The 94,425-nt window shown below is 39.4% G+C and carries 94 protein-coding genes, 2 pseudogenes and 2 riboswitches; of the genes and pseudogenes, 56 read left to right on the plus strand and 40 right to left on the minus strand.

The window, feature by feature from the left end; all coding sequences use genetic code 11:
• Positions 1 to 334: 334 nt before the first annotated feature.
• The 11 genes from G6554_RS09645 to G6554_RS09695 form a co-directional block, all read right to left on the minus strand.
• The gene (locus G6554_RS09645; RefSeq protein WP_166241185.1) at positions 335 to 955 is read right to left on the minus strand and encodes a cysteine hydrolase family protein; all 621 of its coding nucleotides are present in this window, start codon (positions 953 to 955) and stop codon (positions 335 to 337) included.
• 226 nt (positions 956 to 1,181) lie between these two features.
• The gene (locus tag G6554_RS09650) at positions 1,182 to 2,222 is read right to left on the minus strand and encodes an ion channel (protein ID WP_242637794.1); all 1,041 of its coding nucleotides are present in this window, start codon (positions 2,220 to 2,222) and stop codon (positions 1,182 to 1,184) included.
• Positions 2,223 to 2,380: 158 nt separating this feature from the next.
• Entirely contained in the window at positions 2,381 to 2,614 is a 234-nt protein-coding gene (locus tag G6554_RS09655; RefSeq protein WP_166241189.1) for a hypothetical protein, read from the minus strand.
• Positions 2,615 to 2,635: 21 nt separating this feature from the next.
• Positions 2,636 to 2,875, minus strand: coding sequence for a hypothetical protein (locus tag G6554_RS09660; RefSeq protein ID WP_374049565.1), 240 nt, complete (start codon positions 2,873 to 2,875; stop codon positions 2,636 to 2,638).
• Positions 2,876 to 2,888: 13 nt separating this feature from the next.
• Positions 2,889 to 3,116, minus strand: coding sequence for a hypothetical protein (locus G6554_RS09665; RefSeq protein ID WP_242637789.1), 228 nt, complete (start codon positions 3,114 to 3,116; stop codon positions 2,889 to 2,891).
• A 229-nt stretch (positions 3,117 to 3,345) separates the two neighbouring features.
• Positions 3,346 to 4,023 carry an SOS response-associated peptidase gene (locus tag G6554_RS09670; RefSeq protein ID WP_166241193.1) on the minus strand — a complete coding sequence of 226 codons (678 nt, stop codon included), beginning with the start codon at positions 4,021 to 4,023 and terminating at the stop codon, positions 3,346 to 3,348.
• A 17-nt stretch (positions 4,024 to 4,040) separates the two neighbouring features.
• Complete coding sequence (gene treR / locus G6554_RS09675; RefSeq protein WP_166241195.1) at positions 4,041 to 4,754, minus strand: trehalose operon repressor; 714 nt, start codon at positions 4,752 to 4,754, stop codon at positions 4,041 to 4,043.
• Positions 4,755 to 4,768: 14 nt separating this feature from the next.
• The gene (gene treC, locus G6554_RS09680; protein ID WP_166241197.1) at positions 4,769 to 6,436 is read right to left on the minus strand and encodes an alpha,alpha-phosphotrehalase; all 1,668 of its coding nucleotides are present in this window, start codon (positions 6,434 to 6,436) and stop codon (positions 4,769 to 4,771) included.
• Between the two features lie 81 nt (positions 6,437 to 6,517).
• A complete protein-coding gene (treP, locus tag G6554_RS09685) occupies positions 6,518 to 7,942 on the minus strand; it encodes a PTS system trehalose-specific EIIBC component (RefSeq protein ID WP_166241199.1) in 1,425 nt (474 codons plus the stop codon).
• A gap of 434 nt (positions 7,943 to 8,376) precedes the next feature.
• A complete protein-coding gene (locus G6554_RS09690) occupies positions 8,377 to 9,567 on the minus strand; it encodes a M14 family metallopeptidase (protein WP_166241201.1) in 1,191 nt (396 codons plus the stop codon).
• Between the two features lie 90 nt (positions 9,568 to 9,657).
• Positions 9,658 to 10,050 (minus strand): thiol-disulfide oxidoreductase DCC family protein, encoded by a 393-nt coding sequence (locus G6554_RS09695; RefSeq protein WP_166241203.1) that lies wholly within the window; start codon positions 10,048 to 10,050, stop codon positions 9,658 to 9,660.
• 97 nt (positions 10,051 to 10,147) lie between these two features.
• Here G6554_RS09695 and G6554_RS09700 point away from each other — a divergent pair, with 97 nt between their 5' ends.
• Positions 10,148 to 11,221, plus strand: a complete 1,074-nt coding sequence (locus G6554_RS09700) for an NAD(P)H-dependent flavin oxidoreductase (RefSeq protein WP_166241205.1) — start codon at positions 10,148 to 10,150, stop codon at positions 11,219 to 11,221.
• A gap of 164 nt (positions 11,222 to 11,385) precedes the next feature.
• Positions 11,386 to 12,033 carry a phosphatase PAP2 family protein gene (locus G6554_RS09705; protein WP_166241207.1) on the plus strand — a complete coding sequence of 216 codons (648 nt, stop codon included), beginning with the start codon at positions 11,386 to 11,388 and terminating at the stop codon, positions 12,031 to 12,033.
• Positions 12,034 to 12,126: 93 nt separating this feature from the next.
• On the opposite strand, the gene G6554_RS09710 is transcribed toward G6554_RS09705, so the two are convergent.
• The 4 genes from G6554_RS09710 to G6554_RS09725 all read right to left on the minus strand — a co-directional run bounded on the left by G6554_RS09710 (position 12,127) and on the right by G6554_RS09725 (position 16,042).
• On the minus strand, positions 12,127 to 12,795 hold the full coding sequence (locus G6554_RS09710) for a DUF2642 domain-containing protein (RefSeq protein ID WP_166241209.1): 669 nt from the start codon (positions 12,793 to 12,795) through the stop codon (positions 12,127 to 12,129).
• A 184-nt stretch (positions 12,796 to 12,979) separates the two neighbouring features.
• Complete coding sequence (locus G6554_RS09715; protein WP_166241211.1) at positions 12,980 to 14,242, minus strand: hypothetical protein; 1,263 nt, start codon at positions 14,240 to 14,242, stop codon at positions 12,980 to 12,982.
• Between the two features lie 65 nt (positions 14,243 to 14,307).
• Entirely contained in the window at positions 14,308 to 14,817 is a 510-nt protein-coding gene (locus G6554_RS09720; RefSeq protein ID WP_166241213.1) for a hypothetical protein, read from the minus strand.
• Between the two features lie 154 nt (positions 14,818 to 14,971).
• Positions 14,972 to 16,042 (minus strand): CotH kinase family protein, encoded by a 1,071-nt coding sequence (locus G6554_RS09725; RefSeq protein WP_166241215.1) that lies wholly within the window; start codon positions 16,040 to 16,042, stop codon positions 14,972 to 14,974.
• A 179-nt stretch (positions 16,043 to 16,221) separates the two neighbouring features.
• Here G6554_RS09725 and G6554_RS09730 point away from each other — a divergent pair, with 179 nt between their 5' ends.
• From G6554_RS09730 to G6554_RS09815, 18 genes and pseudogenes are all read left to right on the plus strand, one after another.
• Entirely contained in the window at positions 16,222 to 16,815 is a 594-nt protein-coding gene (locus G6554_RS09730) for a hypothetical protein (RefSeq protein WP_166241218.1), read from the plus strand.
• Between the two features lie 352 nt (positions 16,816 to 17,167).
• The gene (locus G6554_RS09735) at positions 17,168 to 18,526 is read left to right on the plus strand and encodes an arsenic transporter (RefSeq protein ID WP_166241220.1); all 1,359 of its coding nucleotides are present in this window, start codon (positions 17,168 to 17,170) and stop codon (positions 18,524 to 18,526) included.
• 89 nt (positions 18,527 to 18,615) lie between these two features.
• Positions 18,616 to 20,109, plus strand: a complete 1,494-nt coding sequence (locus G6554_RS09740; protein WP_166241222.1) for a pyruvate kinase — start codon at positions 18,616 to 18,618, stop codon at positions 20,107 to 20,109.
• Between the two features lie 114 nt (positions 20,110 to 20,223).
• Positions 20,224 to 20,967, plus strand: coding sequence for a type I methionyl aminopeptidase (gene map / locus G6554_RS09745; protein ID WP_166241224.1), 744 nt, complete (start codon positions 20,224 to 20,226; stop codon positions 20,965 to 20,967).
• 18 nt (positions 20,968 to 20,985) lie between these two features.
• Positions 20,986 to 21,045, plus strand: a riboswitch (Fluoride riboswitch).
• Between the two features lie 43 nt (positions 21,046 to 21,088).
• On the plus strand, positions 21,089 to 21,469 hold the full coding sequence (gene crcB / locus G6554_RS09750; RefSeq protein ID WP_166241226.1) for a fluoride efflux transporter CrcB: 381 nt from the start codon (positions 21,089 to 21,091) through the stop codon (positions 21,467 to 21,469).
• On the plus strand, positions 21,466 to 21,828 hold the full coding sequence (gene crcB, locus G6554_RS09755; protein ID WP_347564288.1) for a fluoride efflux transporter CrcB: 363 nt from the start codon (positions 21,466 to 21,468) through the stop codon (positions 21,826 to 21,828). Before crcB (G6554_RS09750) ends, crcB (G6554_RS09755) begins: the two co-directional genes overlap by 4 nt.
• 132 nt (positions 21,829 to 21,960) lie before the next feature.
• A complete protein-coding gene (locus tag G6554_RS09760; RefSeq protein WP_166241228.1) occupies positions 21,961 to 23,619 on the plus strand; it encodes an FAD-dependent oxidoreductase in 1,659 nt (552 codons plus the stop codon).
• Positions 23,620 to 24,062: 443 nt separating this feature from the next.
• The gene (locus G6554_RS09765; RefSeq protein ID WP_166241230.1) at positions 24,063 to 24,326 is read left to right on the plus strand and encodes a metal-sensitive transcriptional regulator; all 264 of its coding nucleotides are present in this window, start codon (positions 24,063 to 24,065) and stop codon (positions 24,324 to 24,326) included.
• An 82-nt stretch (positions 24,327 to 24,408) separates the two neighbouring features.
• Positions 24,409 to 24,636, plus strand: coding sequence for a sulfurtransferase TusA family protein (locus G6554_RS09770; RefSeq protein ID WP_166241234.1), 228 nt, complete (start codon positions 24,409 to 24,411; stop codon positions 24,634 to 24,636).
• A gap of 63 nt (positions 24,637 to 24,699) precedes the next feature.
• On the plus strand, positions 24,700 to 25,179 hold the full coding sequence (locus tag G6554_RS09775; protein ID WP_166241236.1) for a DsrE/DsrF/DrsH-like family protein: 480 nt from the start codon (positions 24,700 to 24,702) through the stop codon (positions 25,177 to 25,179).
• 22 nt (positions 25,180 to 25,201) lie between these two features.
• A complete protein-coding gene (locus G6554_RS09780; RefSeq protein WP_166241238.1) occupies positions 25,202 to 25,498 on the plus strand; it encodes a rhodanese-like domain-containing protein in 297 nt (98 codons plus the stop codon).
• Positions 25,499 to 25,550: 52 nt separating this feature from the next.
• Positions 25,551 to 26,120 carry a sulfurtransferase TusA family protein gene (locus G6554_RS09785; protein ID WP_166241240.1) on the plus strand — a complete coding sequence of 190 codons (570 nt, stop codon included), beginning with the start codon at positions 25,551 to 25,553 and terminating at the stop codon, positions 26,118 to 26,120.
• Between the two features lie 27 nt (positions 26,121 to 26,147).
• Positions 26,148 to 27,294 (plus strand): annotated as a pseudogene (locus tag G6554_RS09790) (MBL fold metallo-hydrolase).
• Between the two features lie 20 nt (positions 27,295 to 27,314).
• Positions 27,315 to 27,677 (plus strand): rhodanese-like domain-containing protein, encoded by a 363-nt coding sequence (locus G6554_RS09795; protein ID WP_166241244.1) that lies wholly within the window; start codon positions 27,315 to 27,317, stop codon positions 27,675 to 27,677.
• A gap of 30 nt (positions 27,678 to 27,707) precedes the next feature.
• Positions 27,708 to 28,484: a sulfite exporter TauE/SafE family protein gene (locus G6554_RS09800; RefSeq protein ID WP_166241246.1), complete on the plus strand. Its 777-nt coding sequence runs from the start codon at positions 27,708 to 27,710 to the stop codon at positions 28,482 to 28,484.
• 101 nt (positions 28,485 to 28,585) lie between these two features.
• Positions 28,586 to 29,653, plus strand: coding sequence for a redoxin domain-containing protein (locus G6554_RS25575; RefSeq protein WP_207342995.1), 1,068 nt, complete (start codon positions 28,586 to 28,588; stop codon positions 29,651 to 29,653).
• Positions 29,654 to 29,714: 61 nt separating this feature from the next.
• Positions 29,715 to 29,879: a hypothetical protein gene (locus tag G6554_RS09810; RefSeq protein WP_166241248.1), complete on the plus strand. Its 165-nt coding sequence runs from the start codon at positions 29,715 to 29,717 to the stop codon at positions 29,877 to 29,879.
• Positions 29,828 to 30,257, plus strand: a pseudogene (locus G6554_RS09815) (recombinase family protein); the annotation flags it as partial. The gene G6554_RS09810 and the pseudogene G6554_RS09815, both read left to right, overlap by 52 nt.
• Positions 30,258 to 30,724: 467 nt before the next feature.
• Here the strand turns inward: G6554_RS09815 and G6554_RS09820 are convergent.
• From G6554_RS09820 to G6554_RS09840, 5 genes are all read right to left on the minus strand, one after another.
• The gene (locus G6554_RS09820) at positions 30,725 to 31,057 is read right to left on the minus strand and encodes a hypothetical protein (RefSeq protein WP_166241250.1); all 333 of its coding nucleotides are present in this window, start codon (positions 31,055 to 31,057) and stop codon (positions 30,725 to 30,727) included.
• A gap of 79 nt (positions 31,058 to 31,136) precedes the next feature.
• On the minus strand, positions 31,137 to 32,303 hold the full coding sequence (locus tag G6554_RS09825) for an MFS transporter (protein ID WP_166241252.1): 1,167 nt from the start codon (positions 32,301 to 32,303) through the stop codon (positions 31,137 to 31,139).
• Between the two features lie 238 nt (positions 32,304 to 32,541).
• Entirely contained in the window at positions 32,542 to 34,170 is a 1,629-nt protein-coding gene (locus G6554_RS09830) for a PhnE/PtxC family ABC transporter permease (RefSeq protein WP_166241254.1), read from the minus strand.
• A complete protein-coding gene (locus G6554_RS09835; RefSeq protein ID WP_166241256.1) occupies positions 34,167 to 34,925 on the minus strand; it encodes a phosphonate ABC transporter ATP-binding protein in 759 nt (252 codons plus the stop codon). The genes G6554_RS09830 and G6554_RS09835 overlap by 4 nt, the downstream gene beginning before the upstream one ends.
• Before the next feature lie 15 nt (positions 34,926 to 34,940).
• Positions 34,941 to 35,843 carry a putative selenate ABC transporter substrate-binding protein gene (locus G6554_RS09840; protein WP_166241258.1) on the minus strand — a complete coding sequence of 301 codons (903 nt, stop codon included), beginning with the start codon at positions 35,841 to 35,843 and terminating at the stop codon, positions 34,941 to 34,943.
• 340 nt (positions 35,844 to 36,183) lie between these two features.
• On the opposite strand from G6554_RS09840, the gene G6554_RS09845 reads away from it, so the two are divergent.
• Positions 36,184 to 36,663 (plus strand): hypothetical protein, encoded by a 480-nt coding sequence (locus G6554_RS09845; RefSeq protein WP_166241260.1) that lies wholly within the window; start codon positions 36,184 to 36,186, stop codon positions 36,661 to 36,663.
• A gap of 77 nt (positions 36,664 to 36,740) precedes the next feature.
• Positions 36,741 to 36,950, plus strand: coding sequence for a spore germination protein (locus tag G6554_RS09850; protein WP_166241262.1), 210 nt, complete (start codon positions 36,741 to 36,743; stop codon positions 36,948 to 36,950).
• Between the two features lie 21 nt (positions 36,951 to 36,971).
• Here G6554_RS09850 and G6554_RS09855 read toward each other — a convergent pair whose 3' ends face one another.
• Positions 36,972 to 38,276 (minus strand): nucleobase:cation symporter-2 family protein, encoded by a 1,305-nt coding sequence (locus tag G6554_RS09855; RefSeq protein ID WP_166241264.1) that lies wholly within the window; start codon positions 38,274 to 38,276, stop codon positions 36,972 to 36,974.
• Positions 38,276 to 38,869, minus strand: coding sequence for a xanthine phosphoribosyltransferase (locus G6554_RS09860; RefSeq protein WP_166241266.1), 594 nt, complete (start codon positions 38,867 to 38,869; stop codon positions 38,276 to 38,278). The genes G6554_RS09855 and G6554_RS09860 overlap by 1 nt, the downstream gene beginning before the upstream one ends.
• Positions 38,870 to 39,000: 131 nt before the next feature.
• Positions 39,001 to 39,102: riboswitch (purine riboswitch) on the minus strand.
• A 222-nt stretch (positions 39,103 to 39,324) separates the two neighbouring features.
• Here G6554_RS09860 and G6554_RS09865 point away from each other — a divergent pair.
• A complete protein-coding gene (locus G6554_RS09865) occupies positions 39,325 to 40,977 on the plus strand; it encodes a class I adenylate-forming enzyme family protein (RefSeq protein WP_166241268.1) in 1,653 nt (550 codons plus the stop codon).
• Positions 40,978 to 40,986: 9 nt separating this feature from the next.
• The gene (locus G6554_RS09870) at positions 40,987 to 42,534 is read left to right on the plus strand and encodes an acyl-CoA carboxylase subunit beta (protein WP_166241270.1); all 1,548 of its coding nucleotides are present in this window, start codon (positions 40,987 to 40,989) and stop codon (positions 42,532 to 42,534) included.
• Between the two features lie 72 nt (positions 42,535 to 42,606).
• Here the strand turns inward: G6554_RS09870 and G6554_RS09875 are convergent, their stop codons facing one another.
• Entirely contained in the window at positions 42,607 to 42,765 is a 159-nt protein-coding gene (locus G6554_RS09875; protein ID WP_166241273.1) for a hypothetical protein, read from the minus strand.
• Between the two features lie 262 nt (positions 42,766 to 43,027).
• Here G6554_RS09875 and G6554_RS09880 point away from each other — a divergent pair, with 262 nt between their 5' ends.
• Together G6554_RS09880 and G6554_RS09885 are read left to right on the plus strand one after the other, a co-directional pair.
• The gene (locus G6554_RS09880; protein WP_166241275.1) at positions 43,028 to 44,218 is read left to right on the plus strand and encodes a glycine C-acetyltransferase; all 1,191 of its coding nucleotides are present in this window, start codon (positions 43,028 to 43,030) and stop codon (positions 44,216 to 44,218) included.
• A gap of 88 nt (positions 44,219 to 44,306) precedes the next feature.
• Positions 44,307 to 45,251: an L-threonine 3-dehydrogenase gene (locus tag G6554_RS09885; protein ID WP_166241277.1), complete on the plus strand. Its 945-nt coding sequence runs from the start codon at positions 44,307 to 44,309 to the stop codon at positions 45,249 to 45,251.
• Positions 45,252 to 45,429: 178 nt separating this feature from the next.
• Here G6554_RS09885 and selD read toward each other — a convergent pair whose 3' ends face one another.
• Positions 45,430 to 46,485 carry a selenide, water dikinase SelD gene (gene selD / locus G6554_RS09890; RefSeq protein WP_481747917.1) on the minus strand — a complete coding sequence of 352 codons (1,056 nt, stop codon included), beginning with the start codon at positions 46,483 to 46,485 and terminating at the stop codon, positions 45,430 to 45,432.
• 173 nt (positions 46,486 to 46,658) lie between these two features.
• Here selD and G6554_RS09895 point away from each other — a divergent pair, with 173 nt between their 5' ends.
• Positions 46,659 to 46,865, plus strand: a complete 207-nt coding sequence (locus G6554_RS09895; RefSeq protein WP_347564292.1) for an Rdx family protein — start codon at positions 46,659 to 46,661, stop codon at positions 46,863 to 46,865.
• A 95-nt stretch (positions 46,866 to 46,960) separates the two neighbouring features.
• Here the strand turns inward: G6554_RS09895 and G6554_RS09900 are convergent, their stop codons facing one another.
• Entirely contained in the window at positions 46,961 to 47,359 is a 399-nt protein-coding gene (locus G6554_RS09900) for an Hsp20/alpha crystallin family protein (protein ID WP_166241281.1), read from the minus strand.
• 103 nt (positions 47,360 to 47,462) lie between these two features.
• On the opposite strand from G6554_RS09900, the gene selA reads away from it, so the two are divergent.
• A complete protein-coding gene (selA, locus tag G6554_RS09905; protein WP_166241283.1) occupies positions 47,463 to 48,878 on the plus strand; it encodes an L-seryl-tRNA(Sec) selenium transferase in 1,416 nt (471 codons plus the stop codon).
• A 41-nt stretch (positions 48,879 to 48,919) separates the two neighbouring features.
• On the opposite strand, the gene G6554_RS09910 is transcribed toward selA, so the two are convergent.
• Positions 48,920 to 49,057 carry a small acid-soluble spore protein P gene (locus tag G6554_RS09910; RefSeq protein ID WP_166241285.1) on the minus strand — a complete coding sequence of 46 codons (138 nt, stop codon included), beginning with the start codon at positions 49,055 to 49,057 and terminating at the stop codon, positions 48,920 to 48,922.
• A 114-nt stretch (positions 49,058 to 49,171) separates the two neighbouring features.
• On the opposite strand from G6554_RS09910, the gene G6554_RS09915 reads away from it, so the two are divergent.
• Positions 49,172 to 49,441: a hypothetical protein gene (locus G6554_RS09915; protein WP_166241287.1), complete on the plus strand. Its 270-nt coding sequence runs from the start codon at positions 49,172 to 49,174 to the stop codon at positions 49,439 to 49,441.
• 49 nt (positions 49,442 to 49,490) lie between these two features.
• Here G6554_RS09915 and sspO read toward each other — a convergent pair whose 3' ends face one another.
• Positions 49,491 to 49,643: a small acid-soluble spore protein O gene (gene sspO, locus G6554_RS09920; protein ID WP_166241289.1), complete on the minus strand. Its 153-nt coding sequence runs from the start codon at positions 49,641 to 49,643 to the stop codon at positions 49,491 to 49,493.
• A 312-nt stretch (positions 49,644 to 49,955) separates the two neighbouring features.
• Between sspO and acnA the strand changes: the two genes are divergently transcribed.
• From acnA to G6554_RS09975, 11 genes are all read left to right on the plus strand, one after another.
• Positions 49,956 to 52,679 carry an aconitate hydratase AcnA gene (acnA, locus tag G6554_RS09925; protein WP_207627576.1) on the plus strand — a complete coding sequence of 908 codons (2,724 nt, stop codon included), beginning with the start codon at positions 49,956 to 49,958 and terminating at the stop codon, positions 52,677 to 52,679.
• Positions 52,680 to 52,994: 315 nt separating this feature from the next.
• The gene (gene abc-f / locus G6554_RS09930; protein WP_166241293.1) at positions 52,995 to 54,698 is read left to right on the plus strand and encodes a ribosomal protection-like ABC-F family protein; all 1,704 of its coding nucleotides are present in this window, start codon (positions 52,995 to 52,997) and stop codon (positions 54,696 to 54,698) included.
• Between the two features lie 125 nt (positions 54,699 to 54,823).
• Positions 54,824 to 55,879 carry an S-methyl-5-thioribose-1-phosphate isomerase gene (mtnA, locus tag G6554_RS09935; RefSeq protein WP_166241295.1) on the plus strand — a complete coding sequence of 352 codons (1,056 nt, stop codon included), beginning with the start codon at positions 54,824 to 54,826 and terminating at the stop codon, positions 55,877 to 55,879.
• A gap of 22 nt (positions 55,880 to 55,901) precedes the next feature.
• Positions 55,902 to 56,696 (plus strand): class II aldolase/adducin family protein, encoded by a 795-nt coding sequence (locus G6554_RS09940; protein ID WP_166241297.1) that lies wholly within the window; start codon positions 55,902 to 55,904, stop codon positions 56,694 to 56,696.
• Positions 56,697 to 56,852: 156 nt separating this feature from the next.
• The gene (locus tag G6554_RS09945; RefSeq protein WP_166241299.1) at positions 56,853 to 57,389 is read left to right on the plus strand and encodes a redoxin domain-containing protein; all 537 of its coding nucleotides are present in this window, start codon (positions 56,853 to 56,855) and stop codon (positions 57,387 to 57,389) included.
• A gap of 138 nt (positions 57,390 to 57,527) precedes the next feature.
• A complete protein-coding gene (locus G6554_RS09950; RefSeq protein ID WP_007087036.1) occupies positions 57,528 to 57,659 on the plus strand; it encodes an FbpB family small basic protein in 132 nt (43 codons plus the stop codon).
• A 68-nt stretch (positions 57,660 to 57,727) separates the two neighbouring features.
• Positions 57,728 to 57,874, plus strand: coding sequence for an acid-soluble spore protein N (locus G6554_RS09955; RefSeq protein WP_166241301.1), 147 nt, complete (start codon positions 57,728 to 57,730; stop codon positions 57,872 to 57,874).
• Between the two features lie 130 nt (positions 57,875 to 58,004).
• Positions 58,005 to 58,220, plus strand: coding sequence for a small acid-soluble spore protein Tlp (gene tlp / locus G6554_RS09960; RefSeq protein ID WP_166241303.1), 216 nt, complete (start codon positions 58,005 to 58,007; stop codon positions 58,218 to 58,220).
• A 107-nt stretch (positions 58,221 to 58,327) separates the two neighbouring features.
• Positions 58,328 to 60,655, plus strand: a complete 2,328-nt coding sequence (locus G6554_RS09965) for an AAA family ATPase (RefSeq protein ID WP_166241305.1) — start codon at positions 58,328 to 58,330, stop codon at positions 60,653 to 60,655.
• Between the two features lie 28 nt (positions 60,656 to 60,683).
• A complete protein-coding gene (locus G6554_RS09970; RefSeq protein WP_166241372.1) occupies positions 60,684 to 61,112 on the plus strand; it encodes an acyl-CoA thioesterase in 429 nt (142 codons plus the stop codon).
• Between the two features lie 43 nt (positions 61,113 to 61,155).
• Entirely contained in the window at positions 61,156 to 61,473 is a 318-nt protein-coding gene (locus tag G6554_RS09975; RefSeq protein ID WP_166241307.1) for a hypothetical protein, read from the plus strand.
• A 43-nt stretch (positions 61,474 to 61,516) separates the two neighbouring features.
• On the opposite strand, the gene G6554_RS09980 is transcribed toward G6554_RS09975, so the two are convergent.
• The 3 genes from G6554_RS09980 to plsY all read right to left on the minus strand — a co-directional run bounded on the left by G6554_RS09980 (position 61,517) and on the right by plsY (position 64,227).
• Positions 61,517 to 62,671, minus strand: coding sequence for a CapA family protein (locus G6554_RS09980; RefSeq protein ID WP_166241309.1), 1,155 nt, complete (start codon positions 62,669 to 62,671; stop codon positions 61,517 to 61,519).
• Between the two features lie 475 nt (positions 62,672 to 63,146).
• Complete coding sequence (locus G6554_RS09985; RefSeq protein ID WP_166241311.1) at positions 63,147 to 63,320, minus strand: hypothetical protein; 174 nt, start codon at positions 63,318 to 63,320, stop codon at positions 63,147 to 63,149.
• A 307-nt stretch (positions 63,321 to 63,627) separates the two neighbouring features.
• Positions 63,628 to 64,227 (minus strand): glycerol-3-phosphate 1-O-acyltransferase PlsY, encoded by a 600-nt coding sequence (gene plsY, locus G6554_RS09990; protein ID WP_166241313.1) that lies wholly within the window; start codon positions 64,225 to 64,227, stop codon positions 63,628 to 63,630.
• A 169-nt stretch (positions 64,228 to 64,396) separates the two neighbouring features.
• Here plsY and G6554_RS09995 point away from each other — a divergent pair, with 169 nt between their 5' ends.
• The 10 genes from G6554_RS09995 to G6554_RS10040 all read left to right on the plus strand — a co-directional run bounded on the left by G6554_RS09995 (position 64,397) and on the right by G6554_RS10040 (position 78,174).
• Entirely contained in the window at positions 64,397 to 66,136 is a 1,740-nt protein-coding gene (locus G6554_RS09995; RefSeq protein ID WP_166241315.1) for a glycosyl hydrolase family 18 protein, read from the plus strand.
• A gap of 267 nt (positions 66,137 to 66,403) precedes the next feature.
• Positions 66,404 to 67,255: a sensor histidine kinase gene (locus tag G6554_RS10000; protein ID WP_166241317.1), complete on the plus strand. Its 852-nt coding sequence runs from the start codon at positions 66,404 to 66,406 to the stop codon at positions 67,253 to 67,255.
• Between the two features lie 100 nt (positions 67,256 to 67,355).
• Positions 67,356 to 67,775, plus strand: coding sequence for a CoA-binding protein (locus G6554_RS10005; RefSeq protein WP_166241319.1), 420 nt, complete (start codon positions 67,356 to 67,358; stop codon positions 67,773 to 67,775).
• A gap of 275 nt (positions 67,776 to 68,050) precedes the next feature.
• Positions 68,051 to 70,030 (plus strand): DNA topoisomerase IV subunit B, encoded by a 1,980-nt coding sequence (gene parE / locus G6554_RS10010; protein ID WP_166241321.1) that lies wholly within the window; start codon positions 68,051 to 68,053, stop codon positions 70,028 to 70,030.
• Positions 70,027 to 72,465, plus strand: a complete 2,439-nt coding sequence (gene parC, locus G6554_RS10015) for a DNA topoisomerase IV subunit A (RefSeq protein ID WP_166241323.1) — start codon at positions 70,027 to 70,029, stop codon at positions 72,463 to 72,465. Before parE ends, parC begins: the two co-directional genes overlap by 4 nt.
• Positions 72,466 to 72,562: 97 nt before the next feature.
• On the plus strand, positions 72,563 to 73,324 hold the full coding sequence (locus G6554_RS10020; RefSeq protein ID WP_166241325.1) for a hypothetical protein: 762 nt from the start codon (positions 72,563 to 72,565) through the stop codon (positions 73,322 to 73,324).
• A 132-nt stretch (positions 73,325 to 73,456) separates the two neighbouring features.
• Entirely contained in the window at positions 73,457 to 73,909 is a 453-nt protein-coding gene (locus G6554_RS10025; RefSeq protein ID WP_166241327.1) for a MarR family winged helix-turn-helix transcriptional regulator, read from the plus strand.
• A 107-nt stretch (positions 73,910 to 74,016) separates the two neighbouring features.
• Positions 74,017 to 75,744: an ABC transporter ATP-binding protein gene (locus G6554_RS10030; RefSeq protein ID WP_166241329.1), complete on the plus strand. Its 1,728-nt coding sequence runs from the start codon at positions 74,017 to 74,019 to the stop codon at positions 75,742 to 75,744.
• Positions 75,741 to 77,618: an ABC transporter ATP-binding protein gene (locus G6554_RS10035; RefSeq protein WP_166241331.1), complete on the plus strand. Its 1,878-nt coding sequence runs from the start codon at positions 75,741 to 75,743 to the stop codon at positions 77,616 to 77,618. Before G6554_RS10030 ends, G6554_RS10035 begins: the two co-directional genes overlap by 4 nt.
• A gap of 133 nt (positions 77,619 to 77,751) precedes the next feature.
• Positions 77,752 to 78,174, plus strand: a complete 423-nt coding sequence (locus tag G6554_RS10040) for a PH domain-containing protein (protein WP_166241333.1) — start codon at positions 77,752 to 77,754, stop codon at positions 78,172 to 78,174.
• 127 nt (positions 78,175 to 78,301) lie between these two features.
• Here G6554_RS10040 and xerS read toward each other — a convergent pair whose 3' ends face one another.
• On the minus strand, positions 78,302 to 79,390 hold the full coding sequence (gene xerS, locus G6554_RS10045; RefSeq protein WP_207343008.1) for a tyrosine recombinase XerS: 1,089 nt from the start codon (positions 79,388 to 79,390) through the stop codon (positions 78,302 to 78,304).
• A 187-nt stretch (positions 79,391 to 79,577) separates the two neighbouring features.
• Between xerS and G6554_RS10050 the strand changes: the two genes are divergently transcribed.
• From G6554_RS10050 to G6554_RS10065, 4 genes are all read left to right on the plus strand, one after another.
• Entirely contained in the window at positions 79,578 to 79,841 is a 264-nt protein-coding gene (locus G6554_RS10050; RefSeq protein WP_166241338.1) for a DUF2533 family protein, read from the plus strand.
• Positions 79,842 to 79,847: 6 nt separating this feature from the next.
• Positions 79,848 to 80,531, plus strand: coding sequence for a LexA family transcriptional regulator (locus G6554_RS10055; protein WP_347564289.1), 684 nt, complete (start codon positions 79,848 to 79,850; stop codon positions 80,529 to 80,531).
• Between the two features lie 283 nt (positions 80,532 to 80,814).
• Positions 80,815 to 82,014, plus strand: a complete 1,200-nt coding sequence (locus G6554_RS10060) for an iron-containing alcohol dehydrogenase (protein ID WP_166241342.1) — start codon at positions 80,815 to 80,817, stop codon at positions 82,012 to 82,014.
• A gap of 33 nt (positions 82,015 to 82,047) precedes the next feature.
• On the plus strand, positions 82,048 to 83,418 hold the full coding sequence (locus G6554_RS10065; protein ID WP_166241344.1) for an aldehyde dehydrogenase: 1,371 nt from the start codon (positions 82,048 to 82,050) through the stop codon (positions 83,416 to 83,418).
• A gap of 55 nt (positions 83,419 to 83,473) precedes the next feature.
• On the opposite strand, the gene G6554_RS10070 is transcribed toward G6554_RS10065, so the two are convergent.
• Positions 83,474 to 84,049 carry a GNAT family N-acetyltransferase gene (locus tag G6554_RS10070; RefSeq protein ID WP_166241346.1) on the minus strand — a complete coding sequence of 192 codons (576 nt, stop codon included), beginning with the start codon at positions 84,047 to 84,049 and terminating at the stop codon, positions 83,474 to 83,476.
• Between the two features lie 219 nt (positions 84,050 to 84,268).
• On the opposite strand from G6554_RS10070, the gene G6554_RS10075 reads away from it, so the two are divergent.
• The gene (locus G6554_RS10075) at positions 84,269 to 84,499 is read left to right on the plus strand and encodes a phospholipase D-like domain-containing protein (protein ID WP_207343007.1); all 231 of its coding nucleotides are present in this window, start codon (positions 84,269 to 84,271) and stop codon (positions 84,497 to 84,499) included.
• 35 nt (positions 84,500 to 84,534) lie between these two features.
• On the opposite strand, the gene G6554_RS10080 is transcribed toward G6554_RS10075, so the two are convergent.
• Entirely contained in the window at positions 84,535 to 85,338 is an 804-nt protein-coding gene (locus tag G6554_RS10080) for an RDD family protein (RefSeq protein ID WP_166241348.1), read from the minus strand.
• Positions 85,339 to 85,449: 111 nt separating this feature from the next.
• Here G6554_RS10080 and G6554_RS10085 point away from each other — a divergent pair, with 111 nt between their 5' ends.
• Entirely contained in the window at positions 85,450 to 86,427 is a 978-nt protein-coding gene (locus G6554_RS10085) for a stage II sporulation protein M (RefSeq protein WP_166241350.1), read from the plus strand.
• Here the strand turns inward: G6554_RS10085 and G6554_RS10090 are convergent.
• The 7 genes from G6554_RS10090 to trhO form a co-directional block, all read right to left on the minus strand.
• Positions 86,405 to 87,763: a DUF58 domain-containing protein gene (locus G6554_RS10090; RefSeq protein WP_347564290.1), complete on the minus strand. Its 1,359-nt coding sequence runs from the start codon at positions 87,761 to 87,763 to the stop codon at positions 86,405 to 86,407. The genes G6554_RS10085 and G6554_RS10090 overlap by 23 nt on opposite strands.
• Positions 87,714 to 88,643 carry an AAA family ATPase gene (locus G6554_RS10095; RefSeq protein ID WP_166241352.1) on the minus strand — a complete coding sequence of 310 codons (930 nt, stop codon included), beginning with the start codon at positions 88,641 to 88,643 and terminating at the stop codon, positions 87,714 to 87,716. Before G6554_RS10095 ends, G6554_RS10090 begins: the two co-directional genes overlap by 50 nt.
• A complete protein-coding gene (locus G6554_RS10100; RefSeq protein WP_166241354.1) occupies positions 88,640 to 89,761 on the minus strand; it encodes a DUF4350 domain-containing protein in 1,122 nt (373 codons plus the stop codon). The genes G6554_RS10095 and G6554_RS10100 overlap by 4 nt, the downstream gene beginning before the upstream one ends.
• Positions 89,758 to 90,396 carry a DUF4129 domain-containing protein gene (locus G6554_RS10105; protein ID WP_166241356.1) on the minus strand — a complete coding sequence of 213 codons (639 nt, stop codon included), beginning with the start codon at positions 90,394 to 90,396 and terminating at the stop codon, positions 89,758 to 89,760. Before G6554_RS10105 ends, G6554_RS10100 begins: the two co-directional genes overlap by 4 nt.
• A gap of 28 nt (positions 90,397 to 90,424) precedes the next feature.
• The gene (locus tag G6554_RS10110; RefSeq protein ID WP_166241358.1) at positions 90,425 to 91,339 is read right to left on the minus strand and encodes a hypothetical protein; all 915 of its coding nucleotides are present in this window, start codon (positions 91,337 to 91,339) and stop codon (positions 90,425 to 90,427) included.
• Positions 91,340 to 91,495: 156 nt separating this feature from the next.
• Positions 91,496 to 93,283 (minus strand): oligoendopeptidase F, encoded by a 1,788-nt coding sequence (pepF, locus tag G6554_RS10115; protein ID WP_166241360.1) that lies wholly within the window; start codon positions 93,281 to 93,283, stop codon positions 91,496 to 91,498.
• A 126-nt stretch (positions 93,284 to 93,409) separates the two neighbouring features.
• Entirely contained in the window at positions 93,410 to 94,369 is a 960-nt protein-coding gene (trhO, locus tag G6554_RS10120; protein WP_166241362.1) for an oxygen-dependent tRNA uridine(34) hydroxylase TrhO, read from the minus strand.
• Positions 94,370 to 94,425: the final 56 nt, after the last annotated feature.

Genomic DNA, 94,425 nt, shown 5'->3' on the forward strand with positions numbered 1-94,425 from the left:
TATTTTTAGAGACTAATCCATTTGAAATCATTTTCTTCACTTCATCATAAAATTGAATCAAAAAATCACTTGGTAATTTTCCATACAAAGACATTTTTTAAAACACCTACTATTCCAACTGTTCTAATAGGAATAATATCAATTAAAACTAAATTTGAAAAGAGTTTTTCGTTAAGATTTATCATATTATTATTTTATTACAGATATGTTTGGCAATACTGCATTAATCTTGTTGAACTAAAAGGTAGGATTGTGGGAGAACTTTAGAATTAAGCAAAAAGAGTTGCTTTCAATAGCAACTCTTTAGGTCAACTCTTGGACAATCTATTCATTCTTATAATTGAGATATCGCCTGTTGAGTTGACCATGTTGCACTGCTGAATGCTTGATAATTTGTAACAGCTGCTTGAAAATCCTTCTCACTTATAGTGGCAGTTGCATCATAAACAACTGCGGTTTGGAATCCGTTCTCGATTAAGTCTCTCATATGTGATTCCACACAAATGTTTGACATAACACCTGCCAAAATCACCTTTTCCTTCCTATGCTGACGTAATTGGTAAACAAGGTCATTTGTCTGCGGACTAGCAATTTTATGGGCGGTCGCAATGACAGTTTGGTTAGCTAAGATGTATGGCTTAAGTGAAGGAACCCAGTCGGCTCCTACAGAAGTGTAGTCATTTTGTTTTTGATAGACTCGAAGCTTTAATAACATTTCTTGTTCAGCCCCAGTAAATTGCCAACTATAATCATGGGGGGATATAAAATGGGGGGAAATAAAAAGTTGATACCCTTTACTCATTGCTGAACTTAATAACATTTCAAGGTTACCTAGTGTGTTGTATTGTTCAATAATTTTTTTTGTTAAATGGTATCCCTTACCTCCGGGAGACAGAAAGTCATTTTGTGGGTCCGTTATGACAATGGCTGTGTTAGCGGGATTAGGTATAAACATTTTTTTCCTCCAATTCACACAAATAAGTATCTTATCTTCTAATTCAACTTTTGTTCTTTGATGAATATATATTGATGGGGGCTTGGATAAATTCTGTTTTTGAGAACAAAACAAAAAACACCGCAGATTGCGGTGCAATTGATACCCATTTTACTTAACCTTATTAACTGTCAATTAACGTCCTGTGATAGGAAAGGGGACCCATTAACCAGCTAGTGCATCCTCTTCATTGCGATTTTAATTGATCAAGCGTGTCTTTGTCACAAATTACAAATAGTTGTGCATCAGCTGGAATGTGATCATCGAGTTTTTGGTTAATGTAAAAGTCACCGCGGTCCGCAACAAGTGTTGCACCGTTGTTCAGCAAATCCTCAAAAGCATCCCGATAGGTTTGCCACTCCGCTTTTTTCGGAATTTCAAACATCGCTTCCCCATACTGTGTGCTCATCAATTCTGAAAACATATGTGTGACACCTGGAGAAAATAACGACCTTACTGCCGCATGAGAGATCATTTCCTGTGTGGGAATAAATTCATCCACCTTAACGTTTTGGAATAAAGGGATATGGCACTGATTAATTACCTCTGCCGTCACATGAATATCCTTTTTATATTTTTCCTCAACCGTTGTGATGGCAGCAGCAATTAATAATGTTTTTCCATCAACAAGCAGCGGGTCTTTTGTTGCAAAATTGTCCTGTGTTATTTGGTCGGCAAAAATAATTACACCCATCGCCTTTGGTAAATTTGCGTTTAGGAGAATATCTTCATTCGTTGCATCCCCGCGAACATAATGCAGCCGCTCGTCGAGCAGTGGGGCTTTTTCTAATACATCAATGATCACAATATCAATCTTTTTATCGGATTTTAAAATTTCATCAATGGCTAATCTGGACTTCGGACTCCATCCAATTAAAATAATATGATTTTTACCCGAATATTTCATTTTTCCTCCGACTTTCAGTTTATCTATATAATAGACAGAATCAATAATTTTTCCAATAAATACGCTGACCAAAGCAATCCCTGTTATATAAAGAATGATCGTATATATTTTTCCGGCAAAGGTTACCGGTGCATAGTCTCCAAACCCCACGGTGGCAAGTGTGGTGAGCACCCAATAAAGAGAAGTAGTAAAAGATTTAAACGTGTGCGGCTCAAGCCAATAAATGATAAACGCAGCTAAAATAATGTATAAAATAAAAAAGGGAAAGAAGATTCGGTTCCGCAATTTTACCAAGTAATAAAGCCATTTTTTTATTGCCATGTCCACTGATGATTGTTCCTGCCTTTCAGATTTTTAATAACCTTATATTTCCCAAATGTATCCAAAAAATCAATACATTATCACTATATAGGAAAAATCCATTCGACAAATGGAAAAAATAAAATAGGAGACTTCTAGTGAATGAAGTCCCCTGTATCTTAAAGTATGCTATTTTTCGCTGTCCAACTGTCACTAATATCAGAATCATATATGGCTGAAATAGGGATAATTATGGGGACAAAATCACCATTTTGTTCACCATACCCCTGATTTCTCTTATAGGAAACGAATTGGTCGATAAACTGGTTCGGTCCCATGTTCATAACGGATCCATGATCGAATACATTGATTTTTAGGTTACCAAGATTGACTATCATCGGTGCAAAAATCAACAATCTCACCCCTAGCAAAGGTTAAATAATGCTATTTTTAGCGGTATTGCTATCTGTTACATCCGGGTCCACTACCCATGATATAGGGATATTGACGGGTGATAAATCACCATTTTGTTCACCCACGCCTTGGTTTCGTTTATAGGAAACGAACTGATCAACAAATTGGTTGGGTCCCAAATTGACGAAGGAGGAATTATCAATTGCATTGACTTTAAATCCTAAAAAGTTAATCGCCATTGGTGCGATATTCAACTCCATCACTCCCTGTTCATTATTTATTTATTTTAATCGACGGCATATCAATGATTTCATCATCAAAAATAATGTAGATGGGAACAGATGTAATCGAGAAATCCCCCATTTGTTGGCCAAATCCTTGGTTTTTTTTCCCGGTTACATTAATTCCTTTAAAAAAAGTAGGTCCCACAGAAACCGCACTTTTGTGGTCGGGACTGTTTATTTTCATACTGCCAATCGTTACTTTCGTTGGAATAAACAAAATCTATTCTCCTTTCAATGTCCGAAGAAAAGGGCATTACCATCTATTTAACAAATATATTCAAAGGGTTCCATATTAGACCAGGGGGTGAATTAGCCAAAAAAAAGAAAGTGGTGGAAGCCACTTTCGAAAGAAGGAAAACTTTTATGGGTTAGTACAGCATATGTTCTAGCTTGTACGGGCATGTAGTGAACATGTCCATTTTGAAAATTTTTTTTAAAAAAGGGCGCTAACAAATTTTCTGTATAAGCTCAGGTCGATTATTTTTAGGTGAGTTAACTAATGGAGAGACTTCATATGACTCCATTAAATGGTCATCGAAGGGGACAAGCAGTGATTCTAATTTATCGTAATCAGAAAGGGATGGATCGAGCCACATTTTTTCATCTTCTCGTTTTACTATTACGGGCATGCGATCGTGAATCGATTTCATTAATTCATTGGGACCGGTAGTGATAACGGAACAGGTATATAGCGCTTTACCATCCTGGGATTTCCAGCACTCCCAGATACCGGCCATGGCAAATAATTCGTCTGATTTGAGTTTGATCCGCATCGGAGTTTTGCTTTGATCCTCCTGTCGTTTCCATTCAAAGAAGCTGTCTGCAATCACGAGACAACGTTTCTTCTTAAAGGCATTTCGAAAGCTCGGCTTTTCTGTGATTGTTTCAGCTCTGGCATTGATCATTTTGTGACCAATGGACATATCCTTTGCCCATGGAGGGACTAGACCCCATTTCAAAAATCCCATTCGATTCCGTGTCCCATCGTTTATTACTGCTATGACAGCCTGAGACGGGGCAATATTAAAGCTTGGAGAATATAGCTCTTCCTCTAGGAATGATTGAATATCGAATCGGTCCATGATTTCCTCAATTGTTGCAGTAAGTGTGAATCGCCCGCACATACCCATCACCTCAGTTTTTAGTGTACTCTTCTCGCAAAGTCGACGAAACGAAATTTATCGGGCCTATGACGTGATTCTGTGTATTGGAAGAGAGTGGCGTCATCTAAATAAACATAATTTTTGATGACAACCACATTATGAAAGCCTTCAAGATCCAACAAGGCACGATCTTCCGAAGTAGGCTCGTCCACAATAATTTCCTTTTTTGCAAAGCTTATCGTTAGGTTTAATTCATTTTCAAGAAAGTGATAAATGGAGTCGGCGCAGATTTCTTCGGTTAACGAAGGGACGTATTTGTGACTTAAAAAATCTTTATCCAAAATAATTTTTTCACCGCCCATTTCACGCGTGCGTACAACCTTCCAGACCAGATCCTTGCTCCCTAACTGAAGCTGCTGCCTGATATAGCCATCTGGCTTGATTAGCGATAATTCATTGACCATCGTTTTCGGCTTCTTGCCCATTTTACTCGCCAGTTCTTTGAAGCTGACTAAGCCGGAAACAGGAAAATCAAATTTACTGATGTCGATGACAATCGAACCTTTTCCTCTAACTTTTTGTATATAGCCATTTTGAGAGAGCAGATTTAACGCTTTTCGAATTGTTTCCCTTGAGGTATCGTATTGGTCTTTTAATTCGTTCTCAGAGGGGAGGAGCGTCTGCGGCGGGATCTCGCCGCTTTTAATTTGCTCGACTATAGAGTTATAAATAGTAAGGTATTTGTTTGTCATAGAGACATCTCCGTTCATTTTTTCAAGTGGTACACAATGGACTCATACGGCCGCAGCAGAATTTCGCTTCCAAGCGGGGCCGAATCCTTATAGTTAGAGAGTAACATCTCACTCGTATAGCCAGCAAGGTTTAAATGAGCAGGGAGGGTAAATGGCGTCTCCTTGCCATAAAAATTATTGATGACTAGTAATTTTTCCGATTCGGTTGTTCTCATAAAGGCAAAGATTTCTTTATCCTGTTCTAAAATACGCTCGAAATCACCATCAGTCACAACAGGAACACTTTTTCTTAAGTGAATTAACTTTTGGTAATGATAGAAAATAGAATTCTGATCTTGTATGGCTTTGTCCGCATTAATCACTTTATAGTTTTCTGCCGTTTGAATCCAAGGGGTTCCGGCCGTGAAACCCGCGTTTTTACTAGCATTCCACTGTACAGGTGTTCTTGAATTGTCCCGCGATTTTTGCTTAAGAATGTCAATAATCGCTTGTTCCTCCAGACCTTCCTGTTGTTTGATTTTATAAACATTCAAGGACTCAACATCACGATACTCATCAATGGAGGTAAATTTCGGATTGGTCATGCCGAATTCTTCTCCTTGATAAATAAATGGGGTACCCTGCATCATATGGAGGGCTGTTGCGAGCATTTTTGCCGATTCCATATGATACTTTCCATCATCACCAAAACGAGATACCACTCGCGGCTGGTCATGATTACACCAAAAAAGGGCGTTCCAGCCGCCGCCTTGAATCATTTCAACCTGCCAGTTTGACAGTATGTCTTTCAATGCCTGGAAATCAAAATTCGCTATTGTCCATTTATCACCATTTGGATAATCAACCTTCAAGTGATGAAAACTGAACGTCATATTTAATTCTTCTTGCTCCGGGTTGGTATAGCGAATGCAATTATCAATGGAGGTAGAGGACATTTCACCAACCGTCATAATGTCATAGTGTGCGAAGACCTTTTCATTCATTTCATGTAAAAATTCATGGATTCTCGGGCCGTCTGTATAAAATTTGCGTCCATCACTTTCATCCTGAAGGAACTGCTGGTCTTTTGAAATTAAATTAATGACGTCTAACCGGAAACCATCAACACCTTTTTTAAGCCAAAAGTGCATCATTGCATATAAAGCCGCGCGGACCTTTTCATTTTCCCAATTTAAATCGGCCTGCGTCACATCGAACAAATGCAGATAATATTGCTCTGTTGTTTCATCGTACTCCCATGCAGAGCCGCCAAATTTGGATGTCCAATTTGTTGGTGCTTCGCCGTTTTTCCCATCTTTCCAAATATAAAAGTCACGATAGGGGTTATCCTTAGAAGACTTCGCTTGTTTGAACCATTCATGCTCGGTAGAGGTATGGTTAATCACGATATCCATAATGATTTTTATTCCACGTTTGTGTGCTTCATCTAAAAGCTGATCGAAGTCTTCCATTGTTCCATAATCTTCATGAATCGTATAATAATTGCTTATATCATAGCCATTATCACGTTGTGGAGATTGATAAATCGGAGTGAGCCAAAGGACATCCACGCCTAGTTCGTTTAAATAGTCTAGTTTTTCAATAATTCCTTGGAGATCACCAATACCGTTTCCAGTTGTATCATTGAAGCTCTTTGGATAGATTTGATAAACGATTGCTTTTTTCCACCAAGTTGTTGACATATCAAACACCTGCCTAAATAGTATGAGTTCTCTAAAGTGGAAAAAGAGGGAGTTGGTCTCCCTCCTTTATGGAGTGTAACGTTATTTTTTAAAAGTTACCTTTTTTACACCAGTTTTTGCAAAGATATTCGTTAATATGAATGGAACCACAATCGCAATCAACATGCAGATGGCAAACATCACCATATATTTAGGCTGAATCGAAAGAATCCCAGGAAGACCACCGACACCAATCGAGTTAGCCATGACACCACTTGCTACAGATACAACGCCTGCAATCATGGATCCGATCATCGCGGCTAAGAAAGGGAAGCCATATTTTAAGTTAATCCCGAACATCGCCGGCTCTGTTACACCTAAGTAACAAGAGATGGCTGCAGGGATCGAAACCTGCTTTTCTTCTTCGTCCTTCCGGTTGATAAAAATCATCGCAAGGACGGCCGAACCTTGGGCAATATTCGATAAAGCAATCATCGGCCAGAGGTTTGTTCCACCGAGCTCACTCATCAATTGAAGGTCAATCGCATTTGTCATATGGTGTAATCCCGTAATAACAAGCGGAGCATAGGCAAAGCCAAAGATGGCAGCAAATAACCAACCAAATGCAGAAGTTAAGCTAGAATAAACGACATGAGAAATTCCGGAACCAATCGACCAGCCAATCGGGCCCAAAATAGTGTGGGCAATTAATACAGTTGGAACTAACGCTAAAAACGGAACAACAATCATCGAAATAGAATTTGGCACAATTTTACGTAATCTGGTTTCCAGGAACCCTAATACCAGTCCTGCTAAAATAGCGGGGATAACTTGTGCTTGATAACCAATCATCTTAATGTGGGCAAAGCCAAAATCCCAGGTCGGAATTTCTTTTGCGTTTGCTACACCGTATGCGTTTAATAATTGCGGTGAAACCAAGGTAATACCAAGAACAATACCTAGAATTTGCGATGCGCCCATTTTCTTGGCAACAGACCAGGTGATCCCGACAGGAAGGAAGTGGAATATCGCTTCACCAATCAGCCATAGAAATGAATGGACACCGGCCCAGAACTGAGAAACTTCAATGATCGTCTTTGTTCCATCATCCAATAATTTAATGTCACCGATTACATTTCGGAAACCAAGGATTAACCCCCCGACAACAAGAGCAGGAATTAACGGGGTGAAAATTTCCGCTAGATGCCCCATCATTCGCTGGATCCAGTTCTGATTTTGCTTGGCTGCCACTTTTGCTTCTTCTTTTGAAGTGCCGTCTACACCGGCAATTTTAACAAATTCATTGTAAAAGCTGGAGACTTCGTTTCCGATAATGACTTGGAATTGACCAGCTTGGGTAAATGTACCTTTTACAAGTTTAATGGATTCGATTTCTTTCATATTGGCTTTGGATGGATCGTTTAAAACAAACCGCATTCTGGTTACACAATGCGTAACAGCTGCGATATTTTCTTTACCGCCAATGTGCTCTAGGAGCTGTTTTGATGGATCAGTGTACTTGGTCATTTTTCTTTCCCCCTGTAAGATAGGATCACTCCCGGTTTTTTATCTACATCTTTATATACAAGTATTGTGCGCGTTTTCATAAAATGTATTAGCTTGTATATACAAGTTTTGTTTACGGTTTCATTTTAACTTGTATATACATGTAAGTCAACCAGAAATTTTGGTTGATTCATAGATGTTTTCTTAGGTGGTAAAAATTGAAAGGAATCCTATGCCATTTGAACTACTTTTACCCTTTACAGCATTAAATTGTTGAATGAATATTTTGATAATGGTAAACTAAACTTGTTTAAATTCTTCTGAGTTTAGACCTCCTAATTTGAGGACTTAGTCTAGACCACTAAGTACTCGCTTGGACCTTTGAATTTTATTCAAAGGTTCTTTTTTATCCATAAGAAAAGAAGGCCTTTTTTTGGGCCTCCACTTCAAATCATTCACATATATAGACCAGCCAGAAATATTCCCAGTGTTTTTTGATAGATTTCATCAAATTGTGAGAGGGGAAGGGGATTGACACCTAGGCCAATCTCAACTGTGAATCCAGGCCGATGCCAATCCTGGATAAACCAATCTTTATAGCCTGCATAGCTTTCAATCGTTTTGACAGCTTCGTAGCTGCTGACTCTGCTGAACTCTTTGACGATCACTTCTGATTCCGGAGGTTCAGCATTTTCAAACCCCCAGTAGATCACTTCGCCTTGCGTATGAAAGGCAATTACTCGTGCAAAGTCTCGCTTTTTTGTTAATTCTGCCATGGCAATGGCTTCGGGCTCGGATAAGGGTTTTTCTCCTCCATAATCTCTAGGACCGGGCTTATCGGGATTCCTAGCCTTCTCTAATTCCCAGCGAGCAGGGAATTGATCGTTAAGGTCAACACCCCTAATATTTGCCTTCCATCCAGAAAAATCCCTGCTGCCTTTATTGTATTCAACTACTTTCTGCTTCCATGTATCATTTGCAGGCGGTCCATGCAAAACGAGATCGACTCCATCTGGATTTACCATTGGTACAATGGATAGTGCGCTTTGTTGGTATAAACGGGAAGTGGAGACACCGCGGATGGGGTTTTGATTTGTTAGAGATAGTAAATAGTCATTTAAAAATGTCATGATCACTGGTGTGGTAATCCATTCATTGGCATGAAATGATCCGTTATAATGGACCTTTTTCCCACCATTACCGATACGGATTTCTGGAATGTTTTTCCCCAGAACCGTATTTCCAATTGAGGGGGACTGTAAAAATGGGTAAACACCTTGTAATCTTTTAATATCATTCATCAGTAGCTTGTAATCATAGGTTTGCCCGCCATTCACTAATCTCCAGGTAATTCGTAAGGGCAGTTTGATTGTTTGGCCAACCATTAGTTGATCTGGATTTATAGTAGGGTTCACTAAAAGAAGGGCTTCGAGCGGAAGATTACGATTTTGAGCAAGTTTCCACAAGGAGTCCCCTTTACGAATCTGGTATTCTTGGGCAACAAAACCAGGAATCCTGACTCGCTGACCAATTGAGAGATTGTTCACTTGAATATCCCGATTTGAATCATGTATTAACTGTAAATTGATTTTAAACAACTGGCTGTAATGCCATAACGAATCCCCTTTTCTAACAAAAATATCCATTTAGCTCCTCCTGCTGAATAAAAATAGTTGTTAGTAAAATGTATGCTAAGTAGAATAAAATAGTAGTTCTAATTCGTATTAGCGCTGTTCCTAATCTAGGAATCTGTTTTTCCATTTTGGGGATGGAAGTAGGCAGCTATCCTTTTTTCCAAACCATTTATAGCGGTTTTTAGCTATTACATCATATAGTTTGTCACGAATAAATGGGGGGATGACCAAGAAAATGGTTGACATTTTCCAAATTCCGTATAATTGTTTAGATACACGAATTGCTGCGCCTGACTTTACATATACCTTTCCATTCTCAATCAACACAAAGCTACTTATGTTCGACTTAAAACCATGCTTTTTTAACAACTCTTGACCAATCTCGCTTTGAAGCGCGGCAAATTTAAATTTTCCTTGTGGGTCTCTTTTTATAATGAATTGCACACTTCTGTCGCAAAGATTGCATACACCATCAAATAAAATAATCCGTTCCATTGTATCACCTGCTTTTTAGTTAACACTCTTAGAATATGTATGGATTCAGAATAGCATAGGATATCTTTCAATAAAAATATGAAAGGCGGAAAATCGCATGTGGAGCAATAGTATAACAAGGTTGTTTAAAATCCATTATCCCATCATTCAGGCCCCAATGGCAGGAGGCCCAACCACAACAGAATTAGTGGCTGCCGTTTCCAATGAGGGGGGGCTTGGGATGATTGGGGCTGGGTATATGAGTACTGATCAATTACGGAATCAAATACGTGATAGTAAAACCTTTACGGATAAGCCATTCGGTATCAATTTATTTGTACCCAATCCATATTATGCAGATAGTGGGAAGCTGAGTTTAGCGAGTTCTTTATTAAAACCGATTAAGGAAAAATTACAGGTCGGGGAGGGAATAGTCCTACCAACCTTCGAACAAGACCTCATAACTTTCGAGGAGCAATTAACAATAATTATTGAAGAAAGAATTCCAATCTGTTCTTTTACGTTTGGGATCCCTTCACCGGAAGTTATAAGAAAACTGAAGGAAAATTCAATTGTTGTGATTGGAACCGCAACAACGGTAGAAGAGGCTATCATGATTGAGAAAGCTGGAATGGATGCCGTTGTCGTCCAAGGGGCAGAAGCGGGCGGTCATCGGGGGACATTTTATGGTCAGGAAGATCAGGGCTTAATTGGGTTAATGTCACTCATTCCGCAGGCTTTTGATGCGGTTGAAATTCCACTTATTGCAGCTGGCGGAATCATGGACGGTAGGGGAATCATGGCTGCCAAATGCCTTGGAGCTATGGGGGTACAAATGGGAACTGCTTTCCTTGTTTGTAAGGAAAGTGGGGCAAATACTCTTCATAAGGAAGCCATTATGGAGGCAACAGAAGACCGGGTAGTATTAACCAAAGCGTTTTCAGGCAAAATGGCTCGAGGTTTAAAAAATAGCTTTATAGAAACCATGCGTCGAACTGAAGAAGAACTTCCAGACTATCCGCTGCAAAATGAACTGACGAAAGCAATTAGAAAGAGCGCAGCTGTAAAGTGTGACACTGAATATATGTCCCTATGGTCAGGGCAGAGCCCAAGATTAGCAAAAAAATTAACCGTTCGCGAACTAATGAATAAGATTATCCTAGAAGTAGAAACATTGCATTCAAAACTTTAAACCGCGAACAGTGTCCATCCGGGGCGGACACTATCCACAAATGGTGCCTGTCACCAAATTATGTATTTTCATTGTATTTATGTTATTATAAAGGGGATTTGAGAATTTTTTTTGTTTGGTAAGTTTATATTTTGCTAATGTACTATTTAAAGGGGAGGGGTAAAGTGGAAAAGGTAATCAAAAAGACTCCCTATTTACTTTTTTTGTTGGTTATTCCGCTTTTAGCAAGTGTGTATCAATTTTTAAATACCCGATCACATAAGGCGGTTGATATTTCGACTTCGATTGATCAGGCTATTCCTTTTTTACCGATTTTTATTATTCCGTATATTCTTTGGTATGCGTATATCTTCTGTTATTTAATCTACTTTTGTTTTAAGGATACCAAGGTATATTTGAAGACGTTGTTGTTAATTGTGATTGCCGAGCTTATTTGCTTTGTGATTTATTTCTTCTTCCAAACAACAGTCCCAAGGCCGGTACTTGTCGGTGATCATATCTTAACCCAACTTGTTCAATGGATATACACAAAGGACCGCCCGTTTAATTGTTTCCCAAGTATTCACGTGCTAACGACCTTTGCGGTCATGCTTGCATCCTTACACATCAAGAATAAACATCTACTAAACACCCTTTGTATCCATTTTTTAGGTTCCTGCATCATTATTTCGACACTTTTTGTCAAACAGCATGTGATCTTCGATATGATTGGATCCATGTTCCTGGTTACATTTCTTTATGGAATTGCCTTCGAACTACTGACCTTCCGGATGAAGGAAAAGTCAGAAACCGTTTATGTAAAGAACAAATAGCAAAGAGATTCTCGGAATCCTATCATTTAAAAAGAGTGTCCCCGTGAGACACTCTTTAAGCTTGTTTAAAAATCGCCCATAAAAATGATAACATTACGTCATATGGACGGTTTTGATATGCTGCAGGTTAATAAAAATGGGTTCTTCTTTTGCACCGATCAATTCAACAAAATTATTCTTGATTCCTTGGATTTTACCGATCACATTCTCATTTTCGCCGATATTAAAGACAATCAATTCTCCCATTAACTTTTCAATTTGGACTTCATAGGAACGGGCAAATGTAATATTACTTGGGTTCACTGGAAGGTTTGCGTTACTTAGACCGTAAGGACGCTGATTATTGGTATAAGGAATTAACCATTTTAAATGATTAAGGGAAATAAACATTGTTTTGTAAATAGGGGAGTAAAAAACAAAGTAGTTATTCATGATGCTAATAATATATCCATGCAGTGCTTGGTTACTAGTTACATAGATCTCTGTAAAAATCCCTTTTGCTGACGTTAGGGTTTTCCTTAATGATGTTTCTTCATTATGATTATAAATCGGCGTTGGTTCATCATTAAAACTTATCTCGGCGATTTCATCCTTTTTCAAGTATTGCCAGTTTTGGCAATGAATCGTTGGTATATAGAGATAATCAGTTCCATTAAAGACCACCCATATATCACTGCCTATATCGACTAACAACCCACTAATGAACTTCTTACCGGATATTTCAATCTTAATGTACTTACCGATATTTTCTTTTAGCTTCATTTACTCACATCCTTTCCTTGGTTTTTCCATTTACAAATAGAGGAGGGCTTATGAGATTACTTCAATTAAGTTATCAAAGAGATAAAGCCTGCCCAGCTCTTATTTGTAAGGGAATGGGGGATGCTGCCAATAGAATTAAATAGATTCAAGAATATCTTCTGCATTCCAGATCGCAATACTATGGTTAAAATCTAAAGGTTCTTTTGTTTTTGCTAGGCCATCCAGCAAATGGGAAAGCTCTCTCTGTATCGCGTGAAACCGGCTCACCAGCAAATCGAAATGCCTTTTTCTCTTGATCTTTTTGTTTCCATACATTTTTCGTATCATTTACAAACTTTTCACTGGTTGTATTTTCTGTTTTCTTTGGTGAAGAATTATGAGAAAGAATTGGTTTTGAAGCAGTTGTTGACTCATGAGATTTTGCTGGTTTATCGTCCTTTTTTGGTGGTGGTAAGATAGCTGCAGGCTTTGTTTCAATTTTAATGGTCGCTTCTTTTACTGGTTTTATTTCTTTTACAGGTTCAATTGGTTTTGGCTTACTTGTACTTGCTTCCTCGTTCTTGTTTTCTTTTTGCTTCATTTCATTATTTGGTTTTTTCATTTCATTGGTCGTCTTTTTCAAGTCATTTTTACCTTTGTTTGCTGTTGTTTCACTTGTAGTCTGTTGTTTTTTATGGGTAGTAATTGGGGGGGTATCCACCGGTTGTATGACTGGTGCTTCAATTTTGATTGGGTGTGACCAAACCATCGTATTATTTGGTTCAATAATTTCAACTGCTGCAGCCACCTCGAGCGGCTTTTCAATCATTTCAGGCTGTTCACGTTTTGTGTGGGCTTTACCTTTCTTTTCCGAGGTTACACTTGTTGCTTTGATGGGTTGCTTAGATTTGTTGTCAGATTTATTTTCCGTTTTATTTTCGATTGCATGGCAAGATGTGCTTTCTTCTTCTTTTGCTTCGTCTTCATTATTTTTAGCCTCGTTTTTGTTTTCCTCCTTTCCTTCTGTGGTTTCCGATTTTGTTTCTTCTTTAATAAATCCTTTTAAGATATTTGATACATGTGTTAATTTAATTAAAATACGCTCTTCGCCATTAATTAAAGTGGCGAAATCAGTGTCAATCTCACTTAATACACCTGAAAATTGCTGTTTATTTATACTTAAGATGGTTACCCAAGTATGTTGAAAGGAGTGTAAAAGTTCCGTTAAGCTTTGTGTTTTTTGAAATTCTACTGTTGAAATATCCGGTTTGAACTGCTTTGTATTTTTGGTGATGGCTTGAATTTTATCAATGTTATAATAAAAAATGTATTTATTTTCTGTTTCCAAGACAACATGGTCTGCTTCGACCCCAATTAGTTTTCCTTTATATATGTCTTCACCTACATAAAGATTTACATTAAATCCTTTTAATAAATCCAATGCAGTTGAAAATTTATCTAACCCCATGTTTCATCCTCCTTAAGAGATAATGGGTCGCTCCTCTGTTTGGAGAAGCGACGTTATGGTTACTCTTACTCTTCGTTTTCATCATTTTTTTGGTTATTATCGTTGGCCTCATCTTCATTTGAATTTCCAGAGTCATCATTCTTTGGCTTATCAACCATTAAGCCGTAGCTAATGTTACGTATATGCTTCATAGAGAATCGTACCACTTCGTCTTTTACAATCAGTGAAGCAAAGTGCTTATTCGCATCACTGAGTACGCCTTCTAACGACTCTGATCCGCCGCGGTTAATTTTTACCCATTGAAATCTGATGCTTTCAAGCAGTTTATGAAAGTTATCAGCCGTCTTATAGTCTAATTTTTCCGGAACCTTTAAACCGAAGTTCAAAATGTCTTTTGAGCTTTCTGTTACACTTCTGATATGGTTCGTTTTGTAGTAAACCACACCATCAGTTTCTGTTAATAGGACAAAATAGTCCTCATAAACAGCGAGTAATTTTCCGATTCTAGATTCTGGACCTCCCCGGTCAACCCTAATTGTTTTACCCACATGTTGGTTCATCATTTCTCTATCCATAAAAGAATTTTCCTCCTTTAATTAAATAAACATTTACACTGCATCTATATGTATCACGGGATGATGTTGTACTAATAAAGTAGCCTTTTTTTCATAGATAAGGTGAAAAATAGGCAAAAAAAAGTATATGATATTTAACCATATACATTTTCCTTCATGAAAGCTTAATTAATTCTTGCTTCAGAAAGGTTCTCCTTTTTTGAATAAAATTCAAGATAAATTCCTTTTCGCGATCAAGGCTTTCCGCATTTGTTTTTATATAGGGGTCCAGATGAAGGTAGGGCTTTAGGGTTTCAAAAAGATCATCGATACGTTCTGATTGTGTCTCAACAGTAAATTCTTTATCCAATGCGGCTGAAAGAATATCACGATATTTCTCCATAAAATCGGGGAAATGGAGCAATCTTCCAGTCAAGGTGTTATAGCCCGTAATAGGTATATAGTCATAATCGAGTTTTTTTCCATGCAAGTCTCTACCCCAGGTTCCATCATAATCCCATGGTGAAATTTCATACCTTCCCGTTTTACTATTTTGATATAGTGCGTAATTATGAATAAAACCGTCAAAATTTTGGGTACAAACCACACCTGCCAGCCATGTCAAATACTGTTGAACATCAAGCACGTGTGAAATTTGTTGTGCAAATTGCTCGTTGTTTAGCGTGTTTGTTATGGCAATCAAGTTTTCCAGATTGGTAAAATCCTTTTTATCCCCATATTTAATGGTGTATCCTTCAATCAGCTTTGTTTTTAATTCCTTTTCAGGGTTCAACAAGGAGAAATTAGCGTGATAATTCGTGGCGTAGATAATGGGGCCCAAGGGCAAGTTTCTTTTTTGTAAAAGGTATTGATCGAAGGATTCGAGCTCTAAATAAATCCCTTTACAGTAGCCATTTATATATAGTAGGACATGAGTAGAGGTTGGGGAGATGACACCTATTCTGTCAAAGAAATCTAGGGAGAGCTTATTCCGGCTAAGCGAACGATCATTGAATTCAGCATTCAGATGAATTTCATGTGCTCCATTTACCATATAGGGTTTTTCAAAAATGATATGATACGATTTTTTTTTCTTCTTTCTAATCACATTTCCTCGATAGACCAGACCAATTGAATAGTGGTTAGTGCCAATCTTAAGTACTGCAGGGACATGCTCATTCGTCCAAATATCCTTGTCCAGTTGGTTTAATAGCTTCGGATTGATAAGAATCTCATATTTTTGCACAGTAAATACCCCTAAACATACATATTTTTTAGAATAGTATGCTTTATACATAGGAAAGGTGCCGTATATGGGCATGAGGCTAATTATAAAAAAATAAATGTTTGTCTATAACCAATTTCACTTCTCCTCCATAAATTAACAATGAGCATAAAACTTTGGGAAAGTGGTGGAAAAGGAAAATGAGTATGGTTATGGAAGAACTTCTTTTACAAGCACAGGAAAACGGGGTAATAGAATTTTTAGTCAATAATCCCGTTGAATTCAAACTAGGAAAGAAAGGCAAAAAGGGCAGTAAAGGGTCCAAAGGTAGCAAAGGATCGAAAGGCAGCAAGGGCTCTGGGGGATCGAAAGGCAGCAAAGGATCGAAAGGCGGTAGTAAAGGTTCGAAAGGTAGCAAGGGCAGCCGTGGGTCAAAGGGTTCGGAAGGGTCCAAAGGTAGCAAGGGCTCAAAAGGTTCGAAAGGTTCAAAAGGCAGTCATGGATCATCTGGCAGTAAAGGTTCTTGTGGTAGTCAAGGATCAAAAGGTTCAAAGGGTTCTAAGGGAAGTAAAGGCAGCAGCGGATCAAAGGGCAGCAAAGGGTCAAAAGGACCTCACCATGGTCCGCTAGCAAAAAAGAAAAAACATGGCCCTAAGGGATCACATGGTTCTAAAGGAAGTAAAGGATCAAAAGGATCAAAAGGATCAAAAGGATCAAAAGGTTCAAAGGGCTCGAAAGGTTCGAAGGGTTCGAAGGGCAGCAAGGGAAGTCACGGTTCAAAGGGTGACAAATAATTAAACTAAGCACCAAGGCAGAAATATAGTAACGTACAGAAAATATGAATGCCGATACCTAACCCGTATCGGCTTTACTATTTTGCAGAAAAAAACAATCATTCTCGTAGCAAGATAAGGGGGAAAACCAGTACATACACCCACTAATGGGACTCACTTACATTTGCCTATATCCATTTTCATAGGCAGAAATCCATTGAGAAATTTCTAGATTAATGTTGAATTTGTTGCCTTACGAGATATTCGTTTAGAACAAGCCTTGATTTTGGACGTACTATATTGCAAAGGACAAGAGGTGAGAAAGCGAAAAATAAAAAGAAGGAAACTAAATGAAGGGAGAAAATTCATTTTTATGTATCATCAATCGACGGTGATCATCACCATTTTTGCTTTTGCCGTAACGATGGCACTGATCTTTATCCGTCCAAAAAACATGAATGAGGCCATACCAGCCACGGCCGGAGCCATTCTCGTTTTTCTAAGCGGGAGTGTTTCAATGGGGGATTTATTAGATATAAGTTCAAAGGTTACAGGGGCTGCAATTACCATTATTGCCACAATCGTCATGGCAATCGTACTTGAAAGCTTTGGATTTTTCAGCTGGACCGCTGCTCTAATGTTAAAATTGTCAAAAGGGTCAGGTTATCGCTTATTCTGGAATACGTTGCTACTTTGTTTTTTAATGACGTTATTTTTTAATAATGATGGCAGTATATTAATTACCACACCTATTCTCATCTTAATACTGAATAATCTTAAGCTAAAAAACCGGCAGAAAATACCTTTTCTTTTGAGCGGTGCTTTAATCGCTACTGCATCAAGCGCACCTATTGGGGTTAGTAACATCGTAAATCTTATCGCCTTAAAAATTATTGGAATGGATCTTTATATGCAAACAGAAATGATGTTTGTGCCAGGGGTACTTGGGTTGCTATTCCTTTCGTATTTGTTATACCTCGTTTTTAAAAAGGACATTCCAAAAGAGATTGGTTTCCATTCCTACTCGATTCCACTACAAAAAAACCGTCCATTCCATCCATTACAGAAAAACTCCGAAAACTTATTTCATCAACAAAAAAAACTAATGATTAACATGTTAATCTTTGTTTTCCTAGTAAGAATCAGCCTATTTGTTGCCTCCTTCATTGGAATATCGGTTTCACTTGTAGCCGTTTGTGGCTCCATTATTCTTTTGATTTGGAGATGGATCTACCTAAAGGTCAATCCAAAAGACGTAGTCGGAAAAATCCCTTGGCATATTTTGATCTTTGCCTTCAGCATGTATGTAATCATTTTCGGTTTACACAATATTGGTCTAACGTCTATTTTAGTGGATAATCTGAAATCTTTGGTTCATGACAGCTTATTGCATGCCAGCTTAACCATGGGGATTATTACCGCCTTTTTGTCAAACATCTTTAATAATCATCCCGCCTTAATGATCTCAACCCTGGCCTTAACCGATATGGGACTAGACCCACTCATTATGAAAACCGTTTATTTAGCGAATATCATTGGCAGTGATATCGGTTCGCTTATCCTTCCAATTGGAACGCTGGCAACACTAATCTGGATGCATATTCTGAAGAAAAATAAAATAAAAATAACCTGGGTGGAATACATGAAAGTTACCCTTCTGGTCATTCCGCCAACATTGATCTTTACCTTAATCAGCTTGTACCTATGGCTATTACTTGTTTTTGTACCATGAGGATCATATCCCCTCCTGGTACACACAAACACCAGAAATGAATACGATGATAAAAGGAGATTTTGAGTCGACAAGGATGTGAATCGGATGTGGTTAAGTCAACAATACACCAACAAGAATTGTCTCAACGACTTTTAGAAATCTATCATCTAATTAGTGAGGAATGTGAGCAAATTCAACAAAACTTTCCTTTAGATAATGGGAAGGAAAACCGCGATAATTTACTTGCTTACTTGGCCCTCCGTGAAAAAAAAATGCCTGTTTTCCAACATGAATTAGTGGATCGGGGGCTGGCAACCTTAGAACACTCCCATAAACATGTAATATTCACTTTAGAAAAGTTATTGAAAAATTTGAATGTAACGATTGCCTCCCCGTCCACACTCAATGTACCTACACCATCAGAAGCAATGACGATGGTAAATAAACGCGCGGAGGCTCTTTTTGGAAAGAAAGGCCAGTATCATCAAGCAGCAATCATGGTAACATTGGATGCAAAAATGATCAACAATCAGGTCCTTCTCGAAGAATTATTGTTAAATGGCATGACGATTGCCAGAATCAATTGTGCCCATGATGATCAAGAGCTTTGGAAACAATTAATCGATTGTGTGCGCGAGGCGGAAAAGAAACTAAAAGCCGAAGGAAGGTACAATGACAAGGCATGTAAACTATATATGGACCTATCAGGTCCAAAAGTGCGAGTGGGGAGACTGCAGCCAGATGTGAATATTGCCGTCAGGAAGGGCGACATCTTACGTTTATACCTACAGTCAGACATCCTAGGTCATACGGCAACGAGCGAAGGTCCTGCAGGGGTACCTGTGACGCTCGAAAAGGCCTTCCGAAACGTTCGGATCAATGATCAAATTTTTATCGATGATGGAAGAATTTACGGGATGGTTCAAGCTGTGACAAAGGAATATATCCAAATTATCATTCTCTCGCCCATTGAAAAAAAGCATAGGATCAAAGAGGGAAAGGGAATAAACTTGCCCGATTCCCTTCTTAGTTTAAATGTTCCAGCTTTAACGGAGAAAGATATACTAGATCTAACTTTTATTACAAAAAATGCTGACATAGTGGGGATTTCATTCGTCCATACCCCACTTGATTTGATAAAACTACGCGAACATTTGGAAATATACAATGCAGCCGGCATGGCGGTAGTGGCTAAAATTGAAACAAAGGATGCTGTACATCAACTTGCAAGAATTATTCTCGAGGGGCTGAATTTCAACTCTTTTGGGATTATGATCGCAAGGGGAGATTTAGCAGTAGAAGTTGGTCCCGAGAATCTATCATTTGTCCAAGAAGAGATTTTGACCATTTGTTCTGCCGCCTATATCCCCGTTATATGGGCAACCGGTGTTTTAGAGAAGCTAACTAAAAAAGGGATTCCTGCCCGTTCGGAGATCACAGATGCCTCCCAAGGAAAACGGGCAGATTGTGTCATGTTAAATAAGGGTCCCTACATTGTTCACTCCTTAAAAATGCTGAACAAACTGTTAAAAAAAGAAGGACTCGATCCCCACAGGCATGAAAATCTGACGGTTCAATATGGTATCTTGGATAGGAAATAATGATCGGCCGCCTTGAAATCCTCACCTTTACTTGGATTTTTGCATCAGTTTTAGGTACAATCTAAGATATGGATATTCACTTATTGCCAAATTAATTAGATTGGGGAAACAACAATGATTGCAAAAACAGAAGAGGATTTTAACGGTTTAAAGGAAATTGGAAGAATTTGCGCATCGATTCGCGATGAATTGGTTCAAAGAACAAAACCCGGTATCACAACGAAAGAACTGGATGATTTAGCTGGAGAGCTGTTTGAAAAAGCAGGTGCCGTTTCAGCGCCAAAAGGGGAATACGATTTCCCCGGGTATTCGTGCATTAGTATAAATGAAGAAGTGGCTCACGGCATACCCGGGGACCGTATCATTCAGGAAGGGGATCTCGTTAATATCGATGTTTCCGGCTCCAAAAATGGTTATTTCGCCGACACGGGTATATCCATTGTAGTAGGTAAGGGAGACGAGATCTTAACGAAAATTTGCGAAGTTGCAAAAGAAGCTTTTGAAGCAGGGCTAAAAAAGGCAAACCCCGGTTCAAGAATCAGCGGCATGGGTAAAGTAGTCCATCAAACCGCGAAAAAGCATGGATTAACTGTTATTATGAACCTGACAGGACATGGGATTGGAAGGACGATCCATGAAGCACCTTCGTATATCTATAATTATAACGAAACCTCTGACAACGGATTGTTAAAGGAAGGGATGGTCATCGCCTTCGAACCGTTTATCTCTACCGATGAAGAGGAAGTATTCCAGCCTGAAGGTGATGAATGGACCTTTGTTACCGAAAAGAGCTTTGTCGCACAATACGAACACACTCTAATTGTCACTAAAAATGGCCCCATCATTTTAACAAAATAGTTTTCTCTTTGTGGAAAATAAGAAATTGGCGAAGGAGTTCGCCATAATCGACTTAGTGATAATGACTCCTACCAGTGGTAGGAGTCTGTTTTTTATTGAAGCGGGAGGGGTGCTTTGTAATATGAAGATTTTCGCAGTAGGAATCGGTGGTTTTTTTGGTGCTATAGTACGTTTCATGATTGGTCATGTTATTCCTCCACAGAATGGTTTTCCTTTAGGAACCTTGATCATTAACCTTATTGGCTGTTTTTTTCTTGCCTGGTTTTTCACGAAAACGGCAAAAAGATGGAGGATGAATCCCAACCTTAAATTAGCGATAGGAACAGGATTTACCGGGGCTTTTACCACATTTTCAACTTTTTCAGTAGAGACTATGAATTTGCTTCAAACCCATCGGTTTTTTATTGCCTTATTCTATGTTTTGGTTAGCGTACTCGGAGGAATTGTCCTAGCCCTATTAGGTGCAAAAGTAGCTTCCCAAACGAATGGAGGAGTAGAATGATGGTGTTTGTCGGGATTGGGGGAATATTTGGTGCCATTTCACGGTTTTTCCTAGGCTCATGGATTACAAAAAAGACTTCTAGTACATTCCCAATTGGAACATGGTTCATCAATATTTTAGGTTCATTTTTCCTTGGTCTTCTAGCCATATTCCATATAGAAAAGAGTATTCCAGAATGGGCATGGTTATTAGTTGGGACCGGGTTTCTCGGGGCATTTACCACCTTTTCCACCTTTGGGTATGAAACGATCCAATTGTTACAACAAAAGGAAACGAAAAAAGCCCTACTGTACGTAACCACCTCCATTGTAGTAGGGGTTTTATTTGCTTGGATTGGCGGGTTTATTGGCAATTTGTAATTGTGAAGAAAATGTGAAAGTCGCATTAATAGACTTTCACATTATTTTTTATGGTGTATAATACCCTTATAGGTATTAAACCCCACGGGGTATATGTTGAATGCATCAAATAAAAATTAGGGGGAACTAAATATGACCAAGAAAATAGTCATTATAGGTGGAGTTGCAGGCGGCGCAACCGCTGCGGCCAGATTGAGAAGAATTAGCGAAGATGTAGAAATTATTTTAGTCGAACGCGGTGAACATATTTCATTCGCTAATTGTGGGCTGCCATATTATATTGGGGAAACCATTAAAGATAGAAGTAAATTATTGGTGCAAACGGTAAAAGGAATGTCAGAACGTTTTCATTTAGATATCCGTCATTTAAGTGAAGCAGTAAGCATTGATGCCAAAAACAAAAAAATTACCATTAAGAATTTACAAAGCGGCGAAGTATATGAAGAATCGTATGATACGTTATTATTATCGCCAGGAGCAAGACCTATTGTACCGCCGATCCCAGGTTTGACTGAAAATGAATCCCTATTTACTTTAAGAAATATCCCGGACACCGATAAAATCAAAAACCACGTTGATACCAAAAATCCGAAAAAGGCTGTTATTATTGGTGGGGGATTTATCGGCATTGAGATGGCAGAAAACCTGGTTGATCGAGGAATGGACGTTACCATAATCGAAATGGCTAATCAGATTATGGCGCCAATTGACTTTGAAATGGCTAGTATTTTACACACCCATTTAAAAGAAAAGGGTGTACAGTTAATTCTTGAAAATGGTGTGCAAGCATTTGCCGACAAAGGAAGAAAAATGATCCTTTCAGATGGAGCCGAAATCGAAACAGATATGACGATTTTATCCATCGGTGTTAGACCGGAAAATGAATTAGCCAAAACAGCAGGACTTGAGTTGGGAGATCGTGGCGGAATTGTGGTTAATGAGTACCTGCAAACGTCCAATGAAGACATTTATGCTGTGGGGGATGCAATGGAAGTTATTGATTACATTAGTGGGACAAAGACAATGATTCCACTTGCTGGACCTGCAAATCGTCAAGGACGTATGGCCGCCAATAACATGATGGGTAAAATGGAAAAATATCAAGGCACTTTGGGTACTTCCATTGCCAAGGTATTTGATTTAGCAGTCGCTGCCACAGGAAACAACGAGAAAACATTAAAGCGTCTGGGTATTTCGTATGAAGTCGTGCATATTCATCCAAGTTCACACGCAGGGTATTATCCCGGTGCAGCACCACTAGCTTTAAAATTAATTTTTAATAAGGAAACAGGAAAGATTTACGGTGCACAAGCGGTAGGAGCAGACGGTGCCGATAAGCGTATTGACGTGATTGCTACTGCTATTAAAGGAGGACTTTCTGTGGAGGATTTAACGCATTTAGAATTGTCTTACGCACCACCCTATTCATCGGCAAAAGATCCTGTCAATATGGCAGGTTATGTGGCAACAAATATTATCGAAGGGGATCTGGAACAAATTCAATGGCACGAAGTAGACAAAATAGTGGCAGACGGAGGCCTCCTTATAGATGTTCGCGAGCCAATGGAACGTGAGTTTGGATTCATTGAAGGCTCAATAAATATTTCGCTAAATGACATTAGAACTACATTAGCTGAGATTCCAAAGGATCAGACCGTTTATGTGAGCTGTCAGGTTGGCTTAAGAGGCTATTTAGCCAGCCGTATTCTAAAAAACAACGGATATAACGTGAAGAATGTTGATGGCGGTTGGAAAACGTACTCCTCTGTATTTGGGAGTAATAGGGGATAAAATGGTGAAACTAAAACCAATGACCTCGGCGAAACTGTCCAAAGGATTAGTCTTTCATAAAACTAGTGATGGACTAATCTCTTATTGGAACCATAAGATTAGTCTTTCATACAGCGGATGAGGGACTAATCTCTTATTGGAACTAAAGGATTAGTCCATCATAAAGCCGGTGATGGACTAATCTCTTAATGGAACCAAAGGATTAGTCCTTCATATAGCCGATGAGGGACTTATCTCTTAATGGAACCAATGAATACGTCCTTCATAAAGAAGATGAAGAAGCTATTAAACCAATCTTATGTAACTCTTAAAATAAATGATGGAAAACATTAATTATAATATTGACACACATACCCATGTGGGTATATTATATAACTTGTCAATCTAATTCCTTACTTAATAACATTGAATTAAAAGAAGTGAAAGTTAAAGGAGGTTATAACATGGACTATAACGACCAAATGAAAAATAGAGTAAAACGAATTGAAGGTCAATTAAGAGGAATATTAAAAATGATGGAAGAAAATAAGGACTGCAAAGAAGTAATTACCCAGATGTCTGCAGCGAGAACGGCCATTGATCGTACCATTGGGGTTGTCGTAAGCTCCAATTTAGTGGAATGTGTTCAAAAAGCGAATGAACAAGGTGAAAAAAGCATGGAAGAATTGGTAAAAGAGGCCGTTAATCTTCTCGTGAAAAGCAGGTAAAAAAGGGTTGACACCCTCTTTTATTTTTAATACTATTATACCCATAGGGGTAATGGTAAAATGAAATTGGAGGAATGAAAATATGAATATAGCAAAAGTATTAGATGCAAAAGGTTTAGCTTGTCCAATGCCAATTGTTAAAACAAAAAAAGCAATGAATGAACTTGAATCTGGTCAGGTATTAGAGATTCATACAACGGACAAAGGGGCAAAAAATGATCTGACAGCATGGGTAAAATCAGGCGGCCATGAGGTAATAAAACACGAAGAAGAAAATGAAGTGTTAAAATTTTGGATTAAAAAGGGATAATTTTTTAAATCTCATCATACCTATACAGGTATATGTACTGCGAATTTATGGGGAGGCAACAACATGACAGAAAAGAAAAAGACAACAATTGTATTATTTAGTGGGGATTATGATAAAGCGATGGCAGCATATATCATAGCAAATGGCGCCGCTGCTTATGATCATGAAGTAACCATTTTTCATACATTTTGGGGATTAAATGCCCTTCGTAAAGAAGAGAATATACCTGTAAAAAAAGGATTCATGGAAAAGATGTTTGGAAAAATGATGCCTAGAGGCGCGGATAAAATGGGCCTTTCCAAAATGAACTTTGCCGGATTCGGCCCCAAAATGATTAAAGATATTATGAAAAAGCATAATGCGATGCCCTTGCCGCAATTAATAGAAATGGCTCAAGAACAGGAGGTAAAGTTAGTAGCCTGCACAATGACAATGGATTTATTAGGGCTTAAACAAGAAGAACTATTGGATCAAATTGAATATGCTGGAGTGGCAGCCTATTTAGGGGATGCCCAAGACGGGAATGTGAACCTATTTATTTAGGTATAAAAAGGAGGAAAAAACGATGAGAAAAATGACGGCAAAAGAAGTGGAGAAATTAGTAAATGAAGGAAAAAGGTTAAATATCATTGATGTTCGTGAAGTGGAAGAAGTCAGAGCTGGCAAAATTCCTGGCGCCATGAATATGCCATTAGGGTTAGTGGAGTTTCGCATGCATGAATTAGATAAATCAAAAGAGTATATCATGGTTTGTCGTTCAGGGGGCAGAAGCGGACGTGCAGCGCAATTTCTTGAAAGCTATGGATTTAAGGTCATCAACATGGATGGTGGAATGCTGGAATGGAAAGGGAAAGTGGAATAAATTTTTTTAGTAAAAATAATACCCATCTAGGTATAAATTCAGGAGGTATACGATGAACAACTTTAAAGTAGACGAAGTTTTAGATGCAAAAGGATTAGCTTGCCCGATGCCGATTGTGAAAACAAAAAAGGCGATGAATACCCTTGAGGCTGGACGGGTGTTGGAAGTTGTAGCGACAGATAAAGGATCCAAAGCCGATATGAAAGCATGGGCTGAAAGTACCGGGCACCACTATTTAGGGACAATAGAAGAAGGGGAAATATTAAAGCATTATCTTCGAAAATCTTCTCATGATGAAACAAATGAAAAAAAGTACCCAACTGTCACCACTAATGAAGTTCTTAAAAGTAAACTAGCCGAAAATGAAAATATCATCGTTCTGGATGTAAGAGAAGCGGCAGAATACGCCTTTACCCATATTCCAAATGCAATCTCTATTCCTTTAGGTGAATTAGATGAGCGTTTATCTGAACTAAAGAAAGACGACGAAATTTTTGTCGTCTGTCGTACAGGAAATCGCAGTGATCTTGCGGCACAAAAGTTAGCGGAAAATGGATTTACAAAGGTAATCAATGTTGTACCAGGTATGAGTAATTGGACTGGTAATACAACTGGAATTTAACTTTATTTTTTAAAATCTCAAAATACCATAGGGGGTAATCAAAAAAATGACGATTCACGAAATGACTTCAAAAGAGGTAACGAAAAAAGTTTTTAATAAAGAAGAGCTATATATTCTAGATGTCCGTAATGAAGGTGATTTTCAAGATTGGAAAATCGAGGGCGCAAATTTTGATTATTTAAATGTTCCCTATTTCGATTTACTAGATGGTGTAGAAGAAATCATCGAAAAAATCCCTGCTGATAAAGAGGTATTGGTGGTTTGTGCAAAAGAAGGTTCGTCCATTATGGTGGCAGAGATGCTTTCAGAAGAAGGTTTATCCGTTTCTTACCTAAAGGGTGGAATGAAGGCCTGGAGCGAGCATTTACAACCAGTTAAAATCGGCGACCTCCAGGATGGTGGCGAGATGTATCAGTTTGTCCGAATTGGTAAAGGTTGTTTATCCTACATGGTTGTTACCAAGGGAGAAGCGGCTTTAATTGATGCAACGCGAATGACGGACATCTATCTTGATTTTGCCGAAAGTATTGATGCAAAAATCACTCATGTTTTTGATACACACCTACATGCGGACCATATTTCCGGTGGACGCAAAATCGCTGAAAAAACGGGTGCCACCTACTGGCTGCCTCCTAAAGATGCAACAGAAGTAACCTTTGCCTATCAGCCATTAGAGGATGGTGATGAGGTAACAATCGGCAACACTACAATCAATATCGATGCCTTATATTCACCGGGCCATACAATTGGATCAACTTCGTTTGTCGTCGATAAAAAGTACCTACTTTCAGGAGATATCTTGTTCATTGATTCCATTGGCAGACCGGACCTCGCAGGACTGGCCGATGATTGGGTAGGAGATTTAAGAGAAACTCTTTATAACCGTTATAAGGATTTATCTGGAGAGCTCATTGTCCTTCCGGCTCATTTTATGATCATTGACGAATTAAATGATGATGGCAGTGTGTCAGAAAAATTAGGCACATTGTTTGCTAAAAATCATGGTCTTAATATAGAAGATGAAATGGTATTTAGAAAGTTGGTAACCGAGAACCTGCCACCGCAGCCAAATGCGTATCAAGAAATCCGTGAAACGAATATGGGGAAAATTCATCCTAACTTAGATAAACAACGTGAAATGGAAATCGGACCGAATCGTTGCGCTATTAGATAAATAATTAGGAGGTTACATCCATGCAATATTTAAACTATCTAATCATTGCACTATTTCTTTTCTTTATCATCAAACGGTACTTGCCAACAAAAGGTGTAACGACTATTTCAACAACAGACTTAAAAACACTATTACATGATAAAAACAAGCAATTTGTTGATGTCCGGACTCCTGGAGAGTTTAAAGGAAACCATATTAAAGGCTTCAAAAATATTCCTGTTCATCAACTAACCCAGAAAGCAGTGAAGGAACTGTCAAAAGATAAGGAAGTCGTTGTTATTTGTCAAAGTGGGATGAGAAGTCAAAAGGCAAGTAAAATGTTGAAAAATTTAGGATTTACCAAAGTAACAAATATCAGGGGCGGAATGAGTGCCTGGAACTAAATGAAGGTATCCGAAAAAGGAGGAGACAACATGGATATTAGTTTAATCATCACGATCTTCCTAATTGGTCTTGCAGGTTCTTTTATTTCAGGGATGTTAGGAATAGGCGGGGCGATTATTAACTTCCCGATGTTGTTGTACATTCCAGTCCTACTTGGCGTAGGTCATTTTACAGCACATGAAGTTTCAGGAATTACAGCTATCCAGGTGTTTTTTTCAACTATTGGCGGTGTGTGGGTCTACCGCAATGGTGGATTTTTAAATAAAAAACTTATTGCCTATATGGGAATTAGTATTTTGCTTGGAAGTTTTATTGGCGGATTCGGCTCAACACACATGCCGGAAACGGGAATCAATATTGTATATGGAGTTTTGGCCTTACTTGCTGTTTTCATGATGTTTATCCCAAGAAAAGGAATAGATGATATTCCACTGGATCAAGTGAAGTTCAACATGTGGCTAGCAGCGCTATTCGCCTTCATCGTTGGAATTGGGGCAGGGATTGTCGGTGCGGGAGGAGCATTCCTGTTAGTACCAATCATGCTTACCGTGTTAAAAATACCGACAAGAATGACGATTGCCTCGTCCTTAGCGATTACCCTAATTTCATCTATTGGAGCTGTTTCAGGTAAACTCTCAACAGGACAGGTGTCCCTCTTGCCTTCGCTTATCATGGTTGTGGCTAGTTTAATAGCTTCTCCTCTCGGAGCAAATGCCGGGAAAAGAGTGAATACAAAGGTATTGCAAATAATCATGGGGCTATTAATCCTAGCTACCGCCGTGAAAACATGGATGGAAATTCTATAAGCATAAAAAGGGAAACAAGAGGAGTATTAACCTTCGTTTATTATACCCCTTCTGGTATAATAAACGAAAAGATACTTTATTACTTTTTAATGGGGGTCCATATGCAGGTGATTCAAATTGGTCCTTTTGCTATTTTGTTAAAGTGGTTGTTACTTGGTTTATCCATTTTGCTTGGGCTAATTATCATCAAGCTATGGCTTCGGAAAACACAAGAAGATGGGATACATAAAAAGGTATTTGATCTATTAACGAATGGTCTATTCATTGGATTTTTCATTTGGAAGGGGAGTTTACTCATCCTTGACCTCAGATTAGTCGTGAAAAGCCCAGTCTCATTGTTGTATTTTACTGGAGGAAGGACAGGATTATTTTTAGCCATTATTGGTTCTTTCATTTTCATTTTTAAGCGAGCGCGAAAATTAACGATACCTCATTTATTCATCTTACAATCCGGATTTCTATTTAGTTTTGCTGTAATAAGCTGCTATCATATATTAGCGTTTCTTTTTCTGAATGATGATCACAAAACGAGGCACATCATTTTAGGCTTGTTTGCTGTAATAATCTTTTTCCTTTCATTATTCAAACAGTTCATGGTGTCACAAAAGATAATCTTCTCTACCATCATTCTATTTTCTTTTTTAACTATTTTCCTATCATTTGATTTTAATACCTCACCAACCAAAGCCGAAAAGACAGTTCTAGAAAATCAAGCTGTCGATTATAAAACGGCGGAAATTGGTGTGGAAGAAGGGAAAAAAGCGCCTAATTTCCAATTGCAGACCTTATCAGGCAATGAAATGAAACTGTCAGATTTGAAAGGGAAGAAGGTCATCCTAAACCTTTGGGCTACTTGGTGCCCGCCTTGTAAAGCAGAAATGCCTAATATGCAGGAATTTTATCAGGAGCACGAAGGGAAAAATGTTGAAATCGTTGCTGTAAACTTAACGACTGCCGAGAAGGATCCAAATAGTATTGAAAAGTTTGTAAAGGATTATGGGTTAACCTTTCCGGTATTACTTGACAATTCCGGACAAATCGGAGAAACGTATCAAGCCTTTACAATTCCAACCAGTTATATGATTGATACCAATGGGATCATTCATAAGAAAATAGTAGGGCTAATGGATAAAGATATGATGAATGAGTTGATTAATAGCATAAATTGAAACCATTAGGGGCCAGCTATTCTTTTATAGCGTTGGAGTTTTATACTATAGGAGACCGATAATGAATCAATGGAATATTCTTTTTCAAGCTAAAAATTATGTTTATGGAAAAGAACCAAGCTTGCTTATTTCATTTATTTTCTACATTTTTCCTAAATCATTTTTGATAAGGGCAAAGGGCTTCATCGACTTTTTGATGTCATCCGGAAAAGCGATACAGTTGTAATGGAGAACCTCTCCCGTTTAGGACGTAAAACATTAGATATCCTCAACATTATTCAAAGTTAGAAGAGATGGGGGTACAATTCATTTCTTTAAAAGAAAATATGGATTCAAGAACCTCTATGGGCAAAGCCATGTTCCAAATGATATACGTCATTGCTAAATTAGAAAAAAACCTAATTACGGAGAGAGTTAAGGAATGCCTCGATGAAAGAAAAAGGCGTGGGAACATATTAGCTAGCCCAAGTTGGATAAAGCAAAGCTTACTGTTGCACTACGGATGTATGATAGTAAAGAATATTCTATAAAGATGATAGTCTCAGCAATTGGAATATCCAAAGATTCCTTATATAGAGCAGTCAACAAAAGATGGCTTGAAGAAATAAAAAATAGGGTGTGTTTTATTATTTTTCCAATTCTACTTTGCGGTCTACAGCAGGTACCCTGTCACCAAGCCTTAACGGAGTAACCAGAAATTAGCGGAGATTTTCCGGTTAGACTACAGAATAGAGCTCAGTTCAGGGTAAATAGACGGAGATTTTCCGATTAAGCAAAGAAAAATTATTCATTTTTACGTTTTTCGAGTCAATAGTCGGAATTCTTCCGTCTATTTAAGCTATTTTAAGTGCTATTATCTCAATAAGAGAAATTTCTCCGCTTATTTATCAAACTCGCTTTAGCATCTAATACACTTGTACAGTTTACGGGTTGTTTCCTGAAAAAAAGAAATTTTAAAAAGGCTTAGAGATTATTGCATCTCTGAGCCTTTTTGACTGTGATTTGTGCTTTGAAGTTTAGGTGCTTTGCTATTTGTATCGTTTTGCACCTCACAAATAAACCAGCTACCCACTAGCGGTCTTTCTTCCCGTAATCCCAATATTTGATACTGTCTGTCTTCCCTGTGGGCTCACTTTTGATGACATTCCCATCTTTGTCCTTGTAAACTTCGTACTCTTCGTACGTTTCTACGGTATAGCCATCAACTCTTTCTGTTTTCTCCAGTTTTTCCTCCAATTCCGGAACATCACTTGACGGCTCCACTACAACGGGTTGTGCCATGACCGGCTGATCGGCAGAATACGCATAATTTTTATTCCAGAAGGAGTAGGGGGATTCCAGATAGGCCGCAATCCCTATGGTAACCAAAAGGCAAGATACACTTGTGACCGTTTTTATTCTCATGCAACATGGGCTCCTTTGAAAAATTCTATCTTATACCCATTTTATGCATGTCCTGCACCGCCATATGACTTAATATTTTTTAATTATTATGTGCCTTCATCCCACTAAGGTGGGGGCGGAACACAAGAAATAGTAGAAAAGCAACGATTGTAATGATAACACCTGAAATATATGGGAGTCCCACTGCCATTGAAAACAGCCAGCCACCTAATGGCGGGCCGATGATGCGGCCTAAGGAATCAAAAGATGATAGAAGTCCGGTTGAACTTCCATGGCCGGCAGTAGATTTCTTTGTCAGCAGGGATGAGACGCTCGGGCGAATAACCCCATTCCCGAGCCCGAATATGGTTAAATAAATGGCTGCCGTCGTAAAATTATGGACCAGCAGAATTAAACCAAAGCCAATCGCAGACACAATCATCCCGCCTTGAATAACAGAACTTTCCCCGTACTTTTTGGTTAATCTGCCGACCAGTCCTCCTTGCACCATCGCACTGCCAAAGCCCATGATCATAAAAATATAGCCTAACTGAATCGCGTCCAACCCAGCTTTTTTAGCGGCAAAATAAGCAAATGTTGCCTCTAAACCTGAAAGAGATAATGAAATTAATAATTGGACAAAAAATAGCACGGACACAGCACCGTTAAATGCTTTCCAGATAGAAGTTTTTTCCTTTGATGTATGGCTTTTTTTCTGTTTTGATTCCTTTAACAAAATAAATACCAGAATCAAGGTGATAAAGGATGATCCACTTGCAAGATAAAACGGCGTACTTAAGCTAATTTTTGAAAAAATACCGCCAATCGCCGGACCAAACACAAAGCCTAATCCTGTGGCGGCGCCAATAATTCCCATGCCTTTGCCACGATTTTCTTCTGTTGTGATATCGGCAACATAAGCCATTGCTGTAGGCATATTGGCGGATGAAAGAATTCCCCCAAGAATTCTTGCGGCAAACAGCATCCAAAGCTCAGATGACATCGCCTGGATCAAGAAAGAAAGTCCAAGACCAGCAATTCCGATCATCATCACTGGCTTACGGCCGATGCGGTCGGACACCTGGCCCCACATCGGTGCAAAAATAAGCTGCATGAGCGAATAAACGGCCATTAATAGGCCAAGTTCTGTTGGATTAGCGCCAATTTCTTCGGCGTAAAAGGGTAAAACCGGAATGATGATCCCGAAACCTACCATAACCAAAAACATAACGACAAATAAAATCGGTAAAGCTGATTTTGTTTGCAACCGAATCTCACCTCCCTAACCATTCGAAATACGTACATTCTTATTATAGAATAATGTAAATGGCCGTTCTAATCAATTTTTTCCTCAAGTGGAAATGGTATGCAGCTTTCCATCCCTGTAACCTTACGAAAATGCAAGGGAGGAAGCATATATAAAAATTCTTAGGATTGATAGGGGAGTACTAATAAAAAAAGAACTATAACGTTGATAAATTCATCAGGCCATAGTTCTTTTAAACTTATCGTACTGCTTTTCTCGTACTTTCCGACGCAAAATCGGCGATGAAGACGAGAATCATATAACATAAGAGGAGAAGCGTAATTTGAGTGTAATTGAAAAAGCTCATTGCCAGTTTAAATTCCATTCCCAAACCTCCTGCACCAACAAAGCCCACGACAATCGTTGTTCGCATAATCACTTCCCAGCGATATAGAATATACGTGAGAAATCGCGGTAAAACAATAGGGAGGATGCCATAAAAAAGGGTTTCTATTTTTGAAGCACCTGAGGCAGCTAAATTTCGGATCGGGCGAGAATCCATATCTTCAATAACCTCTGCCCACAGCTTCCCGAGAATCCCGAAATTATGAAGGGCGAGCGCAATGGCTCCAGGTAGAAGTCCGGGTTTGAAGATAAAAATAATCATCATCGCCCATACCAGCTCTGGAACTGACCTCGAAAAGATATAAAGGATCCTGACTATGCCATAAAGGGGCCAATTATACCATCTCTTAGAGCCGGTTAAATAGCCATTAGCCATATTTCGAGCAGCAGGAACTACTGTAAGGAATGCTGCGATGGTCGCAAATCCAATCGCCATAATACTCATTTCAAACGTTTCGAGCGTAAGTTTTAACACAGCAGCCCAGCTTCTCCCATCAAGGAAAGCAGGGTCATCACTAGTTAATCCAATCAACCCACCAAAAAATCTTTTTGCCGCTTCGATATTTTTCTCCGATAGTAATTCAAAAAACTCCGCATTCTCCGCAATCTGGATAAAGGCCCACGACCCAACTATTAGCAACAGTGTGAAAAATACGGATCTCCATCCAGCACTGAATCCAGATTGTTTCTTGCGATCTATCAAGGCTTTGCGGACAAAATTACTCCAAATATCTACCAATAGGACGAGAGCGATGAGGAAAAAGACAAAGGCCCAAACCCGGTCATATTTAAGATCTTGGAGCGAAAGTTGTATCTGATAGCCGAGACCACCAAGACCAATAAAGCTCATAATCGCAGAGGAACGAATCGCACATTCAAAGCGGTACATCGTATAGCTGATCATACCAGCCCAAATGAGTGGAAGATAACCGTAAATTAGGGTTTGTAGTTTCGATGCTCCTGCGGAATGTAAGGCCTTGATTGGTTCTTCTGACACATCGGTTAGCATATCCGCAAAAATACGTCCAAGGATGCCGCCATAGGGAATGGCCAAAGCAAAAATGGCCGCATAGGGGGAAAGTCCGATGGCTGCCACAAACAGCCATGCCCATATTAATTCATGAATCGAGCGGGTAAACCCTAATATTCCTCTAAAGAAAACCTTAGAGACCATCCTGGAGGATTTATTGGAAGTCAATACACCTGATGCAAGAATTCCGACGATAAAGGCATAGATAATGGCTAAAGACATTCCCACAACAGCGTAAGCAAGAGTTGTCCACGCAGATTCGAACCCGAGTATTAAGACTTCAGACGATAAATCCGGATGAATCAGTCCTTCCACTATTTGCAATAAGGTTGGAATTCCGCCGGAATGAACTAAATCGGCATTCCATTCAATCGAAAAGAGGCTCCAGATAAAAATGGCAAGTAAAACCAAAGTTAGAATGAACCGATTATGCAAGCGAAAGATCAATTTCATGCCATTACACCACTTTTAAGCTGATACAGCTCAGCTAAAAGATCATCTGTTACTTTTTCAGTTGGCAGGTCAAAGAATATTTCACCATTTTTCATAGAAATAATCCGCGTAAAATATTTTCTGGCGTATTCAACAGAATGCAAGCTGGTAATTAACGTTTGCTTTTCTTCGGTAACGATTTTCGTTAGCATCTGAAGAATATCATCTGCACGTGCAGGGTCAAGGGAGGCTACCGGTTCATCTGCTAAAATGATTTCAGGCTTTTGCACCATTAATCTTGCCATCGCAACCCTTTGCTGCTCCCCGCCGGATAGGGTAGAGGTAATCTCATACGCTTTTCCGTGAAGGCCAACCCGTTCTAATGCTTTTATGGCAAGATCTTTTTCCTGTGGAACAAGTAAGGAAAAAAGTGATTTTATTGTACCCCACTCCGAAAGTTTCCCCACCAACACATTATGGATGACGGCAAGCGGTCCAATTAAATCAAATTGCTGACGGATAACACCGACTTTTTTGGCGAGGGATTTCCCTTTTTTATGCGCACTGAGGGACTTACTATCTATTAAAAGATCTCCGCTGGAAAGTGGAATAAGCCCTGCAATCGAATTTAGAAGCGTCGTTTTACCGGCACCACTTGGTCCAATCAAAGCCACTAATTCCCCTTGTTTAACCGTAAAAGAAAGGGAAGATAGGGCTATCTTCCGCTCAAAGTTTTTTGTTAAATGATTTGCTTCAATCATTATTTTTGAAGACATCTTTTTCTACACCTTCTACTTAATAATCTTTAGTTCCTTTGCCACTTTCTCAATCTTTTTGTAATTATCATTTTTTGTTTCAACAAAGCTGTCCGTTTGGAATAAATCAGCAATATCTTTTTGCTCACCGGTAATGGAAAGTAGGGCATTCTTCACGTTTTGCTTTGTGCCCTTCCCAAATACGTCCTCCACATTGCTATTGATTGTCCAGTTATAATCGTAATAAGCAGGGGTAGTGTAAAATACTTTTACTTTGTTGGTATCGACTTTTCCTTCTTTTACCGCAGACTCCCAAACAGCTTCGTTTAAAGCACCTGTTTTGAAAGCACCCGATTCTACTAATTTATAGGTTGCGTCATGGGAACCGGAGTAATTCGGTTTACCGTCCAAGTCTTGCTCAGGTTTGATTCCTGCTTCCGTTAGAAAATATCGAGGCATCAAATGGCCGGAGGTTGAGCTTTCGCTGCCAAATGTGAACGATTTGCCTTTCATGTCTTCGAGTTTTGTGAAGTTTTCCGATGTCTGAGTAATAAAAACAGAGTGAAACTCGGCGTCACGTGGTCGCTGAACGATGGATTCTGCATCCGGAACTAGATTTCTAGCTTGCACACTTGTTAAGCCTCCAAACCAGGCCATATGTATTTCACCGCGTTGAAATCCCGTTACAAGCGCTGCATAATCAACTGATGGTACAAATTCGACCTTTAATCCCGTCTTTTCACTAAGATATTTAGCGACTGCTGTCATTCCTTTATCGAGATCAGCGGCGTTCTGGTCAGGGATCGCCCCAATTTTAAATACTTCATTTGTCTTTGTTTCTTTTTTTCCTTCATTCGCATGATCATCTTTTTGGCTGCCACATGCAGCTAATGAAAATACAAGCATTGTAAGAATAAGAATAGAAAACCACTTTTTCACTATATTCACCTCATAAAAGAATTAAGTACATGGTAATTTTACAGGTTTCGACATATTATGCAATGGATTTCACCAACTTTCCATAATTTTTTTTAATACTTGTTATAAAAATTTTTTATTTATAAGAGGTATTTTAATAAATAAAATCCCCTGCATCTTTTAGCAGGGGATTCATCATATTACACTGTATGTTGTGACCCATTTCTCGTTGCTTACTATATAGCGAGTCAGCTTTGAAAATTCTTATTGAAAAATACCATTCTTAATTGGCAATAACAACATTTCTCTGTATAGTCTACCTATCGATTTGGGTATTGTAAGGGAAAAAGGGAAATTACATATGATCGGACTACTAGTGGCTATTCTTATCTTTAATTCCATTGCTTTTATCAAAAATAAACGACTTTCGGGCAATCAAATCGTTCATATTTGGTCATTTACAATTGCTTTTCAGGTTGTCTTCGATGTATTTGTCGAGTTCAAATACCATGGATATTGGTATTTTGATAAAGAAATCGATTGGGTAGGTCTTCTGCCGCACTTATTTCTCGTACCAGCCGCTAATATCATCTTTTTAAAATGGTTTCCGTTTAATTCAAACATAGTGAAACAAATTTTGTATTTCGTTGTTTTCATCATCATTATTCTCCTTTACGAATTGGTCACCCTATTGCCAGGACCGTGGGGGTACTTTCATTATGGTTGGTGGAAACTTTGGCACGCTGCCATGATAAATCCATTCTTATTGCTGATTTTATTAGGGTATTATAAGTGGATTTGCAGGCTGGAGGAGAAGGCTGCTCGTAAAAACCAGGATTAACGCATATTTTTTAATGCCGTTTAGACAAGCATACAAACATGTACATATAATAAAAGAAAAATGGAAGGGGTGGATAGATGGCGATTAATCGAGATGGAGTCACGATTGGTACGATTTCTGGTGGTATTGTTAACTTTGGAGGAGCTGTTTATATTTCTCCTATATCAATCACACGAACAACCACTGGTGCGGGTGAGGAAAATAAAGGGGCAGTGACAGCCACGAATTCAGCAACGCAAACCAGTATATCCAATATATTAGACGTAATCAGCCGGAGTTTACGATAACTCCGGCTGATTTTTTTTATATTAGGATGCCTTTAAGCCTTGAGAAGATTGGCTTTGCTTCAACGGTTTTGCCACATTAAAGACGATATTTAGAAAAATGGCGGTTAAACTGCCAGCGACTATCCCGCTATTTGTCAGGATTTTAATACTTTCCGGTAACTGGGCAAATAGATCAGGAACGGTTGTAACTCCTAACCCAACACCAACAGAGCAAGCAATGATCAAGAGATTCTCTTGAGAAGAAAAATCAACCTTACTGAGCATCTTAATACCTGAAGCAATCACCATTCCAAACATGGCCACCATTGCACCCCCAAGAACGGAGGTGGGGATTACCGTGGTTAAGGCAGCAATTTTTGGAACAAATCCAAGAAAAATTAAGATTCCAGCAGCTGTATAAATGACTTTTTTGTCTTTCACACCTGAAAACTGGACAAGGCCGACATTTTGCGAATAGGTGGTATAGGGGAATGAATTGAATACGGCCCCGATGACACTAGCTAAACCTTCAGAACGATAGCCTTTGACCAAATCTTTCTCCGTAAGCTTCCTGCCAGTAATATCACTTAAAGCGAAATAGACACCAGATGATTCTACAAGACTCACAATCGCCACAAGAGTCATGGTAATGATCGGAGCTAATTCAAATGATGGTGTGGCGAAATGGAAAGGGGTTACCATATGGAACCAGGAAGCCTCATCGACGGCTGAAAAGTTTACTTTCCCCATAAAGAAAGCTACAGCTGTTCCAGCCACTAATCCTAAAAGAATAGAAATAGCGCGAATAAAACCTTTAAAAAATCGGTAAAGAATAATAATAAATAGCAACGTACCAAACGCGAGAGCGATATTGGAAATTGACCCGAAGTCAGGGCTGCCTTGACCGCCAGCCACGTTATTCATAGCAACTGGAATCAATGTTGTTCCAATGATCGTGACAACAGAACCGGTAACAACTGGCGGAAAGAAGCGGATCAGCTTTCCAAAAAAGGTCGCAATGAGCATAACAATAATACCGGACACCAATATCGATCCGTAGATAGCGGAAAGACCATATTGTCCACCAATGGCAATAATTGGCCCCACAGCGGTAAACGTACAGCCCAGCACGATCGGCAGTCCAATACCAAAATAACGATTTTGCCATACTTGAAGCAATGTGGCGATTCCACTTGTCAGAATATCAAGTGAAACTAAATAGGCTAATTGTTTACTAGAAAGACCAAGTGCACCACCGATGATTAGAGGGACAATCACGGCTCCAGCATACATCGCTAATACGTGCTGAATCCCTAAAGAAGCGGTTTTCAAAGGATTTTGTTTCATTAGACTAATTCCTCCACTTTTTCATTAATAAAGGTGACTTCTCCGTTTTCTAAAGAAGCAATTCTTGCTAAGGATTCAACTCTAAGGCCCATTTCCTTCAACTTTTGCTCCCCATGCTGGAAAGATTTTTCGATCACAATGCCAATGCCGCAAACCTCTGCACCACTTTGTTGAACGATCTCCACCAAGCCAAGAGCGGCTTGTCCATTTGCTAGAAAGTCATCAATGATCAGCACCCGATCCTCTTTATTTACATATTTTTTTGAAATCGAGATTTCATTTGTTTCATTTTTGGTAAAGGAATGAACACTTGCTGTCAGTAAATCTTCATTGAGAGTGACGGATTTTCTTTTGCGAGCAAATACAACCGGTACTTTTAAAAATAATCCAGCCATTACAGCCGGGGCAATCCCTGAGGATTCAATTGTTACGATTTTTGTTATGCCAGCACTCACAAATCGAGTCGTGAACTCTTTTCCAATTTCAAGCATTAAGTTAGGATCAATCTGGTGATTTAAAAATGAATCGACCTTTAAAACGTGTTCTGAGAGGACTTTTCCGTCCTTTTTAATTCTTTCTTCTAAAAAGTTCATTGTGTATTATTTCCCCCTAATGAAAAGTAAAAAGCCCAAAGATCATCGCTCACTTCCATAATCGAGTGAGGCAATGACCCTTGGGCTAAATGTCCAAAAGGGCACAGAAAAGCGCACAATTAACCCATGCATTTTTCTCATTACCCACTCATAGTCGGATTATTTACGGTAATCCGGTAGAAACTTGCAAGCCATATCCCTGCGATTATACGAGCGAAGTCTTATTCATTTATGTTCACATTATAACACGGGGAATCTATTATTCAACCCTTAATTTCAAAAAGGCGAACAATCAATTGATTAACAGGTAAATTGTTCGCCTTTATAAAACGCTTTCTTCATTATGCTCATGTTGCAAAACAAGGATTGAATAAGTATTCATTTTCCGTTACTATTAAGATATGTTCCTTTATTCAGAAGATTCAAAAATATATTCTAAAATCGGGGGAATGAAAATGGTAGAAAAAACTCGGCCATATTGGCCGGCCCAGTTACCGGCTGAACTATCTTATTTACAAGGTAAAAAACCACTTTTTGCTTACCTTGAACACCATGGGAAAACGAATCCATCTGCTATAGCCTATATTTATTACGGTGCCGAAATCACATGGGGGACCCTCCTCGAAAACGTAAATCGTTTCTCCCGATATTTAGTCGCAAAGGGGGTAAAGAAAGGGAGCGGTGTGGCCCTTTATTTACAAAACTGTCCCCAGTATATTATTGCTCACTTTGCAATTCAGAAGCTTGGCGGGGTCGTGATTCCATTAAATCCGATGTTTAAAGAAAATGAGTTAGCCTATTATTTAGAAGAAGCGCCTATCGAAGGAATCATTGCAGGTTCCGAAGGATATCCTCACGTAAAAAAAGCAATAGAGAAAACCCGCCCTTTATCATTTATTGTTACAACCACCTACGAAGCTTTTCTCCCTGAACAAACAAACTGGAAGTTTCCTGAAGAATTTCTTTTTCCAAAACAAACATTCACTGATACTGATGATTTCCACGAGATTCTCCAAACTGAATTACCTTATGAAAAAAATGAAGATCTGGATATTTGGAATGACGTTGGATTAATGGTTTTTACATCGGGAACCACCGGTCGTCCGAAAGGAGCCTTGCTGACTTTCGAAAATGCCTTATTTAAAACGGCCGCGACGGTCCAGGCAAATGGCATGGGCGACAAAGAAATACTGATGGCTAGTGCTCCATTATGCCATATTGCCGGAATGGTGATGGGTTTAAACACGCCTGTTTATACTGGCAGACCCTGTGTGTTGTTCTCACGCTTTGACCCCATTGCAACTATAGCAGCAATTGAAACATATGCTGTAAGTTTTTGGTACAGCATTGCCCCGATGAATGGGGCGATTTTACAATTACCTGGGATTGCTGAGAAAAATTTATCTAGCTTGAAAACCAATTTGGCTACAAGCTTTGGTGTTCAGGTAACAAAAGAACTGGCAGAAAGATGGAGGGCTGTTACGAAGGGGTGTGATCTTTATGAGGCATCGTACGGGTTAAGTGAAACCCATACCTGTGATACCTTCATGCCAAAGGATAAAATTAAATTCGGCTCCTGTGGAATCCCTATCTATGAAACGGCAATCCGGATTGTTGATCATGAAACAGGAAGAGAGCAGCCGGCCGGGATACATGGGGAAATTGTTGTTAAAAGCCCTGGCGTTTTTAAAGGCTATCTAAACCGGCCGGAAGCCACAGCAGAAACCTTAAAGGATGGCTGGGTTCATACCGGTGATATCGGGTACCTTGACGAGGATGGTTATTTATATTTCCTTGGCCGGGTGAAAGAAATGATTAAAAGCTCCGGTTATAGTATTTTTCCTGAGGATGTAGAGGCGCTGTTAAATCTTCACCCGGCGATTCGGCAATCTGCTGTCATCGGTGTTCCTGACCCCATCAAAGGTGAGGCAGTTAAAGCATTTGTTGTCTTGCATGAGGGGCAAAGGGACCATTTAACAGCCGCGGGTCTTATCCAGTGGGCAAAGGATACAATGGCTGCCTATAAATATCCACGATATGTCGAAATCATTGATCAGCTTCCGACCACATCATCTGGAAAAGTGTTGAGGAAACTATTAAAAGAATAGGAGCGAGATATGGAATCGTTACAAAATCTTACAAATGAGTTGCGGGCAAAGAAAGAGGCGGCCATTTTGGGTGGCGGCTCAAAAAAAATTAACGCTCAGCATGACCGCGGGCTATTAACGGCACGGGAACGAATGGCAAAGTTAGCTGACAGCGGCACCTTTATGGAGCTTGGGATGCTAAATACATCAGATGTGAGCGGGGAAGAGGGAAAGAGCTATGGTGATGGCTTACTAGCAGGTATTGCGAAAGTAAATGGACGCTCTGCTGTGATTCAAGCTGGGGACAAAACTGTTTTTGCCGGGACAGAAGGTAATGTCCATATCCGAAAATCAAAAAGTATTTACGAATTAGCTGTAAAAAACGGGCTCCCCATTTTCTCACTCCATGAAGGAGGCGGCTTGCGGATGCCCGATGGAATGGGGTCTGACGGAATCAGCGATAAATTGTTTCCGCGAGAAATGCTCACATTACACCGACAAGTTCCAACGATGACAGCAATACTTGGGGATAGCTTTGGCGGTCCGACTTGGACAGCAGTTTCCTCTGATTTTGTCACACAGCTTCAGGGTACCTGTATGGCCATCGCCGGTCCCCGAATGCTTGAACTGGCAAATGGACAAAAATTATCGCCGGAAGAATTGGGTGGAGTAGATATTCACCATAAGTTTACGGGACAAATTGATAATGATGGTGCTACAGAAGAGGAATGTATCGAACAGTTGAAGACATTTTTTACTTATATGCCACAACACGCCGGCGAACGGCCAAATTATAGAGAAACATACGACGATCCTTATCGGTTAGTGGAGGAAGTATTGATGATTCTGCCACAGCAGAAAAATCGTGTCTATGATATGAAAAGAATCATTGAATCACTGGTGGATGAAGGTCTAATGTTTGAATATCAAAGGAAATTCGCTAAGGGAATTATTACGGTCTTTGCCCATTTAAATGGCCATGTCGTAGGTATTGTTGCCAATCAGCCAAACCAATTCGCAGGAGCGCCGGGACCGCAGGAATGTCAAAAGGCAACTGAATTTATCTGCCTGTGTGATTCCTATCATATCCCGCTCATTTTCCTCCATGATACTCCCGGATTCCGGATCAGCAGTGAAGCAGAGCGGGCGAAAATGGCAACGAAAATCATGGTGTGGAATCAGGCCTTGGCGCTATCAACGGTGCCCAAAATTTCAGTCGTTATTCGAAAAAGCATTGGTGCAGCCTATGGGAATATGTGCGGACCCGGAATGGGCGGTGATTTAGTCGTAGCCTGGCCGACAGCAGAGATTAATTTTACCGGTCCAGAGGTCGGCATTAATGTTGTGTTTGGACGGGAGCTTGCAAGGGCTGAAAATCCAAGTGAGGAAAGAAAGAAACTATTAGAATTATGGTCATTTGATAGTTCACCATACAAAGCGGCAGCTAAGCATTTAATAGATGATGTCATACAACCGAATGAAACACGAAAATTTCTTTGTCAATCATTAGAATTTCTCCTTACCTCTAAACGTGAAAAAAGTGAGCGCCTTTTAGCAGCCTGGCCGACGGGAATATAAGAGATGTAAGAAGCCATAAATAACGAACAGACCAAATCGGATTGGATTTGGTCTGTTCGTTTTCTTTCCTATTTAATCTCTAATTGCTCCAGCTTCACGGGAAGTCATCGCACCTTGCCCTTCGCTTACATCCTTCTGAATTTCTTGTTTTACTTTTTGAGCATTCGTTCCGGCAAATTCAGGAATCATAATAGAACCTACATTCCCTTTAGCTTGTTGATTCTGTTTCATACAAGTCCTCCTCCATTTAGGGGTATCAATTGTATTATTTACAAAAACTCCAAACATCTCATTAGAAAAATAAAGAAATAACCTATATTTAACCGGGGTACACTAACAAAGAATAAAAAATATTTGTCCTCCAGTAGTGAACAAATGCAAAAAAATATGATAAAGTATAAAATATAAATCCATACATACCACAGTTTAACAATCAACTCTGTGTCCTCTGGAGATGGACAAATGTGTTTTAATAACGAAGGGGGAATGAAATATGTCTAGTCACACATTAGAACAATTTTTAAATGAAAATCTCGAAGATTTAAAAGGGAAAGGATTATACAATGTCATTGACCCGTTAGAAAGCCCAAATGGACCAGTCATTACAATTAACGGCAAAGAACTGATTAACCTTTCTTCCAACAACTATTTAGGGTTAGCAACAGATGAACGCTTAAAAAAAGCCGCAGCTGATGCCATTGAAACATATGGTGTGGGAGCTGGTGCGGTTCGTACGATCAATGGGACGTTAAAGCTTCACGTTGAATTAGAGGAAAAATTAGCTGAATTCAAACATACAGAAGCGGCAATCGCCTACCAATCCGGTTTTAATTGTAACATGGCGGCAATTTCCGCTGTCATGGACAAAAATGATGCGATTTTATCTGATGAATTAAACCATGCCTCCATTATTGATGGCTGCAGATTATCAAAAGCAAAAATAATCCGTGTTAATCACTCAGATATGGAAGACTTACGTACTAAGGCAAAACAGGCGAAGGAATCTGGTCTTTACAATAAGATCATGGTCATTACGGATGGTGTTTTTTCGATGGATGGAGACATTGCGTTATTACCTGAAATCGTTAAAATCGCCGAGGAATTTGACCTTATAACCTATGTTGATGATGCACATGGCTCAGGTGTCCTAGGAGATGGTGCAGGAACGGTCAAGCATTTTGGTCTTTCTGATAAAATCGATTTCCAAATCGGCACGCTATCGAAAGCAATTGGCGTCGTTGGCGGCTATGTCGCTGGAAAGAAAAACTTAATTGATTGGTTGAAGGTACGCAGCCGTCCATTCCTGTTCTCAACTTCTTTAACTCCTGCTGATGTCGCAGCAAGTAAGAAGTCCATTGAAATATTAATGGAGAGTACCGAACTGAACAAAAAGTTATGGGAAAATGGCAACTACCTGAAAAAGGGCTTAAAAGAATTGGGCTTTAACATTGGAAACAGCGAAACTCCGATTACGCCATGTATTATTGGTGATGAATCACTGACACAGCAATTTAGTAAACGTCTGAATGAAGAAGGGGTTTACGCAAAAGCGATTGTGTTCCCAACTGTTCCGGCAGGAACCGGACGTGTCCGCAATATGCCAACTGCTGCTCATACGAAGGAGATGCTTGACCAAGCCATTGCTATCTATAAAAAAGTCGGTAAAGAAATGGGCGTAATTTAATATAGGTCATGGCACGTTCAACAAATAGGTAACGTACCTATAAGTAAAGAAATTATACAGCATAAGTGAAGAGGACGGAGAAACAACGATGAAGCGTATTTTAATCACAGGTGCATTAGGACAAATTGGTTCAGAATTAACGTTAAAGCTTCGCGAAATATATGGTGCGGATAACGTTATAGCAACAGATATCAAAAAAAATGACAGTGAGGCAGCACTTAGTGGTCCTTTTGAAACAGTAGATGTGACCGATTTGAACAAAATGGTTGAAACTGCCAAAAAATATAACGTTGATACGGTGATGCATTTAGCAGCACTTTTATCGGCGACTGCTGAAGCAAAACCTGTTTTTGCTTGGAATTTAAATATGGGCGGGCTGATGAATAGCCTTGAAACAGCAAGAGAACTAAATGCCCAATTTTTCACTCCCAGCTCGATCGGTGCCTTTGGTCCATCGACACCAAAGGATAATACTCCTCAGGACACCATTATGCGACCAACTACCATGTACGGTGTAAACAAGGTTGCGGGAGAGTTGCTTGCTGATTATTACCATCACAAATTTGGTGTTGATACACGCGGTTTACGTTTCCCCGGGTTGATTTCCTATGTAGCACTTCCAGGCGGCGGGACAACCGATTATGCGGTTGAGATCTATTATGAAGCTGTTAAAAGTGGGAAATATTCTTCCTATATCGATAAGGGAACTTACATGGACATGATGTACATGCCCGATGCCCTACATGCCATTATTGATTTAATGGAAGCAGATGCATCGAAATTAATCCATCGCAACTCTTTTAATGTAACAGCCATGAGTTTTGCACCGGAAGAAATTGCTGCAAGTATCGCCAAGTATATTCCAGGCTTTGAGATCTCTTACGATGTGGATCCGGCTCGTCAACGTATTGCCGATAGCTGGCCAAATTCCATTGATTGCAGTGCAGCCAAAGCAGAGTGGGGCTTTAATGCTACGTATGATTTAGATAGAATGACAAAGGAAATGATTGAAAAACTACGTCAGAAACTATAATTTGAGATCCTGGGCCATCGCGGTTCAGGATTTTTCTTATAAAAATAGCTAGCTTCAAAAATTCCTTGGAGCCCTTATCGCTGCATATTCCCCAAAGAATGGTTTCCAATAGAGCATGATGGAACTAACTTTTTCATATTAATAAAAAAAAACAGCGAAGCCCAAAAAGGCCTCGCTGTCATCGTTTTACATAAATAAGTTTCTCTTTTTTCTCCGTAACTCGACCAATAGCGGCCGCCCACGAGAGCCCAGCTGATTTAAGTTTGTCAACATACTCCCGAGCATCTTCTTCACGAATTGAAACTAGGAGACCTCCTGAAGTAATCGCATCACACAGCAAGAGTTGTTCTTCTGGCAAGATATCTTCATACACCACATCAGCACTTACCCATTTATGATTGGACTTGGATCCACCAGGAACGACACCATCTCGTCCTAATTCAAGTGCCCCCTCAAGTACAGGGACTTGACTCAATGAAATCTCAAAGCTCACATCACTGCCGCGTGCCATTTCGCTGCTATGTCCAAGTAAGCCAAAACCAGTTACATCGGTAACGGAATGTGGTTGATAATTCATCAACACCTCAGCTGCCGTTTTATTGAGCATCGCCATGGTTTCAGTTACGATTTGTTCCTGCTCACTGCTTACCACACTTCTTTTTATCCCAGTGGTTAGGATACCAACACCAATTGGTTTTGTTAACACGAGAACATCTCCCGGTTTCGCCCCGACATTTTTCCATACCTTATCAGGATGAACGATGCCGGTAACTGATAGGCCAAACTTGGGTTCCTGATCATCAATCGAATGACCGCCCACCGTAATTGCACCTGCTTCTTTTACTTTATCTGCTGCACCCCGAAGGATGTCGGAAAGCATTTCAGCACCAAGTTTCTTAATGGGATAGCCAACAATATTCAAGACGGTTTTCGGCTCACCGCCCATTGCATAGACATCACTTAATGCGTTCGCAGCTGTTATTTGCCCGAACATATAGGGATCATCGACAATCGGAGTAAAGTAGTCAACCGTCTGAATTAATGCAATGGAATCGGTTAAGCGATAAACCCCCGCATCATCAGATGTATCAAGTCCCACTAATAATTCGGGAACAGGTTCTTGTTTTGGTAATAGACGCAACACTTGCGCCAGGTCCTCAGGACCAATTTTGCAGCCTCAACCAGCTTTTGTAGATAATGAGGTTAGGCGAATTTTTTCTTGCTCACTCAACATGTCCACCTCCATTTTACTAGTATAACCCTTTCACTTTCATTCCGCACTTCTAGCGCAAACATTTGCGGAACATCTGGGGATGGGGTAAACTATTTTTACAATCTTGAAGTGAGAAAGCAGGGTTTTTGGGGGTGGATTCTTTGAAAAAATACCATATAGTTGTTGAATTCTGCATGCAATGAAACTACGCACCTAAAGCCGCGAGGTTCGCGGAAGAGATGTTTACCCATTTTAATCGAAACATTCAAAAGCTAGAACTAATTCCAAGTTCAGGCGGTGCATTCGAAGTCACAGTCAATGGGGAAAAGGTCTATTCAAAACTTGATACAGGTATTTTCCCAGATACAAAAGAATTGATTAAAATCGTGGAGTCAAAATAGAAAAACCCCTCATACCTTTGGATATGAGGGGTTTTTCTTGTCAGTAATAGTATTATGTCAACTGGGGTAGAAAAATAAATCCCTTATCCTAGTACTTAAGGCAGGGTAATAAATCTGTTTTTACCTGATCCAATTTCTGTTTTTGAAATAAAAATCTCTAAAATACCATTCGAAAAAGCAGCCGATACTTCTTGTGTCGTAACTGAAAAAGGGAAATCTATTATGCGTATCTTTTTTTGATTGTTGGTAGAAGGGGGGTATCTTAAGGCAGATATCATTAATTTTTTTCCTTCTATAAATACCTTTATTTCAGATGCTTCATATTCGCTTAAAATAGCCTCGACAATCCATTCCGTTTCTGTCTCATAAAGATCGATTTGGAATTGAGTCTGATCAAAATACGATGTAAGCGGATCTAAGAAAAAATTCTCGAGCCACTTTTCAACTAAATCAAAGTTTAAGGTCTGATGTTGAGGCTGTCTCTTTTTCTTCATATCTACTCCCCCTTGCTCGTTTCATTTTATTCAGAGTAAGGTAAAACGTGAAATTCATATGATATAATAGGGCAAAAGAACGATGAATGAAGGAGTTTTTTTCGTGAAAGAATGGTTACGATCAATTCCACCAGTATATGAACTTCAAAATCATAGTAAATTTTTAGCGCTCCTTAATGAGTGTCAGCTGGATCACCCCCAGCTTACGATGCAATTAAAGCATACACTTGAGCAAATTAGGGAATCCATCCTTGAGGATAAATGGCAAGGTGCCATACCGGGAACAAATCAATTTATTGATGAATTATTTACCACCATGCAAACAAACATTAACAAACAATTTTCCTTTACGATCGAAAAAGTGATCAATGCAACGGGTACCATTTTACATACCAATCTCGGCAGGGCAAGATTAAGCGAGAACGCCATTCGTCATGTTGTGGATACAGCACGAAACTATTCCAATTTAGAGTATAAACTAAATGAAGGGGAACGCGGCTCACGTCATAGTCATGTGGAATCGCTGCTTAAAGAAATTACTGGTGCCGAAGCAGCCATGGTCGTTAATAATAACGCTTCCGCTGTTTACCTCGTTTTAAGGGCATTGGCAAAAAATAAAGAGGTCATCGTTTCAAGGGGACAGCTTGTCGAAATTGGCGGTTCCTTCCGCATATCTTCTATTATGGAGGAAAGTGGCGCCACCCTAAAAGAAGTGGGAACAACCAATAAAACCCATCTTTACGATTACGAGAATGCGGTTACACCGGAAACCGCTATTGTCATGAAGGTTCATACGAGTAACTTTAAAGTTATAGGTTTTACAAAATCGGTTGAAACGGAAGAGCTCATTGAGTTTACAAACGAGTTAGATGACGTTATTTTTTATGAGGACTTAGGCAGTGGTGCACTTTATGATTTCAGGAAGCATGGAATTGGTGAAGAACCGGTCGTGAAAGAGGTCATCGAGTTAGGGGCAGATGTTGTTACCTTTAGTGGGGATAAGCTACTTGGTGGCCCACAAGCAGGAATTATTGCTGGAAAGAAGAAAATCATTGACCGTTTAAAAAAGCATCAGTTAGCAAGAGTGGTTCGTGTTGATAAAATGACATTAGCTGCACTTGAAGGAACGTTAATCGATTATGCTCGCGGTGAAAAAGCCATGCAAACAATACCGGTCATTCGCGATTTATTAGTGTCTATTCATGAATTAGACGAAAGATCAAATGCTTTTGTTACAAAATTGTTACAAGGGGCAAACGGTTTTCAAGCTAAAATTATTAAAAATGAAAGTCAAGTGGGCGGGGGAACGATGCCTGATGTTGTGCTTCCAACGATGGTCATAGCCTTAAAACACGAGTCACTTTCTGCGGAACAGATAGGAAGAAAACTTCGAACAGAATCGAAGCCGGCCATTATTGCGCGTATTCAAAAAGAGGAGGTACTTATTGACCTAAGAACAGTTACTCCTGAAGAGGAGTGCACCATAATCGACGCACTATTGAATGTGAACCCCTCTTAATCCTGGAGGGGTTCTCGATTGCCTTAAGCGCTTACGCTTTTTTACATATCATGACTTGAGTTATGTTTTTGATGGGTATGGTTGCGATTCTTTACTTTGTGCGAACCGCTTAATGGTTCTGGCTGCCCTGATTGCTTTGGTGCATTTTTACGCATATCTTTTCCATCATTTTTGTTCATTTTTTATCCCTCCTCACCCTAATAGGATGCAATCATAAAAACATTTTATCCCGAATATTTTTTTCTGATCTGCGCAATTTAATGGGTAAACAAAATGAAGGAGTGAGATAAATTATGCAGAAATATCCTTACAACAAGGACAAGCAAGAGGCTTTTCAAGCGGCACAACAAGGATACGAGGAAGCCCAAGGTCTTTTTGAGACAATTGTCAGTGATAGTGCCAGTTATGGGCATCAACTCAAGCATTTAAAGAATGAAGTCAATGAAGCGTATCAACAAATAGAAAGCGCATTAGAAGTCGCTTCTGAACACCAAAAAGCCCAACTGGAACAATTCCAGCTGGATCTGCAAAATATGGTCTATGAAGTAAATCAGACAGAATAAAAATAAGCAGGGGGCCCCGCCAATAGGGGATCCCTGCTTATTTTTATTTTTATTGATTTTTCTTTCGTTTTTTATTGTTCAGTCTTTCCATTGCCGTTTTTTCTGGCTCGCTTGCAAATTCCTCGTTGAAACCAGCCCCTTTTCCTTGACCCTTAGCGGCATTCATTCCTGGAATGACATGATTAGACTTTCGTTTTACCATTTCCTTCACCTCCTGTATATTGTTACTATTTCCTTTCTGTCTTTAATAATGACAAGAAAATAGTTTTTTGAGATAATAATAAAGAAAATGAGAATTCACACTGATCCCAAATCATGCTATTATTAATGCGATTTTCAAAATACTCCGAACAAATTACATAAAAAGCATAAGAAAAACTTATCAAGCACAATAACTTTCTTGTTATTTACTTATGTAGAAGGTTGTATTAAGATTAGAATTGTGAGAAAAGTGAAGTGGGATGGGAAAATTCAAACTTTTCGACTTTTCGTTAATTTTGTTCTATTATGACGAATGAGGGGGTTTTTACACATGGGTAAAAACGATGTATTTAACGCACGCGCTTCTTTTGAAGCCAACGGTAAACGCTACCACTATTACCGTTTAAATGCACTTGAAGAGGCAGGGATTGGTAAGGTATCAAAATTGCCATATTCCGTGAAAGTCTTACTTGAATCTGTACTTCGCCAATATGATGGCCGTGTAATCACAAAAGAGCATGTTGAAAACTTAGCAAAATGGGGAACTGACGAGTTAAAAGAAGTAGATGTTCCATTCAAACCAGCTCGTGTAATCTTACAAGATTTTACTGGTGTTCCAGCAGTGGTTGACCTTGCTTCTTTACGAAAAGCAATGGCTGATCTCGGCGGTGACGCAGACAAAATCAATCCAGAGAAAACAGTTGATTTAGTTATCGACCACTCCGTACAAGTTGATGCGTATGGATCTGCAGATGCTTTAAGAATTAATATGGATTATGAATTTGAACGAAATGCAGAACGCTACCAATTCTTAAGCTGGGCACAAAAATCATTCAACAACTATCGTGCTGTTCCACCGGCAACAGGTATCGTTCACCAAGTAAACCTTGAGTATTTGGCAGATGTTGTCCATGTTGCTGAAACAAACGGGGAACTAGAAACATATCCAGATACATTAGTGGGTACTGATTCGCACACTACCATGATCAATGGTCTTGGTGTTCTCGGCTGGGGTGTAGGCGGTATTGAAGCAGAAGCAGGTATGCTTGGTCAGCCTTCTTATTTCCCAGTTCCAGAAGTAGTTGGGGTTAAATTAAATGGTGTGCTTCCAAACGGCGCTACAGCAACTGACCTTGCCCTTAAAGTAACACAAGTTCTTCGTAAACATGGTGTGGTTGGTAAATTTGTTGAATATTTCGGACCTGGGGTATCATCATTACCACTTGCAGACCGTGCAACGATTGCCAACATGGCTCCTGAATATGGTGCAACATGTGGATTCTTCCCCATTGATGATGAATCACTTGCCTATATGCGCTTAACTGGCCGTGAAGAAGAGCAAGTAAAGGTTGTTGAAGAATATTGCAAAGCAAACGGACTATTCTTTGATCCATCATTTGAACCAGTATATACAGATGTAATCGAAATTGACCTTTCTGAAATTGAAGCAAATCTTTCCGGTCCTAAGCGTCCGCAAGATTTAATTCCACTTTCAAAAATGAAACAAGAATTCGTTAAAGCTGTTTCTGCACCACAAGGAAACCAAGGCTTCGGTTTCCAAACTGCTGAGCTTGATAAATCAGCAACGGTTACATTTAGCAATGGTGACGAAGCGGAAATTAAAACAGGTGCGGTTGCGATTGCTTCCATCACTAGCTGTACAAACACTTCTAACCCATATGTTCTAGTGGGTGCAGGCCTCGTTGCGAAAAGAGCTGTTGAATTAGGAATGGAAGTTCCTAAGTTCGTAAAAACTTCTTTAGCACCAGGTTCAAAAGTGGTAACAGGATACCTTCGTGATTCCGGCTTACTTCCATACCTTGAGCAAATCGGTTTCAACCTTGTTGGTTACGGCTGTACAACATGTATCGGTAACTCCGGTCCATTAAAGGAAGAAATTGAAAAAACCATTGCGGAAAACGATCTATTAGTGACATCTGTTCTTTCAGGTAACCGTAACTTTGAAGGACGTATTCACCCGCTTGTAAAAGCTAACTATCTTGCTTCACCACCGCTTGTTGTAGCTTATGCTCTTGCTGGGACAGTGAACATCGACTTTGCTACGGAAGCAATCGGTAAAGATAAAGACGGCAACGATGTTTTCTTCCATGATATCTGGCCATCTACTGCTGAAATAAATGATGTCGTGAAACGCACCGTTACTCCTGAATTATTCCGCAATGAATATGCGAACGTGTTCGGTGACAATGAGCGTTGGAACGAAATCAAAACAAGCAATGAACCATTATACACTTGGGATGAAGATTCAACTTATATTGCAAACCCGCCTTTCTTTGAAGGTCTATCACCAGAACCAGGAACTGTTGAACCTTTAACAGGACTTCGTGTAGTTGGTAAATTCGGTGACTCTGTTACAACCGACCATATTTCACCTGCAGGAGCCATTGGTAAAAACACTCCAGCCGGAAAATATTTGCTTGAAAAAGGCGTTCAACCACGTGACTTCAACTCTTACGGTTCACGCCGTGGTAACCACGAAGTCATGATGCGCGGAACATTTGCGAACATCCGAATTCGTAACCAAATTGCACCAGGAACAGAAGGCGGAGTAACAACTTACTGGCCAACTGGTGAAGTTACTTCTATCTATGATGCATGCATGAAGTACAAAGAAAACGGCACTGGTCTAATGGTAATTGCCGGTAAGGATTACGGAATGGGCTCATCCCGTGACTGGGCAGCAAAAGGTACTAACCTTCTTGGGATTAAAACGGTTATTGCCGAAAGCTATGAGCGTATCCACCGTTCTAACCTTGTTATGATGGGTGTTCTACCTCTTCAATTCAAAGAGGGCGAAAACGCTGAAACACTAGGTTTATCTGGTAATGAAACATTTAATGTACAAGTGGATGAAAAAGTAAGACCACACGATTTATTAAAAGTAACTGCTACTGATGAAGCAGGCAGCGAGAAAGAATTTGAAGTAATCGTTCGCTTTGATTCTGAAGTTGAAATTGACTACTACCGTCACGGTGGAATTTTACAAATGGTTCTACGTGAAAAGTTACAAGCATAATTAGATGGAGGCACCATGCTAGGGCATGGTGCTTTTTTTATGCAATGATTGACAATAGTAAAGAATATTTACTATAATAAAATTATCAAACGAAAAGGAATGGTAAAGAGGCATGAAGTTTTAATCTTATTTTTCAATTCATTATTCGAATAAACGAAAATGAAGACCTGAAGAATTGGATTAGACTGTCCTTTTTATGTCCTGATCGTATCATACCAAACCTTTTTAGGTTTATTTGTTGTCATTCTTTTATGACGGCAACGATACTGTTTATGACATAAACTTTCTTCAGGTTCGCATGAAGGAGGTTTTTTTATGTTTAAAAATCAAAATTCAGTTATGATAAATGTTAAAGGTTTAGAAAAAAGCTTTCATTTGCAAAAAATCTTCGACAATATTCAATTTGAAATTAAAAATGGCGAAAAGATTGGCCTCGTGGGGCTAAACGGCACGGGAAAAACTACATTAGCCAATCTTATTTTGGGCAAAATTTTACCAGACAAAGGTGTAATCGAAAAACCAAATGATGTAAAAATAGGGTACCTTACACAGTCGATTGACTACGAGGGAAATGATTTTTATCAATTTCTTTCAAATGAAGCTGAATATGATCTATTCCATCGTACAAGTGAACTAGGACTTCGAAAGGTGTCAAATTGGGAAGAGAGCAGACTATCCCATTTAAGTGGCGGGGAAAAGCTAAAGCTTGCTTTATCCATGGTCTGGGCCTCGAAACCAGATGTATTAATCTTGGATGAACCAACCAACCATTTGGATTTTACAGGAATTAAGTGGCTTGTTTCGGAATTAGAAAAGTTCCATGGTCCAGTTTTACTTATTTCTCATGACCGTCATTTTTTAGATCAAACAGTCAATCGAATATTTGAATTAGAAAATGGCAAGATTGGTTTTTACAATGGAAATTACAGTGATTATCGGAAGGAAAAACAGCAACGATTAGAAACACAGAGACACCAATATAATGTCCAGCAGCGCCAAACAGAATTAGTTGAGACACAAATGGTGCAATTAAAATCTTGGTCAGAAAAAGCTCACCGAAATTCAAGAAAAGAAGAGGGCACAAAAGAATATCATCGAGTAAAAGCCAAAAAGCGAGACAATCAAGTGAAATCGAAAATGAAGCGCCTGCAAAATGAGCTAAATAAAAATAAGGTAGAGAAACCCATTGATGAGGCAAAAGTTCGGTTCGAGTTTGATCAGCATGGAAAAAGAGGCAAACGGATACTAGAGGCAAAAAGGCTGTCTAAATCCTTTGATGACAGAACCCTCTTTCAAGATTCCCAATTCTATATTAATCAAGGTGAGCGGATAGGATTGTTAGGGGAAAATGGCTGCGGGAAAACCACATTAATTAAGATGATCAATGGTATGATGCAGCCTTCAGAAGGTGAGCTTTGGAAAAGTGACACCATTAACATTGCCTATTTAAGCCAAGACGTTGCTGATTTACCAGCTGATCTATCGGCAATGGAAGCATTAGGCTATTCCGACCGCGAATCCATTTTGAAGGCAAGAACGTTACTTGCTAATTTGGGTTTAAAAGAGGGTCATATAACAAAACCAATTGGAACGTTAAGCCTTGGGCAAAGGACACGGGTGAAGCTTGTCGACATACTTATGAAGGAATATGATGTTCTCATTTTAGATGAACCGACGAACCATCTCGATTTACCAAGCAGGGAGCAGCTCGAAAAAACGCTAAAAGAGTATACCGGCACGATTTTGACTGTTTCCCATGATTTCTATTTTTTAAATAACCTTTGTGATCGGCTGCTGGTGTTTGACAATCAACAAATTAAACGAGTTGAAATGAAGCCGGAGGAATATTTTAAAACAAAGACCATCGATAACAGGAATGAAAAACTATTAGTTATTGAAAATAAGATCGCTGCTATTCTAGGTGAATTGTCGCTTATTAATCAAAAGGATCCAAAATATCACGAATTAGACAAAGAATTTAATGATCTCGTTAAGCAAAAACGAGCATTAATGGGGTAAATTGATAGAGGGCAGGAATTTCCTGCTCTTTTTCCCATATGTATTGCATCCTTTACGAATATTGTTAAAATAACAATGGAAGAAATATACGCTTTTGTAAGCGGCTTATACATATAAGAGAGGAGATGATTTTAGTGACAGAAGCCTTTTTACAATCTGTTTACTATGATAATGGTGTATTAAAAATACTCGATCAAACGAAAATTCCAAATGTGACGGAATTTCTTGAAATCTCCCAAATTGAAGATGCCTGGGATGCCATTAAGCAATTAAAAGTCCGTGGTGCGCCAGCAATTGGCATTGCTGCAGCCTATGGATTATTATTAGGTGTCAAAGATGCTCCCGAAAGTTCATTTGAGGATTTTTATCAAGAATTTAAAAAACAATCAGACTATCTGGCAACCTCTCGGCCCACTGCCGTTAACTTATTTTGGGCCTTGAAACGGATGGATGAGCGGGCACAAAAAGAAAAAGACCGTACAGTTGCAAAAATTAAAGAAGCACTAGTAGACGAAGCACATTCCATTCGTAATGAAGATGAAGAAGTGTGCCGAACCATCGGCGAACACGCCTTAACGCTTTTGCAAGACGGAATAGGCATTCTTACCCATTGTAATGCAGGTGGTATCGCTACGGCAAGATATGGGACAGCGCTTGCACCGCTCTACTTAGCCAAGGAAAAAGGCTGGGACATTAAGGTGTTTGCTGATGAAACAAGACCGCTCTTGCAAGGAGCCCGCTTGACTGCCTGGGAGCTTATGCAGGCAGGGATTGATGTAACCCTTATTACTGACAACATGGCGGCAATGGTGATGCAAAAAGGCTGGGTTCAAGCCGTTATAGTCGGTTGTGACAGAGTCGCGGCCAACGGGGACGTAGCAAATAAAATTGGCACCTACGGAGTGGCTATACTGGCAAAGGCCCATAAAATTCCCTTCTATGTGGCCGCACCGATCTCTACCATTGACCTAGAAACCAAAACCGGTGCAGATATTCCTATAGAGGAAAGAGAGGCATCGGAGATCACTGAAGGATTTGGAAAAAGGACGGCTCCTGAAGGTGTAAAGGTGTTTAATCCCGCGTTTGATGTTACCCCACATGAACTGGTTACGGCTATTATTACCGAAAAGGGAATACTAACAGGAAATTATCAAGGAGAGCTGCCAAAATTATTTCAATGACTATATCAAAGGCGGGTAACGTATGATTACGGAAATTAAATTTAAGAAACAAATTTGTGATATTGGAAAGAGGATCTACGAAAAAGGTTTTGTGGCAGCCAATGATGGGAATATTTCCATACGAATCAGTGACGATCAATTTCTAATTACGCCAACAGGTGTCAGTAAGGGCTCTTTGACACCAGAAATGATTATCAAGGTTGATATGCACGGCAATGTTCTCGATGGGGATTACCGTCCAACCTCTGAAATGAAAATGCATCTGCTGGTCTATAAAGAACGGCCGGACATCCAAGCTGTCGTTCATGTTCATCCGCCATATGCAACAGCCTTTGCTATAGCAGGCATCCCGTTGGACCAGGCGCTCATGCCAGAGTCGGTTGTCTATCTCGGAACGATACCTATTGCCGAATATGGCACCCCCTCTACAGAAGAAGTGCCCAATGCCGTAAAAAAGCATGTTCGTGAGCACCAAGGGGTGTTATTAGAAAACCACGGGGCATTAACTTGGGGCAAGGATTTGGACCATGCCTATTATTTAATGGAATCCTTAGAGTTTACGGCAAAAATTAATTGGATAGCTAAGCAGCTTAATGGGGATAGGGAGCTTTCAAAAACGCATGTTCACACACTGGTGGAAATGAAAACCAAAATGGGGATAGCAGGGAAGACCCCGCAAGGTGTGGAAACTTTGGAAGGCATCCATGCGAAAAAAGTAACCACAACAGCTGGTCCAGCACTGTCTGAACAAGATCTAAACTATATCATCGAAGGAGTTTCCCGAAAAGTAGTAAACGAATTGAAAAAACATCTTTAGAAAGCAAGCGGATATGGCTTGCTTTTTCCGTTTATTGTTTTTCAATATAAAAATTCCCCAAATTGTCACAGTTTCGGCATATACACATTTTGTTTCACCTAGGTTTATAGTGTAAAATCAATGTAGCAGATACGAAGTAAAGGAGGATTTTCGGGGATGATGAAAAAAGTAATTGCTGCTGTTGTTTTAGTTACCTTACTCAGTGTAGCGATTGTTCAAGCTATGGATAAAAAGACAGATACACCCGAAACGACAAGTCAGGGAACAGCCAATAAAGAAGGACTTTCTATCGGAGCGAAGGCACCTGATTTTGAACTAAAAACATTGACAGGCGAGACAGCCAAGCTTTCTGATTATAAAGGGAAAAAAGTGATGTTAAACTTTTGGGCAACTTGGTGCGGACCATGTAAAGCAGAAATGCCGGAAATGGAGCAATTCTCCAAAGAAATCGGTGATGATACCGTCATTTTGGCCGTAAATATTGACCCACAATTAGATGTCCAAGGATTCGTTGATGAATATAAAATTACCTTTCCGATCCTTCTTGACGCAGAAGACAAGGTAAATGATACCTATCAAATCATCTCAATCCCAACCACCTATTTTATTGATAGCAAAGGGATCATAAAAAATAGATTTATCGGCACCATGAAGCTCGATAACATGAAAGACTTTACCAATAAATTGCACTAAACATGAGACATTGGTTCAAGCCAATGCCTCTTTTTTTTACAAAAAATATAAACAATCAAATTTTCAAAAAGTTGTAATAATTGCAACCGTTTCCGGGCATAATAACTGTTACAATAGTTGATAAGGAAGGTGATACCAATGAGAAAACCTAGAAAACGTTCTTTTGCAGAACTAGTTTCTGAAAATAAATCACAACTTTTAAAAGATCGTGCAGCGATGGAAAAGATTGAACAACGTTTAGAAGAAAAACGCCTCGGCAAAGCCGAGTAATCTAAAAAAGATTTCCAATCATCGTTTCCTTTCCTTTGGGCAAACTGTACATAAGGAGGGATAATGACATGAGTAATGAATCAGGTTATAAAACAAAACAATTTAGACCCGCACATGTGGGGACGCAGCCAAGAAAATCGGATGCGAATAAAGGAAAACAAATGCAGGATACATCTGGGGAACATGCCCAGGTAATGCAGACTAAAGGTGAATAATTTTGGATATAAGACCCATTGGCATTGCCTGCGGGTCTTTTTTGTTTTTTTACAGAATTTTTTGTGATATTTTTTCGTCCATGTTACAAACTATATTTGTACCGAATACAACCTGAGGAGGACTTTTACCATGGCCTATAACAACCAACCGAAACCGGATGATCGCAGCGATAATGCAGAAAAAATTCAATCCATGATCAAGGATACAACCGAAAATATTCAAAAAGCAGAAGAATCGATGCAATTTACCGATAGTGAACAGCAACGTCAGCAAATTGAAGCAAAGAATCAGCGAAGAAGAGAAAGTATTGAATCCTTCCAAGCAGAACTTCAAGATGAAACCTGATCCGCTCAACAAAAAGGCCCATAGGGTCTTTTTTATTTTCAAAGTAATTAGTTCGTTTAAAGACAGCCGTTGTGGTAATATAAAAAGGAATTTTCGAAAAAGAAGTGATGACATTGATTCAACAAGGGAACCAGCGTCCAAAAAACGCTGAGCAAATAAAACAGTGGGAAAAGGAACTAAACGAAACCGGCATTATCCTAAATGAAAGTCAATTAATAGCAGAGATCAGCCAGGAGTCAAATCCCATTATATTATCTAAGCTGTTAACACTAGCCGCATTTTCGCGGCTTGGAAGGAACCAAGAGGATTCATTAGCAGCAGTTTGGCTTGAAAAGGCATTAAAGCTTTATCCCGAAAACCAAAAAGCCAAGGAATATCGGATTCTAGCCGAATGGAGTAAAATGGAGAATCTGCTTTCTCTGCTTACTTTTCCACCCATTCGAGAAACAGACAATCGGACTGCGAAAAAGAAAACAGCGGAGCAATTCATCGAGGTTTGCCAAACATTCTTGGTCGATGCAGAATTCCAGTTAAGCCATTTACAGTCCTCTATAGAATTGACTTCATCAATGGTAAATAATGATCTTTTCAAAAAATATCAAAAGCTGTCAGATTTACTTTTTTCAGCCATAGAGGAAACAAGGAGCCTGTTAAAGGCAGCGGAAGAATATGATCAATCGATTACTGGTGTTTTTCATACCTCTACCTATTATGACGACTTGAAATTACATATGGCGAACGTAGAAGAAATCAAACAAACCTGGCAGCAGCAATTCAATGATGTGGAAAAGGTAACCCATACTGCCGAAAATGCGTTGGATCAATTAAATACTATGATTGGCATGGATGTAGTAAAAAAACGGGTCAATGATTTTTACCGGTTTTTAAAATATCAAAAGCATCGCAAGGAACTTGGTTTTCAAATTAAAGATGAATTAAGTCTTAATATGATCTTAACCGGAAATCCTGGCACAGGAAAAACGACACTCGCTAGGTTGTTAGCAAAGATTTATCATGAACTGGGCGTCTTGCCGCGTGAGGAAGTCATTGAAACAGATCGATCTCAATTAGTTGGGGCCTTTGTCGGGCAAACAGAGGAAAACGTCCGAAGGATTGTGGAACGCTCCATTGGCGGTGTGTTGTTTATTGATGAAGCCTATAGTTTAAAACGTGAGGGCCAAACAGGAAATGATTATGGCCAGACAGCGATCGATACACTTGTTTCATTAATGACTGGGAATGAATTTGGCGGGAAATTCGCCGTTTTTTTAGCAGGCTATCCGGAAGAAATGCGTACCTTCTTGGATGCTAATCCAGGTTTAAGAAGTCGTTTTCCTCAATCGAATTTGATTCATTTGCCAAATTATTCGAATGAGGAGTTAATCCAGATTGCTGAACTGGTGGCAGCAGAGAATGATTATTTCCTCACAGAAGAAGCCAAAATCGAAATTAACCATCGACTGGATCAGGAACGAGTCGATGACACCTTTGGAAATGCAAGGACTGTCCGCAATATCGTGTTGGATGCCATATTTAAAAAAGGGGCAGACACCCTAGCATCAAACGATGACATTTTAGATTATATGCTCTTGAATAAAGAGGATTTTCAAGTAGAGACGGAGAATAGTGCAGAGTCTCCACAAGAGAAACTCAACCGTCTAATTGGTCTAGATTCGTTAAAAGAGGAAATGAAAACCCTCATTTCATTTGTGAAAATACAGCAGTTTAGGAGAAAAAAAGGACTTCCAACAGTACCTATTCAGCTTCATTCGGTGTTTACCGGTAATCCGGGGACGGGAAAAACAACTGTCGCAAAAATCTACGCGGAATTTTTAAAAGAATGCGGAATGTTAAAAAGGGGTCACCTCATTGTGGCGAGCAGGGCTGATTTTGTAGCGGGATATGTTGGACAAACAGCCGGAAAAACAAAGAAAAAAATTAAGGAAGCACTTGGCGGGGTTTTGTTTATTGATGAGGCTTATTCATTGCTCAGCCAAACAGCCGGGGATTTTGGCAAAGAGGTCATTGATACGCTTGTTGATGAAATGACCAAACAAAATGAAAATCTGGTGGTCGTGCTTGCCGGTTATCCAAATGAAATGGATCAATTGCTGGAAAGCAATCCTGGGCTTCGCTCTCGGTTTAAAAAGTTCTTTCTCTTCCCGGATTACTCAACAGCAGAATTGCTCGAAATTATGTTAACCTACGCGGAAAGCTTCCAATACCAATTAACGGAAGAGGCGAAGAATCTATTACTCCTATCCATGGGAGCAGATGTGTTCAAGGGAAACGGCCGCTTTGCTACGAACATGGTAGATGAGATGATTCAAGCGCAAGCCTTACGTTTAATGGAATGGGAAGAGGACGAAAGCCTTTTTGAAAAATCTATGTTCCTTGAGGTAGACGATGTGAAAAAAGCCTTAACTAAACTGTAATCAAAAAGGGATGGAAAGGAACGTGGATATGGAACCATATTTTGTTTCAACAAGAGAAATTCAGCTTTATTATGCAGATACCGATATGATGGGTGTCATTTATCATGCCAATTATTTAAAGTTTTTCGAGCTTGGTAGAACCGGGTTTATTGAGGACCTCGGCTACAGTTATCTCTCCATGGAAGAATCCGGATACTATGCGCCAGTCTATGATATTCAGATTACATACAAAAAACCATTACGATATGGCGATCAAGCATTTGTAAAGACTTGGGTCGAATTAAATGACGGAATAAAAACCATTTATGGCTACACCATTGTAAACGGTGAGGATGACGTGTGTGCCGTAGGGACATCCACTCACATTATTGTAAAAAAAGATAATTTCAGACCGACATCATTTAAAAAGGCTTTTCCAGAATGGTACGTAAAATACGAAGAAATCAAGAAAAAATGAACACTCGGAATGCCTCCATATAAACAATGGTGAGGTGAATAGAATGGCCTTTGGCATAAAACGAGATGAAATTAGGGAATGGAAAGGAAAAATTGATCACGGTGAGATCGCCTTTTTAACCCATTATTGGCTTGATGACCGCTTTCCAGGCAGTAAGACAGTAACCAAGGTGGGTTGTGGTGACCTTGAAAAATTAGCCGCTTGGGGCAAAAAACATGGTTTAAAAAAGGAATGGATTCATCATCGAATCGATGGCTATTCCCATTTTGACTTAATCGGTGATAGACAAAAAGAAATTTTGATAAAAGAAGGTCTGCAAGAACATATTTGGAAAAACAAAACAGGCTCACTTGAGAAGTAATTTTATCAAGTGAGCCAGTTTCTTCGGTTGTATGAACAACCCTTTAATGGAGCCATTGGCTCATATGTTCTTGAATTTCTTTATATGTTGCGTCGGCATTAGAAAGTCCGTATGCTCCGGCATTTTCTAAAGGTACGATACGAAATTGATGATATTTTTGACTTGTCACGAATGTTGGAGAAAACACAGGGTTTGAGAGCTCAATCGTGTTGCCTTTTTCTGAAACATGTTTGGTAATATCTATTGTGGCTAACCCACCAATATCCTTATAATCCCCATATTGTGCAGATAGAAAATTCCCTAATGAATAAACCACAAATGATTTGCGGCCATCCGTCGTCGGAATCCATTTCATTGGCTGCAATACATGCGGATGGGAGCCAAAGATAATATCTACACCCTCATTAGCCAAGAAATTCGCCAAATCCTTTTGTTCATCAGTCGGGATTCGCTGATACTCCATCCCCCAATGAATACTCATCACCACAACATCTGCTGCCTTTTTAGCACGATGAATTTCATTCTTCATGATTTCTCGATCGATCAGGTTGACAAGATAGTCTTTTCCAGTCGGAACAGAAATTCCATTTGTGCCATATGTGTATGAAAGAAAGGCAATTTTAATGCCATTCTTCGTAATGACACGCAAATCCTCTCGATCCTTCTCATCAATGAAACTCCCGACATGTGGTAAACCAATACTATCTAAATAGGCGGACTCTGACTGAATTCCTTTTTCCCCTTTATCCAATGAATGGTTATTGGCTGTTGAAACGATATCGACTCCGGAATGGACGAGCGCACTGGCAACCTCGTGCGGACTATTGAACATGGGATACCCGGATAAACCCAATTCTAGACCACCTAACATACTTTCTTGATTTGCCGTCAGTACATCTGGCTTCTCCAATAATGGTTTCACAGGCTCGAACATGGGATCAAAACTATATTCTGCACCATTAAAAGCGTCTACATAGACAGGACTATGGATAAGAATATCGCCAATCGCACCGAGCGTAACCTTTTCAGTCAACTCATGATTGATATTGATGGATGGGCGTGTTTTATGGTCTTTCGTTACGTATACCATGTCATCCTGTTTAGACACTTGATTTTGCTGAATAATCCAGACAGACGCCGCAGCAACAATACAAACCAAAATAATGAATGTGGAGGAAATAATAGCTTTTTTCTTCATTTAATCACCTTTACCCATCACGTTATCATGCAAATTATTTCTATGCTCATTGTTTATACTATATTATATTTAAGAATAACATTAAATCTATTCTTGGTGGACTAATTAAAAATGATTGGATTGTGAAAAAAATGTTTCGGATTACCCCGAGTGCATACGAAAAATTACTATACACCGTAAATAACGAGAAACAAACACCAGATGAAACACTGTTCTTACGTTTAAGTATGGGGATCGGTTGAGGTGGTCCAAAATTAAATCTGTCTCTGGAAGAGCGGAAAATACAAGGGGATACTACGTTTGAGTTTGGTGAGCTCATTATCCTTATCCATGAAAAGGATTTTGTTTATTTTGACCAAACTAAGCTCGATTATATTCAGGATGTAATGGGAAATAAAACATTTAAATTGTTAAAAATGTAGATCAAAGGAGCCTCCACAGTGGACGCTCCTTTTTGCTGTCAACAAAGAAAATTTTATTCTTCCATTTCGAAAAAAAATTCAATTAATTCATCAAAATTATTCGTTGTTTTTATCGGAAAGCTGTCAGTCATTTCTCCGTTCCTGGTAAACTCAACAATAAATTCATTTACATCTGGGTTATTCGAAACAACGGTTGAAAAAATAAGATCCTGTTCCACCTCTTGCATCAAAATCCCTCCACTCTTGTAGTTTCCATCCATACTTATATACTACAGAAGATATAGATGAATGACCGGAGTGATTCTGAATTTTTTATGAAAAATAAAAAAGAACCGTTTAAGGTCCATTAATAAAATAATAAAAAGTAATTAAACTTTGAGAAATGTCTAGCTCCAGCTCCCTAGCGGCTAGTGTCCTTCACTCTCCGCCCTACGATAAGTCAACATCGAATCGCCTTCCGGCTCTTCGTGTTTCCTTTATCTCAGTTGGATCGCTCCAGGCCATACGCCGCTGACCAGGGCGCTTGCGCTTTTCTTACAGCCATTTGATTTTGGGCTCTGTTTTGTCAATGATTCTTTTTATATTTGCCCGATGTCTGTAAATGACAAAGGATGCCAGTAAAAACACGACGATCAACAAGGGGATGTCCCATTTTTGCACAAATCCTTCCATGACTGCAAATAATATAGCGATAATTCCGGCAATCATCGATGACAAGGAAACATATTTTGTTATGTACAAACTAATAAAGAATGCGACTAATACGGTTAAGAACAAATAGGGTGCTGCAAACAATAGAACTCCACCAGAAGTAGCGACGGCTTTCCCGCCACGAAATCCAGCGAATAGAGGGTAAGTATGTCCCAAAACAGCAAACACACCAGCCAATAATGGGTTCATATCAATCGATAAGAGAACAGGTAACGATGCCGCTAACGTTCCTTTTAGAATATCAGCAATCGTAACGACTAAACCAGCTTTCACACCAAGTGTTCGAAAGGTATTGGTTCCCCCTAAATTTCCGCTCCCATGCTCACGAATATCTGTTTTGTAAAAAACCTTACCGATAATCAAACCGGATGGAATCGAACCAAGCAAATAAGCCAGGATCAAAACTAAAATAATTTGAACCATTCATACTATCTCCTTCAATAAAAGTTCGAGTCCTTCTATTTTACCATGGAATTTCGAAAAAACACTATTGCTTTCTTGAATAACTAAAAGAATTAGCATTTTAGCCTGGAAAAAACCTTCTCATTTCTAAAAAGATATCTTAGGATAGAGGTAAGGAGGATTTTGAAACATGGCGCGTATTGAATATCATTACACAAATAAACTATCTATGAAATGGATCTTTGGAGGGTTAATTTGCGCATTCCTACTCATTTTTTCTTCCATTTTCCTATTCTTCTATCCTTTTGCCTCAACGGATAAAAAAACGTATTTCCGTGGTGAACATCCTATAGTATTCCACAGGGAGCAGCTGGGAAATGCCTTACTCGAAGGAAATACCTGGTTTGTTCCCCTTTCATTTTTGAAGGAAAACATCGACAACACCATAATGTATGATGAAAAATCAAATTCAGTCATCCTAACAACAAGTGATAAAGTGGTTCAAATGCCGACCAATTCTCTCACCTATTTTGTCAATCAAAAGGAAGTTAACTTACAACTTTCACCCATTATTACCAAGGAGGGAAAAACATACGTTGCCCTTGAACCGATCCTGTCTTTTTACCCGATCCAATATAAAAAAATGCCTGAAACCGGGGCTATTTGGATTCAACAGGATGGCGAGAAATTTATGAAGGGTATATTGACAGAAAAAGATATGAATCAAGAGAAACTTAGGCTCCGAACAGAACCTTCGTTCCGGTCCCCCTATGTAGCCGAAATGGCTAACAACGAAGCCGTTACCATTGAGGGCGAAAAGGACGATTTTTATCTTGTCAGAAAAGCGAATGGGATCAGCGGTTATGTAAAAAAGGAGTATGTTCAAACGAAAGAGACTGTAACGATCGAGATTATACGGCAGAACCAGACGTTTTCAATGCCAGAGATTAATGGCCCTGTAAAATTAACCTGGGAGGCTGTTTATTCCAAAAATCCTGATGCTTCTAAAATCCCAGACATGGCTGGTGTAAATGTCGTTTCGCCTACATGGTTCTCCCTTGCTGCTGGTGACGGATCAGTCAAAAACCTTGCTTCGCTTGACTACAGCAACTGGGCACACGGAAAGGGATATCAAGTATGGGGGGTGTTTTCAAATTCATTTGACCCTGTGCTAACACACGAGGCCATGAAAGATTTTGAAACACGGCAAGCGATCATCCGGCAATTGCTTCATTTCAGTCAGATGTACCAGTTGCAAGGAATTAATTTTGATATCGAAAATGTGAATCAAGAAGATGGGCCGCTTGTGACTCAATTCATGAGGGAGGCAGCACCATACCTGCATGAAGCCGGATTAATTGTATCAATGGATATTACGTTTGCAGCGGGCAGTAACAACAACTGGTCTTCATTTTACGAACGTGAAAAGCTGGCTAAAATCGCCGATTTCCTTGTCGTCATGGCGTATGATGAACATACGGGTGCCGCGTCGGGTGCAGGAAGTGTGGCTAGTTTACCATGGGTGGAAAGAAACCTTGATACCTTGCTAAAAGAGGTACCCAATGAGAAATTAATCCTTGGGGTCCCGTTGTATGCAAGACTATGGAAGGAACAAACAAATACAGATGGCACTACTGAAGTAACTGCACAGGCACTATCAATGGATAAGGTGAAAGCATGGATTGCTGAGAAAGGAATACAGCCAACGTATGATGAGGAAAGTGGTCAAAACTACGCAGAATATGCTTCTGCAGAAGAAAATGCCCTCTATAAAATTTGGATAGAAGATGAATTATCTTTGAAGAAACGAGCTGATTTAGCGAGTAACTATCAGTTGGCCGGAGTTGGGACATGGTCTAGGGTTTTCGGCGACATCACCGCATGGACGGCCTTAAATCTACATGCTGACAATGCCGTAACACAAAAATAAAGGAAATAATAAAGGATTCTTACACAGATCCTTTATTATTTCCTTTTTACATTTATTAAATCGTCAAAAGTAAGGACAATTAAAGTCGATTTTATTACAAAAGTATGGAGAATTTTCAAACCATTTGTTAATTCGTTGAAAGCTGTGTATGGAGCCCCTATAATTTAGATAAAATCAAATAAACAAGCAAAAAACCGGCCGAATCGACACGACTATTGGTCGGTTTGTCTTATAATTTTCCGAATCTGTATGAAGGAGTTGAGCTATATGATCGAGAAATCGGAAAGTGAAAGAAACTATCAAGAATTAGTAAAAAAGTATGAGTTAGTGGTACAACAAAATCAATATTTAGAAAAGTTAATTCAGGAAGAGGTGGTAAAGAACAAACAGAAAGATACGATTTTAATTGAGCAATCCAGACTTGCTGCAATGGGTGGTATGGTTGCTAGTATTGGGCACCAATGGCGACAGCCGTTAAATCACTTATCGCTATTAATGCATGATGTTAGAGAAGCATTGGAGTTTGGCGAAATTGACGATCAATACATTGACCGGTTCACTAGGGAGAGTATGGTCCAAATTAATCATATGTCCAGGACGATAAATGATTTTCGGAAATTCTATAAACCGAATAAAGAAAGAATACCTTTTTCCGTTGGCGATTCAATCGAAGAGGCATTAACCATATTTTCGCTAAGTCTGAAAAAACATGGGATTCAGGTAGAATTTGAATATAGAGGCCAACAGATGGCATATGGATATCCGAATGAATATAGCCAGGTTGTGCTAAATATTTTAACAAATGCACGTGACGCCTTTGTTCAAAAAGACAGCAGACATCGAAAACTATCGATAAAAATCGGTGAGACAACAGATAATGTGACAGCAGAGTTCATTGATAATGCAGGCGGTATCGAACCTGTATTACTAAAGAAAGTATTTGACCCCTACTTTACCACAAGGCAAAATGGGACTGGTCTCGGCCTTTATTTAACCAAGATGATAGTCGAAAAGATGAATGGCACTGTAACAGTTGAAAATACGAGTGATGGAGCCAAATTCTGTTTGTCAATTCCTAAGGCAACGGCAGCTGTTAAACAGGAACTCGTATCAATTTGATTCATCGGTACAAATACTCCCACAAACAGGGAGTTTTTTATTTTGTAATTTTACTGGAAAGAGGTAAAATATAGAAAACAATATACAGGAGTGGTACTGAATGGAGAATCCTAGTCGCGAGGAAATTGGGACAATATTAAAAAAAGCAAAAAGAATTGCCGTAGTTGGTTTAAGTAATAAACCTGATCGCACTTCTTATCAAGTATCTGAGGTCATGCAAAAAGCGGGATATGACATTATTCCAGTCAATCCAACCTTTGATGGCGAGATTCTGGGTGTAAAGGCAGTGGCATCCTTAAAAGATATTAACGGGCATATTGACATCGTGAACGTATTCCGTCGCTCAGAGCAATTGTTTGATGTGGCAAAGGAATTTGACGAAATTGATGCGGATGTTTTTTGGGCACAGCTGGGCCTTGCAAATGAAGAAGCATATGAGTTTTTAAAAGAAAAAGGCTATACAGTTGTCATGGATCGTTGTATAAAAGTGGAGCATGCTTTAACCAGGAACATGCCATAACAAATAGACCTCATTTCTTTTTAAATGACTGCTAATAATTAGCAGTTTTTTTCTTTTTTTCTCCCTAAATTCTGCAAAAATCATATAGCAAAATGAGTTAATTTAAAAATACTTATTTGCCAAATCGAAATAAATCGCTACAATTAAGTCTAGACGCCACGAGAACATGTGTTAAAATCAAAGTGGCAAACATTAGTTCTAATACGATATTTACAAGGATAACAGAAACGTTTAATCAATTTAGTTTTTTTGTAATGTATGAAAGGGGTATTATCGTGGCAAGGAATCAACAAGCTTTTGATTATAATGATGATGCCATACAAGTACTAGAAGGTCTTGAGGCGGTTAGAAAACGCCCGGGTATGTACATTGGCAGCACCGATTCACGCGGACTCCATCACCTCGTCTATGAGATTGTGGACAATTCAGTGGATGAGGCGCTTGGCGGCTTTGGTGATCAAATCATCGTAAAAATACACAAAGACAACTCTATCAGTGTCATGGATAAAGGACGCGGCATGCCTACAGGTATGCATAAAATGGGTAAACCTACACCAGAAGTCATATTAACGGTGCTCCATGCCGGCGGAAAATTCGGTCAGGGTGGCTATAAGACAAGCGGCGGGCTCCACGGTGTTGGGGCTTCTGTCGTCAATGCGCTATCGGAATGGTTAACCGTCACGATTAAGCGGGACGGTTTCGTTTATGAACAACGGTTTGAGAATGGCGGTAAGCCAGCTACAACACTTGAAAAGATCGGTAAAACCAATCAATCAGGAACGACGATTCATTTCAAGCCTGATTCCTCTATTTTTTCAACAACCACCTATAACTTCGATACCTTATGTGAGAGGTTAAGAGAGTCAGCCTTTTTACTGAAAGGGTTAAAGATTGAAATCCATGATGACCGCAATGACCTTCATGAAGTATTTCATTATGAAAATGGTATAGAGGCTTTTGTTGAATATTTAAACGAAGAAAAGGATGTCCTCCACCCCGTTGTCAGCTTTGAAGGGGCAAATCATGGCATAGAGGTCGAATTTGCCTTTCAATTCAATGATGGCTATTCTGAAAATATTCTTTCGTTTGTTAACAACGTACGGACAAGAGATGGCGGTACACACGAAGCCGGCTCTAAAACAGCGTTGACAAGGGTATTTAACGACTATGCCCGGAAGATCTCCTTATTAAAAGAAAAAGATAAGAACCTTGATGGGACAGATATTAGGGAAGGGTTATCGGCGGTTATTTCCGTAAGAATCCCTGAGGAACTCCTCCAATTTGAAGGACAAACGAAAGGAAAACTAGGAACAAGTGAAGCGAGATCGGCCGTTGATGCGGTTGTGTCTGAGCATTTATCCTATTTTCTTGAGGAAAATCCTGATATAAGCTCCCTTTTGATTAAAAAGTCGATTAAAGCTTACCAAGCCCGTGAAGCTGCCAGAAAGGCACGGGAAGATGCACGCAGCGGCAAGAAACGGAAGCGTGGAGAAGCTGTATTATCCGGTAAACTAACACCGGCGCAATCCCGAAACCCACAAAAGAATGAATTGTACCTTGTTGAGGGTGATTCTGCTGGAGGATCGGCAAAACAAGGACGTGACCGCCGTTTTCAAGCTGTTCTTCCTTTACGAGGTAAAGTCATTAATACAGAAAAAGCAAAACTAGCGGACATTTTTAAAAATGAAGAAATCAATACGATTATTTATGCCATCGGCGGTGGAGTAGGTGCCGACTTTAATGTGGAAGACATTAACTACGATAAGGTCGTTATTATGACGGATGCCGATACAGACGGTGCTCATATTCAAGTATTATTACTTACCTTCTTTTACCGCTATATGAAACCGCTCCTTGAGGCGGGAAAAGTATTTATTGCCTTGCCGCCGCTTTATAAGGTAAGTAAAGGAGCAGGTAAAAAAGAAATAATTGAGTATGCCTGGAGTGATGATGAGCTGCAAGGTGCCTTGAAAAAGGTGGGCAGAGGCTATATCATCCAGCGTTATAAGGGTCTTGGTGAAATGAATGCCGATCAGCTGTGGGATACAACAATGGATCCGGAAACACGTACGCTGATTCGGGTGAAAATCGATGACGCGGCAAGAGCGGAACGCCGCGTGACAACCCTTATGGGTGATAAAGTCGAACCGCGCCGTAAATGGATTGAAAGCAATGTTGCATTTGGTTTAGAAGAAGATGACACCATTTTAGAAAATGAAAATATTACGGTCGCTGAGGAGGGGTCTGAAGGATGAGTGCAACTGAAAAATTCCGTGACTTACCTTTAGAAGATGTCATTGGTGATCGTTTTGGCAGATATAGTAAATATATTATTCAAGAACGCGCCTTGCCTGATGCTAGAGATGGGTTAAAGCCGGTTCAGCGAAGAATTCTCTATGCGATGCATTTCGAGGGCAATACCTTTGATAAAGGCTTTCGAAAGTCAGCAAAAACGGTTGGTAACGTAATCGGTAACTATCATCCACATGGTGATTCCTCCGTTTACGAAGCAATGGTTCGGATGAGCCAGGATTGGAAGGTACGAAATGTGCTCGTGCAAATGCACGGAAACAACGGGAGTGTCGATGGTGACCCGGCAGCAGCGATGCGGTATACGGAAGCGAGGCTGTCAGCCATATCCGCAGAACTTTTACGTGATATTGAAAAAAATACCGTCGATTTTATTCCAAACTTTGACGATACCTCGAAGGAACCAACTGTCTTCCCAGCGATGTTTCCAAATCTTCTAGTAAATGGTTCAACAGGGATTTCTGCTGGATATGCAACGGATATACCACCACATCATCTTGGTGAGGTTATTGACGGCGTCATTAAAAGAATGGATCATCCAGATGCGACTGTCGATGAACTTATGACGGTTATCAAGGGGCCAGATTTCCCTACTGGAGGAATTATTCAGGGGATAGATGGTATAAAAAAAGCCTATGAAACTGGTAAAGGCAAGATTATTATCCGCAGTAAAGCAGACATTGAAGAGGTTCGTGGCGGAAAACAGCAAATTGTGATCACAGAAATTCCCTATGAAGTGAATAAGGCAAACCTTGTCAAAAAAATGGATGAGTTTCGTCTTGATCGAAAAGTTGAGGGCATATCTGAGGTTCGCGATGAAACCGACCGTACCGGTCTAAGAATTGTGATTGAGTTAAAAAAGGATGCCGATGCTGAAGGTGTTTTGAATTATTTATATAAAAATAGTGATTTGCAAGTAACCTATAATTTTAATATGGTGGCTATTCATAAAAAGCGGCCAATGTTAATGGGGCTTCGAGAATTACTTGATGCCTATATTGAGCATCAAAAAGAAGTGGTGACACGAAGGACTCAGTTTGAACTCAATAAAGCGAAAGAACGTCAGCATATTGTTGAAGGCTTAATGAAAGCTTTATCCATTCTTGATGAAGTAATTGCCACCATCCGCGCGTCAAAGGACAAGCGTGATGCAAAAGACAATTTGATTGCTAAATTTGCCTTTACCGAGTTGCAGGCCGAAGCTATTGTGTCTTTACAGCTTTATCGCTTAACGAATACTGACATCACCGCATTAAGGCAGGAAGCAGACGAATTAGCAAAGAAAATCGAAGAGTGGACAGCTATTTTAGCAAGTGACATAAAGCTGATCTCCGTAATTAAAAAGGAATTAAAAGATATAAAAAAACGCTTCGCCGATGTGCGCCGTTCGAAGATTGAAGCAGAGATTGAAGAGTTAAAAATCAATCTTGAGGTAACCGTTCCTAGCGAGGACGTCATTGTAACCATTACGAAACAAGGGTATGTAAAACGGACAAGCCAGCGTTCATTTGCTGCATCAGGTGGTCAGGATCTTGCCATGAAGGAATCCGACCGTCTATTAGATCAACTTGATATGAATACAAAGGATGTTCTGCTCCTTTTCACTAACAAGGGCAATTATCTATTCTGCCCTGTGCATGAGCTTCCTGATATCCGCTGGAAGGACTTAGGCCAGCATGTGGCAAATATCATTCCAATTGACCGTGATGAAGAAATTATTCAAGCGGTACCGGTGAAGGATTTTGAATCAGATGCCTTCTTCGTTTTTGTTACAAAAAATGGTATGGTCAAGAAGACAGAGCTGAAAGCTTATAAAGCACAGCGCTATTCTAAGCCACTTGTTGCCGTCAATCTTAAAGATGACGACCAAGTAATGGATGTCCATCTAACAGACGGAACAAAAGAACTTTTCCTCATTACAAACCTTGGCTATGCCCTTTGGTTCCATGAGGAAGAAATAAGTATTGTCGGCATTCGAGCAGCGGGAGTAAAAGGGATAAACCTAAAAGAAAACGATTTTGTTGTCGGTGGGAAGCTGATTACTTCCGACAGTAGGGATTCCATTGTGATTGCCACGCAGCGGGGCGCCGTAAAGCGGATGAAAGTAAAAGAATTTGAAAAGGCTACTCGTGCTAAGCGAGGTGTCGTCATTCTGAGGGAACTCAAATCAAATCCGCACAGGATCATGGGCTTTATGATTGCACATGATCAAGATACCATTTTTATACAAACAGATAAAGGTTTCATCGAAACAGTAAATATAAGTGATATTCGCTATAGTGATCGTTACTCTAACGGCTCATTCATTTTAGATGAAGGGGAAAGTGGAAAAGTAACGAATATTTGGAAAGTGGAAACACCTGAAACCCCTAATGAATAAATGGATGGGACTCTCTAAAAATAGAGAGTCCTTTTCTTCATCTTTTTTCCAAAATTGGACATACTAACTAACAATAGCGAGTATGGAGGGGAAACGAGTGAAAAAGGAAATGCTGCTTGTCATGGTTTCATTTTTTCTACTGTCAATTACGGCAATAACTGGAGTATATGCAATTGAGGAAAAAGCGAAGGTCATCACTATTTCAGAGGAAAAAGCAGATATTTCTGGTGATGAAATAGATGAAGTTATCCTCTTAAAGGGGGTACCTTATCAGGATGATGATTCGTATTTGAAAGAGATATATCTTGAGATTGCGGGCTCAAATGGAAAAGTCATTACCTTTCCATTAGAAAGTGGATCGAAAGCATCACTTCAACTAACAGACTTGAATCATGATGGAATAAAAGATTTATATGCGAGTGTTTTAACAGGGGGAAGCGGTGGCATAGTAAACAATTATTTATATTCATTAAAGAATTTTGTCCACAACAACTTAACGATTCCGGAACCACTTGAAATGGACGCTAAATTCCTTAATGGCTATAAAGCTGAAATAAAGCTGCTTCAAACAGGTAAGACGTATTTATTTGATTTAAAGGATCGGAAGAAATATTACAAAAAACTTGGTTTTTATTATAAGGGAAAGCTAAACGAACCAACCGAATTATCGGTAAATCCCTATAGCAGCCTAAAGCCGTTTCAATTAAAAGATGGAAATATGGGATTAAAGGGTATTCAGAGAGTAACCGGTGTCGCAAATGCGGACACCATTGCCTTAGTTGAAACCACATGGACATATGAAAATGACCAATGGAAGCTATTAAATGTAAATGTCAAGCAAGAGAATATACCTAAATAAACACAGAAACTATTTTCTGTGTTTTTTCTTTATCTAAAAATTGACGATGAAAATGGAGAGGAATATACTTAGGGTTGTAAATAATTAAGTTACCTAAGTATTATAAAAAAAATGAAACTCGAGGTGATGAAAATGGCCGATTTTGAAAGCGGCACGGCCCAAAAGCTTTTACAATCCTTTATGCAATTAAAAAAAACGGGGTGGCATAACAAGAAAATTGCCGGTTTTAATCCGAGTGAATTCAGGGTGCTTGCAACCATTCAACGTTTTGCAAATGACAAGAATAGCGAAATGAAAGTTTCTGAAATTAGTCAGCTTTTGGAGGTTACCCCACCAACTATTACTCAAATCGTTAACATCCTTGAAAAAGACAGCTTAGTTGAACGGACAGTTGATCCAGATGACAGAAGAGCTGTAAAAATTACACTGACTCCGGCAGGGATGGAAGCAACTAAAAATGCTAGGAAAGCATTTGGTGAAACCTTTTTGGGATTAATTGATTATTTAGGAGAAGAAGAAAGTGTACAACTGGCAGAATTGCTTACCAAAGTTCATGATTATTTTACCCGAGTAAGTAATCAATAGCTTTCGGAAACAAATAGGTAAAGCAATGGAACATGATTGTTCATATTCAGTTCATAAATTTAGTATATGGTAGGCTCAGAAACCAATAAAAACGGAGTTGAAACAACTTGATCAAATTGACCAGATTTTTAAAACCATTTCAAATACCCATTTACTTTGTTTTGGTACTTGTTCTTCTTCAGTCAATGGCTGAACTGTACTTACCAACCTTAATGGCTGATATTGTCGATAAGGGAGTAGTAACAGGTGATACGAATTATATTTGGAAAATCGGCGGCCTTATGCTGGTTGTAGCGGCTGGGGGAATGATTTGCTCCATCATTGCCAGCTTCTATTCGGCAAAGGCAGGAGCCGGTTTTGGTAAGGTACTGCGAAGCGAAATCTTTTCACATGTCGGGAACTTCTCTCTTCATGAGTTTGATAAACTGGGAACAGCATCACTGATTACGAGAACAACAAACGATATTACCCAGATCCAGCAAGTACTCATCATGATGCTCCGGATGATGGTAATGGCACCGATGATGTGTATTGGCGGGATTATTATGGCATTATCGAAAGATACAAAGTTGACCTTGGTTCTGGCAGTGTCCTTACCTGTTCTGGTCATAACAATCGTGGTGATTGCCAGAAAGGGAATGCCGTTATTTAAAGCCATGCAAGTAAAGCTCGATAAACTTAATCGGGTATTAAGAGAAAACCTAACAGGCATTCGTGTTATCCGTTCCTTTAACAGGGTGACCCATGAGAAAAAACGGTTTGATGAAGCAAACTGGGATCTTACACAAACAGCGATAAAGGTCAATAAACTCATGGCTTCCATGATGCCGATCATGATGATTGTCCTCAACCTTACCACCGTGGCGATTATTTGGTTTGGCGGGATTAGGATTAGTAATGGTCATATGGAAGTTGGTGACATGATGGCATTTATTCAATATGCGATGCAAATCATGTTCTCATTTGTGATGTTATCTATGATGTTTGTGATGATTCCAAGAGCATCCGTTTCAGCGGTTAGGATAAACGAAGTGTTTGAAACAAATGCTGATATTCAAGATCCTGCCTCACCTGCATCCGTAAAGGTGCAAAAGGGTTATGTAGAATTTCGAAATGTCACCTTCAGTTACCCTGGTGCAGAAATGCCAGCTATTTCAGACATTTCTTTTAAAATGAACCCGGGGGAAGTAACAGCCATTATTGGCGGAACCGGTTCAGGTAAATCAACGCTGATCAATTTGATTCCACGCTTTTATGATGTGGATAGTGGAGAAGTACTAGTAGATGGTGTAAATGTCCGCGAAATGACTCAGGAGAACCTTCGCGAAAAAGTAGGTTTTGTTCCACAGCAGGCGGTTCTTTTTACCGGTACCATTTCAGAAAATATTCGTTATGGTAAAGAAGCGGCTACAGATGAAGAAGTACAACAGGCTGCCGAAACGGCTCAAGCAACGGAGTTTATCTCGGAAATGCCCGATGGATTCCAGTCTGTGATTGCTCAGGGGGGAACAAATGTTTCGGGCGGGCAAAAACAGCGCTTGTCGATTGCTCGAGCCCTTGTAAGAAAACCGGAAATCTATATTTTTGATGATAGTTTTTCAGCACTGGATTTTAAAACAGATGCCAAACTGCGTGCAGCCTTAAAAGCAGAAACGGCTTCTTCAACCATGCTCATCGTTGCTCAGCGAGTTAGCACGATTATGGATGCCGACCAAATTATCGTTTTAGAAAATGGGGAAATCGCCGGAATCGGCAACCATCAAGAGTTAATGGAAACAAGTAAGGTTTACCGTGAAATTGTCATGTCGCAGTTGTCAGAGGAGGAAATCGCATGAGCAAGGATTCCAAGCATCAGGGACCAGGAAGAGGACCAGGGGGCGGTGGATTCGGCCCAATGGGCATGGGCATGGCTCCCCAGAAAGCAAAGAACTTCAAAGGAACGTTAAAACGGCTCATCACCTACTTAAAGCCGTATAAAATACAACTGTTTGCCGTTTTAATTACAGCCATTATCAGTACCGTTTTTTCAATAGTCAGCCCAAAAATTATGGGGAAAGCAACGACCAAGATGTTTGAAGGCTTAATGGCGAAATTACGAGGAGTTCCAGGAGCAAAAATAGATTTTGACTACATTGGTCAAATTATTCTGTTGCTAATAGGACTTTATATTATAAGTGCGATCTTTGCCTATATTCAACAATATATCATGGCGGGGGTTGCCCAAAAAACGGTTTATCATCTTCGTAAAGAGGTAGAAGAGAAACTCAACAAGCTTCCCTTAAAGTATTTCGACTCACGGACACATGGTGAAATTCTAAGTCGGGCTGTCAATGACGTCGATAATATCAGTACAACCTTACAGCAAAGCTTAACACAACTTATCACTTCGGTCGTTACATTACTCGGAGTTATTGTCATGATGCTTTCGATCAGTCCGTTAATGACATTGATTGTAGTACTGACAATCCCACTAAGTTTTGTGGCGATAATGAAGATTGCTAAAAAGTCACAGACCTACTTTAAAGGGCAGCAAAAATCTCTTGGTGAGCTTAATGGGCATGTAGAAGAGATGTATACAGGACATAAAGTCATCAAAGTGTTTGGGCGTGAACAGCAATCCATTGAAAAATTTGAAGAAACCAATAAGGACTTGTACCAATCAGGTTGGAAAGCGCAATTCATGTCTGGCATGATTATGCCATTAATGTCATTTATCAATAATATTGGTTATGTGCTTGTGTCAGTAGTTGGCGGCCTTTTGGTAACGAAAAAGGCCATTGAAATAGGGGATATTCAAGCATTTATTCAATATTCACGGCAATTTTCTCAACCAATTACTCAAACTGCCAATATTGCGAACATTATCCAGTCAACGATTGCAAGCGCTGAGCGTGTATTTGAAATTTTAGATGAAACAGAAGAGGTGCCTGAAGCGGTCGCACCGAAAGACATTATCGCTCCTAAAGGGGAGGTTTCCTTTGAACATGTTTCATTCAGTTATAAGGAAAATGAACCATTAATTGAGGATATGAATGTTAAGGTGAAGCCAGGGCAACGGGTTGCGATCGTCGGACCGACCGGTGCTGGTAAAACCACACTCATCAATTTATTAATGCGTTTCTATGAACTTAATTCAGGAAAAATCCTAATTGACGGCATCGATACTCGTGAATTTAAAAGAGAGAAACTGCGTAGTTTATTCGGAATGGTGCTTCAAGATACATGGCTTTTCAATAGTTCCATTCGTGATAATATTGCATACGGAAGAGAGGGAGCAACAGAAGCAGCAATAGTGGCAGCAGCACAGGCAGCTAATGCTGATCACTTTATTCGAACGCTCCCCGAAGGCTACGATACAATTTTAAATGAAGAAGCATCAAATATTTCACAAGGTCAAAAGCAATTAATAACAATTGCACGGGCGATCCTGGCTAATCCTTCCATCTTAATTCTGGATGAAGCAACCAGCAGTGTCGATACCAGAACCGAAGTTCAAATTCAAAAAGCAATGGATCACTTAATGAAAGGGCGCACAAGTTTCGTTATTGCCCACCGGCTATCAACGATACGTGACGCTGATCTCATTCTAGTCATGAATCATGGAACAGTAATTGAGAAAGGAACCCATAAGGAATTACTAGAAAAGGGTGACTTTTATGCTGAGTTGTATAATAGCCAGTTTACCTTTAATCAGAAAACTGCAGGATAAAAAAAGGCATTTAGAGAGTTTATAAACTTTCTAAATGCCTTTTTTTATAACTTTTAAGTATGTTACTCGTATATAATGATATTATTGGGAATGTTTGTCTTTTGTAATCAATTGTTGTAAGGAGTTGAAGGTGATGAGATTTTACTCTAAAAAGGGAATTATTACAGGCGTTCTATTATGGGGGGCAATTGCCTTTTTAATTGGCTCTTTTTTATTCCTACCCGGCGGACCAGAAGGGAAGGGGGAGGTCATCACGGCGGTCCTGGTATGTGGATTTACTAGTGCATTTATTCTTTGGTGCTGGTTCGGAACCTATTATGAAATAAATGGGAACCAATTGAAGATTGTTGGAGGGCCGTTTCGTTGGAAAATTGACATCATGACGATAATAAGTATCAGAAAAACGCGAAATCCATTATCGAGCCCAGCATTGTCATTGAACCGGTTAGAAATACGATATGGAAAATGGAATACGATTTTGATTTCACCAAAAAATGGGGACCAATTTTGCGAGAATTTAAGAGAAGTTAATTCAAAAATTGATATAAACCTTTAAATTTCATTCCGTCTCATTATCTTAAGTATACTTAGGAAATGAGACAAATTCATTTTAGTTACCATAATAATATTATGTAAACTGATAAAAAGCATTTTTAGAGCTGTCATTTGTAACAGCCCTATTTTTATTCCAATTGTTCTTTTGGCATATCCATCTTATCAACCGCAATTTTTAGATCGTCATTCTTAATATGGGTATATATCATCGTCGTTTGTATCGAGGAATGGCCTAACTGGCGCCGTAATTTCGGTACATCATTGATTTCCGCATGGTATCTGGTAGCGAACGAGTGTCTCAATTTATGCACTGATAAGGATGGTTTACCAAATGCAGTTGCATATTTTTCAATCAGATATTCTATGGCTCGGGCTTTTAATCTTTGTGATTTTACTTTCGGACCTGTCGGGCCCCCAACAAATAATGCCTTTTCATTTTTATCAACTTTGTATTTGCCCGTTCTTACAGCTAAATATTCCTGCAAATCCGCCATGGCCACCTGGCTAAAATAAACAAATTGTTCTTTATTTCCTTTACGGATTACGCGGACACAATACTTGCTAAAGTCAATATCGCCTAAATCAATTCCCACCAACTCCGAAAGGCGGAGGCCCGATCCTAGGATTAACGATACAATGGCGGTATCACGTTCTCTATTTAATTGATAAAAGTTATATAACCGCTGGTTTTCTTTGTTTACTTCACCATAATCATTGGCAATAAACAGGCGAAATTTCTCGTATTCATCACCGAGCAGAATTTTTCCTTCCATTTTCGAAGCTTTTGTTTCCATACTGTCTTTGACTTCATTAAATTCAATTTTCGCCATTACATTCCGATTGATATATGGCTTTAAATCAGGAGTTTCCGCAATATTTTGCAGATAATTAAACAGTGATTTTAACGCAGATAACTTCCGATTCACAGTTAATTCCTTATTATTTAATTGATAATGTAGATAGTTTAAGAAGTTTTCAACCTCTAAAACCGTCATTGTCTCCAACCGTTCCAATGGAATGTCCTTGATGCTGCCGTTCCATAACTGTTCATTAATCATCCAATTGAAGAAAATTTTATAATCATGACAGTAATTGAATAATGAAGCAGTGGAAAGTTTTCGTAGTTTATGATTGATGTATTCATCCACATACCAAGGCAATTCCTGAAGAATGACTTGCAACTTTTTAAAATTAGATTGTTTTTCCTGATTTACCATCATAACACCTCACTACTATATTATCCCATCAGCTTAATTGCGTCAAATTTATATTTTACGCAATTAAGTTTTTTCCGAAAGTTTACCCCTAAATTCTCTCCCCTTATTAATAAATTTAAAAATTTCATGAAATCCTCCTTTTGTTGTTTATGGTATGATGAATACAGAAAATTTTAGGAGTGAAATCATGAGTGTACATAAAGATTTAATTAACCACGCAGCGAATCAGAATAAAACATACCAGGAATTTCAGGCTCTGGATCAACTACGTGAAAACTACATTGAAGAAGCCATAGGTTTATGTGAACAAGGTCTTCCCTATACTACTGATAAAATTAACGAGGTAACAAATAGGATGAATAAAATTTACCTGCGATTTGTTCCGACAAGGAAAAACGTTACGGTTGAAATGGTTCAAGAATATGTAAAATCACTAACAAAACAACAATAAATGGTGGTGGCGGCGTTGATTTCTTTAACGAAAAGAAGACGGGAGTTTCTTGACCAAATTTGGCAGCAATATCAAACTACCAATCTTCCTGTTCATTATTCTGACGTGGCTGAGGCGATTGGTGTGAGCAAATGGACTGCATATGATGTTTTGAAAACTTTAGAAAGCCAGGGTCTTTTAAAAAGAACCTATGCTATAAACGAAAATGAAACGGGAAGATCCACTGTGGTCTTCTCTCCTACAAGCATGGCAGATCTCCTATTTCAAAAAGAGAGAAGAGAAATTTCCAATCCAGATGAATGGGAAATAATTCTTAACCACGTAAGGGTTCTAATGGCGCAACAACAAAATCTCCCGTTGATGGACGCAATTAAACATATCTTAGAACTAATGAAAAATGTCGAGGTTAAACTAGAATTCTGTACCTACTTCCTTTGTGTTCTCCTCTTATTCTTGAATAGCCTTGGAAATCCTATTAAGGACTTAACTGTGAATATGGTGAATGCATCTGAGGAATCAAACATACAGCTTTCTGTATTTGTAGGGGCTGCTGTCGGTATGATCATCCAGTCTGTCGGTGACGAAATTAGCCCCGAAATGATTATAATAGTCCAACAGTTTTTTAATAACGCTAACCAGCTTCATTCTACAGAAATAGACTTATTAATCTCATTTATTAAGCAAAGTTAATTTTTTCCCCTATCCCCTTCTCTTCATTCTTTTGTCAGCTCAATTTATGGGCTGGCTTTTTATTTTATTAGCGTAGGATCACTAAAGCATATTTTCATTATCATTTTCATAGGATAACTTATGTTTTCAGAATATTAATTATATTCATAATATTATTCTTGACATTTTTTAAATAGATACGTTAAATAAATAATATACGTATTTCGTTTTTTTCTCCTCTTTTTGGGTCTTTTGGGTATCTTGAAGGCTACATTCAACTTTTCAAAGAAAGGTAGGTTATAGTATGTATAAAGTTTATTGCAGGTCATTTCAAGGAGTTATGAAAGTTGCCTCCTCCTTCATGCCTTGGCGGGAACCGAAACTGCTAGAGGGAGAAAATAGTTTAAAAGAATTACCGCAACTGATTAAACAGAATAAAATTGAAAGTGTGTTAATTGTCACCGACCAAGGAATCGTAGCTGTTGGACTAATGGACGAATTCCTGAATAACCTTCGAACTGAAGGAATCAACTTCGTTATTTACGATAAAACGGTACCTAACCCAACAATCGATAATATTGAGGAAGCATTTCAAATGTATACCTCCAACCATTGCAAGGGGATTGTTGCATTTGGCGGTGGATCACCAATGGATTGTGCCAAAGGTGTTGGTGCACGTGCAGCAAGACCGAAAAAGAATATTCGCCAAATGAAGGGTGTATTAAAGGTTTTGAAAAAAATGCCTCCCCTATTTGCCATTCCCACCACAGCTGGCACTGGCAGTGAAGCAACCCTTGCTGCCGTAGTTTCCAATAGCGAGACACACGAAAAATATGCCATAATGGATACAGCACTCATTCCGCATTATGCTGTCCTTGATCCCTTACTAATTATTAATCTTCCGAAACATATTACGGCAGCAACTGGAATTGACGCTCTAACGCATGCAGTCGAAGCCTATATCGGCAAAAGTAACACAAAGGAAACCACAAAATACAGTGTAGAGGCAGTAAAATTAATCTTTGAAAATCTTTATGAATCCTATACAAATGGGACCAACATCCAGGCACGTAAGAATATGCAAAAAGCGGCCTATTGGGCTGGTATGGCATTCACACGTGCATATGTTGGGTATGTCCACGCAATCGCCCATACGTTGGGTGGTTTTTATTCGGTTCCCCATGGGCTAGCAAATGCAATCATCCTCCCTTATGTCCTTGAGTATTACGGTGAATCCGTCCATAAACCTTTAGCCGAGCTGGCTGAAGTCGTTGGGATTGGTAAACACAATGATAGTGTGAGAGAAAAGGCAGTAAATTTTATTGAGGCTATAAAAAAGCTAAACGAAAATATGGAGATTCCTAAAAAGGTTAGTGGAATTGTCGACACCGATATTCCGTTAATGGTTGAACGGGCGTTAAAGGAAGCCAATCCCCTCTACCCAGTACCAAGGATTCTCAATAAAGACGATCTATTCAATCTTTACCAACTGATAAAGGAATAAGTGATTGATTTAGGTAAAAAGGCGGCTGATCAAATGGAAACGTACAATTCCCTCCTTACGAAACAACAATTTTTTTTTCGCACAGAAACAACAAAAGATATCGCTTTCCGACTTGAAGCACTTCAAAAATTAAGAACTGCAATTAAAACGAACGAGAAAGTGTTGATGGAAGCATTAAGAGCGGATTTAAATAAATCAGAATTTGATGCTTATACCTCTGAAATCGGTTTTGTTCTTGAAGAATTACGATTCACCATCAAACATTTACAGTCATGGGTGAAGCCAAAAAAGGTTAAAACACCCGTAACACATATCGGCTCCAACAGTTACATTTATTCAGAACCATACGGGGTTGCACTTATTATTGCCCCTTGGAATTATCCCTTTCAATTGGCAATCGCCCCGCTAATCGGTGCCATTGCCGCGGGAAACTGTGCAGTTATCAAGCCTTCTGAATTGACGCCGAAAACATCTGAAATACTAGAGAAACTTATAGGTGATCTATTCCCTGAGGAGTACATTTCAGTAATCCAAGGTGGCGTGGAAACAAGCCAAGCACTGCTTGACGAAAAATTTGATTATATCTTTTTTACCGGTAGCGTCCCCGTTGGAAAGCTCATTATGGAGGCGGCAGCGAAAAATTTGACCCCATTGACATTAGAATTGGGCGGAAAAAGCCCTTGTATTGTTCATAAGGATGCCAATATAAAACGGGCTGCCAAGCGGATTGCCTGGGGGAAATTTACCAATGCCGGGCAAACCTGTATTGCCCCTGATTATTTGTATGTTCATCAGAGTATTAAGGATCAATTTCTCCAGCAATTTAAGGAAGCAACGATTGAATTGTATGGGCAAAAGCCGTTAGATAATATGAATTTTACTAGAATAGTAAGTGAGCGGCACTTTCAGCGACTATGTTCTTTTCTCGATCATGGGAAACTTTATATGGGCGGCGGAGGAAATCAAGAAAGATTAACGATTGAGCCAACGGTCTTAACGAATGTCACTTGGGAAGATCCGATCATGCAAGATGAGATATTTGGGCCGATTCTACCTGTTCTTGAGTACAATGAGCTTTCAGAGGTATTAACCGGTATTCATCGACACCCAAAACCACTGGCTCTCTATATTTTTACAGAAAATCCTACAGTACAGCAAAAGGTCCTTACTAGCGTATCTTTTGGCGGGGGCTGTGTTAATGACACGGTGTATCATTTTGTCTCCCCTTATCTGCCGTTTGGCGGTGTGGGAAACAGTGGGATTGGCGCCTATCATGGCAAAGGGAATTTCGATACTTTTTCCCATCAAAAAAGCGTTTTAAAACAAACAACCTTATTTGACATTCCGTTTCGTTATCCAAATGTAAAAAACGGGCTCAAGAAAATAAAGCTTTTCATGAAATAATGAGTCGCACAAAAAAAGGCTAACCAAAATTTTGGTTAGCCTTTTTAAATGAAAGTTAGAGTTTATCTAAAATATTCCCATTCTCTGGTTCGTCATTAAAGGTCAGAACCTCTTCAACTGGCTGATAGGATTCACCATAGAAATGTTGATCCTTATAGGTGTGTATCATATCGTACGTTTTTTTCATCGCTGTAAATATCATTTCTTCCGATTCATGATGCGGTGCCCAATAAAGGATTTCCATTTTATTAATCTCATTTGTGGCAAGCGACCTTCTTTCATACCCGATTGAATTCGCATGCTCGAAGCCTTCACGTTTATAGTAACGTAGCCTTTTCTCTGTATCGCTGTCTTCATAGTTAACGGGTTCAACTTCAAGGATAATAGGTTTTCCTTTGCTTTTCAACTTTTCCATCAGTTTATGGCCAAGCCCCTGGCCACGGGCATTTTTCGAAACGAAAAGATAATCGATGAAGACAAAATGATCGAGCTCCACATACATTAACACATGGTTGGGTCCCTCATCTTTATGATAGATTTCAGAACGCTCTTTTAGTAATGTTTCCATGTGTTCTTTTGATTTCATCTCTTCAACCGGAAAATATTGATTCAGCTTCTCATACCAATGCATCGACATACTCCTTTAGTTCATGATAAAAATATAATGGAAGTATGTGTAAATATTCGTATTTAATACTGAATTCACTTTCGAAAATTGTCTACATGACGAGGAAGACTCCGGCGGCAGGATTTAATGATTTAGAGAAGCCCCGCATATTCCTTTTAAAGTCCGGTTAATTTAGGTAAGATTTACTAAAAGACTTGTTGAATGGCGAAGGAGTATTAGCGGTTGGAAGTGACAACTTTAACGACACTGCTTGTAACTATTGTTCTCATAGGTAGGTTAAATTTTGAAGTGAATGCCGTTTTGTACGATGAAAAAGCAGCTACACAACTTCACAGCCTATTCTTACAGGATTGCAAGGATAGCTCTGAATATTCGATTGCAAGATATAAAGATCGATCGATCCTAAATAAATTTAAAGAGGCCATAACACGCCTCTTATCACCCATACTTTAAAAAAATCGGCCCTTCCCATGGAAGGGTCGATACTTTTAGAATTGAAATTCCCATTCATCCCGCAGCAATAAATATAGAACAAGAAGTGTATCTTCCCATTCACTTTCCAATTTCCCTTGTACTTCCATCCCTATCTTTGGAAACAGGATTTCAGCCATTTGCTGTGTGAGCTGATTTCTTTCAGCTAATGGAATTTGATGGAATCGGCTTGCATAGGTGCTAAGCAGTTTCCACTCCTTCATCCCCAACGATTTTAACGTCCATTCATCGAGGGTCAAATTACTCATGGCGAGACCGCGATTTTCGATTTCTTTTTCAATGGGCGAGAGTCTCTTCTTCCGCTTTGGCTTTCGTTCATGGACGACAATCGTTCCGGCGACAAGATCCCCAAGTCTCTTATGTTTCGAATGAAAAAATATCATAACAATCCCTAGGAAGTAAGCTGTTGGCAAAGAATCAATAATACGGATGAGATTCCGAATGAAACTTGATAACAAGGTGATACTATGCCCATTTTCCTGTAATACCCGAATTCCGACTAGCTTTTTCCCAAGCGTTCTTCCACCTGAAAAAAATTCAAAGACAAAAAAGTAGCCCCCATTCACAATAAACAGAATAATAAGAGCTATTGCCAACGGGATTGAATTATCCACGAGAAAAAACGGCATCGATGACATCCCGTCCATCACAAAATAAAGGACAACGATTGTTAAAATATTTATTATCATTAACAGTACCTGATCGATGATAAAAGCAGCTGCCCTGCTTCCTAATCCGGCAAGCTGAAACTGAATCGACACGTATTCAGGTGTTTTAATATCCAAATGGTCTTCATTCATAATGATTCCCCCAACACACGGTTGATTTCTTCTATAGTTGTTTCTATTTTTCTACTAATTTTCTATAATAAGGATAAGAATATACATAGATCCCAAAAAGCAGGTGAAAAAATGAATGTAAAACAATTCATAAAAATGCATCGTGATGACTGGAAACAGCTTGAACAATTGATGGTCACGATGAGTAAAGGCAAAAAGGCAATTACCGGTGAAACGATAACAAATTATCACAGAATCTATCAAAAAGCAGCCCAGAATCTTTCGTACAGTCAAACCTACTTTCCAAATGACGATGTAACACAGTACTTAAATGGACTTGTTTCCAAGTCACATAACTTGTTGTACAAGGATCAAATTTCGAGTTTTAAACAAATTCGCCATTTTTTCAGCACCCAATTTATTGGGTTATTACTAGAACAATGGAAATTTGTCGTGGCAGCGTTTATTTTATTTTTTATTGGTGCCATCGGTAGTTTTATCGCTGTTTTGAATGACCCGCTGCATATTTATGCCATTCTACCAGCTGAAATTGCGCAAGGTGTGAACCCCGACCAGCTAGGAACGGGTGATGCAGTCAACTCTTCACTGATGTCGGCCAGCATTATGACAAACAATATCAAGGTAGCCATCTTCGCCTTTGCTGGTGGGATCACCTTTGGGCTTGTGACGGTATATTTACTCATCAATAACGGGATCATCATTGGCGCACTCGCTGCCCTTTTTTGGCATCACGAGAAATCCTATGATTTTTGGGCCTATATCGTTCCCCATGGAATGATTGAGCTCACAGCCATTTTTATTGCCGGGGGCGCCGGACTGTTAATGGGCTATAAGCTCTTTGTTCCAGGACAGTACACAAGAGGCTACCAATTAAAACATCACGCCAAAAGATCTGTGCAGCTCCTGCTTGGAACCATTCCACTATTTGTTATCGCCGGAGTCATAGAAGGCTTTATCACACCGGCGAAGATTTCGTTAGAAGCAAAATATATTGTCGCACTCCTAACGGTGATAGGTTTTATTCTCTATATCATTATTGGCAAGTTAAAACGTAACAGTGCCATACCTACAGGAGATTTTGATTCATAATATCGATATAATGGGAAACGGCGGCAATTGCCAGTCTTTCCTCACGGGCCTCAATCATTTGCAGGCCCTGTTTTTCCCATTTTTTCTTCTCCCGTTTCTTAAACAAAAGCTGCTGCTGGGCAATGCTTTTCACCATCGCTGCATGCACTGTATTTGGCATCTCATTGATTCTCTTACTGATTGTCTGATCCTCGATGCCAATCATGAAAAATAAATGCTTCTGCCGAAGCCGCTGCAATAACATGAATGTACTTTCCTCATGAAGAAACGTTCTAATATCACTAAATAAAAGCAAGAGACTCCGTTTCTTTTGCACCAATTCTAAGTATTGAAGTACCGCGGCGTAATTGGACTCTGCAGCATCCACTTTCACATCATAAATTGCTTGAAGGATTGTCTGCAAATGTGCCATTCCCTTGGCCGGCGGGACAAACACCTTAATTTTTCGGGAAAAGGCAAGAACAGAAACATAATCTCCTTTTTGAAGGGCTGCTGCCGCAACTGTAAGGGCCGCTTCTAACGACTTCTCTAAGCGGTTCCCCTTTTTCAATTCAGCTCCCATCATTCTGCCGCAATCAAGTAATATCGTAATATATTTCCCATGCTCCGGTTCATATTCATTAGTCATGACCTCTTGTTGCTTTGCTGTTTGCCGCCAGTTAATTTTACGGGGATCATCGCCAACCACATAACTACGAATCTTGGAAAAATCACCAACACCACTTCGATGCCTGCGAATTTTCAATCCTTCATATGTTAAAAATTGCTGGGCATTCTTCAAATACCGTTTGGTCTCAGTTAAATCTGGAATAACTTTGACTGTTTCCTTCATTTCCGCTGTGGTTTGTTTCTCCCATAACCCCAGAAAACTCGTATAACGAAAATAAAGCTTGTCGAATTCGAACTTACCTCTTTCCTTAGCCATCGTATCATACGAAAGCTCCATTACCGTTTCTTTTGGGATCGTTCCAATCAGAGGAAACGGTCTAGCAAATGATCTTGGTATTCCATCGATGATTCGATATGTAAAGGATTGGGCGGAAGAATTCCGAACCACAATCTTCACTGGATAGGTAATACCCCGTTCTAACTCATCACCTATAGTTCGTTGAAAGGAAAGCTGGCCTTTTTTCGGCGAGAAGAGTAAGTCTAGTATGCTTACTATCAATACTGCAATATTACTCAAAATCACATATCCCCATGATATTCCCCAACCTGTTCCAATCAATAATGCAACGGTGAGAATGAGAAAGAGCAGGATGAGCCGCTTTGTCGGCAATATTCCGCTATCTTGGAACAGGAACCGAGCCCACAAGCTCTTCAATGATTTGGTCACCGGTTGCTCCCTCCAATTCTACATGTGGGGATAACTGAATTCGATGTCGTAATGCGGGCCTTGCAACCATTTTGATATCATCTGGTGTCACATAATCTCTGCCTGCCAAGTAAGCCCAAGATTGTGCTGCCTTTCCAATTGAGATCCCTGCCCTTGTACTGGCACCATAGCGAATGGCTTCAGTACCTCGCGTTTTTCTGACAATCTGCATCGTATAATCTAAGACACTATCACTAACCTTCACTTGCGCTATTTCATTTCTAATCCTTAAAAAAGTATCCATGTCTATGATTGAAAATAGTTGCTTTTCGTCAAAACGGTCTTCCATTACTTGCTTTAGGACCATTTTCTCTTCCTCAAAGGTTGGAAAATCGATTCTCAACTTGAACAAGAACCGATCCTGCTGTGCTTCCGGCAGGGGGTAGGTGCCTTCAAATTCAATCGGGTTTTGGGTGGCAACAACAAAGAAGATTTCAGGCAAGGGATAGGTTTCTCCTTGGATGGTGACTTGCTTTTCCTCCATTGCTTCCAACAATGCGGCCTGCGTCTTTGCCGGTGTCCGGTTAATTTCATCTGCAAGCAGGATATTCGTAAAAATTGGACCCTTCAATGTTTGAAAACTGCCCTCCTTCATATTGTAGATCATACTGCCTGTGATATCACTTGGCAGTAAATCGGGTGTAAATTGAATGCGGTTAAAACTACCGCCTAAGAGACTTGCCAGCGTCCGTACCATTTGCGTTTTCCCGGTGCCCGGCACACCTTCTAAAAGTACATGTCCCCCTGCTAAAATGGCAGATAACAACAGTCTTAGATTTAGACTCTGACCAAGTATCCGCTCTTCATATTTCTCTAAAAAGGATATTATTTCTGTTTTCATGCTTCAACCTCTTTTCGTAATTGCTCCAGTTTTCGTGACCATAATAGATATTCCTGTTTACTGATTTTTTCTTTTTCAAGGACAGTGATTAGTCCATTTAGGTAAGTCTTAATCTCACCAGCAGGCATTCGCGTCCATTTTTTCTCAAAATTACTCGACAAATCTTTCCATTCTTGGCTGTAGGGAATGTGCCAGCGTTCTTGGAGCAAGAGTTTGACATAATCTGCTTGAATCAGTAAGGAATCATGGTATCGCTTGCCACGCATGTACCATGATGCAATTGCTTGAATTCCTTCATCACTAAAACGGACGGATTCTTCCCTTAAGGTGAAAATGGGGCCAAACCTCTTCCCTTTCAACCATAGCCATAAAAGCACCAAGATGGTCCCCTGCAAAACAAGTAGTAAGAACCACATCGGGTAGACCGTCAGTATGGAGGAGGCATTTTCCCCGCCGTGAATATATTCATCAAACAAGATGGACTCGGGCTCTCCCTCATTTAAAAGATAAAGAAGAAGGGGGAGATGATCCTTTTTTAATAGGTCTCCATTTGTCATCCATTCAGGCGCAATCGCAACAATCAAATAGCCTTTACCATAAGGCCGTTTAAGTGCAATCGTTTCTTGTTGATTATTCAATAGAACCTCATCATTCTTGTTCTTTTGCAGCCTAAGCTGTGAACGAACCTCTGAACGATAATGTTTATCTGCCTGGTCATAGATATCTGGGGAAGACGTTTGTTCTGTATATTCCGTGTCTACATCAAACATCCCTTTTGGGTTGATTTGAAGTAAGAGAACAGTATTACCTGCTTTCATAAACTTAACGTATTCCTCCATTACTTCCGTGTTTGGATTAAATGAAGGTTCCACCATAATCAACAATTTATTTTGTTTACTTTTTGGAAGCAATTTAGGTGAATGATTCCACGTCTTGACACTCATTTCCTTATTTAAATATGTATAAAATGCCTTTACACCTGTAGGTGAGGGGGAGTCAGATACATACCCTGGGTAAACTTTAGGCTTTGGTGAAAAGGAAAAATAACTAATGGCTAAAAAGAGGATGAGCAGGACAATTAGCCACATCCATGTCTTACCTTTTGCTGTTGATTTCATCGACTATTCTCTTCCCCCCTTTCACCAAGCCAGATCATTGCTTGCTGTTTAAATTGAACGTATTCCTCTTTACTCACCGTTCGTTCCCCGTACGTCACTTCATCAAAGAAGTGGGCAATACGGTAAAATTGCTGTGCATGTTGTTGATCTACTTTTCGGAGCTCTTCGAAGTAATCCCAATTGGTTTTCCAAATTCTTGCCTCAAGCCATCCTTGGTCATGCAGATAAAGGAGCAAGGCTAAAAACAAATGACGGGTTGAAAGTGAAAAATCTGCAGAAGACTCATATTTTCCAGCCTCATCAAGATGCCGCCCATATGTCCAATTGATTTCCTTCAACAATTGAAGCGGCTTTTGTTTACGGAGCTTTCCATTCCTTCTTGTATTTCGAATAAAGATAAAGACAAATAAGCCGAAAAAAATAAGAACAATCAAAATGATTGCGATTAAGATTGGCCCGGAAGCGCTGCTACTCGAATGAAGGGCCGGGAACAATCTTCCCAGTTGTTCAGCCAGCCATTGCTTTGCATGTTCCCACCATGTTTGGATAAACCCCTTATGTTCATTGTAGACGGTATATTCTTTCGTATTTAATATATTTTCAAGGTCATCTCGTGCCTTGTTTACATCTACCATAATCATCACCTAACACAAATAGGTTTTTTTAAATAGTCTTGTAATCTTCAATTAATTCTCTTAAATCATCCGCATCATGTCTTGTTTTCAAATCTAAATACATTACCCCATAGCCTACGGAGAAAATCATCGTCGTAAACAGTGAGGCCATATTAGTAATCATTGTTAATAAAACGCTATTGCCTAATAGGGCCCCAAATGTCATTTGGACAACAGCACCGATAATAGAAACGATAATATAAAAGACAATATATAGTCCCATCAATACCCAAGTTCTATTTTTCGAAAGCCTCCAGCTTCTGAAAAATCCAGGTGAGGTCTTGTCGAGTACAACCGAACCAAAATAAAAACTCCAGCGCGTTAAAAACAGACCAATTCCGATTGCACCTACAAAAAATAATAAGATTCCTAACAATACTAAAACAATCGTGTTGCCCGATGACGCTACCATGCCGAAAGTAAACGCTACAAGTAAAATTGGGATAATAATGATGGCAAACAAGATTATGCCAAACAAAATACTGCTTCCAAGCATGGGGAAATATCGAGAAAAAGCTTGTTTGATAACCGAACTCACAGTAAATTCATCATTATTCCGAATACGATACAGGGCAAACAGGATGGCCGCCTCAGCAACGGGGAATAATAGGACACTAAATAATCCGACTACTATTAAGCCTATATCCACACCCAAACTACTCGAGTCAAATGCACCTGTTTCCTCAAAACCTGAGAGGATTTGTTCATACCATGTATCACCAGCTCCCATCTGTCTAAAAAAGTTGGTTCCTGAAGCTAATTGGATGATGGCCTGAAGCAAATAGACCGGACCCATAAAAATGATTAAAATCATAAAAAACTCTTTAAAATGATTTTTTGTCAAACTGAATGTATGATCCAGTATTTCACCAAACCCCTTGGGTTTTTTAAACTTTTCGTTCAATTTGTGTTTCCCCCTTGTGTAAAAAATGGTTATTATTACCGTTTATTTTATCATTATTCCGATATATGTGGGGGGAAAGTTGAAAAATATAACAGAAATAGAGCCTAACTCCCATGTTTTTAATAATAGTTGGGAGTTAGGCTTTTTGAGAAATTTTTATATTTTTGAAAACTCTTCCACAAGCTCTCCAAATCGTCTGAGGGAATTTTCAATCGGGTCTGGGCTTGTTAAATCAACACCGGTCTTTTTTAACAATTCAAGCGGATAATCCGAGCTCCCGCTTTTTAAAAACTCCAAATAGGAATGCAATGTACTCTTATCGCCTTCAAGGATCTTGGTTGCCAAATGAATGGCAGAAGCATAACCTGTCGCATACTTATACACATAAAATGGGCGGTAGAAGTGAGGAATTCTTGACCAGCCATATTTCACTTCTTCATCGAAGACGATATCATCGCCATTGTAATCCCTGAATAGTCTTTCATAGGTTTGATTAAATATTTCTACATTTAACGGCTGTCCCTTTTCAGCCAATTCATGTGTTTTCATCTCAAACTCAGCAAACATCACTTGGGTAAAAAACGTCCCTTTAAATTGATCGATGAAATGGTTCAGTAAATGGCTGCGAACGTCAGCGTCCTTTTCAATTTTTAATAAATAGTTAATCAACAGCACTTCATTGACGGTGGAAGCGACCTCTGCCACAAAGATACTGTACCGGGCTGTAATTTGCGGCTGATGCTCTGAACTCAACCGGCTGTGAACACCATGTCCACATTCATGGACAAGTGTGAATAAACTATCCAAATCGTCTTGATGATTGAGAAGAATAAACGGGTGAACACCGTACACTCCTAGATTGTAGGCACCTGACCGCTTACCAGGAGTTTCCCTTACATCAATATACCTGGCGTCCTTAAACTCTTTAAGAATACTGACATATTCCTCCCCTAAAGGTGCTAGTGCTTTACACATCGTGTCATAGGCTTCCTCGTAAGAAATCACTTGTTTAACACCGCTTACGAGCGGAACACTCATATCATATTGACGAAGTTCATCTACTTTAAGCTTTTCTTTTCGGATCCGAGTATATTGGTGTAATGGCGCAATATTGTTTCTTGTTGTTTGAATAAGATTTTCATAAACTTCTTTTGGTACTTTATCCCCGAATAAGGCCTTTTCCAGTGCGGATGGGTAGTGTCGAACCTTTGATAATGTCACATTATTTTTAATCGCAGCTGATAGTGTCGATGCGATTGAATTTTTTAAATGAATATATGGCTGATAGTACGCTTTATATGCCTCCCGGCGTTTCTCACGATTTTCATCCTCTATTAACTTTGCATACATCCCCCGGGTTAGTTCGACGGGTTCACCGTCTTCACCGGTAACTTCGCCAAATTTTATGTCAGCATTATTGATCATCCCGTAAGTATTGCTGGGAGCAGACAGGGCCTCGCCTAGGTGCGAAAGAAGCTCTTCCTGTTCCTTATTTAGCACGTGTTTCTTGTAACGGAACGATTCCCATAAATCCTCTGCGAAGTATGCTAATTTTTCTTCAGCCATGATAAAACCTTGCAATGTTTCTTTATCAAGGCTTAATAAATAGGGCATGAAAAAGGAAGTCGCCGCACTTACCTTCACGCTAAGCTGTTTGGCCCGGTCTTGCAAAGCTTGTGCAGCCGTTTCCCTGGTGTTTTCATCCACCTGCAACATGGCATAGGCGTACAGTTTATTAAAATGGAAGGATAACTCTTCTCCTTGTTTCAGATATAAATACAAAGAATGACCATCGTGAATTTCACCATCAAACTTTTTTAATTCCTTCGTCAATTGCTCAATTAACTGATAATCTTCCTCCCATTTACTAACATCTGAATAGATATCCGTTAAATCCCATTTTTCTTGGACAGGTACTTCGTTTCTATTTGTATAGGTGGGCATGTATATTCTCCTCCGGATTCATAAATAAATTTTGCAATCAAAACTATATTCCATGTGTATCATTATTTTCCCTTTTTTATGTATTCAAGATACAACAAAAGACAGGTCAAATCTGACCTGCCTTTGTTACATGGTTACTTCTTTTTCAAGTGCCATTAATCTTTCATTTACTTCTTCTTCACTCAAACCATGCTGAGCAACGTAGCGGTTGCGCGGGTGAACTCTGCACTCATGTGAACAGCTGCGTAAATGTTTATGTTCATTTTCCTCAGAGCAAAGAATCTTTTTATTACATTCTGGATTGGCACAGTTCACATAACGTTCACACGGCTCACCTGTGTAATAATCTTTTCCTACCACTATATGCTCTTTTTGATTCACTGGGACACTAATCCGCTCATCAAACACATACAGTTGCCCATCCCATAATTCACCCTGAACTTCAGGATCTTTTCCGTAGGTGACAATGCCGCCCTCAAGCTGTGATACATCTTCAAAGCCTTCTTTCAATAGCCAGCCGGAAAATTTTTCACAGCGAATTCCACCGGTACAATACGTGAGAATCTTTTTACCCTCAAATGCCTGCTTGTTTTCACGGATCCATTCCGGAAGATCGCGGAAATTCAAAATATCCGGTCTAACCGCACCTTTAAAATGACCGAGGTCAAATTCATAATCATTACGGGCATCAATCACGACGGTATCATCTTTTTGCATCTCTTCGAAAAATTCCTTTGGTTTCAAATGTTTACCGGTTACTACATTCGGATCCACATCATCTTCCAATCGTAATGTAACAAGCTCAGGTCTATAACGCACCTTCATTTTCTTAAAGGCATGCTCAGTAGCTTCATCTATTTTAAAAATAGTTCCTGCAAATAATGGGTGTTCCTCCATGTATTTCATATAGGCATCAGTTTGTTCAATGGTGCCTGACACCGTTCCATTAATTCCTTCTGCGGCGATGATAATCCGTCCTTTTAAACCTAAATCATGACAAAATTGACGATGCTCATTCGCACATTCTTCAGGATTCTCAATTGGTACATATTTATAATACAATAACACTCTAAATTCTTGATTCATATTTACCACCTTACTCTATATAAAAATATCCATATTTTAAACATTAACTTATTTAC

Origin of the sequence: Bacillus sp. MM2020_4 (assembly GCF_011250555.1) — a bacterium.
Classification (GTDB): domain Bacteria; phylum Bacillota; class Bacilli; order Bacillales; family Cytobacillaceae; genus Neobacillus.

Coding starts and splice junctions, on each gene's coding strand:
- parC (WP_166241323.1), top strand. CDS start 70,027: ATGAGTGCAACTGAAAAATTCCGTGACTTACCTTTAGAAGATGTCATT.
- G6554_RS09875 (WP_166241273.1), bottom strand. CDS start 42,765: ATGAAACAGAATCAACAAGCTAAAGGGAATGTAGGTTCTATTATGATT.
- G6554_RS09735 (WP_166241220.1), top strand. CDS start 17,168: ATGTATCATCAATCGACGGTGATCATCACCATTTTTGCTTTTGCCGTA.
- G6554_RS10025 (WP_166241327.1), top strand. CDS start 73,457: ATGGCCGATTTTGAAAGCGGCACGGCCCAAAAGCTTTTACAATCCTTT.
- G6554_RS09785 (WP_166241240.1), top strand. CDS start 25,551: ATGAACAACTTTAAAGTAGACGAAGTTTTAGATGCAAAAGGATTAGCT.
- G6554_RS09710 (WP_166241209.1), bottom strand. CDS start 12,795: ATGAAGCTAAAAGAAAATATCGGTAAGTACATTAAGATTGAAATATCC.
- G6554_RS09880 (WP_166241275.1), top strand. CDS start 43,028: ATGTCTAGTCACACATTAGAACAATTTTTAAATGAAAATCTCGAAGAT.
- G6554_RS09660 (WP_374049565.1), bottom strand. CDS start 2,875: ATGGAGTTGAATATCGCACCAATGGCGATTAACTTTTTAGGATTTAAA.
- G6554_RS09965 (WP_166241305.1), top strand. CDS start 58,328: ATGACATTGATTCAACAAGGGAACCAGCGTCCAAAAAACGCTGAGCAA.
- G6554_RS10000 (WP_166241317.1), top strand. CDS start 66,404: ATGATCGAGAAATCGGAAAGTGAAAGAAACTATCAAGAATTAGTAAAA.
- G6554_RS09670 (WP_166241193.1), bottom strand. CDS start 4,023: ATGTGCGGGCGATTCACACTTACTGCAACAATTGAGGAAATCATGGAC.
- G6554_RS10050 (WP_166241338.1), top strand. CDS start 79,578: ATGAGTGTACATAAAGATTTAATTAACCACGCAGCGAATCAGAATAAA.
- treR (WP_166241195.1), bottom strand. CDS start 4,754: ATGACAAACAAATACCTTACTATTTATAACTCTATAGTCGAGCAAATT.
- G6554_RS09820 (WP_166241250.1), bottom strand. CDS start 31,057: ATGAGAATAAAAACGGTCACAAGTGTATCTTGCCTTTTGGTTACCATA.
- G6554_RS09770 (WP_166241234.1), top strand. CDS start 24,409: ATGAATATAGCAAAAGTATTAGATGCAAAAGGTTTAGCTTGTCCAATG.
- G6554_RS09975 (WP_166241307.1), top strand. CDS start 61,156: ATGGCCTTTGGCATAAAACGAGATGAAATTAGGGAATGGAAAGGAAAA.
- G6554_RS10040 (WP_166241333.1), top strand. CDS start 77,752: ATGAGATTTTACTCTAAAAAGGGAATTATTACAGGCGTTCTATTATGG.
- map (WP_166241224.1), top strand. CDS start 20,224: ATGATTGCAAAAACAGAAGAGGATTTTAACGGTTTAAAGGAAATTGGA.
- G6554_RS10005 (WP_166241319.1), top strand. CDS start 67,356: ATGGAGAATCCTAGTCGCGAGGAAATTGGGACAATATTAAAAAAAGCA.
- G6554_RS09765 (WP_166241230.1), top strand. CDS start 24,063: ATGGACTATAACGACCAAATGAAAAATAGAGTAAAACGAATTGAAGGT.
- G6554_RS09915 (WP_166241287.1), top strand. CDS start 49,172: ATGCAGAAATATCCTTACAACAAGGACAAGCAAGAGGCTTTTCAAGCG.
- G6554_RS09780 (WP_166241238.1), top strand. CDS start 25,202: ATGAGAAAAATGACGGCAAAAGAAGTGGAGAAATTAGTAAATGAAGGA.
- G6554_RS09720 (WP_166241213.1), bottom strand. CDS start 14,817: ATGGATAGAGAAATGATGAACCAACATGTGGGTAAAACAATTAGGGTT.
- acnA (WP_207627576.1), top strand. CDS start 49,956: ATGAGGGGGTTTTTACACATGGGTAAAAACGATGTATTTAACGCACGC.
- G6554_RS09795 (WP_166241244.1), top strand. CDS start 27,315: ATGCAATATTTAAACTATCTAATCATTGCACTATTTCTTTTCTTTATC.
- G6554_RS10105 (WP_166241356.1), bottom strand. CDS start 90,396: ATGGTAGATGTAAACAAGGCACGAGATGACCTTGAAAATATATTAAAT.
- G6554_RS09985 (WP_166241311.1), bottom strand. CDS start 63,320: ATGCAAGAGGTGGAACAGGATCTTATTTTTTCAACCGTTGTTTCGAAT.
- tlp (WP_166241303.1), top strand. CDS start 58,005: ATGGCCTATAACAACCAACCGAAACCGGATGATCGCAGCGATAATGCA.
- G6554_RS09900 (WP_166241281.1), bottom strand. CDS start 47,359: ATGAAGAAAAAGAGACAGCCTCAACATCAGACCTTAAACTTTGATTTA.
- treC (WP_166241197.1), bottom strand. CDS start 6,436: ATGTCAACAACTTGGTGGAAAAAAGCAATCGTTTATCAAATCTATCCA.
- treP (WP_166241199.1), bottom strand. CDS start 7,942: ATGACCAAGTACACTGATCCATCAAAACAGCTCCTAGAGCACATTGGC.
- G6554_RS10070 (WP_166241346.1), bottom strand. CDS start 84,049: ATGCATTGGTATGAGAAGCTGAATCAATATTTTCCGGTTGAAGAGATG.
- G6554_RS09940 (WP_166241297.1), top strand. CDS start 55,902: ATGATTACGGAAATTAAATTTAAGAAACAAATTTGTGATATTGGAAAG.
- xerS (WP_207343008.1), bottom strand. CDS start 79,390: ATGGTAAATCAGGAAAAACAATCTAATTTTAAAAAGTTGCAAGTCATT.
- crcB (WP_166241226.1), top strand. CDS start 21,089: ATGAAGATTTTCGCAGTAGGAATCGGTGGTTTTTTTGGTGCTATAGTA.
- G6554_RS25575 (WP_207342995.1), top strand. CDS start 28,586: ATGCAGGTGATTCAAATTGGTCCTTTTGCTATTTTGTTAAAGTGGTTG.
- G6554_RS10065 (WP_166241344.1), top strand. CDS start 82,048: ATGGAAACGTACAATTCCCTCCTTACGAAACAACAATTTTTTTTTCGC.
- G6554_RS10035 (WP_166241331.1), top strand. CDS start 75,741: ATGAGCAAGGATTCCAAGCATCAGGGACCAGGAAGAGGACCAGGGGGC.
- G6554_RS10060 (WP_166241342.1), top strand. CDS start 80,815: ATGTATAAAGTTTATTGCAGGTCATTTCAAGGAGTTATGAAAGTTGCC.
- G6554_RS09830 (WP_166241254.1), bottom strand. CDS start 34,170: ATGAAATTGATCTTTCGCTTGCATAATCGGTTCATTCTAACTTTGGTT.
- trhO (WP_166241362.1), bottom strand. CDS start 94,369: ATGAATCAAGAATTTAGAGTGTTATTGTATTATAAATATGTACCAATT.
- G6554_RS09760 (WP_166241228.1), top strand. CDS start 21,961: ATGACCAAGAAAATAGTCATTATAGGTGGAGTTGCAGGCGGCGCAACC.
- G6554_RS09995 (WP_166241315.1), top strand. CDS start 64,397: ATGGCGCGTATTGAATATCATTACACAAATAAACTATCTATGAAATGG.
- G6554_RS09700 (WP_166241205.1), top strand. CDS start 10,148: ATGTGGAGCAATAGTATAACAAGGTTGTTTAAAATCCATTATCCCATC.
- G6554_RS10100 (WP_166241354.1), bottom strand. CDS start 89,761: ATGAAATCAACAGCAAAAGGTAAGACATGGATGTGGCTAATTGTCCTG.
- G6554_RS09775 (WP_166241236.1), top strand. CDS start 24,700: ATGACAGAAAAGAAAAAGACAACAATTGTATTATTTAGTGGGGATTAT.
- G6554_RS10085 (WP_166241350.1), top strand. CDS start 85,450: ATGAATGTAAAACAATTCATAAAAATGCATCGTGATGACTGGAAACAG.
- G6554_RS09800 (WP_166241246.1), top strand. CDS start 27,708: ATGGATATTAGTTTAATCATCACGATCTTCCTAATTGGTCTTGCAGGT.
- G6554_RS09695 (WP_166241203.1), bottom strand. CDS start 10,050: ATGGAACGGATTATTTTATTTGATGGTGTATGCAATCTTTGCGACAGA.
- pepF (WP_166241360.1), bottom strand. CDS start 93,283: ATGCCCACCTATACAAATAGAAACGAAGTACCTGTCCAAGAAAAATGG.
- G6554_RS09835 (WP_166241256.1), bottom strand. CDS start 34,925: ATGTCTTCAAAAATAATGATTGAAGCAAATCATTTAACAAAAAACTTT.
- G6554_RS10080 (WP_166241348.1), bottom strand. CDS start 85,338: ATGAATGAAGACCATTTGGATATTAAAACACCTGAATACGTGTCGATT.
- G6554_RS09730 (WP_166241218.1), top strand. CDS start 16,222: ATGAGTATGGTTATGGAAGAACTTCTTTTACAAGCACAGGAAAACGGG.
- G6554_RS09690 (WP_166241201.1), bottom strand. CDS start 9,567: ATGGATATTTTTGTTAGAAAAGGGGATTCGTTATGGCATTACAGCCAG.
- G6554_RS10095 (WP_166241352.1), bottom strand. CDS start 88,643: ATGAAAACAGAAATAATATCCTTTTTAGAGAAATATGAAGAGCGGATA.
- G6554_RS09870 (WP_166241270.1), top strand. CDS start 40,987: ATGGAATCGTTACAAAATCTTACAAATGAGTTGCGGGCAAAGAAAGAG.
- G6554_RS09860 (WP_166241266.1), bottom strand. CDS start 38,869: ATGAACTTTTTAGAAGAAAGAATTAAAAAGGACGGAAAAGTCCTCTCA.
- G6554_RS09645 (WP_166241185.1), bottom strand. CDS start 955: ATGTTTATACCTAATCCCGCTAACACAGCCATTGTCATAACGGACCCA.
- crcB (WP_347564288.1), top strand. CDS start 21,466: ATGATGGTGTTTGTCGGGATTGGGGGAATATTTGGTGCCATTTCACGG.
- G6554_RS09850 (WP_166241262.1), top strand. CDS start 36,741: ATGGCGATTAATCGAGATGGAGTCACGATTGGTACGATTTCTGGTGGT.
- G6554_RS09865 (WP_166241268.1), top strand. CDS start 39,325: ATGGTAGAAAAAACTCGGCCATATTGGCCGGCCCAGTTACCGGCTGAA.
- G6554_RS09650 (WP_242637794.1), bottom strand. CDS start 2,222: ATGGCAATAAAAAAATGGCTTTATTACTTGGTAAAATTGCGGAACCGA.
- abc-f (WP_166241293.1), top strand. CDS start 52,995: ATGTTTAAAAATCAAAATTCAGTTATGATAAATGTTAAAGGTTTAGAA.
- G6554_RS09910 (WP_166241285.1), bottom strand. CDS start 49,057: ATGAACAAAAATGATGGAAAAGATATGCGTAAAAATGCACCAAAGCAA.
- G6554_RS09955 (WP_166241301.1), top strand. CDS start 57,728: ATGAGTAATGAATCAGGTTATAAAACAAAACAATTTAGACCCGCACAT.
- G6554_RS09945 (WP_166241299.1), top strand. CDS start 56,853: ATGATGAAAAAAGTAATTGCTGCTGTTGTTTTAGTTACCTTACTCAGT.
- sspO (WP_166241289.1), bottom strand. CDS start 49,643: ATGGTAAAACGAAAGTCTAATCATGTCATTCCAGGAATGAATGCCGCT.
- G6554_RS09950 (WP_007087036.1), top strand. CDS start 57,528: ATGAGAAAACCTAGAAAACGTTCTTTTGCAGAACTAGTTTCTGAAAAT.
- G6554_RS09885 (WP_166241277.1), top strand. CDS start 44,307: ATGAAGCGTATTTTAATCACAGGTGCATTAGGACAAATTGGTTCAGAA.
- G6554_RS09715 (WP_166241211.1), bottom strand. CDS start 14,242: ATGGGGTTAGATAAATTTTCAACTGCATTGGATTTATTAAAAGGATTT.
- G6554_RS09980 (WP_166241309.1), bottom strand. CDS start 62,671: ATGAAGAAAAAAGCTATTATTTCCTCCACATTCATTATTTTGGTTTGT.
- G6554_RS09970 (WP_166241372.1), top strand. CDS start 60,684: ATGGAACCATATTTTGTTTCAACAAGAGAAATTCAGCTTTATTATGCA.
- mtnA (WP_166241295.1), top strand. CDS start 54,824: ATGATTTTAGTGACAGAAGCCTTTTTACAATCTGTTTACTATGATAAT.
- G6554_RS09810 (WP_166241248.1), top strand. CDS start 29,715: ATGAATCAATGGAATATTCTTTTTCAAGCTAAAAATTATGTTTATGGA.
- G6554_RS09855 (WP_166241264.1), bottom strand. CDS start 38,276: ATGAAACAAAATCCTTTGAAAACCGCTTCTTTAGGGATTCAGCACGTA.
- plsY (WP_166241313.1), bottom strand. CDS start 64,227: ATGGTTCAAATTATTTTAGTTTTGATCCTGGCTTATTTGCTTGGTTCG.
- G6554_RS09845 (WP_166241260.1), top strand. CDS start 36,184: ATGATCGGACTACTAGTGGCTATTCTTATCTTTAATTCCATTGCTTTT.